General features: G+C 55.6%; 96 protein-coding genes, 2 tRNA genes and 1 riboswitch (2 of these 99 only partly in view). Of the genes, 54 read left to right on the forward strand and 44 right to left on the reverse strand.

The window, feature by feature from the left end; genetic code table 11:
• The 6 genes from DF283_RS05355 to dapB all read left to right on the forward strand — a co-directional run.
• Positions 1-638 carry the final stretch of a UDP-N-acetylmuramoyl-L-alanyl-D-glutamate--2,6-diaminopimelate ligase gene (locus tag DF283_RS05355; RefSeq protein ID WP_303673855.1) on the forward strand. Its footprint begins 895 nt before the window's first position, so only the last 638 of its 1,533 coding nucleotides appear in the window; its start codon lies beyond the left edge, outside the window; its stop codon occupies positions 636-638.
• Positions 639-650: 12 nt separating this feature from the next.
• Positions 651-2,108, forward strand: a complete 1,458-nt coding sequence (murC, locus tag DF283_RS05360; RefSeq protein WP_303673698.1) for a UDP-N-acetylmuramate--L-alanine ligase — start codon at positions 651-653, stop codon at positions 2,106-2,108.
• Positions 2,105-3,028, forward strand: coding sequence for a UDP-N-acetylmuramate dehydrogenase (gene murB, locus DF283_RS05365; RefSeq protein WP_303673699.1), 924 nt, complete (start codon positions 2,105-2,107; stop codon positions 3,026-3,028). Before murC ends, murB begins: the two co-directional genes overlap by 4 nt.
• 43 nt (positions 3,029-3,071) lie before the next feature.
• A complete protein-coding gene (locus tag DF283_RS05370; protein ID WP_303673700.1) occupies positions 3,072-4,028 on the forward strand; it encodes a D-alanine--D-alanine ligase in 957 nt (318 codons plus the stop codon).
• A 16-nt stretch (positions 4,029-4,044) separates the two neighbouring features.
• Positions 4,045-5,340 (forward strand): cell division protein FtsQ/DivIB, encoded by a 1,296-nt coding sequence (locus DF283_RS05375; RefSeq protein WP_303673701.1) that lies wholly within the window; start codon positions 4,045-4,047, stop codon positions 5,338-5,340.
• Positions 5,341-5,453: 113 nt separating this feature from the next.
• Positions 5,454-6,263, forward strand: a complete 810-nt coding sequence (dapB, locus tag DF283_RS05380; protein WP_443082989.1) for a 4-hydroxy-tetrahydrodipicolinate reductase — start codon at positions 5,454-5,456, stop codon at positions 6,261-6,263.
• A gap of 147 nt (positions 6,264-6,410) precedes the next feature.
• Here dapB and sdaAA read toward each other — a convergent pair whose 3' ends face one another.
• Together sdaAA and sdaAB are read right to left on the reverse strand one after the other, a co-directional pair.
• Complete coding sequence (gene sdaAA / locus DF283_RS05385) at positions 6,411-7,301, reverse strand: L-serine ammonia-lyase, iron-sulfur-dependent, subunit alpha (protein WP_303673703.1); 891 nt, start codon at positions 7,299-7,301, stop codon at positions 6,411-6,413.
• 64 nt (positions 7,302-7,365) lie between these two features.
• Positions 7,366-8,043 (reverse strand): L-serine ammonia-lyase, iron-sulfur-dependent subunit beta, encoded by a 678-nt coding sequence (sdaAB, locus tag DF283_RS05390; RefSeq protein ID WP_303673704.1) that lies wholly within the window; start codon positions 8,041-8,043, stop codon positions 7,366-7,368.
• Between the two features lie 553 nt (positions 8,044-8,596).
• Between sdaAB and DF283_RS05395 the strand changes: the two genes are divergently transcribed.
• Together DF283_RS05395 and DF283_RS05400 are read left to right on the forward strand one after the other, a co-directional pair.
• The gene (locus tag DF283_RS05395; protein WP_303673705.1) at positions 8,597-9,079 is read left to right on the forward strand and encodes a hypothetical protein; all 483 of its coding nucleotides are present in this window, start codon (positions 8,597-8,599) and stop codon (positions 9,077-9,079) included.
• Positions 9,055-9,843: a hypothetical protein gene (locus tag DF283_RS05400; protein ID WP_303673706.1), complete on the forward strand. Its 789-nt coding sequence runs from the start codon at positions 9,055-9,057 to the stop codon at positions 9,841-9,843. Before DF283_RS05395 ends, DF283_RS05400 begins: the two co-directional genes overlap by 25 nt.
• A gap of 185 nt (positions 9,844-10,028) precedes the next feature.
• On the opposite strand, the gene DF283_RS05405 is transcribed toward DF283_RS05400, so the two are convergent.
• From DF283_RS05405 to ligA, 4 genes are all read right to left on the reverse strand, one after another.
• The gene (locus tag DF283_RS05405) at positions 10,029-10,574 is read right to left on the reverse strand and encodes an adenine phosphoribosyltransferase (protein ID WP_303673707.1); all 546 of its coding nucleotides are present in this window, start codon (positions 10,572-10,574) and stop codon (positions 10,029-10,031) included.
• A 64-nt stretch (positions 10,575-10,638) separates the two neighbouring features.
• Positions 10,639-13,305, reverse strand: a complete 2,667-nt coding sequence (gene recJ, locus DF283_RS05410; RefSeq protein ID WP_303673708.1) for a single-stranded-DNA-specific exonuclease RecJ — start codon at positions 13,303-13,305, stop codon at positions 10,639-10,641.
• A 220-nt stretch (positions 13,306-13,525) separates the two neighbouring features.
• Positions 13,526-13,906, reverse strand: a complete 381-nt coding sequence (locus tag DF283_RS05415) for a hypothetical protein (protein WP_303673709.1) — start codon at positions 13,904-13,906, stop codon at positions 13,526-13,528.
• A gap of 124 nt (positions 13,907-14,030) precedes the next feature.
• On the reverse strand, positions 14,031-16,121 hold the full coding sequence (ligA, locus tag DF283_RS05420; protein ID WP_303673710.1) for an NAD-dependent DNA ligase LigA: 2,091 nt from the start codon (positions 16,119-16,121) through the stop codon (positions 14,031-14,033).
• Between the two features lie 166 nt (positions 16,122-16,287).
• Between ligA and DF283_RS05425 the strand changes: the two genes are divergently transcribed.
• The 6 genes from DF283_RS05425 to DF283_RS05450 all read left to right on the forward strand — a co-directional run bounded on the left by DF283_RS05425 (position 16,288) and on the right by DF283_RS05450 (position 20,509).
• Positions 16,288-16,378, forward strand: a tRNA-Ser gene (locus tag DF283_RS05425).
• 411 nt (positions 16,379-16,789) lie between these two features.
• On the forward strand, positions 16,790-17,290 hold the full coding sequence (locus DF283_RS05430) for a hypothetical protein (RefSeq protein WP_303673711.1): 501 nt from the start codon (positions 16,790-16,792) through the stop codon (positions 17,288-17,290).
• A gap of 668 nt (positions 17,291-17,958) precedes the next feature.
• The gene (locus DF283_RS05435; protein WP_303673712.1) at positions 17,959-18,327 is read left to right on the forward strand and encodes a hypothetical protein; all 369 of its coding nucleotides are present in this window, start codon (positions 17,959-17,961) and stop codon (positions 18,325-18,327) included.
• Between the two features lie 286 nt (positions 18,328-18,613).
• Complete coding sequence (locus DF283_RS05440) at positions 18,614-19,264, forward strand: hypothetical protein (RefSeq protein WP_303673713.1); 651 nt, start codon at positions 18,614-18,616, stop codon at positions 19,262-19,264.
• Positions 19,265-19,416: 152 nt separating this feature from the next.
• Positions 19,417-19,794, forward strand: coding sequence for a hypothetical protein (locus tag DF283_RS05445; protein WP_303673714.1), 378 nt, complete (start codon positions 19,417-19,419; stop codon positions 19,792-19,794).
• A 139-nt stretch (positions 19,795-19,933) separates the two neighbouring features.
• On the forward strand, positions 19,934-20,509 hold the full coding sequence (locus tag DF283_RS05450; RefSeq protein ID WP_303673715.1) for a type II secretion system protein: 576 nt from the start codon (positions 19,934-19,936) through the stop codon (positions 20,507-20,509).
• A gap of 151 nt (positions 20,510-20,660) precedes the next feature.
• On the opposite strand, the gene DF283_RS05455 is transcribed toward DF283_RS05450, so the two are convergent.
• The gene (locus tag DF283_RS05455; protein ID WP_303673716.1) at positions 20,661-21,179 is read right to left on the reverse strand and encodes a hypothetical protein; all 519 of its coding nucleotides are present in this window, start codon (positions 21,177-21,179) and stop codon (positions 20,661-20,663) included.
• Between the two features lie 362 nt (positions 21,180-21,541).
• Positions 21,542-22,423, reverse strand: a complete 882-nt coding sequence (locus DF283_RS05460; RefSeq protein ID WP_303673717.1) for a transporter substrate-binding domain-containing protein — start codon at positions 22,421-22,423, stop codon at positions 21,542-21,544.
• Between the two features lie 382 nt (positions 22,424-22,805).
• On the opposite strand from DF283_RS05460, the gene DF283_RS05465 reads away from it, so the two are divergent.
• The gene (locus DF283_RS05465) at positions 22,806-23,906 is read left to right on the forward strand and encodes a hypothetical protein (RefSeq protein ID WP_303673718.1); all 1,101 of its coding nucleotides are present in this window, start codon (positions 22,806-22,808) and stop codon (positions 23,904-23,906) included.
• 34 nt (positions 23,907-23,940) lie between these two features.
• On the opposite strand, the gene obgE is transcribed toward DF283_RS05465, so the two are convergent.
• A complete protein-coding gene (obgE, locus tag DF283_RS05470) occupies positions 23,941-25,254 on the reverse strand; it encodes a GTPase ObgE (RefSeq protein ID WP_303673719.1) in 1,314 nt (437 codons plus the stop codon).
• Positions 25,255-25,490: 236 nt separating this feature from the next.
• Between obgE and DF283_RS05475 the strand changes: the two genes are divergently transcribed.
• From DF283_RS05475 to DF283_RS05510, 8 genes are all read left to right on the forward strand, one after another.
• The gene (locus DF283_RS05475; protein WP_303673720.1) at positions 25,491-26,495 is read left to right on the forward strand and encodes a M23 family metallopeptidase; all 1,005 of its coding nucleotides are present in this window, start codon (positions 25,491-25,493) and stop codon (positions 26,493-26,495) included.
• Positions 26,496-26,557: 62 nt separating this feature from the next.
• Positions 26,558-27,391, forward strand: a complete 834-nt coding sequence (locus DF283_RS05480) for an endonuclease III domain-containing protein (RefSeq protein WP_303673721.1) — start codon at positions 26,558-26,560, stop codon at positions 27,389-27,391.
• A gap of 318 nt (positions 27,392-27,709) precedes the next feature.
• On the forward strand, positions 27,710-30,160 hold the full coding sequence (gyrB, locus tag DF283_RS05485; protein ID WP_303673722.1) for a DNA topoisomerase (ATP-hydrolyzing) subunit B: 2,451 nt from the start codon (positions 27,710-27,712) through the stop codon (positions 30,158-30,160).
• A gap of 160 nt (positions 30,161-30,320) precedes the next feature.
• Positions 30,321-31,073: an S-layer homology domain-containing protein gene (locus tag DF283_RS05490; protein WP_303673723.1), complete on the forward strand. Its 753-nt coding sequence runs from the start codon at positions 30,321-30,323 to the stop codon at positions 31,071-31,073.
• A gap of 244 nt (positions 31,074-31,317) precedes the next feature.
• Positions 31,318-32,895: a TolC family protein gene (locus tag DF283_RS05495; RefSeq protein WP_303673724.1), complete on the forward strand. Its 1,578-nt coding sequence runs from the start codon at positions 31,318-31,320 to the stop codon at positions 32,893-32,895.
• A gap of 31 nt (positions 32,896-32,926) precedes the next feature.
• A complete protein-coding gene (locus tag DF283_RS05500) occupies positions 32,927-34,207 on the forward strand; it encodes an efflux RND transporter periplasmic adaptor subunit (RefSeq protein ID WP_303673725.1) in 1,281 nt (426 codons plus the stop codon).
• Positions 34,208-34,209: 2 nt separating this feature from the next.
• Entirely contained in the window at positions 34,210-37,365 is a 3,156-nt protein-coding gene (locus DF283_RS05505; RefSeq protein WP_303673726.1) for an efflux RND transporter permease subunit, read from the forward strand.
• A 136-nt stretch (positions 37,366-37,501) separates the two neighbouring features.
• Positions 37,502-38,212, forward strand: coding sequence for a hypothetical protein (locus DF283_RS05510; RefSeq protein ID WP_303673727.1), 711 nt, complete (start codon positions 37,502-37,504; stop codon positions 38,210-38,212).
• Between the two features lie 122 nt (positions 38,213-38,334).
• Here the strand turns inward: DF283_RS05510 and typA are convergent, their stop codons facing one another.
• The 4 genes from typA to DF283_RS05530 all read right to left on the reverse strand — a co-directional run bounded on the left by typA (position 38,335) and on the right by DF283_RS05530 (position 48,434).
• Positions 38,335-40,185: a translational GTPase TypA gene (gene typA, locus DF283_RS05515; RefSeq protein ID WP_303673728.1), complete on the reverse strand. Its 1,851-nt coding sequence runs from the start codon at positions 40,183-40,185 to the stop codon at positions 38,335-38,337.
• A gap of 153 nt (positions 40,186-40,338) precedes the next feature.
• Positions 40,339-42,288 carry an ABC-F family ATP-binding cassette domain-containing protein gene (locus DF283_RS05520; RefSeq protein WP_303673729.1) on the reverse strand — a complete coding sequence of 650 codons (1,950 nt, stop codon included), beginning with the start codon at positions 42,286-42,288 and terminating at the stop codon, positions 40,339-40,341.
• Between the two features lie 166 nt (positions 42,289-42,454).
• A complete protein-coding gene (locus DF283_RS05525) occupies positions 42,455-43,831 on the reverse strand; it encodes an MFS transporter (RefSeq protein WP_303673730.1) in 1,377 nt (458 codons plus the stop codon).
• 226 nt (positions 43,832-44,057) lie between these two features.
• Positions 44,058-48,434, reverse strand: coding sequence for an alpha-amylase family protein (locus DF283_RS05530; RefSeq protein WP_303673731.1), 4,377 nt, complete (start codon positions 48,432-48,434; stop codon positions 44,058-44,060).
• 475 nt (positions 48,435-48,909) lie between these two features.
• Here DF283_RS05530 and DF283_RS05535 point away from each other — a divergent pair, with 475 nt between their 5' ends.
• From DF283_RS05535 to DF283_RS05545, 3 genes are read left to right on the forward strand one after another with little or no spacing between them, the layout of a single operon-like run.
• Positions 48,910-50,304, forward strand: coding sequence for a hypothetical protein (locus DF283_RS05535; RefSeq protein ID WP_303673732.1), 1,395 nt, complete (start codon positions 48,910-48,912; stop codon positions 50,302-50,304).
• On the forward strand, positions 50,301-52,145 hold the full coding sequence (locus DF283_RS05540) for a hypothetical protein (RefSeq protein WP_303673733.1): 1,845 nt from the start codon (positions 50,301-50,303) through the stop codon (positions 52,143-52,145). Before DF283_RS05535 ends, DF283_RS05540 begins: the two co-directional genes overlap by 4 nt.
• A gap of 2 nt (positions 52,146-52,147) precedes the next feature.
• Positions 52,148-53,833 carry an alpha-amylase family protein gene (locus DF283_RS05545; RefSeq protein ID WP_303673734.1) on the forward strand — a complete coding sequence of 562 codons (1,686 nt, stop codon included), beginning with the start codon at positions 52,148-52,150 and terminating at the stop codon, positions 53,831-53,833.
• A 171-nt stretch (positions 53,834-54,004) separates the two neighbouring features.
• Here the strand turns inward: DF283_RS05545 and DF283_RS05550 are convergent, their stop codons facing one another.
• Both DF283_RS05550 and DF283_RS05555 read right to left on the reverse strand, forming a co-directional pair.
• A complete protein-coding gene (locus DF283_RS05550; protein ID WP_303673735.1) occupies positions 54,005-56,971 on the reverse strand; it encodes a glycosyltransferase in 2,967 nt (988 codons plus the stop codon).
• A 265-nt stretch (positions 56,972-57,236) separates the two neighbouring features.
• A complete protein-coding gene (locus tag DF283_RS05555) occupies positions 57,237-59,222 on the reverse strand; it encodes a tetratricopeptide repeat protein (protein ID WP_303673736.1) in 1,986 nt (661 codons plus the stop codon).
• A 365-nt stretch (positions 59,223-59,587) separates the two neighbouring features.
• Here DF283_RS05555 and DF283_RS05560 point away from each other — a divergent pair, with 365 nt between their 5' ends.
• Complete coding sequence (locus DF283_RS05560; protein ID WP_303673737.1) at positions 59,588-60,262, forward strand: response regulator transcription factor; 675 nt, start codon at positions 59,588-59,590, stop codon at positions 60,260-60,262.
• 369 nt (positions 60,263-60,631) lie between these two features.
• Here DF283_RS05560 and DF283_RS05565 read toward each other — a convergent pair whose 3' ends face one another.
• Complete coding sequence (locus DF283_RS05565; RefSeq protein WP_303673738.1) at positions 60,632-60,910, reverse strand: HU family DNA-binding protein; 279 nt, start codon at positions 60,908-60,910, stop codon at positions 60,632-60,634.
• 981 nt (positions 60,911-61,891) lie between these two features.
• Here DF283_RS05565 and DF283_RS05570 point away from each other — a divergent pair.
• Positions 61,892-62,425, forward strand: coding sequence for a hypothetical protein (locus DF283_RS05570; protein WP_303673739.1), 534 nt, complete (start codon positions 61,892-61,894; stop codon positions 62,423-62,425).
• 55 nt (positions 62,426-62,480) lie between these two features.
• Here DF283_RS05570 and DF283_RS05575 read toward each other — a convergent pair whose 3' ends face one another.
• Both DF283_RS05575 and DF283_RS05580 read right to left on the reverse strand, forming a co-directional pair.
• Positions 62,481-62,738: a hypothetical protein gene (locus DF283_RS05575; protein ID WP_303673740.1), complete on the reverse strand. Its 258-nt coding sequence runs from the start codon at positions 62,736-62,738 to the stop codon at positions 62,481-62,483.
• A gap of 85 nt (positions 62,739-62,823) precedes the next feature.
• Positions 62,824-63,126 carry a hypothetical protein gene (locus tag DF283_RS05580; protein WP_303673741.1) on the reverse strand — a complete coding sequence of 101 codons (303 nt, stop codon included), beginning with the start codon at positions 63,124-63,126 and terminating at the stop codon, positions 62,824-62,826.
• Between DF283_RS05580 and DF283_RS05585 the strand changes: the two genes are divergently transcribed.
• Complete coding sequence (locus DF283_RS05585; RefSeq protein ID WP_303673742.1) at positions 63,125-63,892, forward strand: dienelactone hydrolase family protein; 768 nt, start codon at positions 63,125-63,127, stop codon at positions 63,890-63,892. The genes DF283_RS05580 and DF283_RS05585 overlap by 2 nt on opposite strands.
• A 178-nt stretch (positions 63,893-64,070) precedes the next feature.
• Here the strand turns inward: DF283_RS05585 and DF283_RS05590 are convergent, their stop codons facing one another.
• The 5 genes from DF283_RS05590 to DF283_RS05610 form a co-directional block, all read right to left on the reverse strand.
• Positions 64,071-64,697 (reverse strand): GerMN domain-containing protein, encoded by a 627-nt coding sequence (locus tag DF283_RS05590; protein ID WP_303673743.1) that lies wholly within the window; start codon positions 64,695-64,697, stop codon positions 64,071-64,073.
• A gap of 234 nt (positions 64,698-64,931) precedes the next feature.
• Positions 64,932-65,960, reverse strand: coding sequence for a 2-hydroxyacid dehydrogenase (locus DF283_RS05595; protein ID WP_303673744.1), 1,029 nt, complete (start codon positions 65,958-65,960; stop codon positions 64,932-64,934).
• Positions 65,961-65,993: 33 nt separating this feature from the next.
• Positions 65,994-66,449 carry a universal stress protein gene (locus tag DF283_RS05600; protein ID WP_303673745.1) on the reverse strand — a complete coding sequence of 152 codons (456 nt, stop codon included), beginning with the start codon at positions 66,447-66,449 and terminating at the stop codon, positions 65,994-65,996.
• 37 nt (positions 66,450-66,486) lie between these two features.
• The gene (locus DF283_RS05605) at positions 66,487-66,792 is read right to left on the reverse strand and encodes a hypothetical protein (protein ID WP_303673746.1); all 306 of its coding nucleotides are present in this window, start codon (positions 66,790-66,792) and stop codon (positions 66,487-66,489) included.
• 4 nt (positions 66,793-66,796) lie between these two features.
• A complete protein-coding gene (locus tag DF283_RS05610) occupies positions 66,797-67,258 on the reverse strand; it encodes a hypothetical protein (protein WP_303673747.1) in 462 nt (153 codons plus the stop codon).
• A gap of 375 nt (positions 67,259-67,633) precedes the next feature.
• On the opposite strand from DF283_RS05610, the gene DF283_RS05615 reads away from it, so the two are divergent.
• Genes DF283_RS05615 through DF283_RS05625 form a run of 3 tightly spaced genes read left to right on the forward strand, consistent with a single transcriptional unit; the run spans position 67,634 to position 70,198 of the window.
• Positions 67,634-68,140 carry a CBS domain-containing protein gene (locus tag DF283_RS05615; protein WP_303673748.1) on the forward strand — a complete coding sequence of 169 codons (507 nt, stop codon included), beginning with the start codon at positions 67,634-67,636 and terminating at the stop codon, positions 68,138-68,140.
• Positions 68,137-69,429, forward strand: coding sequence for a PAS domain-containing sensor histidine kinase (locus tag DF283_RS05620; protein WP_303673749.1), 1,293 nt, complete (start codon positions 68,137-68,139; stop codon positions 69,427-69,429). Before DF283_RS05615 ends, DF283_RS05620 begins: the two co-directional genes overlap by 4 nt.
• 49 nt (positions 69,430-69,478) lie before the next feature.
• Positions 69,479-70,198: a response regulator gene (locus tag DF283_RS05625; RefSeq protein ID WP_303673750.1), complete on the forward strand. Its 720-nt coding sequence runs from the start codon at positions 69,479-69,481 to the stop codon at positions 70,196-70,198.
• A 44-nt stretch (positions 70,199-70,242) separates the two neighbouring features.
• Here DF283_RS05625 and DF283_RS05630 read toward each other — a convergent pair whose 3' ends face one another.
• Positions 70,243-71,058, reverse strand: coding sequence for a S1 family peptidase (locus DF283_RS05630; RefSeq protein ID WP_303673751.1), 816 nt, complete (start codon positions 71,056-71,058; stop codon positions 70,243-70,245).
• Between the two features lie 143 nt (positions 71,059-71,201).
• A complete protein-coding gene (locus tag DF283_RS05635) occupies positions 71,202-71,834 on the reverse strand; it encodes a cob(I)yrinic acid a,c-diamide adenosyltransferase (RefSeq protein ID WP_303673752.1) in 633 nt (210 codons plus the stop codon).
• Between the two features lie 125 nt (positions 71,835-71,959).
• Here DF283_RS05635 and DF283_RS05640 point away from each other — a divergent pair, with 125 nt between their 5' ends.
• Positions 71,960-72,139, forward strand: a complete 180-nt coding sequence (locus DF283_RS05640) for a hypothetical protein (protein WP_303673753.1) — start codon at positions 71,960-71,962, stop codon at positions 72,137-72,139.
• A gap of 58 nt (positions 72,140-72,197) precedes the next feature.
• Positions 72,198-73,172, forward strand: a complete 975-nt coding sequence (locus DF283_RS05645; protein ID WP_303673754.1) for a universal stress protein — start codon at positions 72,198-72,200, stop codon at positions 73,170-73,172.
• A 113-nt stretch (positions 73,173-73,285) separates the two neighbouring features.
• Here the strand turns inward: DF283_RS05645 and DF283_RS05650 are convergent, their stop codons facing one another.
• From DF283_RS05650 to DF283_RS05660, 3 genes are all read right to left on the reverse strand, one after another.
• Positions 73,286-73,465: a hypothetical protein gene (locus DF283_RS05650; protein WP_303673755.1), complete on the reverse strand. Its 180-nt coding sequence runs from the start codon at positions 73,463-73,465 to the stop codon at positions 73,286-73,288.
• Between the two features lie 383 nt (positions 73,466-73,848).
• Positions 73,849-75,090, reverse strand: coding sequence for an MFS transporter (locus DF283_RS05655; protein WP_303673756.1), 1,242 nt, complete (start codon positions 75,088-75,090; stop codon positions 73,849-73,851).
• 48 nt (positions 75,091-75,138) lie between these two features.
• Positions 75,139-75,918, reverse strand: coding sequence for a matrixin family metalloprotease (locus tag DF283_RS05660; RefSeq protein WP_303673757.1), 780 nt, complete (start codon positions 75,916-75,918; stop codon positions 75,139-75,141).
• A gap of 216 nt (positions 75,919-76,134) precedes the next feature.
• On the opposite strand from DF283_RS05660, the gene DF283_RS05665 reads away from it, so the two are divergent.
• The 4 genes from DF283_RS05665 to DF283_RS05680 all read left to right on the forward strand — a co-directional run bounded on the left by DF283_RS05665 (position 76,135) and on the right by DF283_RS05680 (position 78,624).
• A complete protein-coding gene (locus DF283_RS05665) occupies positions 76,135-76,587 on the forward strand; it encodes a pyridoxamine 5'-phosphate oxidase family protein (RefSeq protein WP_303673758.1) in 453 nt (150 codons plus the stop codon).
• Between the two features lie 154 nt (positions 76,588-76,741).
• Positions 76,742-77,626, forward strand: a complete 885-nt coding sequence (locus tag DF283_RS05670) for a hemerythrin domain-containing protein (RefSeq protein WP_303673759.1) — start codon at positions 76,742-76,744, stop codon at positions 77,624-77,626.
• An 81-nt stretch (positions 77,627-77,707) separates the two neighbouring features.
• Positions 77,708-78,109: a hypothetical protein gene (locus DF283_RS05675; RefSeq protein WP_303673760.1), complete on the forward strand. Its 402-nt coding sequence runs from the start codon at positions 77,708-77,710 to the stop codon at positions 78,107-78,109.
• 38 nt (positions 78,110-78,147) lie between these two features.
• Positions 78,148-78,624, forward strand: coding sequence for a VOC family protein (locus tag DF283_RS05680; protein WP_303673761.1), 477 nt, complete (start codon positions 78,148-78,150; stop codon positions 78,622-78,624).
• Between the two features lie 40 nt (positions 78,625-78,664).
• Here the strand turns inward: DF283_RS05680 and DF283_RS05685 are convergent, their stop codons facing one another.
• A complete protein-coding gene (locus tag DF283_RS05685) occupies positions 78,665-78,871 on the reverse strand; it encodes a zinc ribbon domain-containing protein (RefSeq protein ID WP_303673762.1) in 207 nt (68 codons plus the stop codon).
• Positions 78,872-79,001: 130 nt separating this feature from the next.
• Complete coding sequence (locus DF283_RS05690; RefSeq protein WP_303673763.1) at positions 79,002-80,861, reverse strand: motility associated factor glycosyltransferase family protein; 1,860 nt, start codon at positions 80,859-80,861, stop codon at positions 79,002-79,004.
• A gap of 431 nt (positions 80,862-81,292) precedes the next feature.
• On the opposite strand from DF283_RS05690, the gene DF283_RS05695 reads away from it, so the two are divergent.
• The 6 genes from DF283_RS05695 (at position 81,293) to moeB (ending at position 87,473) form a co-directional block, all read left to right on the forward strand.
• Entirely contained in the window at positions 81,293-82,120 is an 828-nt protein-coding gene (locus tag DF283_RS05695; RefSeq protein WP_303673764.1) for a DAHP synthetase I family protein, read from the forward strand.
• A complete protein-coding gene (gene aroA / locus DF283_RS05700) occupies positions 82,117-84,027 on the forward strand; it encodes a 3-phosphoshikimate 1-carboxyvinyltransferase (protein ID WP_303673765.1) in 1,911 nt (636 codons plus the stop codon). Before DF283_RS05695 ends, aroA begins: the two co-directional genes overlap by 4 nt.
• Before the next feature lie 12 nt (positions 84,028-84,039).
• Positions 84,040-85,128 carry a chorismate synthase gene (gene aroC / locus DF283_RS05705; protein ID WP_303673766.1) on the forward strand — a complete coding sequence of 363 codons (1,089 nt, stop codon included), beginning with the start codon at positions 84,040-84,042 and terminating at the stop codon, positions 85,126-85,128.
• A gap of 37 nt (positions 85,129-85,165) precedes the next feature.
• On the forward strand, positions 85,166-85,489 hold the full coding sequence (locus DF283_RS05710) for a chorismate mutase (protein WP_303673767.1): 324 nt from the start codon (positions 85,166-85,168) through the stop codon (positions 85,487-85,489).
• 3 nt (positions 85,490-85,492) lie between these two features.
• Positions 85,493-86,161 (forward strand): prephenate dehydratase domain-containing protein, encoded by a 669-nt coding sequence (locus tag DF283_RS05715; RefSeq protein ID WP_303673768.1) that lies wholly within the window; start codon positions 85,493-85,495, stop codon positions 86,159-86,161.
• Positions 86,162-86,333: 172 nt separating this feature from the next.
• Entirely contained in the window at positions 86,334-87,473 is a 1,140-nt protein-coding gene (gene moeB, locus DF283_RS05720; protein WP_303673769.1) for a molybdopterin-synthase adenylyltransferase MoeB, read from the forward strand.
• 18 nt (positions 87,474-87,491) lie between these two features.
• Here the strand turns inward: moeB and DF283_RS05725 are convergent, their stop codons facing one another.
• The 7 genes from DF283_RS05725 to thiC form a co-directional block, all read right to left on the reverse strand.
• A complete protein-coding gene (locus DF283_RS05725; RefSeq protein WP_303673770.1) occupies positions 87,492-87,698 on the reverse strand; it encodes a hypothetical protein in 207 nt (68 codons plus the stop codon).
• A 126-nt stretch (positions 87,699-87,824) separates the two neighbouring features.
• Entirely contained in the window at positions 87,825-89,276 is a 1,452-nt protein-coding gene (locus tag DF283_RS05730; protein WP_303673771.1) for an SNIPE associated domain-containing protein, read from the reverse strand.
• 74 nt (positions 89,277-89,350) lie between these two features.
• A complete protein-coding gene (gene thiD / locus DF283_RS05735; protein WP_303673772.1) occupies positions 89,351-90,925 on the reverse strand; it encodes a bifunctional hydroxymethylpyrimidine kinase/phosphomethylpyrimidine kinase in 1,575 nt (524 codons plus the stop codon).
• Complete coding sequence (locus tag DF283_RS05740; RefSeq protein WP_303673773.1) at positions 90,922-91,749, reverse strand: thiazole synthase; 828 nt, start codon at positions 91,747-91,749, stop codon at positions 90,922-90,924. The genes thiD and DF283_RS05740 overlap by 4 nt, the downstream gene beginning before the upstream one ends.
• A 2-nt stretch (positions 91,750-91,751) precedes the next feature.
• Complete coding sequence (gene thiS, locus DF283_RS05745; protein ID WP_303673774.1) at positions 91,752-91,955, reverse strand: sulfur carrier protein ThiS; 204 nt, start codon at positions 91,953-91,955, stop codon at positions 91,752-91,754.
• A gap of 100 nt (positions 91,956-92,055) precedes the next feature.
• Positions 92,056-93,195, reverse strand: a complete 1,140-nt coding sequence (locus tag DF283_RS05750) for an FAD-dependent oxidoreductase (RefSeq protein ID WP_303673775.1) — start codon at positions 93,193-93,195, stop codon at positions 92,056-92,058.
• A complete protein-coding gene (gene thiC, locus DF283_RS05755; protein ID WP_303673776.1) occupies positions 93,192-95,021 on the reverse strand; it encodes a phosphomethylpyrimidine synthase ThiC in 1,830 nt (609 codons plus the stop codon). The genes DF283_RS05750 and thiC overlap by 4 nt, the downstream gene beginning before the upstream one ends.
• A 189-nt stretch (positions 95,022-95,210) precedes the next feature.
• Positions 95,211-95,324: riboswitch (TPP riboswitch) on the reverse strand.
• A gap of 302 nt (positions 95,325-95,626) precedes the next feature.
• Between thiC and proB the strand changes: the two genes are divergently transcribed.
• Positions 95,627-96,823 carry a glutamate 5-kinase gene (proB, locus tag DF283_RS05760; protein ID WP_303673777.1) on the forward strand — a complete coding sequence of 399 codons (1,197 nt, stop codon included), beginning with the start codon at positions 95,627-95,629 and terminating at the stop codon, positions 96,821-96,823.
• Between the two features lie 12 nt (positions 96,824-96,835).
• On the forward strand, positions 96,836-98,140 hold the full coding sequence (locus tag DF283_RS05765; RefSeq protein WP_303673778.1) for a glutamate-5-semialdehyde dehydrogenase: 1,305 nt from the start codon (positions 96,836-96,838) through the stop codon (positions 98,138-98,140).
• A gap of 105 nt (positions 98,141-98,245) precedes the next feature.
• On the opposite strand, the gene DF283_RS05770 is transcribed toward DF283_RS05765, so the two are convergent.
• The 4 genes from DF283_RS05770 to folE2 all read right to left on the reverse strand — a co-directional run bounded on the left by DF283_RS05770 (position 98,246) and on the right by folE2 (position 101,828).
• Positions 98,246-99,547, reverse strand: a complete 1,302-nt coding sequence (locus DF283_RS05770; protein ID WP_303673779.1) for a GntR family transcriptional regulator — start codon at positions 99,545-99,547, stop codon at positions 98,246-98,248.
• A 513-nt stretch (positions 99,548-100,060) separates the two neighbouring features.
• Positions 100,061-100,489 (reverse strand): 6-pyruvoyl trahydropterin synthase family protein, encoded by a 429-nt coding sequence (locus tag DF283_RS05775; RefSeq protein ID WP_303673780.1) that lies wholly within the window; start codon positions 100,487-100,489, stop codon positions 100,061-100,063.
• Positions 100,486-100,932, reverse strand: a complete 447-nt coding sequence (locus DF283_RS05780; protein WP_303673781.1) for a 6-pyruvoyl trahydropterin synthase family protein — start codon at positions 100,930-100,932, stop codon at positions 100,486-100,488. The genes DF283_RS05775 and DF283_RS05780 overlap by 4 nt, the downstream gene beginning before the upstream one ends.
• A 50-nt stretch (positions 100,933-100,982) precedes the next feature.
• The gene (folE2, locus tag DF283_RS05785; protein ID WP_303673782.1) at positions 100,983-101,828 is read right to left on the reverse strand and encodes a GTP cyclohydrolase FolE2; all 846 of its coding nucleotides are present in this window, start codon (positions 101,826-101,828) and stop codon (positions 100,983-100,985) included.
• Positions 101,829-102,163: 335 nt separating this feature from the next.
• On the opposite strand from folE2, the gene DF283_RS05790 reads away from it, so the two are divergent.
• Together DF283_RS05790 and DF283_RS05795 are read left to right on the forward strand one after the other, a co-directional pair.
• The gene (locus DF283_RS05790) at positions 102,164-102,529 is read left to right on the forward strand and encodes a hypothetical protein (protein ID WP_303673783.1); all 366 of its coding nucleotides are present in this window, start codon (positions 102,164-102,166) and stop codon (positions 102,527-102,529) included.
• 360 nt (positions 102,530-102,889) lie between these two features.
• Positions 102,890-103,741 carry a PHP domain-containing protein gene (locus DF283_RS05795; protein WP_303673784.1) on the forward strand — a complete coding sequence of 284 codons (852 nt, stop codon included), beginning with the start codon at positions 102,890-102,892 and terminating at the stop codon, positions 103,739-103,741.
• A gap of 240 nt (positions 103,742-103,981) precedes the next feature.
• On the opposite strand, the gene DF283_RS05800 is transcribed toward DF283_RS05795, so the two are convergent.
• From DF283_RS05800 to DF283_RS05810, 3 genes are all read right to left on the reverse strand, one after another.
• Positions 103,982-105,853: an ArnT family glycosyltransferase gene (locus tag DF283_RS05800; protein WP_303673785.1), complete on the reverse strand. Its 1,872-nt coding sequence runs from the start codon at positions 105,851-105,853 to the stop codon at positions 103,982-103,984.
• Between the two features lie 88 nt (positions 105,854-105,941).
• A complete protein-coding gene (locus DF283_RS05805) occupies positions 105,942-106,127 on the reverse strand; it encodes a hypothetical protein (RefSeq protein WP_303673786.1) in 186 nt (61 codons plus the stop codon).
• 97 nt (positions 106,128-106,224) lie between these two features.
• A tRNA-Ser gene (locus DF283_RS05810) sits at positions 106,225-106,304 on the reverse strand.
• A 264-nt stretch (positions 106,305-106,568) separates the two neighbouring features.
• Between DF283_RS05810 and DF283_RS05815 the strand changes: the two genes are divergently transcribed.
• The 6 genes from DF283_RS05815 to DF283_RS05840 all read left to right on the forward strand — a co-directional run.
• A complete protein-coding gene (locus DF283_RS05815; protein ID WP_303673787.1) occupies positions 106,569-107,888 on the forward strand; it encodes a nucleotide sugar dehydrogenase in 1,320 nt (439 codons plus the stop codon).
• 290 nt (positions 107,889-108,178) lie between these two features.
• Positions 108,179-109,429, forward strand: coding sequence for a polysaccharide biosynthesis/export family protein (locus DF283_RS05820; protein ID WP_303673788.1), 1,251 nt, complete (start codon positions 108,179-108,181; stop codon positions 109,427-109,429).
• Positions 109,430-109,481: 52 nt separating this feature from the next.
• Complete coding sequence (locus DF283_RS05825; RefSeq protein WP_303673856.1) at positions 109,482-112,439, forward strand: WecB/TagA/CpsF family glycosyltransferase; 2,958 nt, start codon at positions 109,482-109,484, stop codon at positions 112,437-112,439.
• On the forward strand, positions 112,432-113,823 hold the full coding sequence (locus DF283_RS05830; protein ID WP_303673789.1) for an O-antigen ligase family protein: 1,392 nt from the start codon (positions 112,432-112,434) through the stop codon (positions 113,821-113,823). The genes DF283_RS05825 and DF283_RS05830 overlap by 8 nt, the downstream gene beginning before the upstream one ends.
• Positions 113,789-115,096, forward strand: coding sequence for a lipopolysaccharide biosynthesis protein (locus DF283_RS05835; RefSeq protein ID WP_303673790.1), 1,308 nt, complete (start codon positions 113,789-113,791; stop codon positions 115,094-115,096). The genes DF283_RS05830 and DF283_RS05835 overlap by 35 nt, the downstream gene beginning before the upstream one ends.
• Positions 115,097-115,099: 3 nt before the next feature.
• Positions 115,100-115,343, forward strand: partial view of a glycosyltransferase family 4 protein gene (locus DF283_RS05840; RefSeq protein WP_303673791.1) — the 5' end (the start) only. The gene runs 947 nt beyond the window's last position; only the first 244 of its 1,191 coding nucleotides appear in the window; its start codon is at positions 115,100-115,102; its stop codon lies off the right edge, out of view.

Here is a 115,343-nt window from a genome sequence, read left to right on the forward strand (position 1 = left end):
TCACGCCAGCGGGTAAGGCCCAAGTGAAGCTGAAGCTGGGTGGACAGTTCAGCGTGTACAACGCTTTGGCCGCTTTGGCCAGTGGTCTGGCGCTGGGGATTTCGCTGGAAGCCTGCGTGAAATCGCTGGAGCGGGTGCCCGGCATTCGGGGCCGCTTTGAAGTGGTCTCTGAAAAGCCTTATGTCATTGTGGATTACGCCCACACCCCCGATGGTCTGGAGAACGTGCTGAACGCCGCCCGAGTGGTCACGCCCAAGGATGCCCGTCTGATCGCCGTGTTTGGTTGCGGGGGCGATCGGGACGCCACCAAGCGCCCCAAAATGGGGGGCATTGCCGAGCGCTTGGCCGATGTGCTGGTGATTACCTCCGATAACCCCAGAACCGAAGACCCCCAGCAGATTATTACCGATGTCATTTCGGGCATTCAGCGCTTTGATTCCGCCCGCATGATTGTGGACGCCGATCGGCAGGCGGCCATTCATCAGGCCATCGATCTGGCCCAGCCCAACGACATCATCGTGGTGGCGGGCAAAGGCCACGAAGATTACCAGATTCTGGGCGATCGCACCATTCACTTCGATGATCGGGAAGTGGTGCAGGACTACGTGAAGCAAAAACGCGAACTGTCGTCGGTTTAGGGGGTGGCCACTGTGAGTATTGCGACGGACACCCTGAATCAACCGCTGACCCTGGACAAAGCCCGGCCCGTCCACTTTGTGGGCGTGGGTGGCGTGGGTATGAGCGGTCTGGCCAAGGTATTGATTGAGTCCGGCTTTCAGGTGAGCGGGTCGGATGCCGCTGAAAGCGCCTACACCAAAGCCTTGCGGGCCTTGGGCGGAACCATCCACATTGGGCATGCCGCGAATCAGGTGCCCGTACAAGCGCAGTTGGTGGTGTCCTCCTCCATCGATCGCCAGAACCCGGAAATCGCCCTGGCGTTGGAGCATGGGCTGGAAATCCACCATCGTTCAAGCCTGCTGCGAGAAGTGATGCAGGGCGGCCTGCTGGGCCATGAAACCACCATCGGCATTACGGGCACCCACGGAAAAACCACCATCACCGGCATGACCGGGCTGGCCCTCAAGCTGGCCGGACTGGAGCCGACCGTGGTGGTGGGCGGTAAAATGCCCCAGCTGGACACCAACGCCATTCTCAGCCCGGATGGCAAATACGCCGTGGCCGAGCTGGATGAGAGCGACGGCACCATTTTGCAGTATCAGCCCACCTTGTCCGTGGTGGCCAATCTGGAGCTGGATCACGCTGATCACTACACCAACGGGCTGCAAGGCGTACTGGATACCTTTCGCACTTACCTGAACGCCCTGAAACCGGGCAGCAAGGTGTTGTTTAACGTGACCTGCCCCAATACCAAGGCCCTCATGCAGGATTGTCCGGCTAGTGTGGAGCGGATTCTGCTGGCCCCGGGCGATGTGTTTACCGGTCAGGAGACGGAGACTACTTATTGGCTCAAAAACGCCCGTCCCTACGCCAAGGGCTGCTATCAGGCCTACGTGTACCGTAATTCCAAAATGCTGGGTGAGCTGAACATGTCCGTTCCCGGCAAGCACAACCTGTTTAACGGCCTGTGCGCGGTGGCCGTGGGCGATCAGCTGGGGGCGGATTTTGACTCTCTGGCCGAGGCCCTGACCGCCTTCACCGGTATGGGGCGTCGCTTTGAGAAAGTGGGCGAGTGGAATCACGCCCTACTGGTGGACGATTATGCCCATCACCCCAGCGAGGTTCTGGTCACCCTGAAGGCGGCCCGGGAATCCCTGCAAGGCACCAATGGGCGGGTGATTGCCGTGTTTCAGCCGCATCGCTACTCTCGTCTGCAAGCCCTGTGGGATGAGTTTTTAACCTGCTTTGGCGATGCCGATTTGCTCTTTCTGACCGATGTGTACGCCGCGCACGAGCCGGTCATTCCCGGGCTGACCGCTGATGCCTTTGCCCAGAAGGTCAAGCACCCTAAGGCGCAGTATGTGCCGTTGGCTCCTGATTTTGAGCCGGTTCGGGAGGCCCTGAAAGCGGTCATTCAGCCGGGGGACATCGTGCTGTCCATGGGGGCGGGCAATATCACCCAACTGCTGCGGCACTGGATCTCCCCATGAGTACATGTGTTCCCCAAGTGCTAATGGGCGCCCAGTTTACCACCTACCGCATCGGTGGCCCGCTGGATGAAGCCTATCAACCCACCACAGAAGCGGAGCTGGTGGCCATTTTGCGGCAAACTCAGGCCGCTGGAAAGCCCCTGACCATTCTGGGCTGGGGCGGCAACAGCATTATCGCCAGCGCTGGCATTCGGGGGGTGACCATTATCACCCGTAAGCTGGACTGGGTGGAACCCATTACGGACACCCGCATGGCTTTCGGGGCCGGTGTGCATTTGGCCAAGGCCGCCAGTACGGGTCTGAAATATGGTCTGACCGGTGGGGAGTTCATGATCGGCATTCCCGGCACCATTGGCGGGGCGTTGCGGATGAATGCCGGGGCCTTGGGGCAGGAGACTGCCAATCTGGTGCGCAGCGTGAATCTTTACAACCTGGAAACCGCACAGGTGGAAACCTGGCTGCCCGAGCAACTCGGCTTTCAGTACCGCAAAAGCGCCATTGATCCCAAAAAGCACGTGGTGCTGAGCGCGGAGCTGGAATTTCAGCCCGGCAATCCCGCCGAGATCAGCGCCACCATGACCCAAAGCGTGCAGTTCCGTAAAAGCCACCATCCCAAGGAGCCCAACGGGGGCAGCGTGTTCAAGAACCCCTCCAGGGACATGCCCGCCGGGAAACTGATGGAGGAACTGGGGGCCAAGGGGCAGTGGCGGGAAGGCGGCGCTATGGTCAGCCCCTTGCACGGCAATTTCATCGTGAATGTCGACCACGCAACGTCTTTGGATGTGTTGCGGCTTATGCGGCGGATGCAGCAGGCCATTAAAGACCGCTATGGGCTGGATGCGCACCCGGAGAACCTGCTTCTGGGCGATGCCAGCCCCGAAGAGCAGGCCCTGTGGCAGGCCTTGACCGCCGGGCATTAAAACTTAAAATTCGTTTCAATCTTTATCCACAAGGATATTTTCAATGACCAGTACCCAGCAGAATTCGATTTTGAACCATCATACCCGCATCGGGGTGTTGTATGGCGGCCTCTCTTCGGAGCGGGAGGTGTCCCTGCGCTCCGGCAAGAACTGTTACGAGGCCTTGCGGCGATTGGGCTACGAAAACGCCACCCTGATTGATGTGGATCAGCACATTGCCCGCACCTTGGCCGATCAGAAAATTGAGGTGGCTTACATCGCCCTGCACGGCAAGTACGGGGAAGATGGCTGTATTCAGGGTGTGCTGGAGCTGATGGGCATTCCTTATACCGGCTGCCGGGTGGCGGCCAGCGCCCTGACCATGAACAAGGCCCTCACCAAGAGCGTGCTGAAGGATGCCGGGTTGCCGGTCATTGATTCGGTGGTGTTTAAGTCCGCCGCGGTCAACGGCAAGCCCATAGAGATGACCATTCCTTACCCGGTCATGGTGAAGCCCCTGAACGAGGGCTCCAGCATCGGCATGAGCAAGGTGGATGCCCCCGAGGACTTGAAACCGGCCTTGAAAACCGCCTTGAGCTATTGCGACGAGGTGATGGTGGAGCGCTACGTGTACGGAAAATCCATTACCGTGGGGGTGGTGGAAGTGAACGGTCAACCGAAAGTGACCCCCATTCTGGAGCTGCGGCCAACCCAGTCGGAATGGTACGACCTGGAGGCCAAATACACGGAAGGCGGTACCGAGTTTATTCTGCCTGCTGAACTCTCCCCCGCTGTGACCGAGGCCATTCAAGAGGCTACCTTGCGAGCCCATCGGGCCGCTGGCTGCCGGGGCGTCTCCCGCATTGATTTTGTGGTGGCGGATGATAACCGGTTTTATATTCTGGAAATTAACACCATTCCGGGCATGACCGACCTCAGCGATCTGCCCGCCCAGGCCAAGGCCATGGGAATTGATTACGATCAGCTGGTAGAATGTATCCTGAAAACTGCCGTCAGCTAGAAAAGTCCAAGCGCTTATGTCCCCCATTGAACAGCCGGAAGATGCCGCCAACCGCGAGGCCGATCAGCCCGCCAGTTCCATGCGGGATTTGACACGGGCCTTGTCCCGAACTGCCGATGACACGGCGGAGGCGGAGGCCGAACCGCTGGCCAGCGGACAGAGCGTTTTCTCCAGTCGCAGCGGTATTCAGGACCCCCTGGTGAAAACGCCGGTGACGGAAGGGGAGCTTCCGGCGCCGGATGAGGAAGCGGCTTATTGCCCCCTCAGCGAGCGGCCACTCAAGCGGGGTAAGAAAGGCAAGGGCAAGCGCAAGGATAAATCCGCAAAAAATAGCGCGGCCACTCGTCCAGAGCCCCCGGCGGTTAAATCCAGACGGCAGCAGGAACGGGCCCGTCGGCGGCAGGAAAATTATTTGCAAAAGCGGCGCAAGGAGAAAAAGCTCCGGGTTTTTTACGGGCGGATTCGTTCCATTCTCAAGTTGTGTTGCGCGTTTTTATGGGCCTTTTTGTTATGGGAAATGTTTCAAAGCCCCTTGTGGGTGATGAGCGCCCCTCGCTATCAGGTCAGTCATCAGCAACTGTTGCGACCCGCGCAATTGGCCCCGCTGGTGCAGCCCTGGGTGGGCAAGCCCCTGTACGCCATCCACACGGGAAAACTGGCGCAACAGATTGAACAGCGCTTTGCCGTGGTGGAGCGGGCAGAGGTGCGTCGGGTGTTATTCCCGGCCAGCTTGCGTATCCAGATTATTGAGAAGCAACCCTGGGCGGGTCTGTATTTGCCGTCCAGCTACGATAAGGCCCATCCGGCCAAGCCCACTGCCGCTCAACCCGATGCTGACCCTGGAAACGCTTCCTCGGAGAAAATCCGGCGGCGCTGGTGGGAAACACCTTTTGGCATGGCCGCCGAAAACGAGCTGATTGGGCTGTCTGGCTACGCCATTAAGCCCGAGCTGTTTGCCCCGGCAGAGAAAGTGCTGGTGAACCCGCGGGTTACGCTTAAGCCCGCTTACTGGCGGCAATTGCGGGAGGTGGCCTGGCAGGCCCGGCAAATCAAGGGCTTGCATCTGGAGGCCGTGGATATTCGCAACCCGAATCAGGTGATTTTGCGCTATCAGGAAATTCCGGTGATTCTGGGGCTGCTCAACAGCACGGCTTCCCAGCGTTTGGCCCGGCTGATTCCTCTGCTGCCCAAAATCCGGGAGTATCGGGATGTGATTGAATCGGTGGACTTGAAGTGGGAAGAGCAGGTGACTTTCCACAAGCGTCCCAACGCCCGGCTTAAAGAAACCAAAGAGCCTCAGGTGCAGGGCTAGCGGTTAATAGCCTTTCTCGTTCCCGGGGAAACACATTGCGTGTGGGGCGTCTTTCGGTTAAAACCGAGCTATTGTTGTTGATGGACGGGGCAGGTGCCTTTATGGAAGCACAGATGCAAGCAAAGCAGATTCGGGTGGCCGTTTGCGGGGGCAAGGGTAAAATGGGCCGGGAGGTGGTTAAAACCGTGGCCCAGGACGCCGAACTCTCTCTGGCGGGCGTGGTTGACCCCAGCGCTTCCGATGAAACGGTCAAGGCCTACTTCGATATTGACGCTGATCCGGGGATGCTGTTTGATTGCAGCCTGAAGGATATGCTGGCTCGTGAAAAGCCCGATGTGTGCGTGGATTTTACCAATCCGGAGGTGGTGTTCGCCAACACCATGGCCATGATTGAGGCCGGTTGCCGTCCGGTCATCGGCACCACCGGGCTGACCGCCGAGCAACTGAAAACCATTGACGACGCCCTGCGTGCCCAAAATCTGGGGGGGCTGGTGGTGCCCAACTTCGCCATCGGGGCGGTGCTGATGATGAAATTCGCCCAGGAAGCGTCCAAGTACTTTGATCACGCCGAGATCATCGAGCTGCACCACAACAAAAAGGCGGATGCTCCCAGTGGTACGGCTTTAAAAACCGCTGAACTGATGCGGGAAAGTCAGGCCCGCTTTGGGCGCAGCAACGCCCCGGAGACCGAGCTGATTGCCGGGGCCCGGGGGGCTTGTGGCCCTGCGGACATTCACATTCACAGCGTGCGACTGCCCGGTTTCATCGCCCATCAGGAAGTGATTTTGGGCAGTCCCGGCCAGATTTTGACCATTCGGCACGACAGCATGGACCGAAATTGCTTTATGCCCGGCGTGGCTCTGGCCGTCAAGAAAAGCATGACCCTGACCGGTTTGGTCTATGGGTTGGAGCATATTTTGTAACCGGGATATCCACCCCAATGGCTTTTAAAGGCTGCCTGACCGTATAAAGTGAGGGCGTCCGCTGCGCCCGTTGGCCCGGTGCAATCACAGCACGACTGGCCCACCTGCCAGCTCAGGGTCTCCCCGTCCACTCTAAACGTCTGGAGTTTAGGGGGCTTGCTGCTGCCCCTTGAATGTTTCGGTGAAGGCTTTGGCCACTGGGGTTTGGGCCAAGCCGCCCTCGGCGGTTTCCTTCAGGCTGGGGTGCATCAGCTTGCCCACCGCCGCCATGGCTTCCACCACCTGATCCATGGGAATAAAGCTCTTCACCCCGGCCAGAGCCATGGTGGCCGAGGCCGCCGCTTGAACGCCCGACAGGCCGTTGCGCACTACGCAGGGCACTTCCACCAAACCCGCCACCGGGTCGCAGACGAGCCCCATCAGGTTTTGCATGGAGATGGCCGCCGCATGTACCACTTGTTCCGGGGTGCCGCCCATCATTTCCACCAGACCGCCCGCAGCCATGCCGGAGGCCACGCCCACTTCCGCCTGACAACCGGCAGCGGAGCCGGACAGGAACATGCGCCGGGCGGTGATTTCTCCGATGATCCCAGCAGTAATCAGCCCCTTCAGGGTTTGCTGGGGGGGCACGTTTTTATCCTGCTCCACGGCAATCAGGGCGGCGGGCACCGAACCACTGCCCCCTGCGGTGGGACAGGCCACGATACGCTTCATACGGCTGTTTTCTTCCAGCGTGGCCAGCCCAAAGGCGATCATTTTCATTTCAACGGGAGATAAAAAGCATTGCGGCTGGTTCATAAAATCCATGATCCGTCTGGCGTCTCCCCCGGTCAGGCCGCTCATGGACTTTTCGGTGGAATGAATGCCGCTGGTCACGGTGTCCCGCATTTGTTGCAGGATGGCTTCCATACCCGCCAGGATTTCCGCTCGCTGCTTGCCGGAGTAGGCCTCCTCATAGCGCAAGGCCGCTTCAGCCACGCCGCATTGATGCTCCTGACAGTAGGTCAACAGTTCTTGAAACGAATTGAAGTTGGGCATGGGTGGGAATCCTGAACTTTCTATGGAATGGAAACGTGCCAGACAGAGTGGCGCTCTGAAGGGGTCAGGCCGGTAATTGATCGATGCACCGGGCCGTGTGAATGTCGGGGATGCCTTGAATGGCCGCCACGGCTTTGGCAGGCGGCATGGAATCCAGGGTGATGATCATGAACGCCTCCACCCCGCGTTGGTTGCGGTTGCAGGTCAGGGTGGCGATGTTGATTTGCTGTTCCGCCAGAATTTTGGTCACTTGCCAAATCATGCCCGGCTGATCCTTGTAAAAGAGGATGAGAGTGGGCATTTCTCCCCGGATGTTGACGTTGTGGCCGTCGATTTTGGACACGTACACCTTGCCGCCACCGATGGAGTGCCCGACCACCGTAAGCATCTGGCCGTTTTGCAACCGCATGTTGAACACCACGGTGTTGGGAGAATAGTTGTTTGCCCCTAAAAACGGGGTGATGGTGTAGTGAAGGCCCTGGGCTTCAGCCAGCGCGAAGGCGTCCCGGATGCGCTCATCGTTGACCCCGTAGCCCAGAATGCCGGCGATGAGGCCGCGATCCGTGCCGTGGCCCTGATAGGTTTGGGCGAAGGAATTGTAAAGCACAAACTCTACTTCCTGAATGGGTTGATCGGCCACCAGCCTTGCCAGATTGGCCAGCCGAACCGCCCCGGCGGTATGGGAACTGGAGGGGCCCACCATGATCGGGCCGACAATATCGAATAGAGAGCCACCACTCATGCCAAACACGCTTTCATCTTTGTGAAGGATATTTCAATTTTGACACAGAATTTTTGCAAAAAGGCTACTCAATTTTTTGAACGTGTGGTATTAATTATAGAAGTGACTTTTTAGTTTGAATAGTAGATTTTTTCCCCTGGCATCTCAAGTTGTTGAACCATGTTTCAGGGCAAGTCCACGGGTACGGCACAAGTATAATCATCGAAGAGATTCACTGCCGAGCGGCTTCAGGATAGTCATAGCAAAGTTATTTTAGTAGTAGTAGTTGATTCGCTAAACTTCCAATCTTCAGCAAGCGCCGAGTGAGAAAGCCCAGGTAAACCATATAAAAAGTCGTCGTTTTGGAATTTGAATAGAGTTGAAGGGTTATACGAATCCGCCCTGTCACAGCGTTCTTTGGGTATCAATCTGAATCTGGATTCGATTAAGTCAAGCGGATAGAAATTCATTATGTTCACAAACCAATGCTCTAAATGTGGAGAGGTCTTTGAGACCAAGAATCCCAAGCGGGTGATTTGTCCCAACTGCCTGTACCCGGAAGGTGCGGCGCCCGGTGGACGTCCCAGTGGTCCTCCCCAGTACCAGCAGCCACAGCGTCCCTACCAGCCTCAGGGGGGATATGCCCCACAAGGCGGCTACGGGCAACATGGTGGATATAATCCGCAAGGCGGTGGCGGGTATGGTCCGCCGCAAGGAGGAGGCTATCAACAGCGTCCTCAGGGGTACGGCCCGCCGCAGGGTGGGTATCAGCAGCGTCCTCAAGGATACGGCCCGCCGCAAGGGGGCGGATACCAGCAGCGTCCACAGGGCGGCGGTTATGGCCCGCGTCCGGGTGGTCCACGTCCCGGTGGTTTTGGTGGCCCGCGTCCTGGTGGCCCACGCCCCGGTGGTTTTGGCGGTCCACGCCCGGGTGGCCCACGCCCCGGTGGTTTTGGGGGCCCCCGTCCGGGAGGACGTCCCGGTGGTTTCGGTGGCCCGCGTGGTGGACGCCCCGGTGGCCCGCCCAAGAAATTGCTGGTCACCAAAGAGCAGTTGATTGAGATTGAAAAGCTCTACAAGAATTGCTTGCCCCTGCCCAATCCGGATGTCCACGAGGTGATTGGCGAGCAGATTAATCTGGCGCCCAGCAAGGTATTTTTCGGAATTAATCTGGTGCGGGAAAAAATGCGCCTGCCCAAGCTGGAATACCCCAAGCGCAAGCTGGCGGTTACGCCCGAGCAATTAATGGCCATTGAAACCCTCTATGAGCCGTATTTGCCTTTGCCGCCCTTGGGCATTCATAAAATTATTTCCAAGCAGTTGCGCATGGATGAGTGGCGGGTCCACGTGGCCATCGGCCTCATTCGTAAAAACCGCAACTTGACCCGCTGGAACGAAGAACGGGATGATCTCCCGCCGGAGATGAAAGAGGCCCAGCAGCGTTCTCGGGAAGAGCGTGAGAAAGCGGAGCTTGAAAAAGCGGCAGCCAAAGCCCAGGCGGCCAAAGAGGCCGCTGAGCGTAAAGAGGCCAAAGTCTCTGAATCCGCTGAGGAAAGCGCCCCTGCTGAACCTGTTGTGGCGGTAAGCGCTGACGCCCCAGAGGCTGCTGAGGCCGCCGAAGAAGTGGTCGAAGCGGTTGTGGCCACCAAGCCAGCGCCCAAACCTCGGGCTACCCGTACTAAAAAAGCAGCGGTGGCCGAAGTGGTTGAGCTGTCCCCGGCGGACGACGGTGCGGACGCATCCGACGGTGAAACTGAGGAAGCCCCGGCCCCGGTGGCGAAACCCAAAGCGCGGGCCACTCGGGCCGCCAAAGAGAAATAAATTTCTCTGGCTACCATTTTCTCGAAAATACTGATAATCAGGCTGTCCTCTTTAAGTAGGATGGCCTGATTTGTTGTTACGAAGGTCTTTCTCTATACCCTTCTCTGTCTGTGGGTTGGATGCCCATCAAAAAAGCCGCCTCTGGTAATAGAGACGGCCTTAAAGAGAAAATTCCGAGTTTGTGTCTAGAACTGGATCATGGCGTGGGTGTGTACCAGCGTGGGGAGTTGCTCCCGACCGTGCAGGAACTCCAGTTCAATCAGGAATTGAATGCTGACCAGTTCGGCCTTCAGCTTTTCCAGCAATTTGCAGGAAGCGGCAGCGGTACCGCCGGTGGCCAGCAAGTCGTCAATCAAGGCCACCCGAGCGCCCGGCTCCACGGCATCGGCGTGGATTTCAATGGTGTCGGTGCCGTATTCCAGGTCATACTCGTGTTGCTCAACCAGACCCGGCAATTTGCCCTTTTTACGGATGGGAATAAAGCCAGCGCCCAGTTTGTAAGCCAGCGCGGCGCCCAAAATAAAGCCACGGGACTCAATGCCCGCCACGTATTGAATCTTTTTATCTTTCAGCTGGTAGTAGAAATAGTCCACCACCTGATTGAGCAAGACGGGGTCTTTAAGAACCGGGGTAATGTCCTTGAACAAGATGCCGGGCTTGGGGAAGTCGGGAATTTCACGGATCGCCGCCTTGATTTTGTCAACGGCGATATGCTCCTGAGTGGTTGGCATGAGTGCGGGGTTCCTGTCGCTTCTGATTAATGACTGAGAGTTGAAACTTGCGAATTCAGTGTGATTACACTGGGGCTGAGACCTCTGGCTGCGAGCCTGGCTCGTAATTGATCGCGGAGGCCATCAGGGCCGTTGATGAATTTAACACAAAGTCACTCAATATGGATGCGTTCAATGTGGATTTAATGGTGGCAATGGGGGTTTTGAGAACCCAGGCCCGGAATTTGCCGACTTCTTTCAGGGCTTGCTGGAAAACGGCATACTCCAGCCGTCGGGTGATGTCCTCCTGACTGCTGGCGTTTTGGGGGAGGAGCCTCACTTGTAGTTTCTGCAAATTGCCAGTTTCGGCGACACAGCTTTCCAACAGGTTCAGTTTTTCCAGCAGCATCAGACCGTGGGTGACCACCGCTTCGGTGGTGGCCAGCTGAGAAGCGAATGCAGGGACTTCCAGCACCTGGCTTTCCTCGCCCCGACGCAAAATCTGCACAATCAGCTTCAGATAATTCTGCTCGGAGGCAAAAATGGGCACGCTTTGGTATTTTCCGCCCACCAGATGAATGACCTCGGGCCGAACCCGCTTGAGCAGAGCCTGAAAGCTCTCCGCTGAAGGGGGCAAGTCCCACAAAATGAGTTCCTGAGCTGGGGTTAATTGAGTGCGGGTTTTCAGTAGACTTTCATTCAGGAAGGGAATATCCGGCTTTTTACCCTCGTGATAGATCAAAACGCTGCGTTGATCCTGCAAAGGCAGCATCAATTGCCCAATGAACACATCAATGGATTCCCGCCCCCGGTGATCAATCCATTGGGGCCCGCTGGGTTGGCTCTCGGACTCTGCCTGTGAGGGGACGGTTTTAACGATCGTTGTCACTTCGGGCTTGAGGGCTGCCACCTTGGCTGGCTGGACGGCTGTTTGGGCGGGCTCAATTGCCGGAGCGTTTTGGGTTTCGGTACTGAGTCTGGCGGCCTGATCGGTTTTGTAATCTTCAATAATCAACTGGACTTTGGTGGTGCCATTAAAGCTGTTGAGCCCCGGAACCACTACAAAGCTGTAGGGGGCTCGGGCGTCAAAGCGCTCTTTGCGGCCAAAGTTCCAGATGATGGCCTCCAGCGGGGTGTTGGATTCCCCTTTTTGGCCGTTTGGATTGGCCAGCACCAGCTTGATATGCCGTTCGTCCTCGCCCATAAAGCGTTGGGCGGCCACATTCACATTCTCCAGCACGAATTTGGGCGACGGGTTTGCCATGCCAAAGGGGGCCAGCTTGTCGATGAGCGTGAGCAGGTGGGGATTAACCTGGCTCCAGACCAGCTTGGCGTCCACTTCCACTGACGGGCGCATCTGTTCCTCGGTAATTTTGGCTTGGCAGATCTGGTGCAAGTCTCGCTTGAAGGCCTCTAGTCGATCCAGCTTCAGGGCAAAGCCACCCGCTCCCGCGTGGCCGCCAAACCCCAAAAAGTAGCGCTCCAGGGCCAACAGTTCGTCATGCAGGTGAAACCCCGGAATCGAGCGCGCCGAACAGCGCACCTCGGCCTTGCTCTCATCGACCACCATCATGAACACCGGCACATGGTACTTTTCAATCAGCCGGGAAGCCACAATGCCGATGATACCCGGGTTCCAGTCCGGGCTGGCCAGTATGATGGCCCGTTTGTCATCCAGACCGCCGCTTTTTTGCAAATGCGCTTCGGCTTCCAGATAGGTCTGATCGCAGAGATCCCGGCGCTTGCGATTTAAAAACTCCAAGTGGGCGGCAATGACCCGGATGCGCTCCGGGTCTTGCGAGGTAATCAGCTCCACCCCCTGATCGGCCCGTTCCAGCCGGCCTAAGGCATTCAAGCGGGGGCCAATGGTGAAGCCCAGCGTCTCACTGGTAATGGGGGCGTCGGCCTTGGCTCCCGCCTGCTCCAGGATTTCGTTAAAGCCGGGACGCTGTCTGCGGTTCAGAACCTGCAAGCCCCGGTACACCAGCCAGCGGTTTTCATGCACCAGCGGCACCATATCTACCACCGTGCCTACGGCCACAATGTCCAGCAGGCTTTCGGCGGCCCGTTGGGCTTCATCGGCGGGCATGGATTTTTCCAGCAGAATTTCACACAGTTTATAGGCCACCCCGGCGCCGCACAGGTGCCCCATGGGGTGGTTGGCATCCACTTCCGTCAAAAGCCGTTGAGAGTTGATATTGGCCAGCGCCGGGGGCAAATTTTCCGGCAGGGCGTGGTGATCGGTGACGATGGTGTCCACACCCAGCCCGTTGAGCAGGCTGACTTCCGGAAAGTTGGTAATGCCGGTGTCCGTGGTGATGACCAGCTTGAGTTTGCGGGAGCTGGTCAGGCGAACCAGCGCCGCGGTGTTTAAACCGTGTCCTTCTGTGGCCCGATCCGGGATATAAAAGCTGACGTTGGCCTTCAGGTGCTTTTTCAGCGTTTCATACAGTACAGACGTCCCGGTAATGCCGTCCACATCAAAATCCCCGTAAATGAGGATGGGCTCCTGAGCCTCAATAGCCTTGAGGATGCGGTTGACGGCGGGCTCCATATCCGGCAGGGCCCAGCCGCTGGTGGGTTGATAATCTTGCAGGTTTAAAAAGGCCCGAATGTCATCCGGGGTGCGTAAGCCCCGGTTGGCCAGCAATTGGGCAAGAAGGGGTGAGCCTTCCGTAGCGTCCAGAATCTCTTGGGGGAATGGGGTGCCTGATTGGTGGATATGGTCTCGGAACTGCCAGATAGAAGCCAAGTGGAAATCTCCTGTGGGTGAGCGTGATTCAGAATTGCCCTGTTTCTATTGTACGCCCTGCCACTATTTGCGATACGAGTAGCAGCTTAAAAGGCCAATGATCACGGATACAAACCGATACAAACAGTTACAAAAACCGGTTCGTACAATCCAGAAACAGCATACCCGAGGCATCTCTGAGTTGAACACAGGACAATGCTCGGTTTTTCAAACCCAGTCGCTAGTGTTTGGGAGACTTTGGCTCCGGGCTTGATGCCTGAGACTCATCAGCCTGCGTTTCCAGCGGGGCCGCCACGGGAGAATCCAGGGATTTGGCGGTGGCGTCCTTGGCTGATTTGCCAGCTTTGCTGGCGTTGGGTTTCACGAATTCCAGCTGGATTTCCGGCTTGAAGACCATTTTCAGGATGACCAGCACAATCCCCCACAGCAAGAATCCTTGATACAGGTTGATTTCAGGGCCTTTGACCCCTTCAAAAACCAGAGCGTTCCACAGAACCATCATGAAGGAGGCCGGGAGGGCCAGAAATACCAGCACAATGCCCAAAATGGCCAACAAGAACACCAAGACGCTGGAAAGCCCCCGGAAGTGAAATACGTGCATGAATGGTTTCTCCAATTTACCTGCCGGTCACTGTGGTTGGCCAAGAATTGGCATTAACTCTTTTCGGTGCCGGAGGAACGCTTTACGGATGGGGAAAAGGGACGGGTTGGATGAGTCGGACCACTCAGGAAGCGCCTTCTGTGGCGACTGAATCCAGCATGGCCAGTAAGTCTGACTCGCTTATTATTTTAACACCAAGTTGCGCCGCTTTGGCTAGCTTGGAGCCCGCTTCGGTTCCGGCCAGCACGTAGTCGGTTTTCTTGCTGACGGAGCCCGAAATTTTGCCGCCGTGGGCCCGAATCAAATCGCTGGCCTCCTGACGGGACAGCGAGGGCAGGGTGCCAGTCAGCACAAAGGTTTGATCCTGAAAGCGGGTGGAGGTTGCTCCCAATCCTGAATTATTCTGGGTTTCTTGCAGAGAAAAGCCAAAGTCCCGCAGTTGGGTCAGGAGTTGCTGGTTGCCCGCATCGGCGAAAAAGACCACGATGCTTTCCGCCACCTTCTCGCCCACACCCGGGATCTGGGTCAGCGTTTCCAGGGAGGCCTCACTGATAGCGGAAATGCTGCCGAAGGTTTGGGCCAGCAATATGGCGGTTTCCTGTCCCACGTGCCGAATGCCCAGCCCGTTAATGAGGCGGGCCAGCGGTTGCTCTCTGCTTTTTTGGATGGCGCTGTAGGCGTTTTCCGCGGATTTCAGGGCCATGCGCTCCAGGGTTAAAAAGTCATCCACGCTTAATTTATACAAATCCGCCGGGGATTCCACCAGACCACTTTCCACCAGTTGCTCCAGCAGGGCGGGGCCCACGCCGTCTATATCCAGCGCCCCTTTACTGACCCAGTGCTGCAAGCGACGCAAGATTTGAGCCGGGCATCCGCTGGGGTTGTTGCAACGCAGGGCCACTTCCCCGGGGAACGCAACCACGGGGGCCTCACAGACCGGGCAGTTTGTTGGTGACAGAACCGGTTCATGCGCAGAGGCGGGACGCTTTTCCAGCACCACTTCAATTACTTCCGGGATAATTTCAGCGGCCTTTTGTACTTTGACTGTGTCGCCCGGGCGCACGTCCTTTTTGGCCAACTCTTCAAAGTTGTGCAGGGTGGCTCGTTGCACGGTAGAGCCGGAAATCAACACCGGTTCCATAATGGCCACCGGAGTGATCACGCCCGTGCGGCCCACGCTGAACTCAATCTCCAGTACCCGGGTTTCCTGAACCTCGGGCACATACTTGAAGGCCACCGCCCAGCGGGGGCTTTTGGCCGTGTAGCCCAATTCGTCCTGCCAGCGTAGGGTGTTGACCTTGACCACCACCCCATCGGTGGCGAAAGACAGTTCCCGACGGGCCTGATCCCAGTGACGCACAAAGGCCATGATCTCCTGAAGGCCTTGGCAGTGCTGCTTGCCGGGGTTGGTTTTAAACCCCCACCCGCTCAAAGTTTCCAGCATGGCCCAATGGGTTTTGGGCAGCGGCGCTTGGCCTGCTTCTAAAACAGTCGCCCCGTAAAAAAAGGCGTCCAGATTGCGGCTGGCGGTGATGCGAGGGTCCAGTTGCCTTACTGAACCCGCCCCGGCGTTGCGGGGGTTGGCGAATTCCGGCTCGCCCCGCAAATTGCGCTCCTGATTCAGTTGGATGAAGGCCTCCTTGGGCATGAAGACCTCTCCCCGAATCTCTACCCGCTCAGGGACTGTTGAATCTCCGGTGACCGGGATTTTCAGGGGAATGCTCTTGATGGTTTTCAGGTTGCTGGTGATGTTTTCGCCTTCCGTGCCGTTCCCACGGGTGGCTCCCCGCACCAGATGCCCGTTTTCATACAGCAGGGTGACGGCCAGCCCGTCGATTTTCAGCTCCGCCACGTAGTCGATGGCGCTATCCGGCTTGTCCAGTAATTTTTCCACCCGCTTTTCCCAGGCGATCAGATCGGCTTCGGAAAAGACATTATCCAGACTGTACAAGCGCACCGGGTGTTTGACGGTTTCAAAGACCTTCAGGGGGGCATCGCCCACCCGCTGGGTGGGGCTGTCCGGGGTGATTAACGCTGGATTTTGCTGCTCCAGGGCCACCAGCTGATGGTAGAGCCGATCGTAGGTGGCATCGTCAATTTCCGGGCGATCCAGTACGTAGTACAGGTAATTGTGTCGGTTCAGCTGCTGGCGCAGGCTCTCTATCGTTTGTTCGGCGGAAGCCATGGGGGTGGGGGCGTCAAGGTTACTCATCATGAGCGGAGTATAGCGAAAAATCCGCCCATAGAAAACGGGAAGCCTCAATCAGAACTTTCAGAATTTGGGAGTGTACATTTTAAATGCCTTTGGGTATAGTTTCATCCACAGGTTGTGGAAACGTTTTTTTAAACGCTTCCGTCCCTTCCCAGGGAAACCCTCTGTTGGAGCGGTGTCCGAGTGGTTTAAGGTGCAGTCCTGGAAAGACTGTGTTGGTCTAAAGCCAACCGGGAGTTCGAATCTCCCCCGCTCCGCCACTTTTTTTCGTGTTCGTGTATCCTTCCCTTTTTCTGGGTTCATTCTTTTGTCTACCAATTAATGAATTGGTAGACACACCTCGGCAGGTACGCCTACTTTAATATGTAGGCTTAATCTGCAAAAACGGCGCGCACGATGGTTATTGATCGGTAGTTGTCGATCAATGGTTGATGATCAAGAGTCCAGCTTCAAGGCTCGTGCTTCAAGTGGAATCCCCTCTAAAAACGCTGTTTCAAATCCCAGTGTGCAAATCCCGGTCTTCAAGTCCAGTGTCCTGGAAGGTACAGGTTCGAGGGACAGCGCATGGCACCCCATGAAGTCCTTTCCTCTGGCGGCTGATGCGAGAACCGGGCTGGCTGGAACGTCGTCTTTGAATTGGTTTTTCTCTGTTTGTATCAGGAGGTTTGGCAATGATTACTTTGGGTAACGCGCTTCGGTTTGGGGGACATCATAGTCAGGAGACCCTGCGGACCAGTCGATTCTTGTTGGGCTCTCCGGTCGCTTCTATTGGCAGCCCCTTTGGTAGCGATGTGTCCCTGTCCTCCAGACGCAGTGAGTCTCTGGAGCGATCCCCCAGAGGGGAGCGGAAACCGGCTGTCAGGGGCGAATTAACCAAGCTCGCATATCAACAGGCCATTCACAGTACGCAAGCCTACATGGCCCAAACGCTGAAGCTGGTGAACATGATGAACATTGCCGCCATGCAGGGGAAAGAGACCCATCAAAGCCTGCTCACCCGGATTCGCTCTACCGAAATGGACGCTCATGGCGCAGACATGATCCTGAATGACCTGAACCGGACCAGTGAGGCCTTTGACGATTTGCAGCAAGACTTGCAGCGGCTGGTGCAAAGTCACCATCAGCTGGTGAAGACCGTGCGGCAGGACCCTCGCTTTGATCGCAAGGCTTGAGGCGATACAGCCTTGCCCAAGGAGGCTTTACTCCCGGGCTTGAGGCACTTGCGCTTTGCTCTGTTCAGGAGTTTGATGCTCAGGGCCAGTGTATTGGCTGAAGCGTGCAGGTAGGCCTGTGCAAACTTCAAAAAGCGACGGGTGTCTGTAGGAGTGCGAAAACAGTAACCTGAGCCGGAAAGCCAAGCGCGTTTGCGGCAGCAAACACGTGGATGGGGCTCAAGAGCAGCCTTTTTAAAAAGGGAAAAAGACCCAAAGCCAATGGCTTGAGCCTTTTAGGGACAAACGAGGTGGTTTATGTGGATTCTATAGGCAGTATGGCCTTGGTTGCCGCACTGGCTCATCCACTGAACAATGGAGTCAAAGAGGCACAGGCACGGGCTCCTGTAGAAGATGGAGGGTGAAATTCGCCTCAGCGGAACAATGCTTTTTATATTACAGCGCCGGAGGGCCGATCCACGGCCTTTGCAGATCCATTGATGGCAGGACTCTTTTCTGAAAAGTCGAACTGAAAATCAACCATTGGGTCGGGGCGGAATTGATCTGCGGATCAATGCAATCGGGGGCCGCCTTTGTCATACTAGGAGTGTAACGAACAAAGCGATGTGGATGGCACTCCGTTCGACATACCCGGGTTCACGCAAACCACAGGGATAAGCGAGGAAGTTATGGTTGATAGTATTTCAGGGAAATCCAATCCAATTCAGGACAATGGTCTGCTGAACGTTGATCGGCAGCAGTCCGTGGAGAAAACCAACCTGGAGTCGGCTCGGGAGGGACAGTCCGCAGGCCTGGGCAAGCTGCTGGATGAGGCCACCATTTCGGATGAGGCCAGAAAAGCCTATGAAAAGGACAAGGAAGTGATGCGTTTCAGCCGCCTGGCCCAGCGCATTCAGGTTCCCTTTGATGGCGAAAAAGTGGCCCAAATCAAGAATTTGCTGGATAACGGCAGAATTAACGAGTACCTGCGCAATATCAATACGGACGAACTGGCTCAAAGCCTGCTCGATTCCCCGTCCGCCGCTTTTTTGCGCTAGAACTGCGCGATCGGTTTGGGGCCTCTTTCAGGTAAAGGGGTCTCAATATCCAAAAAAACTCCTGTGGATTGCCAATAGGCCTCATCGGCAAAGCCGGTTGGGGCCTTTCCTTTTGGCTTAGTTTCTTGGGTTGGTTTCCCGATGAGCCGGTTGCCTGAAATCAGGGGGCGCCTGCCTGTTTGAAGATCCTCCATTTGATGGAGCCAACTTGCCCTCAAGGTTTTCCCCCTCCTACCGATAACCGGGTTATCTGGTCCCCGATCGGTTGAACGAAGGAGTTTACCTGATGCCAAGTCCGTTGGGTTTTAGACATAAAAGCGCCGCTTTGCTTCTGTTGGCCTGTCTGGTATGGACAGCGGCCCCGGATTTGACCGCCGAAGCCAAAAAGAAGGCTGCCAAGGTAGATCCGGCTGCGCAGGCGGCGGCGGAGGCTGAGGCCAAGGCGAAGGCCGCTGAAGCGGAGCTGCAAAAAGGACTCACCCCGCTGGCCACTGATTTGACCAGGCTGATGATGCGCATTCAGGGGCGGGGGTTGCTGTCTCCTGAGGAGGCGGGCAAGCTGGTGGAAATTAAATACAAATTGCTGGACTTGATGGAGCAGTACCCGCAAAACCCCATGTTGGCCAAGCCCCTGTATCAGGCAGGCACGCTCTTCTCCGAGCGGGAGGCTTATAACGATGCCTTTGAAATGTTTCAATACCTGGCCCAGGGGTACATGAGCAATCCCTACGGGGCCAAGGCCAAAGGACAAATCCAGATGCTGGAGCGCAAGTTCGGGGCCAATTACTTCTCCGTGGAGATGGCTGCCCCGGTGGCCCCGCCTGCGACCGCTGAAACTCCCCCGGGCGCCGTTGCCAGTGGGAGTCCCAAAGCACCGGGTACCCCGGTTACGCCAACCACAACGCCACCCGCAGCGCCCGCTGCCCCTAAGAAATGATGCTTCAACGGAGCTTATGTAAAGGATTGTAACGAAGGGGTCAGTCCGCACTTCAGTTTTTTCCAACCCGACACGATACATTCACAAAACAATAAACTTCCCACGGACAGCACTGATTACCGGAGCCAATTGTCGGAGATCAATCAACCCCAATGACTGTTTTTCATCAGCTTGAATCCCTGCCCATCGCCTACTTGCTGGTGCTTGGCTGGGTGCTGTGCGCCACGGTGACTGGTAAAATCCTGGGGCGCACGCTGCTGGATTCTACCTCAGGCTCTGTGCAACGGTTGTTGTCCCGTGATGTGGGTATTGAGCTTACCGCGGACAGTTTGCCCGTTCACGTGTTTGAGAAGGCCATACTGGACAGTCTGAATGTTCAGATTGTGTTTCATTGTATTGGCGATTTTGCCAGACTGGTGGGGGGATCAACCTTACAGCCGGTCTTGCTGGTCAATCCACGAACGCCTGAACCGTTGTACCCCGAAAGATACTGGAGTGGATGTCCGCCTGATTGCTGTTCCCGGTTCTAGCGAGCCTAGATTGTTTGGTGGATTTTTGGGCTCAATACAGCCCGGGATTTATCCAAACTGGCGCAAGAACGCTAGACTATACAGTAAGTTGGGATTAGGCGTTACATCTTTGACAACATTTTTTGGAGGTATTTGTTTCATGAACCAGTTTAAGCGTCAACAAGGTTTCACTTTGGCGGAACTGTTAATCTCTCTGGCCATTTTGGGGGTTATTGCCACTTTTACCATTCCTAAAATTCTGACCTCTTCGGCCAACGGGCAGAACACGGCCATCGCCAAGGAAGTGGCCTCCATGATTTCAGCGGGTTTTTCCACCTACACGCTGAATAACGGGGTGGCCAACACGGTTGCCCCTGGTGACTTGACTCAATATTTTAACTATGTGTCCACCACCACTTCCGGTACGCCCAGTGCGGCCACCACTGGGCAGGCCTTGCAGACCTGTAGCGCTACCTTGCCCTGCATGCTCCTGCACAACGGGGGGGTACTCCAATGGGATACTGCCCAGACCTTGAACGGAACCACCACCACCCACGCGGTTACCTTCAACCTGGATCCCGACGGGGCCGGTGCCCAGGGACGGATAACCTTCTGGCAGTTCGCCAACGGTCGCTTTACCACCGGTGGTCAACTGGCTGGTATTACGCCACAGTCTTCGGCCATTACCTTAACCACCACCACCACCGACCCCAGCTATCTGGCCAACTGGAACTAGGTTTAAAATACGCCTGAACGGGCTCCCTGTATGACAGGGGCCTGTTTTGGCCTTTGTGGGGTGTCGTGTGTCATTCCGTTTCAGTCATGCGGTGCATTTGTTCGGATTCCGGGAGCGTATCATTGCCTCAGGCATTCCCTCAGGCATTCCCTCAGGCAATGCCTCCGGCCCGAATGCGCTGGACCAGCCCGGGTACGATCTGGCTTTTGAATCGTTGGACAAGGCTGATCTCCTCAGGCGCTAACCCGACTCCCACCGGGAGCGCTTGCAAGGGGAGATGGGAGGAAACGGCCTGAGGGCGGGGTCGGTGGAGGGCTGTTGTCAGGGGTTGCCTGAGGGAAAAGGCGTCCGCCGCCCGATGAAAGGCCTCCAGCGTTTGATCCAGCCGCTGCAGGGTGGTGTGTTGCCCTGTGGTCTGGGCCAGCTTGCGGGCCACCCGGACCGCCAGATTCATGCGGCACCAGTAGGCGATTTCAGGATGGGTCAGGGCGGCTATCATGGCGTGGCGAACATGGTGCCCTCTGGGCAGCGTGGGGCTGTGGCCATGAGGGGCTTGCGCGTATATTTCCCGAAAGATCTGCGCCGCCCCTGGGCCCATCTGCCGCATCCGCTCCAGGAACTGCTGGGCCTGAGTGGGGCTTGCCGGGGTGTTGTGCGGTCGGTGGGACATACAGGCTCCTTTATGGGAAAGGAAGGCGGCACATAGGGAAAGCAGACTGCAAGAAAAGCGGCAGTCAGCCCAAGAGAGACAGGCAGGTCAGGTCATGCCCGCAATTAACTTGAAAGATTGCGTGAAAGCTGATTCGCTGAAAGCGGAGGCCAGCCCCGGCAAGAGATCTCGCGGGCTTGGCTGGATATTCAGATTGTCCTCACTACGTATATGAAAACCGGGTTCTTTTCTGTGTGAAAAGAAGGCGGGGTTGAATCGGATGGGGGGCATTGCCACACGGCTTGCCCAAAAGACATATTATTGATCGAATCTGGATCTATCATAGCAAGGTTGAGAATTATTCTCAAGTGGTTTTTCAAAATCTAGGGCGCTTGTGGGAGGGCGCAGGACTTGAGTGGTTGCGACTCCAGCTTCCAGCGGACTGTCAGGCGCTTCAGGGTGCCGTCAGCCCGCATGGCCTGAAGGGCCTGATTGACGCTTTGTTTCAGGCTGTCGGACTGATGGGGGTGGCCGCTTTTGCGAAAAGCCAGTCCGTAAAGCTCCTGGGACAGGGTTTCCGGTAAGCGCCGAACATCGCATCGCTCTGAGAGCAAGCCATGGAGCAAGGCGTCATCACTGCTCAGGGCCTCTCCCTGTTTGGCGTTAAAGGCGCTCAAGGCCTCGCTAAGGGTGGGGAAGGTTCGGTATCGGGCCTGTGGAAGGCGGGCTCGAATGGTGGCTTCACTGGTGGTGCCTGCCACCAGCAGGATCGTTTTATGGCGCAGATCGCTCAGGTGTTTTGCCGGGCTGGCCTTTGGGACGATCACGATCTGTTGGGCCACAAAGTAGGGCTCACTGAAGTCCATCAGTGTGGCCCGTTCGGGGGTAATACTGAGGGTGGCGGCCACCAGGTCAAGGCTGCCGGTATTCAGGGCCATCAGCCGGGTGGAGGCAAAGACCTGATGGAAACGCACGGCCTCGGCGTTTCCCAGAAGTCGCCGGGTGATTTCTTTCAGCAGGTCAATATCAAAGCCTTGTGGCCTGCCCTCAGCGCTCAGGTAAGCAAAGGGATGGCTGTTGTAGTGGACCCCCGCCCACAGTTGCCCCCTCTGCTGAATTTGGGAGAAGGTGGGGGCGCTTTGGCTGTGGGTGCAGGCCATTAAGGCAAAAAGGCCCACGCAGCCAAGCACAAGGAGTGCCGCCGGCATGGCTGTGCGCAGGACAGTGGCGGCTGCCAGACTGGATGGCCGGTTGTGTTCTCTCATGGTTTTTACCAAAAGCTGTTTCTGCCAAGCGCTGATACGCTGGATCACAAGTATGGGCCTCCGCCTCCTGCCCCGGCTGGCCGGTCAGTCCAGGGGCCGGGTTGATCGTCTCCGCAACCAGCATATCGCACCTGCCCTGATTCTGAACAGCCTTTTGGGTAGACGGTCATTATGATTCCGCTATGATTCCAATCGACAGACTGTCTGGGCTGCCCGCACGTCCGGGGACCTCTTTCGGGTAAATCGAGACGCCTCCGCATAAAGCGGGCTCAACTTTTGAACGGGTTGGCCGATACTGGATCAGTGCGGCCCGCTTCGGGCGGTAACGGATGTCGACGTTTCAATACCTCGTCTCAATGACGAATCTGGAGTTCCTTCGCTTGTGAGTTTTATTGGCCCTAACTTCAGACCACCCGGACAGTCGTCCTATCAGTCCCGGGGCCCCGCCCAGGGGGAGGGACTCCAGTCCACTGGGGGGCCTGCTCATCCGGAGGGCGTCAGTCCGGGGAATTATACCCGGCCCGCAGGGTCGGCTTTGCCTGCCGGAACTTTGCCTTTGGCGGCCCTGATGGCTGGGAATCTGCCCTTGCCTGCCGAGGACTTGGCCCGATTGCTGCGAAATTTGTTTCAGTTGCCCAAGGACATGATTCAGCTGTTGGCCCTGTTGTCGGAGCAGGAACCGGCAGTGGGGCAGGCCTTGCTGGAAGCGCTGGCGCAGGAAGAAGCCAAAGTACCGCTGGAGGCCTTGCAGGATTTTTTGCAAGGGCGGGTGGATACGGCCCAGCAGAAATTACTGAAACTGTTGCAGGGGAATCCCTCGGCCATGGCGGGCTTGGGGGATGTCGGCACGCTGATGCAGGGGCTGGGCGAGCTGGCCGATAAAATCAGGCAGGGGCCGCAAGGGACCCTGGATGCCACGGTCACCCTGTACCTGCCCTTTTACCCATTGCATCCGCCGCAAGCCTTTACCCTGCGCTTTGAAACCCCGGAGGAAGGGGCTGAAGGGCGATCCGAATCGGTTGAGCCCCAACTGGTGGTGTATGTGGAGACCCTGACTCTGGGCGCCTTTCGGGCGGTGATTTTGCCGGACGCCGACAAGCCTGCCGGTCATTGGCAGGCCGTGATGTCGCACGAGGCCGCAGCGGGGCCTTACCTGCAAGCCATTGAAACGGGTCTGCAAGAAGCCGCTTCGGGTTCAATGCCCATTCGTTTGCTGTTCGCCCCCAACGCCAGTGAGCGCAATGCTCAGGGGGGCAAGGGTGACCCGGTGACTACGGAGGCAGCCTCTTCTCAGGGTTCAGTAAATCAGCGTTCGATAAATCAGCCTGCTTCTGATGGGGGAGGGTCCGCTGGCCGACAGTCGGTGGGCTTGCACCCGGCGGGGGGCGTCTCCGTGCTGGCCATTCAGGTGGCCTATCTGCTGATTCGGGTCATTCTGGAGCTGGACAATCGCAATGCCCTGCTGAATGCAGGAAGTGCTTAACCCGGGTTCCGGCGAGGCTTGTAAGAAGTGCCTTTTAATCTTCAAGCGAGAGGGGCAGGGCCATGGCGTCTTCATCATCCGGGTAGTAATCAAATTCCAGTCCGGCCATTTGCACAATGTGCCCCTCTTCGGCGCCTTGGCGGGCCAGTTCCTTGTACACGCCCATGGCCTTGATGATGTTCATGAGGCGCTGGGAGGCTTCCCGGTTTTTCATGTCCGTCACGCTGAACAGACGGTCGATTTTTCCGCTGACCACGTTAAAGACTTTGCCTTTGCGATGAATCTCAAAGTGGCTGTCATCGTTGTCAAAGGCCCGTAAGTCGGCCACCAGAGGAACCACTTCCTCATCCGGCGGCAGTTCTTCCAGCATGCGGAACACGTGGTGCAGCAGCGGATCAATGCCCTGATGGGTGACCGAGGAAATGGCAAAGACCAGTCCCTGGGTTTTCTGGGCCAGTTCCGCCCGGTAATGCTCCAGTACCTCTTCAGGCACGGCGTCTATTTTAGAAAGCACAACCACCTGCGGCTTTTGGGCCAGCCTTTGGCTGTACTTGGCCAGTTCGGTATTGATTAAATCAAAGTTGGGAATAATGGTATCCTCCGGGGCGGACAGATCCACCAGATGCAGCAGCAGGCGGGTGCGCTCCACGTGGCGTAAGAACTCATGCCCCAGGCCAATGCCTTCGCTGGCCCCTTCCACCAAACCGGGAATGTCGGCCACCACAATGCCATCGCCGTTGGGTTTTTTAACCACACCCAGATTGGGCACCAGCGTGGTGAAGGGGTAATCGGCGATTTTGGGTTTGGCGGCGCTGATCACACTGATAAGGGTGGATTTTCCGGCGTTGGGCAGGCCAATAATGCCCACCTGAGCCAAAAGTTTTAACTCCAGTTCCAGATTGCGCTCAATGGCTGGTTCGCCCGGTTCCGAAAACTGGGGGGCCTGACGCTTGGAGGAGGTAAAGCGGGAGTTCCCTCGTCCCCCCCGGCCACCGGCGGCCACCAGTACCCGATCGCCCGGTTCTCGCAGGTCGGCGATGGCGTCGCCGTTGTCGGCGTCTCGAATGATGGTGCCACAGGGCACCCGAATGGTCAGATCTTTGCCGTTTTTGCCGTGCATGTTTTTAATGCCGCCCTTTTCCCCGTCTTCGGCCTTGAAAATGGACATGTATTTAAAGTCCATCAGGGTATTCAGGTCGCTGGTGGCCTCGATAAAGACATCACCGCCCCGACCGCCGTCCCCTCCCGCCGGGCCGCCAAAGGGCACGTATTTTTCCCGTCGCCAGGCCACCATGCCGTTACCGCCGGAGCCGGACATTATGTGAATGGTAGCCTTATCAACAAACATGGGGAAATCCTTATTAAACAGGGGGTGAGGGAGGGAATCGAATGAGGGATGGACACTGGGCAACAGGCCTGAGGGTTGTTTGCCCGTATCGGCCGTGGGCCCTATGGTACTACAAACCGGGGACAGGTTCACGCTTGGCTGGATGGGAGTGGCCTCGTTATAATAAGTAGAAAGGTCTTTCTGGTTTGCGCCAGCCTTGGACCGATGGCCGTATTCAATAGTTGGGAGCGTGTGTTTTGGGCGTAAAACGATATGGTGTGTTGCCGCTGGCTTTAATGGTTTTACTGGCCGGTTCCTGGTTGGCCCAGTCTCAGCCGGTGCCCTTGCCGGGCGCCTCGAATGATGCGGGGGAATGGACTCCGGCTGCCAGCCAGGCGCACCCTTCCGCCAAGCCCTGGGCTACCCATGCCGTGGCCAGCAGCGCCGGGCCCGCCAACGCCGCTCAAGGCCTTCAATTGAAATCGACCAGCACGGTGAAACAGGGGGAAGTGTTGAAAGTGACCCTGCAACACGCCACCGGCATGCAACTGGGCACCAACGATTACGCTTATGCCACGCTGGCCGGACGCAAAGCACGACTGTTCAGCCAGCCCGATGGCCAATTATTGGCCCTGTTGCCGGTTTCCGTGTATGAAAAACCCGGGGTGTACCCGCTTTCCATTTACAATGCCGCCGGGGTACCGGTAAAAACAACGGATATCACCATTCAGGATGGCCGCTATAAAACCCAGAATGTTTCTGTAAGCAAAGGCACCGCTGGACTTCAACCCTTACCCGGTGAGCTGGAAGCCATTCAGGCCCTGAAAGACACCGTCAGTCCGGTGCGTTACTGGGAAGAGCCCTTTGTCAGTCCCACCGTGGATTGCCAGAACTCCCCGTTTGGGGTGAAGCGTTACCACAATGGGGTGTCGACCGGGGATTATCACAAGGGCGTGGACTTGCGTTCTCCCGCGGGGCGACCGATCAAGGCCACCGCCGCTGGCGTGGTGAAAATCGCGACTATGTACCGCTTGCACGGGGGCACCGTGGGGCTGGATCATGGACAAGGCATCGGCTCGGTGTACATTCACATGTCCAGGCTGGCCGTAAAGCCGGGAGAAACGGTCAAAAAAGGCCAGACCATCGGCTATGTGGGCTCTACGGGATTTGCTTCCGGGCCTCACCTGCATTGGGGGCTATACGCCAGCGGCTTGCCGGTCAATCCCAATCAGTGGGTGGCCAACGTGCCCAAGTGTAACTAGGGCTTTGCCAGTGCCTTTGGCATAGAATAGGGGCGTGTTGGTAAGTTCCAGAGGCACCGGTTATGCCCACCCAGTCCAAATCCCCAAAATCGCCCAAGCCCGATTCAAAGTCATCGCTTCAAAAGACCGCTTCCAAAAAATCGGCTAAAGCGCCTGTTGCCAAGGGTTCAGCTCGTGCGGACAAGGCCCCGTCGGCCCCAAAGGCAGTAACGTCCGCATCCGCCTGCCCCATGGACACCCACACCATGTGTCAGGTTTTGGAAACCTTGACCCACACCTATCACTACCATCCCATGGGGGAGTTGACCCAGCATGACCCTTACAAGGTGCTGGTGGCTTGCGTCCTCAGTTTGCGAACCAAGGATGAAGTGACCATGCCCGCCAGCGAACGCCTGTTCGCTCATGCCGATACGCCTGAAACAATGGTGCAACTGCCCGTTTCCCAAATCGCCGAGCTGATTTACCCGGTGGGCTTCTACAAAACCAAGGCCCAGAGTATTCTGGATTTTTCCCAGAAGCTGCTGGACGATTTTGCCGGAGCCACGCCCAAAACCATCGAGGAACTCCTGACCCTGAAAGGGGTGGGGCGAAAAACGGCCAATCTGGTGGTGGGTCTTGGGCACGGGTTGCCCGCCATTTGCGTGGATATCCATGTGCATCGCATCTGCAACCGGCTGGGCTATGTGCAGACGAAAACCCCCGATGAAACGGAAATGGTGCTGCGCCAGATTTTGCCCGGCCCCTACTGGAGCGTGATTAACACCATGATGGTGCTGCACGGTCAGCAAATCTGTCGTCCCATTGGCCCCCATTGTGAGGTTTGCCCGGTGGCCGATTTTTGCTGCAAGGTGGATGTGAAGCCCCGCGCGGGAAAAGCGGTGAAAAAAACCGGTTAAAATCGGCGGCCATTGTGAAACGCCTTGTTACAATTGCGTTTGGCCCACCTTGGGATTGCCGGGTGCCCGTGTTATAATCGTACCTGCCAAAAGGTTGATGGCTTCATAATTGTTCGGTTTGAGTCCGCTTTGACTGGCCATGCCATGATGATGAGTCCGATTTGAGCTTTGTCTTTGGACTTCGTCGTTGAGGCCACCGGTGACCCGCAACTATGAGACCGCGTTTACTCGTCGTTCTTTAGAAGTCAATCCCAATGGTAATCAGCCGTTTTTTGCGACCGGCCACCCTGGTTGCGATAAAATCACAGGATACCGTCCATGATAGAGAGCGTTCCCACTATGACCCAATCCCAGTCTTCTTATGGCGCCGATCAAATCCGAGTACTGGAGGGGCTGGAAGCGGTTCGGTTGCGGCCCGGTATGTACATTGGCTCTACCAGCCAGCGGGGCCTGCATCACCTGGTTTACGAAATCGTGGATAACTCCGTGGATGAGGCCTTGGCCGGGTATTGCACTGAAATCCAGATCACGGTGAACGAAGATGACAGCGTGACCGTGCAGGACAATGGCCGGGGCATTCCGGTTTCCGTCAAGGCCGATAGCGGCAAGTCCGCTTTGGAGATTGTGCATACCGTCCTGCACGCCGGGGGCAAGTTCGGGGATGGTGGTTATAAGGTTTCCGGGGGCTTGCACGGCGTGGGCGCCTCTGTGGTAAACGCCCTCAGCGAAAAAATGGTGGTGGAAGTCTACCGGGAAGGGGCCACCTGGAAGCAATCCTACGTGCGGGGCGTTCCCCAGCACGATGTGGAAAAGGTGGGCGAGGCCCATATCACCGGCACCCGCACCAGCTTTTGGCCGGACGCCGATATTTTTGAGACCACCGTTATTGATTGTGACGTGATTTCCACCCGCTTGCGGGAAATGGCCTTTTTGAACAAGGGCCTGAAGCTGGTTTTCACCGATAAAAAGAGTGACAAGACCGAGGTTTACCATTACGAGGGCGGGATTGGCAGCTACGTCTCCTACCTGAACGAAAACAAAACAGTGATTTTTGACCCGCCCTTTTACGTGGAAGACACCCGGGACGGGGTGCAGGTGGAAGTGGCCATTCAGTACACCGATTCTTACTCGGAGACGGTGCTGAGTTTTGCCAACAACATCAACACCCACCACGGCGGCACCCACCTGACCGGTTTCCGCAACGCCCTGACCCGCATTGTGAACGAATACGGGCGTAAAAATAACGTCATTAAAGACAATGAAGCCAACCTGAGCGGTGATGACATTCGGGAAGGTCTGAGCGCCATTGTCAGCGTGAAGGTGCCCAATCCCGAGTTTGAGGGCCAGACCAAGGAAAAGCTGGGCAACAGTGAAGTACAGGGTATTGTACAAAACGTCATGAGTGACAAATTGGCAGATTGGCTGGAGCTGAATCCCAAGCACGCCAAGCTGATTGTCTCCAAGGCGGTGTTGGCCTTACAGGCCCGTGAAGCCGCCCGGAAGGCCCGTGAATTGACCCGCCGCAAGACCGTCCTGGAAAGCAGTACTTTGCCCGGCAAGCTGGCCGATTGCTCCAACCGGGAGCCGGAGCGTTGCGAAATCTATATTGTAGAGGGGGATTCCGCCGGGGGTAGCGCCAAGCAGGGCCGAAACCGGATGTTCCAGGCCATTTTGCCCCTGCGAGGCAAGATCCTGAACGTGGAGCGGGCCCGTCTGGATAAAATCTACAACAACACCGAGATTCAAAGTCTGATTCAGGCGCTGGGCATCAGTATTTCCCGGACGGAAGAAGAGTTTGACATGGAGCGCCTGCGCTACCACAAAATCATCATCATGACCGACGCCGACGTGGACGGGGCGCACATTCGCACCCTGTTGCTCACCTTCTTCTTCCGTTACGCCCGCCCCCTGGTGGAGAACGGTTTTGTCTATATCGCCCAACCGCCATTGTACAAGGTCAGCATTGGACGGGAAGAGCGCTATCTGTACAACGATCGGGAACTGGACCGCATGATGACCGATCGGGGTGTGGCTGGTCTGGAGCTGTTTGATAAGGATCGCAAGGTTTCCGTCAAGGAAGACAGCCTGAAGGCCATGTTGTCCGATATCAACAAGTACCTGTCGGCCCGGAATTACCCGCTGTTCAGGTATCTGCCCAACGAGTTGCTGTTCTGGCTGCTGGAGAACAAGATTGAATCGTCTGAATTGGCCAGCGAAGAGTCTGCCAACGGACTTTTGGGCAAGATGAAGGCCCAGTTCCCCAAATACACCTTCAGCGTGGAGTCTCACCCGGAAACGGATCGGTACGTGTTGCTGATTGATGATCCGGAGAAAGTGACCAGCGCCTCCGATGCCGATTCCTTTGTGCGTATTTCCGTGGAGTCTCTGGATTGTCTGGAGTTTGAGCGTCTGCGGGAACTGCGGCCCAAGGTGGAACCTTTCCTGCCTACCGAACAACGCCCATTGTTGCTGGTGATCGCTGGTAAAGAGGAACGGGAAATTCAGGCTGTGGAAGACCTCAAGTTCTTTGTGGAAGAGCGTGGCAAGAAGGGCACCCAGTTGCAGCGCTTCAAAGGCTTGGGTGAAATGATGCCCCAGCAGCTGTGGGACACCACCATGAACCCGGAAACCCGCACCTTGCTCAAAGTAGAGATTGATGAAGCGGCCACCGCCGACAAGATGTTTGACATCCTGATGGGCGAGCGGGTAGAACCCCGTCGTAACTTCATCGAGACCAACGCTTCCACGGTTAAAAACCTGGACGTGTAGGGCTACCCTCAATTAAGTTGTGGAAAGCGCTGTCCTGTTCTGGATGGCGCTTTTCTCCTGTTGAGCGGAGTTGACTTTGTGATAGGATGATGCGCATTAGGGTTGAGTTGCGTTTTTCGGTTCCAAAGTCGGAAAAATTCAAACTGGAGAGATATTAGAGATGAAATCCCTGCAAGTTCCGGGCAAGCGTTGGTTAAGTATGGGTGTATTATCCCTGATGGCCTGGATGGCAGTGATGGGCTTGCTGGCGCTGGCTCAGGAGCCTCCCGCTGTGCCGCAATCCACTCCTGATGAAACGCAGGCCATTGAAAACGCCCAGACCTTGCGGGATCAGCGCGTGCCAAAAGCCCGGGTCAGTCGCGAAAAAGCCATTGAAATGGTGCAAGCCGCCGGGTGGATGCAGGCCGACGCCAAGGGGAATTTTCAGTCTCAACGCTCCCTCTCTCGGGCGGAATTGGCCACGGTGCTGACCAAGGCGTTTCAGTTGGACTCCCGGAAAAGTGGGGTGGAAGAGGTGGAGAGCCTGAAGGACGTGCCGGCCAACCACTGGGCGGCCCCCAGTATTGAAACCGTGATGCGTCTGGGTATTATGAAGGGCTACCGCCCCGGCTATTTTTATCCCAACCAGCACATTAACCGGGCCGAGGCTCTGTCTATCATGGCGCAGGCTTATGGGGTTCAGCAGTACGACGATGAGACCCTCGACACCATTCTTGCCCCTTATTCCGACGCCGGTCAGATTCCGGGCTGGGCCAGAAAGGCATTGGTCACGGCCCTGAAAAGCGGTTTTATTGATGTGGATGACAGCGGTTCACTCAATCCCTTGAAACCCATGACCCGTGGGGATATGGCCTATGCGCTGGGCCAGTATCTGAAGCGTCTGGAAGAATCGACCCGCCCGAACCTCAATTAGCGTTACCGCAATTCAGGTTCTATTTGCCAAATACGCCATAGTCTAGGACAATGGGCTCAGGATAGCTGATCACTGATTTTGTCTAAAAGCTTTATCGTTGGAACGTTTGATGCCGATACTTGTCCTCTCACTTCGCCTTTTTTGTCTGGTTGCGCTGGCTGGATTTCTCTCGAACGCAGCCGGAAGTTTTGCGGCAAGCCCTGAGACTACTGCTCCTGAGGGGCTTGCTCAGGAGGCGCCTTCCTTGCCGACCTCGCAAATGGGGCCAGTCTCGCAAAGGGGGCCGGTTCAGCAAGCGGCCCCGGCTCAATCTGTGTACCCGCCACAAAAGCCAAACGTCGCCACCCCCGCCAATAAGAACGCCCCAGAGGAGCGGGCCGCGGATCGTAATTTGCCCGACGCCTCCCCGCCTCCCGCACAGGACATTCAGGCGCTGGAGCAGCAGCCCATTCATTTGTTTGATGAGCAAAAGCTGGAAGAAGGCCGTTCCCTGCTGAACAAGGTTCTGACGGCATCCGTGGTCAAGGTGCAGGAATATCCGGTGGATTTGCCCACGGTGTTAAAACTGGTGGAAAAGCAAAACCTGTTCTTGCAGGATTCGACCATTAACGCCAAAGTGGAAAACAACCGCTTTTTCCGCTCCGTTTCTGACTTATTGCCGGATGTGACCGGGACGTATAACCAGTCTCGCTTTCAAGGGGCCATTCAGATTTTTGGTAGCCAGACCTTGCAGGTCTTTCAAACCCGGCTTGTACCGCAGGCCACGGCCAGCTGGGTGATTAACCCCGGCGGACGGGACGTGTTTACCGCTCTGGCCTTCAAGCAACGGGCCCGTGAGGCCAAATACTTGCTGAACCAGACCTTGCAGGAGCAGTTGACCCAGGCCACCATCGAGTATTATGAGTTGATTGCCGCCGGAGTCAATGTGGCCAACGTGCGGGCCAACATTCAGGAAGTGCAGAGTCAGGTGGCCCTGAACGCCGCTCGTTTGAAAGCGGGCGTGGGCACCAAGCTGGATTTGGAACGGGCCCGCTCCCAGTTGATTGAGCGGGAGCAGGAGTTGATTACCGCTGAGAACACCTTGGCCAAGGCCCAGCAGAATTTGCTGAGCCGACTGAATCTGGACCCGGATGTGGCCTTGCTGCCCCCTCAGGTGAGAGCGGAAGCCCGCATTTTGATTCCCTTGAACGTGGATACCCAGCAGCTGGTTGATCGGGCCATGGAGAAAAACCCTACCCTGAAGGCGATTCAGCAAGAAATTCGGGCGCTGGGGTATGAAGGAAAAGCGGTGCTGGCCGATGCCATTCCCACCGTCACGCTGCAGGCTTATATCAACGGGACTGGCCCGGAAATCGATAAGCTGGGGCTGGGTCGTTTTGGCGGATTCGCGGTGCAGTCCACCCTGTTTAACGGGTTGGGCACTACGCTTCCGCTGGATTACCGCACACGCCGGTTGCTGGTAGCCCAGCAAAAAGTGCGCCTGAAGGAGCAGGAACGGCTCATCCAGACGGATGTGATCAATGCGTTTCTGGACAGCCGGGCGGGCGCCAAGTCCATTTTTACGGCTCAGGAGTTGCTGGGCGTGGCAGAGGAGGCCTACCGCCTTTCTTTTGGGCGCTACAAGGCCGGTTTGGGTATTAACGTGGATGTTTTAAACGCGCAAACGGCTCTGGCCCTGGCCCGGGTGCGGGTGGTACGCGCCATTTTTGATTTCAATGAAGCCCAAGTGCGCCTGCTAAAGGCCGTTGGCGAAGTTACCTCCTCCCACATCCTGAACGGAATGAAAGCAGATGCATTTACACAAAAGACTAAATCCCCTTAAAGACGTCCGATACTCTCTGGTTGCTGTTGGTTTGGTATTGTCTGTTTCTCTGGCCGGTTGCGCCGGTGGAGGGGGTGGCTGGGAAATGCCTCCGCCGGTGGTAGAAACCACTCGCGCGGCACAACAACCCTGGACGATTAATTATGCGGCCACCGGCACTCTGCAGGCCAACAACCGCATTGATCTGAATACGGAAACACCAGCAGTGGTCAGCCATATTCTGGTGAAAGAGGGTGACGTGGTCCGGTTGGGGCAGGTGTTAATGCGTTTTAAGGCGGACAAGCAGCTGGCTCAGGTGCAGCAGGCCGCCGCTGGTATCGCTGTCTCTCAGGGCAACGTGGAGCAGCAACAGGCCGGTATCAGCCAGTTTCAGGCGCTGGCCGAAAGCACCCGGGTTAAGTGGCAATTGAGCAAATCCGAATTGGCTCGCTATGAGCAGTTGTATCAGGATGACTTTGTTTCCCAGCTGGAGCTGGATCAGAAGCGTACCGCCTTTCAATCAGCCGCTTCCGATTATCAGGCCGCTTTGCAGCAATTGAACGCGGCCAGGGCACAGGCCGCCCAGGCGGCTTCGTCGCTGGCTCAATCCCGGTCGAGTTACCGGTATAATATGGCTTTGGCGGGTGAAACCGTTATACGGGCCCCTTTTTCAGGGGTTGTTGGCACCAGATACGTTGATTTGGGTGATTATGTGGCCCCCACCGAGAAGCTAATGACGCTGGTGGACAATTCCGCCTTTCGTATTTCCTTCACCGTGCCGGAACGCTATCTGAGTCAACTCAAGCTGGGATTGCCGGTTTCCGTCAAATTTGAGGGGCTGGGTGGCAAGACCGTGGCGGGTCAGGTCAACTTTGTGGACCCGGTGATCGACGCGAATGCCCATACGGTCAAGGTGAAGGCCATGTTGCCCTCCGCTCCGGGGCTGACGGACGGCCTACTGGGTGATGTCTCACTGGCTTTGGGGGTGATTCCCGATGCGGTGGTCATTCCGGAAGAGGCCATCGTGCCCCAAGGGGAAAAGACCTTTGTTTATGTGGTCAGACACGAGGTTTATCAGCCGCGCACCGAGGCAGGTAAGGATAAGGCGCCTGCCAAGGCCGAAGAAAAATCCGCCAAACCATCGGGTCCGGTTGATGTGGCCCATTTGCAGGAAGTGTCCGTCGGTTACCGGGAAGCAGGCAAGGTACAAGTGGTCAGCGGGCTGCGTCCCGGCGATCGGGTGATTGTCAGCGGCCTGCAAAAGGTCAGCGACAACCTGCCGGTGAATCCTGATCCCGCTCCTCCCGGTGCCACCGGTACGAAAGGGAACTAGCCATGTGGATTTCCAATATTTCCATCCGGCGTCCGGTACTGGCCACCGTGGTTTCCGTCTTGATGATTCTCTTCGGGCTGGTCAGCCTGTCCTTTCTCTCCGTGCGGGAGTATCCGGACATCGATCCGCCCATTATCTCCGTGGCCACGGTCTACCCGGGGGCCAGCGCCGAGATTATGGAAAGCACCATCACCGAACGTCTGGAAGACGAGCTGATCGGTATTGAGGGCATTCGTAGCCTGAACTCGGTCAGTCGAGAAGGCATTAGCAATATCATTGTGGAGTTTGAGCTTGATCGGGACGTCAACGTGGCCGCTCAGGACGTGCGGGATCGGGTGTCCCGGGCCCGGGGACAGTTGCCCGATGATATCGAGGAGCCCATTATCTCCAAGCAGGACACCGACGCCAGCGCCATTATGTGGTTCAGTTTGTACGGTAAAAATTATTCTCCGCTTCAGATTACCGATTACGCCGATCGCTTTATCACCGACCAGTTGCAGACGGTGGACGGGGTGGGTTCGGTTATTATCGGCGGAGAGCGGGAGTACGCCATGCGCCTGTGGCTGGACCCCCATAAAATGTCCGCCCGGCAGGTTTCGGCGCTGGATGTGGAGAAAGCGCTGCGGGCCGATAATGTGGATATTCCCTCAGGGCGGATTGAAAGCACCAATCGGGAGTTTACCGTGCGCACCCAGGGCGAGCTGAAGACCCCGGATCAGTTTAACCGCCTGATTATCAAGCGGGTGAACGGCTTGCCGGTGTATCTCTCCGACATTGGGCATGCCGCCATCGGGGCCAAGGATGAACGCTCTCTGGTGCGTTTTAACGGGCAACCGGCAGTAGGTTTGGGGATTGTCAAGCAGTCCAAGGCCAACACCCTGGATGTGGCCCGCTCGGTCAAGGCCAAGGTGCAGGAAATCCGCAAGACCCTGCCGCCCGGCTTGAGCATGGAAACGGCTTTTGATAGCTCTATTTTCATTCAGCGCTCCATTGATGAAGTGGTGGAATCCCTGTTTGTGGCCTTTGGGCTGGTGGTTCTGGTCATCTTTTTCTTTTTGCGGAACCTCAAGGCCACCTTCATTCCCTCCATTTCCATTCCCATTTCACTGGTGGCCACTTTCACCATCATGTACTTTCTGGGGTACACCATCAACACCATCACCCTGCTGGGGCTGACGCTGACCATCGGTCTGGTGGTTGATGACACCATCGTGGTTCTGGAGAACATCTACCGACGCATTGAGGATGGCGAAAAGCCCATGGAGGCTGCGATCAAGGGCACCGAGGAAATCGGTTTCGCCATTATCGCCACCACGGCGGTTTTGGTCGCTGTGTTCCTGCCCATTATCTTTTTGGGTGGGGTGCTGGGCCGTATCTTGAAAGAGTTCGCTGTGGTTGTGGCGGGTTCGGTTATGATTTCGGGCTTTGTGTCCCTGTCGTTGACCCCCATGTTGTGCGCCCGTATGTTGAAAGCGGACCACACCCAGGGCAAGCGCGGCTGGAATCCCATTGAAGGGGTTCTGGATGTTTTCTACGCCTTTGTGGAAGGCTGCGCCAACCTGTTTGAACGCACCCTCCGCATGGTCATGGATTGGAAGTGGCTGGTGTTTGCCGCGGTGACGATTCTCGTGGTGGTGTGTGGTGCGCTGTACAACCTGATACCCCGTGAGTTCCTGCCCACTGAGGATCGGGGCTCCATCCTGACCTTTGTCAGCTCCCCGGAAGGGTCTACCCTGGATTACACGGACAAGGCCGTGCGCAAGGCGGAGCGGGTCTACATGAAGACCCCCGGGGTGGAAAATCTATTCTCCGTGATTGCCTTGTCCGCCACGGGGCCCGGGCAGGTCAACAGCGGCATTATGTTCGTGGATCTGCAATCCCAGGAGGAACGCAAGCTGAAGCAGGATACCATTGTGAATATGGTCATGCCCCAGCTGTTGAGCATCCCGGAGGCTTTTGTATTCCCCATTAGCCCCCCCTCCAGCCCGGTGCAGTCTTTTGGTAAGCCCATCGAAATGGCCGTGCAAACCAATGGCGACATTAAGGAGCTGGACGGTGTCATTAACAAGATTATCGGACGTTTGGCCAAGGAAGTGCCTTTTATGGTCAACGTGGATTCCGACCTGAAGCTGAACAAGCCCCAGCTGGAAGTGGGCATCAACCGGGAGAAGGCTTCGCTGCTGGGTGTTTCCGTAAGGGATACCGCCCGTACCATGCAGATTATGCTGGGCGGTCTGGATTTATCGACTTTTCAGTACAACGGCAAGCGCTACGATGTAATGGTACAGGCCCTGCCGGAACTGCGGGCCACCCCGGATCAGCTGGCCAATATTTACGTCGCGGGTCGGGATGGCATGCTGGTGCCCTTATCCAATGTGCTGGAGTACGCCGAGGCCGTAGCTCCCAAGGAGTTGAACCACTACAACCGGATGCGGGCCGCTACCATCAGCGCCTCCCTCATTCCCATACCCGGTGTCAGTCTGGGTGGGGAGCTGGAGAAGCTGCGGCGTATCACGCAAGAGGAAATCACCCCCGGGATGCGGATTGCCTGGAAAGGGGAGGCCAAGGAGTTTTTCGACGCCAACTCGGCCACCTTCTTTGCCTTTGGCCTGGCGGTGCTGGTGGTGTTCCTGGTGCTGGCCGCCCAGTTTGAAAGTTTCAGCGATCCCTTGATCGTTATGCTGACGGTGCCATTGGCCGTGGCGGGGGCGGTACTGACCCTGTTTGTGTTGTCTTACGGGCCTATGCTGCTGAAAACCCTCCCCATGTTTGCCGATTGGGTGCCGGTCAAGTACAACCTCAACGTTTACAGCCAGATTGGTCTGGTCTTGCTGGTGGGCCTGGTCACTAAGAATGGCATTTTGATTGTGGAATTCGCCAACCAGATTCGGGAGCGGGAGCCGCAAAAATCCCCTCGGGAAGCGGTCATTGAAGCGTCTCGCATTCGCTTCCGGCCCATCGTCATGACCTCGGTGGCCACTATTTTTGGGGCCATTCCCATTGCCGTCGGTCTGGGCGCTGGTGTGGACGGGCGGAAGCCCTTGGGGGCCGTCATTGTGGGCGGTATGCTGCTTGCCACCTTCCTGACCCTGTATGTGGTCCCGCTGATGTACGACTTGGTGAAGACCCGTCAACTGAGCAAAGCGGTCAGTCGCTAAGAGTCATACGAAAGCCATGGTTTGATTGCTGTGCCGGGCTCCTTTGAAATTCTATTTTGTAATTTCAGTATTATTGCATTATGCTCATTGCCGGAATACACAAACTCTGGAATATGATCTGAAGGAATAATCGCGCATGAAGCATTCAATCGTGGGATGGGGGCGGCAGACTGTGGCCCTGCTAGTCTTGGGGGGAACACTGGGAGTGGTGGCCGGTGCGGGCTGGGCTGGGGCGGAACCGCTGCAGGATGAAACGACTCAGGAAGTGGCCCTGAGCCCGGATGAGCGCATGGTGGCCCATCACGAGGGGTCCAGCGCCGGGGTCGGTCAATTGCTGCACAACGATGAAGACCCGGATGCGGAAGTGACCGACAGCCTGTGGGGCAACCTGCTGTTGTCCATGGCCTACCGCCGGGACGCTGAGTTAAAGCACCTGGTGAAAAAAATGGGTGTGTCCAACAACCTGTTTCTAGCCAGTATTGCTGGGGTTAGCGGGCTGGGGTTGGCCCAAAGTGTCACGGGTTTGGCAACCTTGTACCGGGCAGAAGGTGGCTCTCATGACGAGCATGGCGGCAGCGGGCACCGTGAGAGCAAAGGCGCCTCCATCATGGGCGTGGTGGGCAGTGGGGTGACTTTGCTGAGCATTGGTACCCACGTTTATCTGGAACATCGCTACAAAAAGCAGATTAAAGCTCGTCAGCAGATCATCAACCATCAGGTGCTGCACGTATTGGAGGACCTGGAATCCGGGGTGAATACCGAACTGGTGCAGCCTCAGTTGGTGTCTCTGGTGGGAGGGCGGGCCACGGGCGAGTTTTTGCAACTGTGGCGTGCCGCCCATCCCTAGGTAATAGTGGCATATACAGCTTGGCTAACTAAAATCTTTGGTGAGGGGTGGCCTCACCCAATGTTTTAAACCCCGCTCTCGGTCTGAAAGCGGGGTTTTAGTCTTGAATCGGTTTTTGGGAATTATGTGGAGCGCTTGAAGTCTAGATTTTCCTTGCGCAAGCGGATGTTCTGCGGGGTCACTTCCATCAGCTCATCGTTTTCGATGTAATCCAGACCAAACTCCAACGTGACTTCCACCGGCGTTTGCAGGACTTCCAGCACATCGGCCCCGGCGGAGCGCATGTTGGTCAGCTTCTTGGTGCGGCACACGTTTAGCACCAGATCCTGCGGGCGGTTGTTTTCGCCAACGATCATACCCTTGTACACGGTTTGGCGGGGTTTGACGAAGAACACACCCCGATCTTCCACGCCTTTCAGAGCGTAAGCCGTGGTTTCACCGGGTTCGCTGGCTACCAGTACACCGTTGCGGGTGCTGCCGATTTCTCCCACCCAGGGGCGGAACTCGCTGAAGGCGTGCGTCATCATGCCTTGGCCCTTGGTCATGCGGATGAACTCGCTGCGGAAACCCAGCAAGCCACGAGAGGGGATTTTGAATTCCACCACCGTACGGCCACCGGAGTTTTCCATGTGGCGCAATTCGCCTTTGCGCTGGCAGAGTTTCTCGATACAGCTGCCGGTCATTTCATCGGGCACATCAAAGATCAGATCTTCAAACGGCTCTTGCAGTTGGCCGTCAATGGTCTTGGTCAGAACTTCCGGCTTGGAGACCTGAAACTCATAGCCTTCCCGGCGCATGGTCTCAATCAGGATACTCAGGTGCAATTCGCCCCGGCCACTGACCACAAAGCTATCCGTAGTCGAGCCCTCTTCCACCCGCAGGCTGATATTGCTTTTCACTTCTTTCCACAGGCGGTCTTTCAACTGGCGAGAGGTGACAAACTTGCCTTCCCGTCCGGCCAGCGGGCTGTTATTCACCGCGAAGGTCATCTTCAGGGTCGGTTCTTCAATGCTGATCAGCGGCAAGGCTTCCGGGTTGCCGGGATCGGTCAAGGTTTCCCCGATTTGCACTTCCGGGATGCCGGCTACGGCTACGATATCCCCGGCTTCGGCCTGATCAATCTCGATGCGCTTGAGTCCCTGGAAGCCAAACAGCTTGGAAACCCGGTGCTGGGTCAGTTTGCCGTCCCGCTGGAACAGGCTGACGGTTTGCCCGGTTTTGATTAAACCCCGTTTGATACGGCCAATGACGATACGGCCGAGATAATCGTTGTAATCCAGCGTGGAGACCTGCAATTGCAGGCTAGCGTCCTTGTCGCCGGGGGGAGACTGGATGCGGTGGATGATGGTTTCCATCAGGGGCTTCAGGTCGTGTTTACCCGCTTCCAGCGGTTCTTCCATGGTCAGGGCGGAGGTGCCAGCCAGACCGCTGGCGTAGACTACCGGGAAATCCAGCTGATGCTCATCGGCGCCCAGCTCAATAAACAGATCCACCACTTTATCAATGGCCCGATCCGGGTCGGAAGCGGCCCGATCCACCTTGTTGATGACCAATACGATGGTCAAGCCCAGTTCCAGAGCCTTGCGCAGTACAAAGCGGGTCTGGGGCATGGGGCCTTCCACGGCGTCCACAATCAGCAGGGCTCCGTCCACCATGGTCAAAACCCGCTCCACTTCCCCGGAAAAGTCGGCGTGACCGGGGGTGTCCAGAATGTTGACCTTGTAATCGCCGTAAGGAATGGCCGTGTTTTTGGCCAGAATAGTGATGCCCCGCTCTTTCTCCAGATCGTGGCTGTCCATGGCCCGTTCTGCCATATGTTCGTTGTCCCGTAAAATGCCGCTTTGACGGATCATGCTGTCCACCAGCGTGGTTTTTCCGTGGTCAACGTGGGCGATGATGGCGATATTCCGGATGCGATCGTTTAAAATCTGGGCTGTGGTGTCGGTTTCAGAAGTGGCGATTTCAGATGTCATAGTGGTCCTGTGTCGGTGACAATGGGGGTGGGGATGTGTGCGGAAACCCGCTGGTGCTTACCGGTTGACTTTTACTTAAAAGCTGCTTTTTTGTAACGTCTCATTTTGACCCGACCCGGTTTGGCTGTCAATTCTCGGTCTCAAAGGTAACCTCTACGGGGAGGGGTGGGCTAACAGGGCGGCGGTGAGTGTTTCCCACTCGGCGTTTGCGGCTTCCAGCGTTGTCTTTTGGCTTTCCAGTGATTCACTGAGGGCTTGCAACTTCTGAAAATCCTGCTGGATGGCCGGATCAGACAATTGCGCCTCCAGTTCGGCAATGGATGCTTCCAGACGCAGAATGTCCTTTTCTTGCCGGGTCAGCTTTTTTTCGATTTCCTTGCGGGCTTGCAGGGGGCTGAGCTGGCTGCCCTTGCTGGCGGGGTTGGGGTCCATGGCCACCGAGGTGACCTTTTTAGAGTCCCGGGCGGCTTTGCTGGCAGCGGCCTCCAGCGTTTTGGCCCGTAGCTCGTCCCGCTTGAATAGATAGTAGTCGTAATCGCCCGCGTACTGGATGAGATGGCCCTCATAAATCTCCCAGATGTGGGTGGCCAGCTCCTGAATGAAAAACCGATCGTGGGAGATGCACAGGATGGTGCCTTCAAACTCTTTAAAGGCTTCCGCCAGCACTTCCTTGGCCGGGATGTCCATGTGGTTGGTCGGTTCATCCAGCAACAGGGTGTTGGGGCCGGTCAACATCAACTTGGCGATGGCCAGCTTGCTTTTTTCGCCCCCGCTCAGCACTTCCACCGGCTTGAACACCTCATCTCCGCTGAACAGAAAGCGGGCCAGCAGGCTGCGCACTTCGGTGTGGGTCATTAGGGGGGCCGTTTCGTGCAGGGTGTCGAAGGGGGATTTCTTGGCGTCCAGGGTTTCCAGCTGGTTTTGGGAGAAGTAGCCCAGCTTGACGTTATACCCCTTCTCGATGGTGCCGGTGGTGGGCTCTTCCAGTCCTAATAACAGCCGGAACAGGGTTGTCTTGCCGCAGCCGTTTTCCCCCAGGAGGAAAATACGCTGGTTGCGCTCAATATCGCCTTCCAGTCCTTTGAACAAATGTTTATTTTCAAACGATTTTTTGAGATCGCGCAGGCTGATCACTTCCCGGCCACTGGCTTGCGGCGGTGGGAATTTAACGCTCATGCGGCTTTGATCCGTCTGGATGGTCTCCACCCGCTCCAGTTTGGCCAGTTGACGCTCCCGGCTTTTGGCCTGAGTGCTGCGGTTAGCGCTGGCCTTGAAGCGTTCCACAAAGGCGGTTTGCTTGGCGATTTCTTTTTGCTGGCGATCGTAGGCGGATTGGGTGCGCTCGATCAGATCGGCCTTTTGGCGCTGGAAATCGCTGTAGTTACCCGTCCATACGGTAACCCCGCCCAGCTCCACTTCGGCAATCTCGGTGCAGACTTCATTCAGGAACCGACGATCGTGGGAGACCAGCACAATACCGCCCGGATAGCCTTTCAGGAACTGCTCCAGCCACTCGCAGGACTCCAGATCCAGGTGGTTGGTGGGCTCGTCCAGCAGTAAAATATCGGCCCCTTCCAGCAGGACCTTGGCCAGGTTGATGCGCATGCGCCAGCCGCCGCTGAAGTCATCAGTTTTGCGCTCATAATCATTCTGACTGAAGCCCAACTCTTGCAGTAAGCGGCCAATACGGCTGTCCAGCGTGTCTAAATCGTATCGGTTCACTTGCTCCTGCACGTCGCACAGGCGGGTGATGGCCTCGGTCTGCTCATCGCCGGATAAATGCTCCAGACTCTTCAGAATGCGGGCTTCTTCCGCGCGCAAGGTGTCCACTATGGCGTACACTTGTCTCATTTCCTCATACAAGGTCAGGCCGGGGGTCAGTTGTGGCTCCTGGGAGAGGTAGTTGACGTGGCAACCGTAGCCATGGCTCACGTTGCCGCCATCCGGCTGGTAGATGCCCATCATGAGCTTGAGCAGCGTGGATTTTCCGCAGCCGTTTCGCCCGACCAGCCCCAGTCGGCTATCGGGCCGCACTTGCAGGGTGATATTCTCAAACAGGGGTTCTCCGGCGAAGGTTTTGGTGACGCCTGACAGTTGTAGCATGGGGCTGGGTTTACTCAGGTTATGGGGACGAGAGGTTTATTATAGAGGGACTTATTATAAATATAAAACAGCACAGAGCGGAAGCCTGCCTTTTTTCTGGCCGGGAATTTACAGAAAATGGCTGGACGTGTTGCACGGTAGAGGTTGCCAAGCGGTTTGTGAGGCGCTAGCTGCCCAGCAAGGCATCCTCAGGGTGGGGATGAGGCTCCACTACCGCCAGGCTCTTGCGCTCCTTGACCGTTTGCAGCATCAGGGTGGCCGCAATCATGGCCATGCCGCCAATAATCAGGGCCACGGCCACGTTGTCGTTGAAGTAATCGTGAACGACTTTGCCCACCAGTAGATTACTGACCACACCGGGCGCGGCGATAAAGATGTTGAAGGTGCCCATCATGACGCCTTCCTTGCCCTTGGGCAGGTGATCCGACAACAGGGCGAAGGGGATGGACAGGGTGGTGGCCCAGCCGATGCCGATCAGGCCCATGGCGATCATGATTTGCAGGGGGGAGTGAATGAACCACATGGACAGAAAACTGCCGGCCATGCAAAGCAGACCCAGCGAGTGAACCGCTTTCTTGGAGCTGAGCCCGCACAGTTTGCCAATGAACATGGAGAATACGAAGCAGACCCCATTCAGGATGGCGTAGCCGATTTGCACCAGTTGCACGCCTTCGGCGTAGCGGGCGCTTTGGGGATCGGTGGCCCCGAAGATATGATGGGGGACATAGACGGAGAAGAAGGTAAACAGGCACATCAGGCCAAACCAGGTCATGCTGTGAGCCAGACAGAGCTTCAACCCCTCCTTGGGCATGCTGGCGATGGACTTGAGGGTACCCACCAGAAAATTATCCTGCGGCTCGGAACTGGCTTCCGGGGAGCTGTACTGGATGCCCACCGGCGGTTGCTCCGGGGTGGTCAGGCTGGTCCACAGCATGGCCAGCAACATGGCCCCGGCTCCCAGATAAAACAGGCCGTGCAGGCTGGGGAATTGGGCGGCAATGACGAAGGCGGCCACTGAGCCCAGGCCGATGGTAAAGCTCATCATGGAATAGGCGGTGGCCTGCTGGCTGGGATGCACCACGTCCGGCACTAGCGAGCGGTAAGGCCCCTGGGTGATGTTGATGCTGGCGTCCAGTACCCACAGCAACACGGCGGCCATCCACAGGGCGGACACGTTGGGCATCAGCACCAGAGAGATAACTGTGAGAATGGCACCCAGCAACAGAAAGGGACGACGGCGGCCCATGGGCAGGCCGCAGCGATCGCTCAGGGCGCCTACAATGGGTTGTACCAACACGCCGGTCACCGGCCCCGCGCAATTAATCAGGCCCAGCATTTGGGGATCCGAACCCAGACGCTCCAGCAAGGGGCCCATTTGTCCGTTCTGGATGGCCCAGGCGAATTGTATCCCCAGAAAGCCCACGCTGATATTGAGTAACTGCCAGAAATTTTTCTGCTTCCAGGCATCGGGGTCGATGGGTGGCTTGATGCCTGTAACGCTGCGTTTTTCCTGGGCGGGGGGAGTTAGAATTCCTGGCGGCATAAAAACGATAATTCCTTCACGGCAGGTGCCATGTCTTAATGAAAACGGAAGCGAACGAGATGTGTGTCCATTTGCGCTATTAATGTAAACCCCTAACGGACGCCTTCTATTGTCCTACACCGGCGCTGAATTGACCAGCGACCCGAAACCACCTAGCCGAAATAAAACAAAATGAGGGCATTGAAGGGGAAAATACAGCTTTATATTTCTTCACCAAAGCCAATATTTAAGCGGACGTTCCGGGCGTGTCACGTTTCAAAATGCGCTTCAAAATGCGGTTGGCCTTGATGTCAAATTTGGTGGCCTCAGTCACGCCATCGTCAGCCAGTTTCACCAACTCACCGCTTTCCTTCAGCTTGAAGCGTTCTTTGGTTTCGATATCCACGTAAACTGTGCCCGCTTTCAAGTGGTCGGACTTCAGCGGTAAGGCATTGAGGGTGCGTCCTGGTTCGCTCCACTGACCCTGGACGTTGCTGTAGCGATCGGGGCTGGTTTTGTCGTTGGTGTCCAGCGCCGGGATTTGCTTGCCGTTGGCGGTGTTGGGTTTGCCGGTATCCACCAGCACAATGACCTGATCCGCCCCGTTGTCCCGAATAATGGGCAAAATGCCGTGTGCATCGTTGGTTTCCACCGGCAGAACAATCCCGTCTGTCAGCACGGATAACTGCTTGCGGCTGTTGAAAATTTGTCCCACCCGCTGCCAGTATTTGCCAAATTCACTGTCTTGGCCTTCTTGCAGGCGATCGGTACGGATGATGCCCCGGTTTTGGCTGTAAATATTTTTGGTAAATTCACTGCCACCCTGGCCGAACAAATCCGGCAGGTATACGGAGGGGTTGCCGGGTAAGGCGTTCTGAATGGCGAAAATACGTTCCTGCTTGGCCAGCACGGGAGACATGGCCGTGTTGTACAGGTTGAGTTTCAGCGTTTCAATCTGAGGTTGAGTGAGGTTCGTTTCTCTGAGTCCTTTATGGGCGTAATGAAACACCTGATTCAAAGCGGCATCCAGTGGCATGTAGCCAAAGTGGGCGCCCCATTGTTGAATGGCCTGATCCAGACCCTTCCAAATGGCTTCCTGTTGCGGGGTGGTGAGGGCGCTCGGATTGTTTTTCAGCACGTCTGCCATGGCGTTGTTGATGATCCCCCGCATGGCTTTGGCCTCACCGGGTTCGGCCATGCGATTCTTGAGGATGTCCTCAAGTTTGTCCAGTGCTTGCTTCTGTTGCGCTGCGTTTGTGCCCTTCAATACCGGGCTGAGTTCCGTCAGTTCCCGTAACACGGAGCGGTCGTTGCTGCCCACACCTTTCTCTGGATCCAGGCGATTTTCGATTAATCCACGCAGCTGTTTGGGGAATTGGGTACGTAAATCCATAGGAAGGGCGCCCCGCAAGTAGTGTTTCTCGCGCTCTGTTTTTTCATCCCATAAAGCGGCTTTGGCTTTTTCCGTGTAAATTTCAGCAGGCCAGGTAGGCTTCTCCTTGGACAGGGTGCCGGGGATATCGGCGTTGCTGGCCGGTTGTAGCCATTTTCGGAAGGTGGTCAGCCACTGGTCTAAAGTGTTGTCATCGGGCAGCCCCAATGCCTGTTTCAACTCGTCTCGTCGATGGGCGAAGCTGGGCATATATTGCACTTCGTGCAGGCCCTGATCCATAAACTCCAGCAGGCCGGGCTTTTGACTGCGATCCTGATTGAACAGTTCCGGGTTGATCAACAGGGCGTGGCTGGTGGTGCTGAAGTCGTGGCTGCCGGTCAGGTTCTGGAAATTGCGCTGGGCGAACAGGGGCACTTCCTGCGTCATTTTTTCCACATGGTTTTTCAGGAAATGGTTGGGCGTCATCTGGGAAGCCCCGAATTCATCGGGTCGCTGGGCGTAGTTGACCAGTTGCAGCAGCGGGCTGTAGGTATGCTCCATGTTGGGGGCGCTGGTAAAGGTGTTGCTCTCAAACAGGCTTTTTTTCAGGGCCTGCCCTTCCTGACTGTGATCATCGTCTCGGGCCAGCAAGCCAAAATCGGTCAATTCGGCGATGACCGAAGCCTTGGGGAACACGCCCCGCATGGCGTCGCCCAGCTTTTGTCCCCAGAATTCGTTGAGGTACTTCACCTGCTCCCGGAAGGCCTCACGGGCTTTTTCCGTGTTGGGGGCCTGACGCACTTGATCCAAATCGGCCACGTCTTTAGCGGCGTCAATCCGCCAGTTCAGTCCAAACTCCCGTTCCTTCAGCACGTTAGCGGCCAGATTGACCAGCGAGGGCTCCAGATCCTGCACGATTTTTTCAACTTCTTCCCGAATTTGCACTTGCAGTGACGGCTCGTTCTTGGGGCCAGGGTAGTTCAGCTCCCGCAGGCGCTGGCGAATTAAAATGGGCAAGCGGCGGGCCGCCTCCCGAGGAGGGGCCTCAATCAGGCTGGGTGGCAGGCTCTCGTAAAAGGCCGTTTCCAGCGCTTCGGGGTTGAGGGCCAGTTCTTCAGCCTCTTTCAGGCTTTTTCCGGTAATCAGGCTAATGTATAACTTTTCTCCCAACTGATCGGCCACAATGTCCTGAATGGCCTCATGGCGCAGTTTGTATCCGGCTGAATTCTCTTTGTTTAAGTCCAGCTCGTTGAAAATCTGCTGCATTTTGCGGCCCACCGCTTTTTCAATGCGTGGGGAAAACACAAACTGGCTGAGGTATTCAAAGGGCTTGCCCACATACGGAATGTCAATCAGGGTGAGGAAGCGATCCTCCAAAGCGTTCATCAGCTTGCCCTGCCGCAGGGGCAGCGATTTTAAAAACTGGTCTTCATTCAGGTTGGCCTTGAACAGGATGGGAAAAGGCACCGTGTTCAAGGGCACATTTTGCAGCAGGGTATGGGCAAAGGCCTGACCGGTTTGGACCCCCTCGAAGGTGGGCTCGCTGTTGGCAAATTCCTTGAGCGTGTCCTCTTTGAAATGGTCGACTGGCAGCGCGGTTTTGGGCGGTAAAATACCGTAGGTTGGCTGAATATCCGGGGGACCGTCCCTCAGCGTTACACTTTCTAAAATCTCGGCGGCTGTCGGTTCTTTTGTCTTGTCCTGAGAGGCCGCTTTGAGTGCCTGTTTGGCTTTGGCCATGTTCACCGCCACCTGATGGGTGTAGTGGTTCATTACCATGCGGCTCCAGTAATTGACAGCGCCTTTCAGGTAATTCACTACCTCGGGACTTTGGGTGTTCATCAGGGCCACATCCAGTTGCCCGTCCCATTTTTTGGAGGAATGATCGTTATCTGGCGTGGTCAGGCTCAGGTTTTTCCAGTCCAGAAATTTGGCCTTGGGATTCAGCCCCTCGCTGCTGGCTTCCAGCTTGGCTTTCACTTCTTTTGGATCCACCGGGAAGCGATACTTTTGCACGGAGTTTTTACTGCTTTTCAACTCGGCGGCCAGCTCCGGGCTGACCCGTTTGGGCTGGCCCTGTTCATCTTCCAGTCGGGGATCATACAGTTCGATAAACGTGGGTTTGACTGCCTGATAATCGTCCTGCACCGGGTTGTTGAGGATGCGGATGGCAAAGGCGTCAAAGTCAACCTCGCTGCGTCCGGCAATGGTTTTGGTGGGTAAAACGCCAAACTTGTAGGGTTCCTGGGCCAGACTGGGCAGCTTGCTGCGATCGCTGGTCTCGTTTTCCCCGAAGTGGAACCAGGTGCCCCAGTAGGGGGAGTTGGCCCGATGGCGCAGGTTGGAGAGAACCTGTATCCCGTTCATACCCTGGTTGACGAAGGCGCCGTCGGCAATCACCTTCATGCCGTTTTTCAGCATTTCATCCAATGAATTGCGGAAGGTTTGCTTGTTGCGGAAGGTGTCGTTCAGGATGTAGGGATCGGTGGTCCAGTAGCGATGAGAGGACAGGTTATCCCCGCCGATGAACGGTTTGAACAGTACCGCGGAAAATCCCTGATCCTTGATCTTGGGAATCAGCTCCCTGAAACCATCTTCGTGGCCTTGCCCGGCCGCCTTGGCGAATGCCAGAGTGTCGGCCGTGTCGAGCTTATCGGTTGGCGGCTGTTGCCCCAGAGTGATTTGGTTGAACTTGTTGAAGTGGTTGCGCACGGGCAAGACGGGCAGGCGTTTTTGGGAGGCCTGAATGTTCCAGTTCCGCGCTTGCCGCTCCTGCACGTCCAGCGCTTGAATCTGATCCTGGGTCAGGATGCTGTCGGCGTAAATATCAGCGATGACCGAGCTTTTCTGTGGGGTTTGCAAATCGTGCAGGGCAATGCGGTTGAAGGTATCGGCCTGCTTGGTTTTGCTGTTCTGCACCTGTACCGTTTCCAGATAATCCAGAGGCACGGTCACTGGTTTTTCATCTTCGTCCAGGGCTTCAAAGCGATAAACGGCTCCCGCTTTCAGGCCTTTGTGATTTTGTAAGCGCCAGTACCCGCTTTGGGCGTCTTTGGTTAAGGCCACGGTTTCCGCGTTGGCGGCGTCGGCATTGGGAGAACTCAAAATTTTGGCGTGGACTCTGGCGATTTTAGGGTCCTGAAACCCGGGCAAAAACAGCTCGATTTTGTCTGTTTTGCCATCGGTTTTAGCCTCAGATCTATCATAGCGATATCCAGAAAAGCGAACGGTGGGTGGCTTGATACTGGTCACGGCTGAAAGTTTCCTTTTAAAGCAATCGTCAAAATCGACCTTGAAAAATTGAACCCGTTTGCAATGGATGGCTTGCCTGCGATTCAGTGTATCGATGCGAGACAACCAGAAGCAACCATGTGAAACGCATGATGCGGCAAGGTTTGCAGACCCCTGAAAGTTTTACCTGCATCAGTCATACTATAAAAGTTCTGGCATGCCAAAAGTTGCGAATCAATTTCAGTATGGGTTGCCTGTGAGTGTATCTGGTTAAAGATAATAAAAGCAATTTAGTTAACAATCATGAAACCAGTTGGCTTTCCCGTGTGTTTCATGACAATTATTAGCATTGAGGGCTGTTATATGAGTAGCTCCAAAGACAGGGGTCTTGGTTCACCGTACAATCACAGCCCTACACATTTCAAACACGGTCAACACAATCTGCCGGAAACCGGCAAGTATTCGAAAGTCTAGGGGTCTCTTTCGGTTTTTTTGCATGGGTATCACACCAACCATTACATCCTATCCCAACCCGGCAGGAGCCAGTCTCCGTCCCCCTTTCACGCCTTGGGGGCAGCTTGTTGCGCCCCTTGCCAGTCAGGCACTTACCAGCCAGGTAACCAATGGCGTGAATCCGGCCCTGTTGTACCGTCAGGATACCCGCCCGGCACCGGTCACCGAGTTACTGGCTGACCCCATCACCCGTAAAAAATACGGCCTGAGTACCCCCTTCGACGACACTTTGCTGCGCTTGTCCCCCTGGGGTAAATTGAAACTGTCGGCAAATGAAACTTTGGTGAAATTGCCCAAAACGCTCTATCACGGGTTGCGGGGCGATCAAAAATTCACCTTTTCCAATTTCCTGAACGTGACCAGCATTCCCTACTATCTGGGTGGCGCTGTTTTGGCCCTCAGTTTCCGGGCCGGACGGGCCCATCTGGATTTTTCCCGCCAGGCGGTAGGGGTTTTGCTTTACTATCTGGGCACCCGGGCCGCCAATACGTGTATCGACAACTTCTACAAGGCTAAAACCGGGGTGGATTTAAACCTGCGTTTCCGTAAAGCCAATGGCGATGTGGAGCGGGTGTTCGCCAGTACGGACTTCCCCCGTTTTGATCTGCTGGAGAGCAAGGACTATCGCCGCATGATGACCCGTTTGGGGGTGCCGGACGATGTGTCTGATCCCAAGCGAGAGGTGCAGGATCGGGTGCGCACCATCATCAGCGCCGCTCGGGCGGACAAGCTGATTTTAGGAAACATTCTGGCTGCCGTGGGGGCCGGTTACATTGCCCGCAGCGATGCCTGGGCCAATGTGATGCAGGGCGGTCCCGGTGGTTGGGGCAACCTGAAAAATATCTGGAATTTGTCAAACAAGCTGGAAGGCGGGCCGTTCGATCGTCTGGCGAACACGGGTAGCCATGTGGCTTCCAAAGTCGCCGAACCTTTCAAGGAAGCCTTTTTCGGGAAGGCCAACACGGCCGGTATGAGCGCTTTGGACATTCGTCACGCCAACCTGAAACGCTACGGGGTATGGGGCACCGTGGGGACGCTGGGGGCCATGATTCTGGCTCACAGCTGGATTGCCAGCCGTCCCAGCCGCAAAGCCTTTGAGTCGCCATTTATTACCAATCTCTCACCGGCCCTGGCACCGGAGCAATCCGCCGTTACGGCCGCCATTCAGCAGCAGCTACCGGGTGGCTCGGTGGATAAACTGCCCCGTAAAGGGGTGTTTGAGGTGGCACAGCGGCTGGAGTCCGGTCAGTCCTCTCCCGCTCAGCAGGTTTTGCTCACTCAGAACGCGCCTGCCTTTACGGGCGTGACCCCGGGGCTTGGCAACGGTTTTCTCCCTTGGCCTGCTCTGGCCCAGTTCCCTGAAGGGAGGGTTCAATGATTGGAAGCGGCTTGCCGCCAGTCTATGGGGCTGGCTGGTCGACAGGCTATCAGACCAAGTCCTTCAGCCCGCCGGTCTCTCCCAATGGCTGGGTCCGCCAGCACTGGCGTCCTGTACTGAACCCCATGATGGGCCCCAGCACCCTGCTGCCGCCAGTCAAAGTGGCCAATACCCCGCCGGTGAACTTGCCGGTGCAGGCACCGCCTTCCAACGATGACTTACAGCAAAAGTATCCCGGGCTGTATGCCCGCCTGGCCAAAAACCAACTGGTGGAAGACCTGAAGCCGGATCTGGTAGGGGTGGCCAAAACACTGGGGCAGGTCAGCCGTCAGCAGCCGGTCAAAGATTCCAGCATGGCTGATCTGGATGACAATATGAAGCGCTTTGGCAGTTTGGCCATTGCCTCGCTGGCCACTTTGGGGCTGAAGCAAAAGATTCTGGGTGTGGGAGAGTACGTTGGCTTTTTAAGCTGGTTTGCGGCCATGGCGGCCACGCCCACGGTCATTAACAATATGGTTCGCCTGAAGACCGGTGTTAATTTGGGGCAGAAGTACGACAGCACCTACGGTGAGCGGCTCAACATCTTTAAAGATCCCAACTACCTGCCGTTGCACATTTTACCGCCGGATGAGATGGCCAAGGTGGCCAAGCGGCTGAACGTTCCGCCGGGGCCCAACCAGCGCCTGGAAACCGAAGAAAAAATGCGTCAGATTTCCGTGCAAACCCACACCTGGTGGATGCTGATGGCGGGCCCGGCGACCCCGGTGATTTCCGGTCTGGTGGCGGATAATCTGCAACAGCCGGTCATCCGGGGCTACAACTGGCTGGGAAGTCACTTTGCCAGTTGGCGGGCCAAGCAGTCCTTGTCCAAAGCCAGCGACGCCGTGTTTGAAAGTCGCCTGAAAGGGGCTGTGGATCGCCTGACGGGTGGCCTGCCAGAGTCCGAGTTGACCAGCTGGTGGAAAGATTTTGGGGAGGCCATCACCAAGGAAACTGGCTTGCGCAACGCCCTGACTCGCAAGGAGGTCATGGACGAGGGTGAGTATCTGCTGAGTGATAAAATTACCCGCTATTTCACCAACGAGGCCAGGGACAAGCAGCGTCCAGTGGCCGGTTTCACCAAGGAAAAAGCGGATCGTACCCTGGCCTATCTGGCCCGCCAGTATGAGGTGATTGAGAAATTTGATGAGAACGGCAAGCCGATTCGTGAATATGGCGGCAAGCTGGGCGCGCTGAGAGAAAAAGCGCTGGGACTGCTGCAAGGGTTTGAGGAGCAACTGGAGGCCGAGCGGAAGGCCACTCAGGACGCCGAAAAACTGACCAAACTGCAAAAGCGGATTGATCGGGTTCGCTGGTATGCCGCCGAGGTGGACAAGAATATTGTGAATGCCGGATCGACCGTGCAGCATTACCAGGCCACCATGAAAAAGGCCCTGAAAACCTTTGAGGCGGATTTGGCCAAGGACAAGCTGGATAAGGCGGTTCATAAAATTCGTTTAAACCTGGATAACAGCAATGTGACCCATTTGCTGGATCAGAAGCTGCAAGGGCAGTCTCAGGTGGCCCGTCAATTAGGACGCTCGGCTTTTGCGGAGCTGGAAAACGCCATGGCGGGCGGTCAGACCCACACGGTGTCCAAGCTGATGGGCGCGAATCCCAAGACCCACCTCATGCGGGTGCTTCGGGATGTGAAGGCCCATAGCATGTGGCGGAATCGCATGGTTTATGGTCTGGGTGGGGCGCTGTTCGCTGCCTCTGCCCTGTACACCACGGTGATGGTAGGCCGCAACTTTAAGCCTGCCGCCCCTCCGCCGCCCAACCCACAGGGAGGGCAAGGATGACCATGCAGCTACCCCCGATTCAAATGTTTCGCTATGGACAGCCGGTGTCTCCGTGGTCAGGTCGTCCTGAGCTGTCCCTGAGGAGTCAGGCACAGGGGGCCAACCTGCCGAGCCTTCCGGCCCTGTCCCCGCTGCCTGCCCCAGATGTGTTTGTGCGTCGGGCAGCCATGGGGCCCACGGCTGCTGGCCCAAGTTATCCCGCCAATGGCCTGTTTACCATGGGAGCCATTCCTCCAAGCATTGCCCCGCAGCCCGTTTGGCAGAATCGTCTCAAGCGCATGTTTCATAACAATCAGGCTTCCATCTACGCCCTGAACATTCGCACCTTTGGGGCCAAGGATAAAAATCTTGATGGCCGAATTTCTCCCATTTCCGGCGAGAATGGCACTTTTTTGTCGGCGGTGCAGAATCTGGACCAACTGGTGGCCTTGGGCGTCAACACCATTCACCTGCTGCCCATTAACCCCATTGGGCAGGCCCGCCGCTTTGGGGCCGCTGGCAGCTTGTACGCCCCCTCCGATTATCATTCCGTCAACCCCGAGTTTGACACCCCCGGTAACAGCACCACGGCTTTGGAAGAGGCCCGTCAGTTCGTAGAGGAGTGTCACAAGCGCAATATTCACGTGATGGTGGATGTGCCCAGTTGCGCTTCGGAGGACTTGGCCCAGTCCCGACCGGATCTGATTCTGAAGGATCGCCACGGTAACAAGCTGACCCCTACCAATTGGGTGGATATCGTCATGTTCAAGAACGACGATGCCCTGCGTCAGTATTACGAAGGCTTTTTTGATTTGATGGCCAACCAACTGGGCGTGGATGGCTTCCGGGTAGACGTGGCCCGTGCCCGCACGCCTGATTTTTGGCGTTACTTTACCGGTAAATACGCCGATAAGGCTTGGCTGGCTGAAAGTTACTGCGAAGAGGATCAGTCGCCTTTAAAAAACCTGCCCCGGGATATTCCCGAAACCCTGCTGAAATCCGGTTTTGATTCCATTTACGGACAGTTCCATATTTTCCACGCCATGCCCAACGCCAAGGAGTATATGGATTACTTGCTGTCCAACCGGGCCATGTTCCAGCGGGCCAGCCAGCAAGGCGGCAACGATAAATCGTTCATCGGCTCGTTTTTGACCCACGATGACCCCAGCCTGATGGAACACGGCGGCGCCCCCATGTGTCTGCTGGCCTCCGGCTTGATGACCACCCAGCCGTGGACCAATCCCTATATTCTGGACGGCTTTACCACGGGCTACACCGGGGAGTTCGATATTTTTAACTTTGTACCCCAGCACAAGGGAACCCACCCGGAAATCGGACTGTTTTTAAAGCACATGCTGACCCTGCGCAACAGCCCGCAATACGGTCCCGTGTTGACCCAGGGGGCTTTTATTCCCATTCCGGTCAACAGTGAGAATCCCAACAATCAGGTCATTTCCTTTGCCCGTCAGGCCAACGGAAAAACCTTGCTGGTGGTGGCCAACAAGGATGTCAACGCCCGCTCTCGGGCCACTCTGTCCATCCCGGGGATGAATTCCTTCCAGCCGTTGAACAACCTGGCTCCCAGCTACGGGCGTCCCAGTCAGTTTTATCCCGGCGTCAATCAGCTGGAAGTGGACTTGGGGCCGGGTCGCTTCCATATTTTTGAAATCAACACACCGTTTCTGTCCCGCTCATTGCCCACCTATTAATTGAAGGTGAGGGCAGACTCACCTGATTTAATCTTTCCGGAAGCATCTCAAGACATGGTGCGGCCTGTCATTCCCACCTGCGTTGGAATGACAAATACCTCTATAGGGAAGCATCTCGTAGCACGACAGGGCAGCATTCCGAATCTTTCCGGGAGATCGTGCTTTTTAGGGTTAATCTTTTCGCAGTGAGAACAGTCGGCCCACGGCGGCCCAGAATTGCTCGTTGCGCTGCCACAGCCAGGTCCAGTAGCGTTTGATATTGGCCACAACACCGGCGTTGTTCTCCACGGGCCCTGGGCTTGGACGGGTCTGCACGTACTGGGGCTCAGCCGGTGTCGGTGGGTTTAAGGCCGCCCGGAAGGCGTTGAGTTCATTCGTGTGTTGTTCGCGGATTTTGGCGTCCACACGGTTGGATTCCAGGGCGGGCAGGTAGTAATTCTGGATAATTTTTTCCCAGCTATGCTCGGTGTCCACATACTTGATGGCATTAATGCGGGTTTCTGTATCTTTCCCGCTCTTCAGCAACTCAAATCCGCGATAGAAAGCGTCGGTCAGCTTGTCGGCGGCTTTCTGATTGATTTCATCATTTGGCTGAATGATCGTAAGAACTTTGTTGTACTGGGTTTCCAGATCCTGAGGGTTTTCTTTCAGCAGGCGGTGGGCGTCCCGGATTTCCTGGGCATGCTCGGAAAATTTGCCGTTCTTAATTTTATTGCTTAACTGATCTCGTTTCTCTTCCATGGCCTTTTTGCGCTGGGGAGAAGCGGTGGGATCTGCCTCCAGCCGAGCCAGGGCGTCCTGGAAATCTTTTCGTTGAATCTCAAAACTTTTCAGTTTGTAATCCAGGGTGTTGGCCAGCCCTTCCATTTTGCCCAGCAGGGCCACAAATGCCTTTTGCTCCGCCGCCTTCAGCTTGGCTTCTTCTTTGGCGTCGGGCTTGCTTTTCAAGGCTTCCAGCGCCGACCGGTTTGTGACCAACGCTGCCTTCAACCGCTCCAGATGCTCATAATCCTGCCGATCATCGATGTACTCCTTGTACTGATCGATGTCTAACGGATCCATCAAAAAACCGTTTTGGGGCTTATCCCAGACCGGTTCCCATTCTTCTCCGGCGGCGCGGGCTTTCTCTTTCAGTTTGGCGTTCATGTCCGGTTCGCTAACCGTGGTGCGCAAGCCATCCACCCCATGCACCACCGGCAGGGAACCCATTTTCATGGCCTCCAGCTGGGTCAGGCCGTAGGGTTCGTATAAGCTGGGCAGGGCTGTGAAATCGGCCCCGGCGTTGATCTGCTTGACCTCATCCTGGGTGGCGAACACGTTGGGGATGTACACCCGATTCTCACCAGAATTGGTGTTGTATTTTTTGTTAACGCCCTCGATCCACTTAATGATTTCTGGATCCGTGGTATCCCCCACCATGACCACCTGAACATCGGGGTTATTGGCCAGCAGGGTGTCCACGCTTTTCATGAATACGTACACGTTCTTCTGGCGAGGATCCAGCCGGGCGGCCCAGGCAATAATAGGGGCATTGGTATCCTGCTTGAGGCCCAGCTTTTTTTGCAGGGCCATTTTATTGGCCCTTTTAAACGCCTGCATTTGTTCGGCCGTGGGTAGTGTTTCGCCCGGATGGACTTCCAGCTTCTGGAATTTATACGGCTGATTGTCCTTGGCGGTGCGCCCCGCTTCCGCTGCCGTGATTTGGGTGGTGATTTTTTTCAGATTCTTTTCAGCGTTATTCCAGGCTTCTTTGGCCAGTTCGGTTTGGGCCGGGTCATTTTGCTGCTGGATGGTTTCGAATTTCTCTTTCAGCGTTTCGACTTCTGTTTCCAGTTTGGCCTTTTTAGCCACCGCGTTTTGGTGCCACTCGTCATACCCTTCTTCCAGGCACCTGGGGGCTTGCGGGCCAGAGGCGGTGTAATCCGAGCTGAGGCCGTGGTGCAGGTTGTAAGTGCGCTGGTCCTCGCTTTTTTGGCGCAAGGTACTGATAAAAGGCGCGCCGTTGGGCAGGGTGCTTTCCAGCATGGTGCGCTTGAAGTTGTTGTTCACCCAAATGGAATCGGCGGGTTCAATGCCCGCGTTCAGGGCGGAAAAAGTGCGTTCCTGATCAAACAGGCGGTTCGGGGTGAGCAGACCCGCCCGGTGGGCCACGTGAGGGGCCTGTTCCTTATCGAACATGTTATGCACCACAAAGTGCTTGCGGGTATAGGGATCGTCCGCCAATTCGTTGTTGACCGGGCCGGTCAGCCAGTCGTGGGCGATCACAAAGTCAATGCTCTTGCGGAAGTCTTTGCCCTTGGGCACTTCCACGCCCTCCAGGACCGGGAACTCCGCCGGTTTATGAAGGTTGTTGAAGCGCTTCAATCGGGCGGCCCGAGGGTCGGGGTTGTTGCCATCCAGCAGGGGCACCAATTCGCTGGCCGCCCGGTTGAACAGCATAACCTTGTCAAATTCGCCCGCTTCCGGGGTGTAGGTGTAATCGGACAATCCTTTTTCCGTCTCAAGGCCGTATTTGTTTTTCCCGATGAAGTAGTTGTCGTTGCGCAGGGCGTACACCCAGTTGCCTACTCGCTTTTCTTCCGGCTGGGTGTGGTTGAATTCCTCAAAGCCGGTGGCGCTCTCAAATTTTTGCAGCACTTCCAGCTTGATGGTGCGGTGATCGTCTGTCTTGTAGGACAAAAAAGTGCCGGTGGGTTGAAATAAATCCGCCTCGGAAACGGTCTTGTCGCCTTTGGCAATTTTGTCCCGGATTTCCTGATCGACCTTGCGGTGCGCTTTCATGTAGGGGACGATAATGCGCAAGTCCTTTTTGTGGGTGAATTGGGCAAAGGCCTCCGGGATGGTTTTGGACACTTCGCCCAGCCCGCCCACCTTGGCCGGAATACGTTCGGTGGTGATCCACACCCCGTTTTGGGGCTGATGATCAATGTTGCCCCGGGAAGGAATGCTGGCGGAGCCGAAGCGGATTTTCAGGCGATCCGACGGGCCTTGCAGGCCGGGAGTCAAGGTACCCATTCCGATACCGGTATTTGCAGGGTGGGCCGTTTGGGTTGAAGGGGCTACACTGGCCGCTCCGAAACGAACCTGCCGCCGTGGGTCAGGATACAACTGGGGACGGTTTTGTATGGTGTAGGACATTGGATAAAATACCCCTGTGCCTTTCTTCCTGTGGATGAGATTGAAAAGCTAAGAATGAAAAGAACGCTGAAGCGTTGAAATTGCTTATTGGCAATTAAAAAATCAGACCCATCAATTGCAGATTATTAACGCACAAAGGCGGCTCTGTGCCAAGCGGCTCTGACGCATGACAGGCATGGGTTTTAACGTTTTGGTGACTGTACAAAAAGAACAGCCCCGAACGACGAATTTCGGGGCTGTAAGGGTTGGCGTGCAAAGTCTGGCTTTAGTATTGCGCCGTTTTGGCCGGGGTGTTCAGTTGCAAGGGCGCGGCCTGAGTGTTGGTGGCCGGTGCGCTGTAAGGCATGCTGGCCCCGCCTTGCGGCTGCGGAGAACCGCTTTGCTTCAGGGCCATTTCCTGAGCCTTTTCTTGCAGTTTGGCGATTTTTTTCAGGTACCCTTCGCGCTCTTTCACCGGCAAGTCCGGGGATAAGCCCAGATAGAACTGGTAAGAGCGGGCGGCCAGATTGTATTCCTTGGTTTTTTCATACAACTTGGCCAGCTCCAGACGGGCTTCCGGCTGACGGGGGTTTTGGGACAAGGTGTCCTCGTAAAAATCGATGGAGCTTTCCTTGCCGGTGCGCCGCCAGGTGTTGAGGGCTTTGGCTGTACGCAGGGCTTTCTGGGACTCCGCCTCGGCTTTCTCAATCCGATCGATACCCCGCTGGGCTTTCAGGTTACCCGGTTCGGCAGCCAGGGCGGCCCGGTAGGCGTCCTTGGCCCGGGGCAGATCCCCGTTCACCTTCAGGGTGTCGCCGATGATCAGCAATTGGTCTGAATTGCCCGACGCCCGCTGCATCAGCCCGTTAAAGACCTGATCGGCTTCCTGATAACGTCCCAGCGACAGGTAGGCTTCTCCCTGGGCCATGGCTTCCGCGTCGTTTCGGGGGGACCGGCTGACCAGCGTGTTCAGCTCGGCTTCGGTCATGGCCGGTTTGCCAGCCAGTTGACTAATGCGCAGGTTGGCCAGGTGCAGGCGCAGGTCGCCCGGATTCATGCGCAGGGCTTCCTGAATGGACTGCTCGGCGTTCAGCAAATCGCTGTCGGCGCCCATGGTCTGGCTCCAGTTGGCCTGTTTTTGGGCAATGACCGTCAGGGCTTGGGAAATGCCGTTAATGGCATCGGCGTCCTGCGGGTTCTGCTTCAGGGATTCCTTGTAGTATTGCAGGGCCTGATCCGGCTTGTCCACAGTCAGGGCCAGGCGCCCCAGCCGGTTGCGACCTGCCGAGAAGTTGGGATTGACGTTGATGGCGCTGCGCAACTCGGACATGGCCAATTCGCCATCGCCCCGGCTGTCAAAAATATCGGAAATGGCCACATACGCTGGCATAAAGGCGGGGTTGGCCTGAATGGCCTTGCGGTAGTTGGCAATGGCCGCCGAGGTATTGCCCTGGGCCTGATAGGCGTCGGCCATTTTGGACATGACTGAGGCGTTGCCCTGATTCAGGGACAGGGCCGTGTTCAGGGATTTTAAGGCTTGGTGCGTGTCTCCGCTTTGCAAATAGGCTTCACCCAGCCGGTAGTGGGCCATGTAGTTTTTACTGTTTAGTTTAATGGCCCGTTGGAACTGTTGTTTGGCCCCGTTCACATCGCCGGAACTCAGGCGCATGATGCCTTCGTTCAGGATGGCTTCCGCAAAGCGGGGGTCCAGTTCCAGTGCTTTCTGAAACTCGCTTTGGGCCTCGGCGTTGCGTCCCATAAAGCGATAGGTTACCCCCAGCTGGTTGTGTGCTTCCGGGGAGCGGGGATTGGCTGCCACGGCCTTTTGCAATTCACTGGCGGATTTGGCCAGTAGCTCATCCCGTTGACCCCGGTAGGTCATATCCAGCGAAGCGGTCTGGTTGCGGTACACAATCCCCAATGCGGTGCGGGCGGTGGCGTTATTGGGCGATTTGGCCAGCACCATGTTGGCGTTTTTCTCGGCGGCACCCAGTTTGAAGAGTTCCGCCTGGGCATTGGACAAGGCCGCCCGGGCGGCGATGTTTTTAGGGTTGGCCTGTAACAGTTTGGTGTAACGGGCCTCCGCAGCCTGGTAGGCTCCGGTTTGCAGGTAGGCATCCGCATTTTGCGGATTATTGTAGGAATAGGAGGTTCCTGCCTTGTAAACCCGAGAGGCTGCTTCTGCCCCCAGGTTCGGGGTGACCAAGGCGGTCAGGGTTAACAGACTTACGCCACAGGCTATTGCCCACGCTCGGCTTGATTGAATCCTCATAAAATCAGGGCTCTCCACTCAACAATGTATTTTCATTGGCATCATAGCGAAATAGCAGTCCTGAATACATCCCTCTACAGTGTAATTGTCCGGCTTTTGGCATGCGGGTACCCTTCCGGAGCCTTTTTGGCATGGGATAGGGATGAGACTGATTACCCACGCGTTACCCATCCATAGATGAGCCGATTAACTGTTTGGGTTACCCAGGGCTACACAAGGATAAGAAAGTCCTCTGCCTAACTAGCTACTTAGCAATCCATCAGGCTTTCCCTATAATTCGGCCATCGTCTCGGATTGACGTTTGTGAAGGGTTATTCAACCAAACAGGTTAGCGTTGAAAAGATAATATCGAGGTTAGACCGATAATGATTGACAATTTAAAGCGGGAAAGCGAAGGAAAACATCGATTGGTAATAGTGGAAGATTATAAACTGGTTCGCATTGGTCTGAGGATGGTGTTGAATGCCGATCCGGACTTGCAGGTGGTTGGGGAAGGCGACAGCGGGGAGCAGGCTTTGGCCTTGCTGAAAACCATGACGCCCGACCTGATTTTACTGGATTTGGGCTTGCCCGATATGGACGGTTTTCAGCTGATTCAGGAAATCCGGCGGTTTAACCGGACTTCCAAAATCCTGATACTCAGTTCCCAAGAGGCGGAAGAGCCGGTCTTGAAGGCTTTGGCCATCGGGGTGAACGCCTATTGCCTGAAAGACATTCTTTCCCAGCGGCTGGTGGAAGTGGTGAAAATGGTCTGCGGCGGGGCCATCTGGCTAGACCCCCGGGTAGCCTCCAGAGCGTTGCAGCGCTTTTCTCAGGAGGCCAACCAGCATGCCCTGGGTTCCGCGGCCACCCTCAGCGAACCGGAACGGGAAATCCTGCGCCTGATCGTGGAAGGGGTCAGTCATGTGCATATCGCCCAGGCGCTGGATTTAAACCCTTCAAACCTGAAGCGTTATTTGGGTAGTATTTTACAAAAGTTATCCGCCTTTGAGGGCATACACGCCACCCCGTGCGCCCGCAATTACGCCACCCTGTGCTAATTAATCGAAGGGGGGATAAGGCTTCGCTATGGCAGAGGCTCCGTTCATCGCCGGATGAAGGGAGCTTTTGTCTTTTGGTAACCCTGTCGTTCAAGGTCGGCGTGGAACCGGATAACCGGTGTAAGACTCGATAAGATAAAAAGAGATAAAAGACTGCATATCAATGGCTGGGTATAACGATGGGAAGAACGCCTTTTTGCCGTTTAATTGCGCCCTGAGTGAATTGAGCCTGATGAATGAGGCCACTCACAATCTTGCCAAATGCCATAAGAACCCCATTCCAAAAGAAGCCTATTCAAAAAGTTCGTACAATTCAAAAAGCCTGCCCTCAACAGAAGGCAGGCTTTAAGACTTTAGCAGAAACCGTGCTTATTTCTTGGCAACGAGTTCTTTGAACTTTTTACCAGCAGAGAAAGCGGGAACGGTTTTCGCCGGGATTTTCAGCTCTTTGCCGGTTTGAGGGTTACGGCCGGTACGAGCAGCGCGCTTGCGGGGCTCGAAGGTGCCGAAGCCAATCAGGGTTACTTTTTTGCCTTTGGCAACGGTTTTGACAATGGTTTCTACGATGGAAGCCAAGGTCTCATCCACTTGCTTCTGAGACACTTTGGTCTTTTTTGCGACTTCTTGTACTAATTCTTCTTTATTCATGGGAAACACAACTCCTCAGATTTAATTACACCCTTATTATAGGGGTTGTTTAACCAAAGGCAAGTAGATCTTTTGCGACTTCATGCGTGTTCTACGGATGTAGAATACTTGGATGGCAAGCCTACCCCTTACCTTGGGGACTTGAAAGCGTGATAGGCAAAGGCCACTTTTCAAAGCCTGTCTGTGTTTTGGCGTATCCCTCTTCTGGCTGTAGCTTCACAGGATGAGCTTGGTGTGAGGCCCACACCATTCAGGTTTTTGCTAAGTTTAGAATGCAAATTCCAGTTTTGATTCCTGCCCGCTCTGTAGATGTGGGGCGTTTCTCAGGTGGGGAGAGGCTGGCTGCTCTCCACCCGGTTTTTGCTTTGGGGCCTTTTAAACGACAAAAACACCAGAGTGGTTCTGGTGTTTTTGTGGCGCTGCTTTGGTGGGGCGCTCGATTCAGCGCCGCCATTGCCCTGACGGAGCATTTACAGACCGGGGTAAGCCCTTGTCTGCCAATGTCCGTCGCTGGAGAAGCTACAAAAAGGGTGATGGCGATTTCGTGATCAGTCTTCAACCGCCTTAACCAGTTCTTATTATGCGACTGGGGGTGCAATGAAATAACTGCCTGTAAGAATAAAAAAACATATATAAGGTGGCTAATCGAAATCATGCCGAAGTAGACAGTGGGCGGATGGCTGTTTTTGTGACAGTGGACATCAAGCCTGTCTTTGCCGGGCGTTCTGTTTGCTGCCCTGGCGCTGGCGTGGATACTGGGCCAGTCCTGCCCGGTGGTGAACCTGAGATGATCACCGATTGGGGGGGGGCTTCTCACGCGTGTGATGATCTCTTGTCTGGGGTCGGGGTATGATGTGGGGTATGATAAGGTACAGGTGCAGCTTCGTCGCGTGGAATTGACGCACAGAATCGTTGCACGGTTCCCGTCCTGATTTCCATTCCGTATTGAGCGTATCAGGCAACTGCGAGAGGTATCCCCTTATGAATATTCCGGCGTATTACCGCGCTTTTTATCGTCTTTACCTGCGTTTTTCCATCGTTATGATGATTGCGGCCCTGTTGATGGGGATTTTGTTTCAGGAGTCCTCCAAAAAGGCCCCCATCTCTGAAATGCTGCCAGCCGGGGCGCACCTGGAATCTGTGTTTGGCCTGTCTTTGGTGCATGGACACACCTTTCTGATTGGGGCGCTGATCCCCCTGGCCGTGACCTGGATGTTGTTTCTGGGCTTGCAGATGGGCTTTGCGCCACTCTCGGAAAAAACCTTGCGCTGGACCAGTCGGCTTTACTTGCCCAGTTCCGTGGTAGCGGTCTTGTTAATGCTGTACAAAGGCTACCACTTCCTGCTGGGGGTCCGTAGCGGAATTCTGGATTTGGCCGCCCTGAACACCTCCCTGTTTTTGGGTAGCCATGCCCTGAGGGCCTCGGTTTACGGCTTAACCCACACCGCCATGGCGGTGGGCTTGTCAATTGTGCTGATTGCCTTTTGGAAAAGCATGAACAAGTCCCAGGCATAAGTCTCAGAAATCAGCCCCGAAGCAATTAGCCTCAGGCAGGCGTCCATCCGGTTGTCTAGCTGGGGGCGGATGGGCTGGTAGCGGTCTGGTTCTCATCGGCACTGAGCGTTTTGATGGCGTTATTGATCAATGCCTCCGCTTCCGCCTGTCTGGAGGTTTTGCTTTCCAGTCGGCTCAGTTGCAGGCTGGCGGTTTGCAATGCCTGCAAAGCGGCCAGGCGATGCGATTTCTGGGATTGTCCGGCGAAACTGGCCCCAATGCTGATGATTAGCAGTAAAGCGGTCAGTAACAGGTATACCCGTTTAGAAATCATGGTCTTGTTCACTCCCCTTTGTGTCGTGATCTCTTGCACAGGATGGACTTTATTTTCCGGTGTAGAGACTTTGGATGTGTTTTCCTCAACAGTCGTCAGGCACCAGAACCGGATACGCTCCGGGTATCTTGGGCAGGCGCTTCCTGTCAAGGCCCTCTTGCATTGGACAAAATAATATTGGACGAACTATCAGTTTACGATCTGGAAATTGTTCAGTTTGAATACCATCATTATGCCTTAAATCGGGCTTGGCGAATAGCCCCAACCGGTTAGGTTCCGGCATTGCTTTTGGTGCATAATAGGCTTCTATAGCAACCAAAGCAGACATCAAAACAAACACCACAGTAAACACTAAAGTAAACAAGTCCAGGGAGGCACTTGCGACCATGACTCAACCTGTATCCAGCCAGCAACAGGTAGTGCGCACGGAATGGGTCACCATCCCGGTGGAAGGGCAGGGCATGCAGGCCTATTTGGCCCGCCCTCAGGGAGAAGGCCCCTGGCCCGCCGTAGTGGTGTTGATGGAGATTTTTGGCATCAACAGTCACATCCGGCAAGTGACTGAGCGCATTGCCGCTGAGGGCTATGTGGCTCTGGCCATTAATTACTATCATCGCACCACCGAGAATTTTGAGCTGGAATATACCGAAGCGGGCATGACCGTGGGCCGCCAGCACAAGGATCAAACCACCCGGCAAGGCATTCTGGAAGATCTGCGAGCCAGTGCGGCTTATCTGGGCCAGCAGCCTTTTGTGCGAAATCCGGAGCGGATGGCCAGCATCGGGTTTTGCTATGGGGGACACGTGGCTTGTATTGCCGCCACCCTGCCCCCGTTTGTCGCCAGTATTGCTTTTTACCCGGGTGGGGTCGCGTATAGCGCCCCCGGGGGTGGAAAACCCACCATTGAATACGCCCCGGACATGCACGGCCAGATTCTGTGCCTGTTTGGCAAAGAGGATCCCCTGATTCCGGTGGCCGAGACGCACCGGGTGGAAGCAGTTCTGCAACAGGCCCAGTGCCACTATGAAGTGATTCGTTACGATGAGGCCGGTCACGGGTTCTTCTGCGATCAGCGGGCTGATTACCGCCCAGAAATTGCCGAGGATGCCTGGCGTCGGGTCAAGGCCTTGTTATCTCAGACCCTGAAGCACTAGCGTTATTATTGAATGGCGGGTATCCCTTTACCCTATTTTTCTAACTGTTTGAGTACAGCGAGTTAAAAAAACGTGGGCTTGGCAGCTTTGCCAAAAGAAATTCCACCGACTTGTCTGAGCGGCACGCAGTTTTAGAAACATGGGGTGAAGGGATACCCGCCTAATTGTATGAGAGCGGCTATTCCAGCTCCAGGCCCTCGCCACCCACATAGGGGACGGGTTTGCCCTCAATGGCGATTTTCAGCCGATAACCGGGGTTGACGCTTTGCACGACCTTCTGGAGTTCCGTCACCCGGCCAATCATGCTGGTGGCTCCGCCGCCGGTGTTAAAGGTTTTCGATAAATTGACGGTCACCGTGTTCCCTTGCGTCCACAGGCCCAGCAAGCGGGTGCCCTTGGGAATCTCGCTTCCGGCTGTGGTTTTAAGGCCCTGTCCCAATTGACCTTGCAGCAAGTGGGTAATGGCCGCCTCCAATGAGCTGGTGGTGGCGGTGGCCGTCAGTCGGGGGGCCTGTACCGGAGTGGTCAGGGCCAGCTGAACCCGTAACGCGGGGCGAGCGGCTACCCCCAGATCATCGGGCGGATCTTTGATGATAGGTTCTGCCATGACCGGCTCTGCTTTGACCGTTTCCGCTTTGGCCACGGCCCAATCCTGAAGGATCAATGGCCGATGATGAGGGGCGAACTGCTGGACCATCCAGGTGGTGGCCAGCAGAACCAGCAAGCCCAGTAGCAAAATCAGCCACTCTGGTCGCAGGGGGAGGTACTGCTGATTTTTAATGGGGGGAAGGTAAAAGAGAGGCATGGCGAATCTCCTTTCGGACGGTCTGGTGTCTCACGATGTCCTCAGTTTAATTCTTCTCGCCGGTCAAATCATGAGCCATTCAGCGAAGAAGGATCTGGGCCATTTGGCTATCAGCCATAGCGTTCAACCGGCAAACCCAACGAATAAGCTGAAAGTTTAAATGCCCGGACAGGCAGGGAAAGTCCGGGCATTTGCGCTTTTTGGAGGCGTTTTTCAGGTGTCTCTGGCCAGTCTTTAGGAACGGGCCGCAGGCACCTTCAGTTCCCCGGGTACGGGTAGCACCTGATTGGGGCAGGCCTCTCCCCGTTCCACCTGGCTGATGTTGCTGAGGGTGGTCTGGGCGATGTTGGCCATGGCCTCCTGGGTGAAAAAGGCCTGATGCCCGGTAATCAGCACGTTGGGGAAGGTCATCAGCCGGGCGAACACATCGTCTTCCATGCACTTGTCCGAAAGATCCTCGAAGAAGATATCGGCCTCTTCCTCGTACACATCCAGCCCCAGGTAGCCCACCTTACCGGCTTTCAATCCCCGGATGATGGCCTGGGTATCGATGATGCCGCCCCGACTGGTGTTGATGATCATGACCCCGTCTTTCATCTGGGACAAGGTTTCATCGTTGATCAGGTGATAGGTCTCTGGCGTGAGGGGGCAGTGCAGGCTGATGATATCGGATTGCCGGAACACTTCTGGCAGGCTGACACACTGAATACCGTGTTCTTCAAACAGGATGTTGGGGGCCGGATCGTAGGCCAGCACCCGGCAGCCGAAGCCTTTCAGGATGTTGGCGGCCACCGTACCGATTTTTCCGGTGCCCACAATGCCCACAGTCTTGCCGTGCAGATCAAAGCCCAGCAGGCAATCCAGCTTGAAGTTGCCTTCCCGCACCCGGTTGTAGGCTTTGTGGAATTTACGGTTCAGGGTCAGGATCATGCCCACGGCGTGTTCGGCCACGGCATAGGGAGAGTAGGCCGGAACCCGCACCACGGTCAGTCCCAACTCCTGGGCCGCTTCCAGATCGACGTTGTTATACCCGGCGCAGCGCAGGGCCACCACTCGCACGCCATGCCCGGCCAGGGCCTGCAGCACCTCACGGTTCAGGGTGTCATTGGTGAACACGCACACGGCCTCATAGCCTGCGGCCAGTTGCTCGGTGGCACTGTCCAGATGCGGCTCGAAAAAAGTCAGCGCATGGCCTGCGGACTGGTTGGCCTCGGTTAAAAATTCCCGATCGTAAACCTTGGCGCTGAAAACGGCCATTTTCATGGGGATAGCTCCTTGTAGACGGTTAAACTGCGTTTATAGAATGGTACCCGATTTCAGCATTTGTGGCAGCTTGGCGGGTACGGGCTCAAAATTGCGATGGATGGTCACCGGGCGCTGGCATTTTTCCATCACCGCAATGCTGACGCTGCCCAGCAGTAACTTGGTAAAGCCCGTGCGTCCGTGTGAGCCCAGCAACACCTGATCAGCCTCGATGTCCTCGGCGTAGTCGCAAATCAGGCTGATGGGATCGCCTTCCAGAAAAATGGCCTTTTCCACCTGGCAACCCAGAGACGTTAATAGCTCCCGGGCGGTCTTCAGGGCTTCCTGCACCCCGGGGATTTCATACTCCACCAGACTCACTTCGTTGTAGTTGACCGGTACCACGTACAGCAGGTAATACTGCGTATTGGTTTTGCTGAAGGTTTGGGCGGCCCAATACAGGGTGCGGGTGGAACAGTCGGAACCATCGATGGGTAACAAAATTTTCATGGTGGGGATCTCCTTCTCACTCAGGGGTTACTTTAACTTATGAATGCTCGTTGCGCCATACCTCCAGCGGGGTATCCAGACCGGTCAACCTGTAATCCAGCCCCTGATTGCGTAAAAAGCGAAGGGCGTCATGCATTTCCATATGAGAGCATTTGAAAAAGCCAGCCCACTGGCTGAGGGAGGGCAGCAGGCAGGACGTCTCTTTTTCAGACAGGCGTTGGGCAATGAGTTTGTATAAAAACCGGGCCCGGTGGTTATTGCGGTTGGTGTGCGTGGTCGGTGCCAGGTACGGGGGGAATTGCTCCAGCGGGAGCGCTTTTACAGGTTGACTGGTTGATTCCACGGCGCTAACCCTCCACAATCAGGAGTTTGGGCTGGCGTTCTCCCGGGGCGTCCGCCACCACGTTTCCTGGAAGCGCTGCCTGTGGCCGCCCGGTCAGGGCCGGGGCGGGTCGGGGTGTTTTTGTTTTGGTCGGTTGATTTTGAGTGTGTTTCTCGGTTTCAGGGGTTGGGGTGAGCCACAGCTGGATGTCGCCATCCAGCCCGTACACCCGGTACTGACAACCTTGCTTCTTGAGTTCAAACAGGGCGTCCAGCACATCCAGCACCCCACGGTCATAAACGGCGGCCAGGGTCAGGGCGCAAGGTAGCACCAGCGTCCGCGGGGTGCCGGTTCCCTCGGCCAGTAACTGCTGCTTCAGGTGCGCGGTGATTTGTGGGGCGCTGTCGATCCGGTCATCCAGCAGCACGGGTTGCCAGTTTTCTGTGGGGGCTTGGGGGGTGAGCTTTGTTTTGCGAACGACGGTCATAGTGCGCCTCCTTGATTATCCTTGTGGATTACGCTTGTGCTTTCAGTGTAGCGATTTTCGGCGGGGTCCGAATTGCCCGTTCTGCGAAGGCTGGAATCAGCCGTTTTACCGATAGCCGAATGCCTGATTTTAGCCCCATGACAATATGAGATTTTTAGAATGTGTTAACCCCAAAGGATGCCAACACAACAAACCCGCTTGGGGGTTCAGCATTTATCTTTCAACGGATTTCAAACTCACCCCGATCTTTCAAACACGGAATTCTCTTTGGCCGGTGTTCGGGCTAACTCCTTGGACGCTGGCCATTTTTATCGCTTTCGGTTGGGGAAGCCGGTTCACTTCCAGGTTTCAAAAAAAGATGAAGGAGAGAACACCATGACGCCCAGCGCCAAATCCATCATGAACTCGCAGGTTATCACCGCCCGTCCGGATATGACGTGTGATGAGGTGCAGCAGTTGCTGACCATCAATAAAATCAGCGGGGCCCCGGTGGTGGATCGGGAAGGTCGGCTGGTTGGGGTGATTAGCGTCAGTGATATTCTGGCCAGCGGTTTGAATATGGGCGTGTCCACTTCCGTGGAACAGGCCTTGCTGGATCGCCTGTTGGCGGAGGAGGGCTTTCATCTGGAAGGCATTGCCGAAGGCTTTGTCTCTGACTTCATGACCCGGGATGTGGTGCGGGCCTTCCCGGACACCAGCGCGCATCGTCTGGCGGAGTTAATGCTGCATCATCGGGTGCATCGGGTTATCATTGTGGAAGCGCATACCAATCAGGTCAAAGGCATTGTGACCTCTTTCGACTTGCTCAAAGTGCTGAAAGAAGCGCCCAGATCCTGTGGCGGTCATGCGCCCAATCAGTGTAAAAGCCTGGTATCCGCATGAAGCAACCCCGGTCCTCTTCCAGACAATCTTCACCGGTTCCCGCCGCTGCCGCCGATCGGTCGGAGGGGGCTGGACTGGTTGAGCCCTTGCCGGATTCTCCCTTGCCGGACTCTCCCCAGTCCCTGCTCAAGCAGTTGGGTGATTTCAAATTCGCGCTGGATGAGGCGGCCATTGTGGCCATTACCGATGCCCAGGGGCGTATTACTTACGTCAACGACACCTTTTGCAAAATTTCCCGGTACCCACGGGAGCAATTGCTGGGTCAGACCCATCGCATCATCAATTCGGGGTACCATCCCCGCTCGTTTTTTCGGGAGATGTGGCAGACCATCAGCAAGGGGAACGTGTGGAAGGGAGAGGTCAAGAACCGGGCCCAGGATGGCACGTATTACTGGGTGGATACCACCATTGTGCCGTTCATGGATGAGGCCAACGGCAAGCCGGTTCAGTTCATTGCCATCCGCAAGGACATTACTTACCTCAAGCGCATTGAAGGCGAATTGCGCCTGTTGAACGAGGAACTGGAAAAACGGGTAGCCCTGCGCACCGGGGAGCTGGAAGCGACCATTGCCCAGCTTCAGGAAAGTGAGCGGTTGCGGGAAACCTTTGTGTCCGCCCTGACCCATGACCTGCGGACGCCCTTGGTGGCCGAGCGCCGGGCCCTGGAACTGATGGACGCCCAACGGGACAAATTGCCGGAGAAGCTGGCCCCCCTCACCCAGCACCTGATCCGCAACAACGAGGATTTGCTGGCCCTGGTCAACAAGTTGCTGGAAACCTATCAGTACGAATCCGGGCGAGTGCGCTTGCTGCTGGAGTCGATTGCGCTGGCCGAACTGGTTCAGGGCAGTGTGGACAAGCTCCAGCCGCTGGCTCACAGCAAGGGCATTACGCTCTCGGTTGATATCCCCCCGATGCTTCCGTCCGTGCCGGGCGATCCGCATCAGTTGCAACGGGTGTTGGTGAACTTAATTGGCAACGCCCTGGAAAACGTGCAGGCTGGCGGCTGGGTTCGGGTTGCCGCCGCTTTGGATGACGAGACGGCCCTGCGGCTGGATGTGGTCGACAATGGCCCGGGTATTCCGCCGGAGGTCTTGCCGCATTTGTTTGACCGGTATTTTCTGGTGCAGCAGACCCGAAAAAAAATTGGTTCCGGTTTGGGGCTGTCTATCTGTAAAATGATTGTGGAACTGCATGGGGGCCGCATTACTGTTGACAGCACGGTGGGTGAAGGCTCTCGATTTTGTATCGTCTTGCCCCTGAAACCCATACCCATCCCTAATTCTTAATACCCAATGCCCCCACCTTCCTCCCCTTGAATGACTTTGCGGAGACCCTATGAATCCCCCATCCCTGACCCGCCCTGCCCAGGTTTTAATTGTGGAAGATCACGAGCTGGCCCGCTTTGGCCTGAGCATGGCTCTGGCTGAAAAAGAGGGGCTGGAAATTGTGGGCGAAGCGGAAAACGGACAACAGGGCGTGGATCTGGCTTTGGATAAAAAGCCCGATTTAATTTTGATGGACATTGGCATGCCGGTAATGGACGGCATTACGGCCACCCTCAAAATCAAGGAAGCCTTGCCGGAAATTAAAGTGCTGATGCTGACCTCCATTCAGAATCACGAGGAAGTGCTGGCCTCCATGGCCGCCGGGGCCGATGCCTACTGCATGAAAGACATCAAGATGGATCGGCTGTATCAGGTCATTCAAATGGTGCTGGATGGCGCTATCTGGCTGGACCCGGCCATTGCCCGCATGGTCATGCAAACCCTGCCGGTGGGCATGGCCGTGGCGATGGAGCCGTCAGCCGAAGCCGGTCTGGAGGCGGGGGATGGTAAGAAGGCTCAGGGGCGGGTGCGTTACAACGCGGAACTGACCGAGCGGGAGCTGGAAGTGCTGAAGTGTATTGTGGACGGCAAAAGCAACAAGGAAATCGCCCTGAGTTTGCAGGTGTCCGCCCATACGGCCAAGGCCCACGTGGCCAGCATTATTCAAAAATTATCGGTGGATGATCGCACTCAGGTGGCGGTCAAAGCCCTGCGGGAAGGGCTGGTTTAACCGCCGGAACGCGCTGGCACTCTGAGTCTGATTCGGGGAGCTGTTCAGTGCTTCCCGCTGCCAGTTGGTTGCAGGAACAGCAGGCTGCTGCCCAACGTGGAAAAACGATCCCCGGGGGTGGCCCGTGTGGCTTGTTTCAGGCGAGCGCTGACAATCCCAATCACTTCCCCCCGGACGTTGAGGATGGGCCCGCCACTGTGCCCCGCTGGCAAGTTCAGGGACAAGCGCAGCAGCACCCACTGGTTGGGCTGCCATAGTACCTCCTCAATGCGATTTTCATAAATCAGGCCCTGAATGGCCGGATGCGCGTGCAGGCCCAGCACCCACACGGATTCGTGTCGGTTTGGCAAACTGGAGGCCAGAGGCAGGCAGGGGTAATCTCCCTTGGGCAATTGCAGGACAGCCACATCGGCTTGCGGATACAGCATCAGCAAGCGGGCCGGTAAGGCTTCTCGACCGGAGAGGTAGATGGTGACAGGGCCATTGGCTTCGACAATATGGGCGGCGGTGATCAGGGTTCCGGTGTGGCTGATGAGGACGCCGCTGCCCACTGCTGTTCCGCTCTGAACCAGGGCCACGGGTTCGCTCAGGGCGGCCAGACTGGTGATATCTTTTGAGGCGGGATTGGCGCAGTTCATATTGACCATCGGGGGGCCTGCCTTGTGTGGAAGATGATGCGGGCGGGCCACCGACCGGCTGCCGGATGCGTCCAGCAGACACAGGGTTAAGGCTACCGAAAGCAGGCTATTGCCCAAGTAGGGATGCTGTCTGACCCACCCGGTGAACTCCGCTTTGGGCCTGACCGGGCACGCCATATTGCTTCGATGGTAATGACGCTGGTTGAGAAACCACAATGTCATGGTAATGCTCCAGGGCCCTGTAAGAGGTAGCATACGCCTTTTCCGGCGACTTCGCATTGGACGGGTGGTGAGTCGAATTCAGCATTAATAACATTGAATCAAATCGAAGGCAGCCTGACCTGTATTTTTGTTTTCGCCCGGATTTAATACTCAATGCCCTTGCGGGCCTTTACCCCAATGTCCCAGTAGTGTTTGATGGGGCGGATTTCTGAAACCAGATGGGCCAGTTCGATAATATCCGGGTGGGCCCGCCGACCGGTCAGAACCAGCTCCAGTTCCGGCGGTTTATTGCGCAGCAGGTCTTTCATTTCCTCCAGCGGAATCAAGCCTAAATCAATGGCGATGTTGGCCTCATCCATCACAATCATCTGATACTTGCCGGAGAAAGCGGCCCGTTTGACGATTTCCCAGCCGTTGGAGACTTCGACGGCGTCTTCCGGTTTCATGTTGTGGGTAAAAACAATGCGATCCAGCCCGGCCTGCACAATGGTCAGCTGCTTGGAAATTTGCGGGCTGAGCTGACGAGCGGCGTACAGTTCGCCGTAGTCATCGCCTCCTTTGGTGAACAACACCAGCAGCACATGCCAGCCCCGGCCCAATGCCCGAAATGTTAACCCCAGACTGGCCGTGGTTTTCCCCTTGCCATCCCCGGTGTAGACCTGAATGTACCCCCGTTGGGCAAAGGTGGGGTTCACCAAATCCTCAACAGCCGAAAGATTGCCCGGGGGAGGCGGTTTGGGTGGCTCAGAAGCCGATGCTTGCTCATCTGCGCTCATGCTTCTATTCAAACAGATTATCGTAAAAATGGGTAGGTCTGATTGTCGGGGAAAACTGCCCAAGCGGCTGATTTAATCCGCATAAAACATTGTAAAGTAGCATATTAGCAATAGGAATGATGGTTATGGACGAAGAATTCAGCATTTGCCCCCTTTGCCAACAAAAAGCGGTTAAGGTCAAAACAGTTTTCTTTCGTGAGTTAAAAAATGGCTTGCCGTCCAACACCGAGACGGAAACGGTGATTGAGCAGGAGTGCGTGGCCTGTGGCTGGATCGCCTCCAGTCCGGTCCCTGCGGTCTCCTGATTGACGGAAGCCATTTGCATCTATTTCTGGATAGTGACGGGAACGGGGGAGGTTTTTTGTGAGTCAGATTCAACCCAATCGCGCGCAAACCGAGGAGCGGCACACAGAAAGCGCCTCCTCAACGGCGCGCATTACACGTGTGACCCTGGTTATTGAGTACGGGGACGATCCCGACGCTGTGCTGCCCCTTATCCAGAGTCTGGCTTGCCTGCTCGGTCCCCAGTCCGTGGTTTTGACGCTGGTTCATGCCGAGTACGACTGGGTCAGCGTGCATTCCGATTTTGCCGATGAGGCTCAGGAAATGGGCGCTCGGCTGGCCCAGCGGGAAATCGCCCTGAAAGCGGCCAATCAGGCCGTTCGGAGTGAATTGTGCAAGCAGGGTTTTACCCTGAGTGATGAATGGGAAATGACCACTGCCGGAGAAGGTTCTAAAACTTTGCTGGCCCAGTTGAAAGAAACCGGGCAGGATCTCCTGATTCTGGTACAGCCCCCATCCGGGGGAGCGGCAGGCAAGGCCAGCCACTTTGGCCTGACCATGGCCATCCACACAGAGGTCTCTGTGCTGGTTTTGCGTAAAGTCATCACGGCCAAACCGGCTCAGCTTAAAATATGGCTGGGCGTGGATGCCTCGGACGCTTCCCTGAATCTGGCCCGCAAGTTGGGTCAGTACCTTGGTGTGGTTGATGAAGTGCCAGTGTCTCTGATCACTGTTCAAACGCCGGTCTATCAGGAAAACGCGCTGCTGGCACCGTTTGTTAACCAGTCGGTGCTGGATGACGCCTTGCTGAGCAATGCCAATCTGGTTTTTGAAATGTGTCAGGATATTCTGGAAACCCAGGGCGTTGCCGTGGCCGATTGTCGACGTTTGCTGGGCTCGCCCGCCTCCGAGTTGGGGGCGGTGGCCGAGGCGGAAGATCCCGATGTGATTGCGGTGGGGTCCCATAACCGCAAGGGGGTGTTGGCCTGGTTGCTGGGCAGTGTCAGTTCCCAGTTATTGCATTGGGATACCCACAATTTGCTGATCGTGCGTTAATTCGCAGGCGTGGCAGATTGGGTTATTCGATTTTGATAATCGTCTTGATGATCGGCCGGATTTTGAGGATGGCCGGGTCTTAATCAAGCTCGCTTCTTAATCAGGATTTGCTTTTAATCGTCCGGGGTCTGGGACAGCTTTTGCAGTTTGCGCAAGCGGCTTTTTTCCCGCAATTGCTGGGTGGATAAGGACTCCAGTTCCGGCAATGTTTTTTGCAGATTCTTTTGTTGATGGTGGTAATCGTTTTGCCGAAACAGGTCTTCGGTCACGTCCTTGCAGTGCTTATCGCTCATTGTGATTGTCCTCGGATGGTGCATGCGAATACTCACCATAGCAACTCTTTTTTGGGCGCGCCATTGGACAATAGAGGAATGACAGAGGGCTGGGGAGGTCAATCTATTGAGACCAGATATGTTTATTTTGTTTTGTTTTGTTTTTCACGTTGCGGCCTGTCATTCCCGCGAAGGCGGGAATCCAGTTATAAAGATTAAATCAACCATAAAAAAATGCAATCCGGACAATTTTTTCCTGGATTCCCGCCTTCGCGGGAATGACAAATAGAACGACAGGGGAGCATTTCGTTCATTGTTATTTCAACTCGCCGCACTCAAATAGTTGCAAACGGGTTGTGAAGGCAGCCTTACGTTCTCACTTTTTTCCGGCTCACTTTTCTGGTTTAAGTTTCTGTGGGTGGCGGATCGTGGAGTTTGTCCAGCTTGCGGAGTTCCGGCCAGCAGAGGGCGGTGCCCACTACGGTGACAATGGTGGCGATGCCGCCAAACACCACCGAGGCTACCGGGCCGAAGTAATGGGCCACGGTGCCCGATTCAAAACCGCCCAGTTCGTTGGAAGTGCCAATAAATACGTAGTTAATGGCCGAAACCCGACCCCGCATTTCATCCGGCGTGCGCAACAGGACCAGTCCCTGCCGGATGACCACGCTGACGTTGTCGCAGGCCCCGGACAACACCAGCATGGCAAAGGACAACCAGAAGTTTGTGGACAGGCCAAAGACAATGGTGGCCACCCCAAATCCGGCCACCGACCACAGCAGCCAGCGTCCGGCCTGCCGAAACTGGCTGTTTTTGGCCAGAACAAACCCGGTGGCCAATGCCCCCAGCGAGGGCGCCATCTGCAGCAGGCCCAGCCCATCCGGGCCCACCCGTAAAATATCCTTGGCGTAAATGGGGAGCAGGGCCACAGCGCCTCCAAACAGCACCGCGAACAGGTCCAGGGTAATGGCCGCCAGAATCAGGCGGGTTCTGGCCACAAATGCCAGACCGGACACCATGGACTTCAGGCTGAGGGCCTCCCTGGCCCGGGCCACCGGACGCACGGATATGATGGTGAGAACGGCCCAGAACAAGAGGCTGGATAGGCAGTCGACCGTATAAACCAATGTAGCGCTGTGTTGCCAGCCCAGCATCAAACCGCTGAGGGCTGGCCCCAGGATGGCCGAGCCCTGAAAGAAAATGCTGTTCCAGCTGATGGCGTTGGTCAGGTTTTGGGTGCTGACCACTTGTGGCAACAAGGCGGCGTTGGCTGGACTGTGAAAGGCTCGCCCCACCCCGGCCAGAAACAGGCAAGCGTAAATGCCCTGTACTGGGCCGTGCAGAATGGACAGGGCCACCAGCCCGGCTGTGGCCAGGGCGTTTAAAATTTGGGCCCCTATCAGCACGTTGCGCCGATCGTGATTGTCCACCCAGTGGCCCACCGGCAGGGTCAGCAGCACAACGGGTATCAGTTGCACCAGTCCAATCAGGCCCAGGGCAAAGGCGGAGTGGGTACGTTCGTAAACCTCCCAGCCCACGGCCACGGTCAACATCTGTCGGCCCAACATGGAAATGAAGGAACCGATGGAAAACAGCAGAAAGTTTTTTTCGTGCAGGGCGTTTTCAGGGTGAGGGTTGGAGGTCATGGGTGGGGCCTGTGTGGGAAGGGCTCGAGTAGCCCGTTTTGTGGCGGGCTAGAGGGGAATCGGAATAATGATTGGAATGCGGAAACCGCTTTTTTGCCGGGTTTTCTGAAAGTCACTGAAGCGGGACAGGTGGAAGCCGGGTGGGTTGCTGAAATCCGGCTTGGCCGCGTAAATTTTGAGCAGGGTGTTGACGTCCCGCTGGCTCAGGCGGGAGCCTTCGTTGACCGAGAAGTACATGATATCGGCAGGCTGATCGCTGTGACCCTGAATGCCCAGCGAGTGCCCGATTTCATGCAGGGCGGTGGCGTACAGCAAGCCCGGGCTGTGCGGCTGCCCGGTCTGATCGTTCAGAGAGATAAACAAATCGTTTTTGGCGATGTACTTGCCCCAGGTGGACATCATGTTGAGGCCCGCCGCTCCCCGTTCAATGGTGGGCGTGGACAGGGGCCACCAGTTCACCACCATATCGGTCTGAGTGGTGTCGGGCATAAAGACAAACATGATGCGGTTTTGCAGGGCCCGCTGCCATTCGGCAAAGGCGTCCTTGATGAGTTGGGGGTGCCAGGGCTGCCAACCCGCCAGATGGGCGGGGGTGCTGATGTGAACCAGCACCAGTCGGGTTTGATCATTCCAGCGATAGATTTTTTTCTGCAAATGAAAATAATCGGTGGGGGCGCTTTGGGGGGAGGCGACAGACACGGAGGCCGGAAAAGCGGGAGGCAGGCTGCCGCTTTGGGCCGAACCGGGTTGCCAAAAGAAACTCAGGCCCAGCAGTCCAGTGAGTAGCAGCAGGGCAGGCATTGACCGTTTGAGACGTGGTTTTGGCAAGGGTTCATTCCACCGGGTTCAGTTCATTCGACCGGGATTTAAGCAATGCTCATGATATCGCACCCTGTCCGGTCATATCCAGTCCGGCTCACCAATACGTGCGCGGCTGACCTCCAGATGGCTTTTGTGGATTGCCCGGTGTAGCCATTGTCAAGGGCTCGGAGGCTCAGTATGCTGCTACCGGGTAGATCTTTCACCGAGAGAAGGAGCAGCACCATGGCCTACGCAGAGTATCAGGCACAGGCAGCCCGGCAGTTTGTGGAGCGTCTGCGCCAGTTTGAAACGGGCATGCTCATCACCCACGGCTCCAATGGGCACCTGCACGGGCGACCCATGGCAGTGGCCGAGATAGAGCCTGTGGAAAGCGAACGTTTCAGTTGCTACCTGTGGTTTTTAACGGGCCTGGAAACGTCCAAGGCCGATGAAATTCGACAGAATCAACAGGTGCTGGTGACTTTTCAGGATCGGCAGAAGCCCTTTTTAACCCTGAGTGGCCGGGCCCACATTGTTCAGGACGCCGAGCGCGTGGATGCGTTTTGGCGTGAGAACTATCGCCGTTGGCTACCCCAGGGCAAGGGAGATCCCAATCTGGCCCTGATTCGGGTTCGTCTGGACGATGGGCAGGTCTGGGAACAGAGCGGGGCGCTGCCTGAGTCGGTCAGTTTTTAGGGGGAGGGCCTCTCCTTTCTTTTCCTTTGCTTTCTTATCCTCTCCTCTTTTTTTTCTCCCTCATTCTTCCGGGGGCGCTGAAGACTTTTCGGCGCCGGGCTTGGGCCATCGGCTCTGTCTTGCCAGTGGGCCCTGAAGGCAGTATGATGCGGCCATGGCAAACTGTTGTGACCTGTTAATCGCCGAACACCGCCAGACGGAAAGCGGGTTGCGCTGGCTTCAGGAACGCCTGGCTATCCTGAGCGGTGCTTCCCATGCCGCTGCCCCTGAGTCGGCCGATTGGTCGTCCGTGGCCGGGTTTTATGCGGACTGGGCTGCGGATTTGTACCAGCATTTCGTGCTGGAAGAAGAGGCGCTGTTCAGTCTGGTGAGTCAGTACCGTACCATGATGCTGATGACCGTGGAGCATGACGATTTGTGGGTCTTGCAGACCGACTTTGAAGGGGCCTTGACCCGCAGCGTGTCCGCCGGGAGCGCTGACCCTGAGTTGATGCGTCATTTTCAGGCGTTTCAAACCCGTTTGCAAGCGCATATTATCGAGGAGGAGCGGGGCATTTTTCCTCTGGCCCAATCTTGCCTGTTGCCGGAGGAGCAGGCGTTGGCCCTGCGGCGCTATCGGGAAATTCTGTCTGAGGCGGAACAGGGCGCTGCGCTGGGGCTATCCCGACCCACGCCTGACTTTCGGATCATTGAGACAGACCTGTCTGGGGCCGTTGACAAACCACTGAGCTATGAGACCTTGTACGAACGGGAACACGCCAGTGTGCAGCATATTCGCCTGCAGGCGGGCATGAAACAGGCCTTGCACTGGGTGGGGCCCCATCAGTGCCTGTTCCTGCTGTCCGGCTCGGTTACCCTGGAAACCCGGCAGGCACAGATTCCATTGTCTCCCGGGCAATGCGTAACGCTGGATTCGCAGCTCTATTTTGCTTTGCAGGCCCACAAGGACGCTCATCTGCTGAATTTCAGGGTCTGGCCGCATCCGCATTACATTAAGGCCAACAGCCTGAGTCAGGCTTCTACTGCCCGAAACGCATGATATTTTGAAGCGCCTGTAGAAAAAGGGATGCCCGATTGGGGGACTTGGGCTATGATCGATCCAGTCAATGGGAATTCTGGAATGGATAGTGTAGTTGATCTGGCCAAGTCACGACAGGCCCGAAACGAAAAAAACGAACACGTGCGTGAGGCCTCTCAGGATTTGCTGGCCCTCCTGGATCATCACCGGCGGCACCTGCCGGAGGAGTTTATGGCCTTTTTGCTGGCCATGGCCATTTCGGATCAGGCCATTCAACTGAGCGAGGCCCAAGGCGATCGGCAGACCGGGCAGGATTTTCTGGAAGAGGTGTTTTCCACGGCCCGCCAGTTATTTGAGGGGTATTACCCTACGCAGACCCGGCCCATACCGGCGCGCCTTCAGCATCCCCCCCGCACGGACAAGGCGGCCTCCCGCGTGGTTGCCTTCCTGCCGGAACACCCGGAATCCCCGCTTGAACCCAGTCGGACTTTATCAGACGATTAAACAGTTCATTCAAAACGTTTAGGAGAGGGGAACCGTTTATGACCGCCACAGCGCCCATTCCTTCCGGGTTTCACAGTGTTACGCCGCATCTGGTGGTGTATGACGCGGTGGCCGCCCTGGACTTTTATGAGCGGGCCTTTGGGGCGACCGTCACCCATCGGCTGACTGGCCCCGATGGCAGAATTATTTACGCGGCCTTCAATATTGGCGATTCCGTGATTATGCTGGGGGAGGAGTGCCGGGACTATGGGGTTTTCTCCCCCACCGCGCTGGGCAATTCGCCTGTACTCATCCATTTGTATGTGCCCAACGCCGATGAGGCTTTTGAAAAAGCCGTTTTGGCCGGGGCTACGATTGAAATGCCCGTTCAGGAGATGTTTTGGGGCGACCGTTACGGCAAGGTGACTGATCCTTTCGGGCATCGCTGGGCCATTGCCTCTGTGGTGCGTTCACTCAGTCCTTCCGAAATGCAGGCCGCTGCCGATGCGGCCATGGCTTGTGAGGTCAAGGCTTAAACGTTGGCGGGCGTTTCAGAGAGAGCGACTGATCCTGATTTCAGGTTCGGCTTTGTAGCAGTTCTTCCTGGGGCAGGACGGGCGGATTTTCCACCAGAATGGTCCAGCCACACTGCTGGCAATGGTATTCCACCACCGGGATCTCCGCTTCCAGCAGCACTCGGGTGGTGGCCGGGTCGTAGGTTCGCTTCTCCAGCACCTTGAACTTGAGTTTGTCGTTGCTGCAATCGGGGCAAATTTTGAACATCGGGCTACCCTCAGGTTGGTTGAGTAAGCCAGATTCTATTATCCGCCCTCTTTTCCAAGGTTACTATGCACCGATCTGGCTAAAACAGGGGGTCGCTTTTGGGAATTGGCTGGGCCAGGCCGGAATGGGGTCAGGACAGGACGGATTCCGGCTGAGCGGCTTTTTGCCCATCGCTTTGTAGCAGCGCCAGCACTCGGGTTTCCGACTGGATGACCCAGGGGAGGATATCATCGTGCAGCAATTTCCGGTTTTGCTTGTAGCCTTCCCGCATGCCATCCCGGTTTTTCTGGATTTCTTCGGGCGTTTCCGCCGCCGGGTTGTAGCGCTGGCGGGTATCGATCATGTCCAGCACCAGAAAGTGGCTAATCAGGTAGTGGTTGGCGATAAAGCGGTTCAGTTGCGGGTTGTTGGGAGTGTCCACGCCTTCCACTATCAATTGATCCAGCAGGGCCACGCACTCGTACAATTCGGATTTCAGCTTGCGCAGCTTGGTTTGTAGTTTCTCCAGCGTTTTCTTGCGGTACCCCTCGGGGAAGGTGAGCTGTTTGCTCAGCCAGTCCGGGGTGCGGAAGTCTTGCCACTCCCCTACAAAGGTCTCCATGGCCCGCAGTTCGTAGCCGTTGATTTTGGCCCCCCCCAGCGAAGCGTTGTACAGCGTTTGGGGCCGGGCTTTCTGCTGGTTGGCGGTGGCCGTTTTCTCAAAAAAGCGGATGAAGCCCTTGAAGGAGGCCAGCGTTTGCAGGGTTTCTCCGTTTTGTCCTTCCACGGTGGCCATTTGGGAGGGGCCGGTAAACAGGTTTTCCCGTTTTTTCAGGGTCATTACCCCTTTGCCGTTGGTCTCCAGCTTTTCCCCCCCGGCGTACACCTGATCGTTGGGGAAGGCCAAATCCTGCCCGATGAGGACCACCGGGTCGCAGTCCATGAGCATGGCCGTTTGCAGGGCGATGTGAGAGACGGTACCGCAGCCATCCAGCAAGCGATAGTTCTGAATGCGGGGCTCCTGTTTGGAGAGCCAGTCGGCAAAGGGCCGATCGCTGAGCAGGGTGTAGCGCACCTTGGCTGCAACGTCTTGCTCGTAACAAACGGGCTGGGTAAAGTTGCTCAGCAAAAAGGTGATGTTTTTCAGGTAGCTTTCTGGCAGCCCGTGCAACTGCTCTTTCATGCCCCGGGAATCCAGAAAGGTGGCGAAATCCGGGGTAATACCGTACTTGTACAGGTGATGCAGGGCGCCTCCCACGGCCACCAGCACCGCTTGATTTTCCAGCTGCTTGATGGCGGGCAGAGCGGCATCCAGCGAGGGGCCCCGGCTGATGACCAGAGCCGGTTTGCCTTTGCCCTTGCCCTGCAAGTGGGTCATATCAAAGCAATCGGCCACATGGGGCAGGTTTTCAAAAAACTGTTTAATCCACTGGTTGTGGAAGTAGCGGGCCGTGCGGTAGTCCCGCTTGCGATCGTCGATCAGGTTGGCCAGCTTGCCCATGAGTTCGCCCATTTGACCCTGCAGAAGCAGGGCGTAGGCCCCGCTGGAGAGAAAGTCGATGGGTTCAAAGCACACCAGCAGGGGGGTGATGATATCCATCAGGGTGGGAAGATCGCACACCAGACGCACCCGGCGCTGACCGAAGTAATCGGAGAGATCCACGTTTTCCAGCACAAACTTGAGCAGGGGCAGGTGTGGCTCATAGACCACAATGGGCCCGGGGGAACGCTTGCAGGTCTCTTCCAGCAAATAGCCCAATCCCAACCCCAGAATAAGATGGGTGCGATCCAGGGCCGGGCGGCAGTTGGTTTTGACCTCTTGCTGGGCTTCCAGCTTGGCCCCTTTGGGAGAATGCAAGGGCAGGCCATTGAACACAACCCCGATATCCCCTTCCGTGGTTTCGTAGGGGGCCAGATCGTCCGGGGCGGTGACGTTCTTCAGCTTCTTGAGCAGGGCTTCGTGGTGGGGGTGATGCTTGAGGAGGGCCTGGGTGTTTTTCTTCCAGAACATGCGAGAACGTCCTTTCCCTGATTGCCTGAGGCTTTGCCTTTATTGTGGTCGATCGGGGCGGGAATCTCCTCCTGTGGGTGGAGGAGTTGTGGGACGGCAGCTTTTGGGGAGGAGGGGAGGGGCGGTGATTTTCTGGAGGCGTGTGGGTTTTTGGGCTGGTTTTTTTAATGTAACAAAATAATGGGTGAGGATATCAAAAGCCTTGACAAACTGACCCCATATTAAGCTAAACTGTACTCACTATGAAAAACACACGTTGGCAAAATAGCTTTTATTTCTTTTATTTTTACGGCTTCCCCGTGGGAGTCGTTTGTTGACGTGTAACCGCAAAAGCAAGTTTACCGATTGACAAACAGCTCCCGAACTTTCGGGGGCTGTTTTTGTTTACAGGCATCACCAGGCAATTATCAGTTAAAGGAGCAATCATCACCATGAGTCTGACTCACCATCACCAACCGGCCCGTAATATTCTGGTTGCTGGCCCCTGCGCCGCCGAAACCCGGGAGCAAATCATGTTCTCTCTGGAGCGGGCCCAGCAGCACGGTGTGAATTACGTTCGGGTGAGCCTGTGGAAGCCCCGCACCAAGCCCGGCTTCGATGGCCTGAAGGAAGAAGGTATTGAATTACTGGCCGAAGCCGCCCAAATGGGCTTGAATCCCGGCACAGAAATTCTGGTGCCCTCCCAGGCCCAGGCGGTCATGGACGGGGTGTTGCCTTCTCTGAAGGACAATGGGGAACTGCTACTGTGGATTGGGGCCCGCAACCAGAACCACTACGTGCAACAGGAAATCGCCCGGGTGGCCGCTCAGGATAGCCGGGTCAAGCTGATGCTGAAGAACCAGCCCTGGCACTCGGAATCTCACTGGGAAGGCATCGTGGATCATGCCCTGGAAGGCGGCATGAAGCTGGAAAACCTCATTCTGTGTCACCGTGGCTTCACCCCGGACGTGCATCATCCCAACCCCAGTGGCCTGCGCAACGTGGCCGATTCTGAAATGGCCATGCGCATTCGGGAAAAAACCGGGCTACCTATGTTGCTGGATATCTCTCACGTGGCGGGCGCTGTGGACAAGCTGGAAGAAGTGGCCATGGACACCGTGGAATACGACTACGACGGGATGGTCATTGAAGTGCATCCCACCCCCCGCTTTGCCTGGACGGATGCCAGCCAGCAAATCACCTGGGAAGAGTTAACCGCCCTGATGGGCAAGCTGGATGCCGCCCGTGCCGCCTTGCGGAAGGAAGCCCTGCCCGCATGACTGCCTCAGCCACCCATCGAGCCCTGCGATTGAGCCCCTTGCCCCTGCCGGTTCAAACGTCGGTGACTGTGCCGGGCTCCAAGAGCTACACCATTCGGGCCCTCATTCTGGCTGCCTTGGTGGATCGGCCCGAGGGTCAGCCGGTGCGGGTGTGGAATGTCCTGCGCAGCGATGACGGGCAGGCCATTCTGGATTGCCTGAACACGCTGGGCATTCGCACTGAGTGGGGGGCGCAGGACGGACAGTCGTATGTGGATGTGTTTGGGCAGGTTCGGCACATCGCCGATGCCGATTACACCCTGCATGCCAATTTATCGGCGGCCACCCTGCGCTTTTTGCTGGCTGTATCGGCGGTCATCCCCGGACGGCAAACCTTGTTGGGGCACGAGGGCCTGAATCGTCGCCCGGTTCGGGATTTGGTGGATGCCTTGCGGGCCTTGGGGGTGTCCATCGACTATCTGGATCAGGAAGGCTATCCGCCGGTGCGGGTCAATTCCAGCCGACTGCAAGCCAGTGAGTTGACGGTCTCTGGCAGTACCAGCAGTCAATATATTTCAGCCCTGCTGATGATTGCCCCCTTTATTGAGCCTGCGTTGGAAGCCAGTGGCCGGTCGGTGGTCATTCGCTTGCCGGAAGCCCCGGTGTCCAAGCCTTATCTGGATATGACCCTGGCTATCATGCGGGCCTTTGGGGTCGAGGCCACCCATGCCGCGGACTATCAAATGTTTACGGTACCCGCCGGGCAAGCCTACACCGCTTTGTCTTACGCGGTGGAGCCCGATGCTTCCAGTGCCGCTTACTTTGCGGCCATTGCCACCCTGACCGGGTCAACCATCACCCTGAACAACCTGCCCATGACTTCGGTACAGGCCGATATGCGCTTTCTCCAGATTCTGGAGCGTATGGGCACAGGCATTCAGGCGGTAGATGGGGATTTGGTTATTGAAGGCCACGGGGTGAAGCCCTTGTCCTTGGTAAATATGTGCGATTGCCCCGATCAGGCCCAGGCGCTGGCGGTACTGGTCGCTTTCGCCGAGGGCGTCACCCGCATTGAAGGGCTGCAATCCCTGCGGGTGAAGGAAACCGACCGCATTGCCGCCGTGGAAACGGAATTGAAAAAAATGGGCATTCGGGTGGAAGCTGAGGCCGACGCCCTGGTCATTCACGGGGGGCAACCGCAGGCCGCTCGCATCGCCACGTATGGGGATCATCGTATGGGTATGGCCTTTGCCGTGGCCGGGGCCGTGCTGGCGGGTCTGGAGATTGAAGACCCTGCGGTGGTTAATAAAACCTACCCCGGCTTTTGGCAGGATTTAAGCGCCTTGGGTCTGGGCGTCTCCGAATCAGTGTTACCCGGTTGCTCGGAAACGTTGGATGATGCGGTTAGTCCCCAAAAGATCGTGCTGATTGGCTTTATGGGCGCTGGTAAAAGTTCGGTGGCCCGCAGTTTAGCCCAGCGTTGTAAGCGCCAAGCGGTGGATATGGATGCCTTGATTGTGCGGCAGTCCGGTCGGCAAAGTGTCACCGAAATTTTTGATACGGACGGGGAAGCGCATTTTCGGGCCTTGGAAGCGCAAGTGGCTCAGGGCTTGGCCTCGACGCCTGAGCTGATTATAGCCACTGGCGGCGGCGTGCCTGCCAATCGGGAGGCCATGTCCACACTGACCGCTGAGGCTGTGGTGGTTTGGTTGCGGGTTTCGTGGGACACTGTGTGGGCCCGCCTGCAACATGATGCGGATCGTCCCCTGTTGCGGAATTTGGAGCAGGCTCGGGCTTTGTTTCATCAACGCCAGTCGGTGTACCAGCAAACCGCTCATCTTCAGGTGGATACGGACGGCAAAACCCCGTCAGCGGTGGCCGATGAAATCGCCTGTCGCCTCAATCTCCGTCAATACAGTCCGGTGTAGAAAGTTCAAGTTATGACCGCAGGAAGTTCTTTGGGCCAGTTGTTTCGTATTAGCACCTTCGGGGAGTCCCACGGGGGCGGGGTCGGTGTGGTCATTGACGGCTGCCCGCCCGGTTTACCCATCACCCTGGAGGAAATCCAGAAAGAGCTGGATCGCCGTCGGCCGGGGCAAAGCAGCATTACCACTCCCCGCAACGAGCAGGATCAGATTCACCTGTTCTCAGGCATTCTGGACGGAGTGACCACCGGCACGCCCATCATGCTGATGGCTTTCAATAAAGATCAGAAGTCCGATGACTATAACAACCTGAAAGCAGTGTTCCGGCCCGGTCATGCCGATTATACCTTTCAACAAAAATACGGCACCCGGGACTGGCGTGGTGGAGGGCGTTCCTCGGCTCGGGAGACCATTGGTCGGGTGGCCGCCGGGGCCATTGCCAAGAAATTCCTGAAGCAAACCCTGGGGCTGGAATGCCTGTGCTACGTGGAACAAGTCGGCCCCATCCGCACGGAGATGGACCCTGAGGCGGTGACGGCGGAGCTGGTGGACTCCACCATCGTGCGCTGCCCGGATGCGGACAAAGCGAAGGAGATGATTGCTCTGATTGAATCCGTGCGGGATGAGGGTGACTCCGTGGGAGGCATTCTCAAAGGGCTGATTCGCCATGTGCCGGTGGGCCTGGGCGAGCCGGTTTTTGATAAATTACACGCCGATTTGGGTAAGGCCATGCTCAGCATTAACGCGGTGAAAGGCTTTGAAATCGGCTCCGGCTTTGCCGGGGTGACCCTGCGAGGCAGTCAGCACAACGATGAATTTTACACCGATGACAGCGGCCGGGTGCGCACTCGCACCAATCGGGCCGGTGGGGTGTTGGGTGGTCTTTCCAACGGGGAAACCATTCACTTTCGGGTGGCGGTCAAGCCCACTTCCACCATTCGCAAGGCCCAACGCACTGTGGATCAGGCCCATCAGGAAATCACCCTGGAGGCCACCGGACGGCACGATCCTTGTGTGCTACCCCGGGCGGTGCCCATTGTGGAATCCATGGCCGCCTTGGTCATGATGGATCACTATCTGCGGCACAAGGCCCAGAACGGTTAAGGCCCCCTGCAAGCTTTGGAGGAATCAATCAAAGATAATGATGACCATGACAGACGAGCAAAACACCGAAACCCAAAATACGGAAGCCCACTGTTCTGAGCTGCAAGCCTTGCGGGATCAAATCGATCGGCTGGATGAGCAGCTCTTGCAAGCCCTGGCTCAGCGGGCCCAGCTGGTGGATGAAGTGGGCCGCTACAAAAAGGCCCGAGGGCTGGAGCCGTTGGATATGAAGCGCTGGCAACAGGTGCTGCAAGCCAAGAAAGCCCGAGCCCAGCAGTTGGGGCTTTGCCCGGAATTTGTGGACGCCCTGTACCATTTGATTCATGATTACAGTCTGCATTTAGAAAGCAAAAGCGAATAGGCGATGATGGACCTGCAAAATTCTACGCAAGATTCACAGCAAGATACGAATCACACCCCGCGCTCTGATATCTTGGCCGCTTTGGCCCAAAAGCCGGTCATTTTCGGCATTCAGGGCGGAGAGGGCAGCTTTAACGAGGAGGCCATTCAGGCCTATCTCAGTCACCAGTTTACCCCCACCGAGGCCATTGAATACCTCTTTACTTCCGATCGGGTCATGGAAGCGGTGGTCAGCGGGAAAATCGATCGGGGGCAGTGCGCCATCTACAATTCCGTGGGGGGCTATGTGGAAGAGACCACCGAGGCCCTGGAAAAATATCCGGTGGAGATTATTCAGGAATTTGAAATTAAAATTGCCCATGCCCTTATGATTCGACCGGATCAGGATTTTGCCAAAATCGACACGGTGATGTGCCATCCGCAGGTTTTGGCCCAGTGTCAGGGCAATTTGCAAAAAAAGTACCCACACCTCAAGCAAACTTCCGGCGAGGGAGAATGGGTGGATAACGCCAAAACCGCCGAAGCGCTGGCCACCCGTCGCTTGCCGGACAACACCGCTGTCATGGGTAGCAAAGTGTTGGCCAAAATTTACGGCCTGAAAGTGATTGAAGACAACTTGCAGGATGCCGAAGAGAACTACACCCGCTTTATTCACGTGGTGGCCAGGGCTTAGTAGGCGCAAGTTTATCCCTCTCCCGGTGAAGTGGTGTTGGCGAAAGCCCTCTATGAAATTTGTCCTACTTCTTCGGCTGGGCTTGGGCTACGCTGACTACAAACGCCACGCTCGTGGAAAATTTCTGTGGTGTTAAAATCTCTGTGGTGTTGAAGTGGCAGGAGGGATCGGCATGACGTTTGAGAGAGCATCGCTCACCCCGGAAGAGCAGGCGCACTACAGTCGACACCTGAAGCTGAAGGGCTTTGGTCTGGAAAAGCAACTGCGCCTGAAAAAGGCCAAAGTCTTGCTGGTGGGCGCCGGTGGATTGGGTTGTCCGGCGGGCCTGTATCTGGCCGCGGCTGGGGTGGGAACCCTTGGGGTGGTCGATTTTGACCGGGTGGAGCGTAGTAATTTACAGCGTCAAATTGCCCACCGGGTGGAGAATATTGGTCAGTCCAAGGTGGAAAGTTTGATCGCCGCCATGCGGGCTATCAACCCGAATGTGACTTATCAGCCGCATGCGGTGGCCGTGGATGAGACCAATGTGATGGCCTTGATTGCGGGTTACGATCTGGTGCTGGATGGATCGGACAATTTTGCTACCCGCTTTTTAGTGGCCGATGCTTGCTATCTGGCCAGAATTCCCCTGCTGCAAGGGGCGGTTTTTGAGTATGGAGCCCAGTTGGCCCTGTTTGATTCAGGGCAGACCGCCTGTTATCGCTGCGTGTTTGAGGAGCCACCCCAATCAAACGTCTTGGCCCCCTGCGCGGAAGTGGGCGTGCTGGGCGTGGTGCCGGGCACGGTGGGGGTGATGATGGCCACGGAAGCCATTAAGTATTTAACCGGGCTGGGGGATTCTATTCAAGGGAAATTACTGATTTACAAAGCCCTGAGCCAAAGCCTGAAAACGCTCCAGTTGGTCAAAAACCCGGAATGCCCTCTGTGCGGAGAGCATCCCAGTATTTGGGCGCCCCAAGCGATGGCGGTAACTTGTGCGGCGTCGGAGGAATTGATGGCAGAGGACTTAAAAGCCTTTGAGCTATCGCCCGAAGCGTTTCAATCCAGGCTGGCCCAAGGCTGGCCGCTGGTGGACGTGCGTGAGGCGGAGGAGTTTGCCGCCGGGCATTTGCCGCAGGCGGAGAATATGCCCTTGTCAGGATGGGATGACCAGATCTGGCAGGCCCGGTTTGAACTGGATGAGCCTGTCTTGCTGTACTGCCAAAAAGGGGTGCGCAGTTTAAAAGCCCTGCAACAACTCCGATCGCTGGGGTATCAGCAGGTTTACAGTCTGACCGGTGGGCTTTCCGGGTGGAACGGCCCGCTGGTTTGACCCGCCTGACAACGGGTTTTAAAATTGCCCGAAAGATTTGAGATCCAGCACGGTGCGTTCCCGCTGGGGCTTGCTTTGGCAGATAAAGGTGTCCATGATGGGCTGTTGCAAAGCATTCCGGGCCCGCTTTAGCTCGGCTTCAATCAGTTGCCAACTGTCGTTTTGGACAGCCTCGGCTTCTCCCTCGGTGTTTGGTGCGTAAAGATCAGGTGGCGACATGCTCATGGGCCAGTGGGTCCAAATCAATGACAATCAATCCAAAATTGAATCAGGTGTTATCAAAACACAAAATTCAATCAACGAAAATATATTTGCGACATTAAAATATAAAGTTGTTACTGCGTAATATGTTTAAGCTGGAACTTCTTCCAATGACCTGATTTTTGCGAGGCTCTTTCTATATTCAGCCGCTTCCGCTAATAAGGTGAACTGAATTTGGGCAGGGTTGACCGTGGGAGATGATGCTCCCATTTCTTCAACGGCTTTTGCAATCGACTCAATTGAGACTCTAAAGAATTCTTTTCTTCCGTTCACCTGATTGACACGATGAAAATTAAACCGTTTGTGCAGTTGATTTTCCAGTTCCGGGGCATTTTCACAATAAATCATTGCATGTATGTCGAAGGGAAATGGGACTGAGGCATCCCCGAGTTCATTAACCCTATCTTTCGGCTCAAGACGACGCGTCATGCCTATTTTATAGACATCTTCACCAAATGAGCCAACGTTAGAAATAATGTATACGTGACCGGATTTTGTGATTTGCGCTCGTGAAAGCGCTCTTTCTTTACGCAGTTCTGCCTCTGTCAAAGCATTTTCTAGTTGCTGAATTTTCGCTTCAAGCTTAGCTTTCTGGTTATCACTTGCTTCGGCCATTTCCTGACGAGCTATAGTTAAGGCCCGGTTGTATTTTGCCTCCTCGTCCTCTGTTTTTTTGAGTTCCGCTTCAATTTCTTTTCGAGTCCGCTCTTCTTCTCGCATTTGCTCTTTAATTAATCGTTGTTCTTCTCTTTCAGCCTGTTTCTTTTCCTGGTATTCAAAAATCAGTAATAGCTCTTGGACTTTCAAATCAAGATATTGCTCATCAATGGAACAAGAAACGGCTTGCCCTAGTTTATTAATTTTTTTGAAAGAAGCTTTGACTCTGTTTTCCATGGTAGTGACGTTGTTATATTTGACTTTTGAGGTAGCAGCATCACACTCGCCGTTGAACGCTCTTAACATGAGTTGCAGTTTCTCAGTTTCCATCTTTTTTCCAGCGGCTCTGCTTCCTTTAACAGTCCATTCTTGACTACAAGTTGCAGCTGTATTGCTTAGAATCAATTTCTTTTGCTTTTCTCTGATTGTTGCCAGTGCGGATTCGTATTGGCTGAGTTCTTCAAAGTTATATTTTGTCTCGTAAAAGCCAAAATCTTCCAAGTAGGATTTTTCTTCAAGCAAACGAACTTGTTTGTTCAGTTCTGCTTTGAGCCATTCAAGCTCTTGAATTTCTTTCTCAATTCGACTTTTTTCAGCCTGTGCTTGTAATTTTTTATCTTCAATTTCAGTATTTAAAGTGGTTATTTGTTGTTGTGTTTGAGTCACGTCATTTTTTAGATCGTTAAGATAAGTTTCTGTAGAGGTGAGTTTTTCGTACTTTTGTAAATTTTGATTCGCTGACTCAAAAGCGTTTTGGGTATCAATGTGTTGCTTTTCAAGATCTTGAAGTTTATTGAGGAGAACTTTTTTCTGCTTGTTCAAGGCAAAAACAATAATAATCAGCAAAAAAGCGACTAAAATTAGGGTGATATATATTGTATTCATTGGGACCTCGGCAATTTTAAAAGCTATATTATGTTGAGTCTGTTAATTTTGCTATTATTTTGCCGAAGTTGAGTTTAATAGTTACAAACTGTTTTCTTTTTCTGCTCGAACAAGGCCAGCCACTGGCCTACCCGCTGAGGGAGATCCTCGGCTTGGGTAACATCCCGCACCACGGCGATGCTGTCCACACCCGTGGCCAAAACCTCCGGGGCGTTGTCCAGAAAAATCCCGGCGATGGCCACCAGCGGATAATTCGGCAGGCTGCGTCGCCACCGGGCCAAGGCTTCCAGACCTTGGGGCTGAAAGTACATGGTTTTGGTGGTGGTGTTGAAAATGGGGCCCACGGCCATATAAGAGGGTCGAACGGCCAGCGCGCGGGCCACTTCCCGGTAGCAGTGGGTACTGACCCCCAAGCGCAAATCGGCAGTCTGAATGGCTGCCAAATCGGCGGTGGCCAAGTCCTCCTGCCCCAAATGCACCCCGTAGGCGTTGTGCTTGAGGGCCAGTTGCCAGTAATCGTTGATGAACAGGCGGCAATTCATCTGGCGGGCATAAGCGCTGGCCTGGGCGATTTCCCGCTCCAGCGCCTCTCCTTGCAGATCCTTGATACGCAACTGCACCGTGGAAACCCCTAGGGGCAGCAATTTTTCCAGCCACTCCGCCCGGTTGACGATGGGATAAAATCCCAATGGCTGTTCGCCACAATCGCGAAACTGAGGGCGATGCTGCCCGGCTTCGGCGCTGTCGGTGATCCAGGGCAGATCGTCCTGCGTTTCCGGCCATCCCAAATGCGCCAAGGGGCCTTGCCCGTGACCGACCTTGGGGGCCAGTCGTAAGCCCTGATTGACGTAGGCCTTGGCGATGACAATGGCGTCCAGTTCCTGATACCCCAACCCTAAGCAGGCGGTAATGGCCGCGGACAAGGTGCAGCCGGTGCCGTGGGTTTGCTCGGTCTCTATGCGGCTAGAGGTCAGCCAGGCGTGCTGAGTGCCATTGGTCCAATAATCCTGGGCGAAATCGCCGTCGAAGTGCCCGCCCTTGATCAGTACGGATCGTACCCCCAATTGCAGGATTTTTCGGGCGGCGCTTTCCATAGCCTCGGTGCTGGTGATGGTTTGCTCGGCCAGAATTTCCGCCTCCGGCAGGTTGGGCGTCAGCAGATGCACCCAGGGCAGTAACTGGCTTTTCAGAGCCTGTAAAGCATCGGCTTGCCGGAGGTCGTGCCCACTGGTGGAGACCATGACCGGATCGCAGACGATCAGGGTGTTTAACGCTTTCAGGGTATTGGCAATGATGCCAATGCCTTGGGCGTCGCCCAACATACCCAGTTTCAGGGCCACCGGCGGTAGATCGATACGTAAGGCCTCCAGTTGCCCTTGCAGCATGCTGGGGGTGGGCAACTCAATGGCGTTAACCGCTTGGGTGTTTTGTGCGGTCAGGGCGGTGATCACGGAACAGCCATGGGTGCCCAGGGCGTTCATGGTCTTGAGATCGGCTTGTATGCCTGCCCCGCCACCGGAATCGGAACCGGCAATGGTCCACACGATGGGTTTGGCGGCCGTTGAGGCACTGGCGGAACCAGAAGAGGAGGTGGATGAATATGAAGATGAAGCGGGGGAAGGAGAGAAAGAAGATGCGGGTTGGTTCATACGGATTGTCCTGCTTTCTGAGAAGTTTGATGCCAAAAGGGGGTACCTAAAACCGGGGTGCTGGGCTGGGCCATGTCTCGCTGGGGCATGGGGCCTGCCAGATAGGCCAAACGACCGGCCTCCACCGCTTGGGCGAAGGCCTGGGCCATTTGGGGCGGATGTTCGGCCAGGGCGATGGCTGAATTGAGCAAAACCCCGTCAAAGCCGATTTCCATGACCTGAGAGGCATGGGAGGGCAGCCCAATGCCAGCGTCGGCGATGAGTTGCACCTGCGGCAGGCGGGCTCTCAGGAGTTTGAGCGCATAGAGATTCATGGGGCCCTTACCCGTGCCGATGGGGGCGGCCCAGGGCATCAGGATGCGGCAACCGGCGTCCACCAGTTTTTGGGCCACCATAAAGTCTTCCGTCATGTAGGGAAAGACCTCAAAGCCCTCTTTAATCAGCGCTTTGGCCGCCTCCACCAGCCCAAAGGGATCGGGTTGCAGGGTAAAGTCATCGCCAATCACTTCCAGTTTGATCCAGGGGGTGTTGAAAATTTCCCGGGCCATGTGGGCGGTGGTAATGGCTTCCTTGGCGTTGCGGCATCCGGCGGTGTTGGGCAAAACTTTCAGGTGTTTGTCTTTCAGCAGCTCCCAAAAGGATTCCCCTCCCTTGCTTCCGGGGGATTGTCGGCGCAGGGACACGGTGACCACCTCGGTGCCAGAAGCGTCGATGGACTCCAGCATAATGGCGGGTGACGGATACAGGGCGGTCCCCACCAGCAGGCGGCTATTGACTGTTTCCCCGCCCAGGTGCCAGGCTGTGCTTTCCGATAATTGACTCATGTTTAACCGCCCTGCATGGGGGACAGCACTTCCACGGATTGGGCGGGCCGCAGGGCGAGCGTTGCGTACTGGTGCTTGGGCACGAAGTCGCCATCCACGGCCACGGCGATGGCTTTGGGCTCGTAGCCCAGTTGGTTCAGCAGATCTTGAACGCTGGTGGCTTCCGGCACTTGGTGGGGTTCACCATTTACAAGTAGTTGCATCATTGGGATCGTACCTTTTCCTCGAATGCTATGGGGTTTTGAAGGTTATTGGGGTATTGAACGCTATGGTGTGTGGTTTCAGAATCTCATCCGCCCAATGGCTTCATGGGCAAACGGGCATCGCTTGACCTGATGCCGTGCTGGCTTGAATGATCGCTTGGTAATGCTCGGGGATGGGCTGCCCGCTGAGCAGCTCACAAGCCAGTTGCACCACCTGCGGGGCAATGAGAAAGCCATGCCGGTACAGGCCGTTGATCCGCAGCAAGCCCGGGCGGAGCTGGAGTTGGGGCAGGTGATCGGGCAAAGCCGGTCGGCAGTTGGCCAGGCTGTCCAGAATGGACGCTTCAGCAAAGCCCTCATGCACGGCAAAGGCGGCGGACAACAGCTCCATGGCCGATTGCACGGTCATGGGTTTGCTGTCCTCGCTCTCGATGGAGGTGGCCCCGATGACGTAGTGGTGGTTCTCCCGAGGGGCGATATAGAGCGGGTAGCGGGGGTGCATCAGCCGCACCGGGCGACGCAAATTCACTTCCGGGGCGTACACCCGCACGATTTCCCCCCGCACACCGCGCACGTTTTTCCAGTCTGGTTTGGCCCCCAGCCCTCGGCAATCGATGACCCAATCAAAGCGCCAATGCCCGCTTGGTGTTTCAAGCTGTCCCCCTTGAAGCGCTTGCACCGGGGTGTACCAGTGGCACTGGATTTCGGCCTGATTCAATGCGTTCTCCAGGGCGATCAGCAATTGGCGATTGTCCAGCTGCCCTTCTTCCGGGATGAAAATACCGCTGTGAAAGCGCCCGCTCAGCTCCGGCTCCAGTTGGGCCAATGGGCCGGAAGAGAGCTGCCAGTCAATGGCGCTGGCCACGGTCGCCGGAACTTCCCCGTTCTGGCATTGCCGGAGTTTCCCTTGCAGCATGTGCCGAAAGTGATGAAGGTCGGCACTATCCAGATGGTGGGCCACAATCAGGGTGCCCTCGGTCTGGAAATAGACCGACAAGTTCAGGCTATCAATCAGCTGCCGCCACAGTGGCAGAGAGTCAAAGCCCAGCCGGGCGATCAGGGGCTCCGCCGACTCCAGCTCTGAAATGGGGGACAGCATGCCTGCCCCCGCATAGCCACAACTGTGGGGCACCGTGGGGCCGTCTTTATCAAACAGAGAGACTTGCCAACCCCGCTGGCGAAGAGTAAGGGCCAGCAATCTGCCCAATAAGCCGGTGCCCACGATACCAACAGTCTGACTCATGCTTTGAGATCACCTGTTTTTTCGGCCAGTTCCCGAACGTCCTGAGTAATGCTCATGGAGCAGAACTTGGGGCCGCACATAGAACAAAACTGAGCCTCTTTGGCCCCATCAGCGGGTAGGGTCTCATCGTGGAAGGCCCGGGCTGTTTCCGGGTCCAGCGAGAGGTTAAATTGATCTTCCCACCGGAATTCAAAGCGGGCCTTGGACAGGGCATCATCCCGGTAACGGGCTGCCGGGTGTCCTTTGGCCAAGTCGGCGGCGTGGGCGGCAATTTTATAGGTGATCACGCCCGTTTTGACGTCCTCCCGGTTGGGTAGGCCCAAATGCTCCTTGGGGGTCACGTAGCACAACATGGCCGTGCCAAACCAACCGATCATGGCCGCCCCAATGCCGCTAGTAATGTGATCGTAACCGGGCGCCACATCCGTGGTCAGTGGCCCCAATGTATAGAAGGGCGCTTCATCACAGTGCTTCAGTTGCTTTTCCATATTCTCCTGAATCATGTGCATGGGCACGTGTCCGGGGCCTTCAATCATGGTCTGCACATCGTGCTTCCAGGCCAGTTGAGTCAGTTCGCCCAAGGTTTCCAGCTCCCCGAATTGGGCGGCGTCGTTGGCATCGGCAATCGATCCCGGACGTAAGCCATCCCCCAGCGAGAAGCTGACATCGTAGGCTTTCATAATCTCGCAAATGTCTTCAAAGTGGGTGTAGAGGAAATTCTCTTGGTGATGGGCCAGACACCATTTTGCCATAATGGAGCCGCCTCGGGAGACGATTCCGGTCATGCGGTTGGCCGTCAGTGGCACGTACTTCAGCAGCACGCCTGCGTGAATGGTGAAGTAATCCACCCCTTGCTCGGCCTGCTCAATCAGGGTATCCCGGAAGATGTCCCAGGTCAGCTCCTCGGCCTTGCCCTCCACTTTTTCCAGGGCCTGATAAATGGGCACTGTGCCGATGGGCACCGGGGCGTTGCGCAAAATATAATCGCGGGTGGCGTGGATGTTGGTTCCGGTGGACAGATCCATGACCGTGTCCGCCCCCCACCGGATGGACCACACCAGCTTTTCCACCTCTTCCTCAATGGAGGAGGACACCGCCGAGTTGCCGATATTGGCGTTGATCTTCACCAGAAAATTGCGACCAATAATGGTGGGTTCCAACTCCGGGTGATTGATGTTGGCCGGAATGATGGCCCGTCCTCGGGCGATTTCCTGCCGTACGAATTCCGGGGTAATCTCCTCGGGAATTTGGGCCCCCAGCGGATTCCCTTTCAGGCGGCTTTTGCGCTCCAGCTCGATGAGTCCTTCTTTTGGGAGGCCTTCTTTAAGGGCCTGATTCCGCAAGTTTTCTCGCAAGGCCACAAATTCCATTTCCGGGGTAATAATCCCTTGGCGGGCATAGTGCATCTGGCTGACGTTGTGGCCGCTTTTGGCCCGACGCGGTTGTCGTTGCAAGCTGGGTACGCTCAGCAGGCTTTTACCCCCGTAATTTAGAATTTGGCGTTCGGTCAGTTCCGTATCGTTACGTTTTTCAATCCAGTGGGTGCGAATGGGAGCCAGCCCCCGGCTGACGTCAATGGCCACATCCGGGTCAGTGTATGGGCCGGAGGTATCGTACAGGGCCACCGGCGGATTTTCACTCAGCTGATCGCTATTGAACACCTTGGAAGGGGACAGGCTCACTTCCCGGTAAGGCACCCGAATGTCCGGGTGAATTTGTCCTGCCAGATATTTCTTTTGGGAGTTGGGGAAGGGGGCGGTGGTGACGCCCGCTTGGCTGCCCGTGGGCAAGGGATTTGGATGGGTGACGGGTGTGGTTAAACTCATGATGTTTCTCTCTCTTTCCTGTTTGAACGGTTAATAACCCCTTGAATAGAACTTGAATAAAATGGAAGGCACGCAAACAGATCCGGCCAGTGGACGCTGATAAACAGCAGCGGGCATATGCCAAAAGATGCTACTCACCACTATGTCGTTACTCACTTTAAGCGTGGATGGCTTTGGCTGCCAGCTATAAAGATGAAACATTCTACTTCCCTCCGCTGGCATTACCCAGATCAGGTTAAGCGGGTTTCATCGAATTAGCGATGATCTCAGTCGGCCCGAAAGCCAACACCCCGATAGATGATATGAATTGTCGGTTCGCAAATTTAACTTGCGATTAAGGTCATCATACGAGAACTTGCATGACTTGGCAAATGGTATCCTGCGATTGAGCTGCTGGCCTGCCGTTCCCTAACGGTCGGTAAGCCTGGTAGCCGTTTTGAGAAAATTTTACAGGCGACTGTAGGTGATTGCTTCATAGCGGCATCGGTTGCTGATTCGACGATGGCCGCTTGCTTTACTCCGCTTTACCCGAGGGCCGGGGCTGGCATACAATGAGAGTCAGCTTAATGCACATTATCAACCGAATTTGATTGGATTTCCTCCACATGTCTGCTACTCCCTATCAACAATTGCGTCAGGCCAAACGCGTGGTCATTAAGCTGGGCACGCAGGTGGTCATTGAGCTGGGAGCGGATCAACAGGGCCGCTTTGCCGCCCAGCGTCTGGCTGGGTTGACTGCACAGTGTGCCCAGCTGCTTGCCGAGGGCAAGGAGGTCATTCTGGTTTCCTCCGGGGCGGTGGGCCTGGGGCGGATGGTCTTAAAGCTCTCTGGCAGCCTGACCCTGAACGAAAAGCAAGCCTGTGCCGCCGTGGGGCAAAGCCTGCTGATGGACGCCTATCGGGCCTTATTCGCTGAATCCGGCTTAACCCCGGCGCAAGTGCTGCTAACCGCCATGGATTTCGCCGATCGCAAGCATTATCTTAATTTGCAGCAAACGCTGGAAACCCTGCTCAAGCTGAAGGCCATTCCCATCATCAATGAGAACGACACCACCTCCACCATGGAGTTACAGGAAGAGAGCTATACCAAGGGCTTTGGGGATAATGATATGCTGTCGGCGCTGGTGGCCAGTAAGCTGGACGCCGATTTGCTGGTGATTCTGACCAACGTGGACGGCATTTACACGGACAATCCGCTGACCAACCCCAAGGCCCAGCGCATTGCCCTGATTGAAAATTTTCAGGACGATATGCAGCGCATTGACGCTTCCGGGCAGTCCCTGCTGGGGCGGGGGGGCATGTCCTCCAAGCTGGAAGCAGCCCGTATGGCCTCCCTCAGTGGGGTGCATACCTTCATTACCTCAGGCCTGCAAGCCGGGCCGCTCAGTCCTTTGCTGGATTCGCAAGCGCCGGAGAATGGCACGCTGGTGTTACCGCAGGCCAATCTCAGTGGCAAAAAGCGCTGGATTGGGATGGCTTCTGGTTATCACGGGGCCATTGTGGTCAATGCGGGAGCCCGTAAGGCTTTGGTTGAAAAGCAGGCCAGCCTGTTGCCGGTGGGCATTGTGGCTGTGGCAGGGGATTTCCTGGCCCAGCAGGTGGTGCGCATTCAGGATGAGGCCGGGGCAGAGCTGGGCCGAGGGCTCACGCATTTTTCCTCCGATGAGATTGAGCGCATTAAGGGCTTGCCCAGTGATCAAATTGCCATACGGCTTGGGTTTGATGCCATGGGAAAGGCCTGTGAGCACGAAGAAGTGATTCACCGGGACAATCTGGTTATTTTTGAAGAATATGGCGTTTAAGGAGCGACTGGCATGGTCACCCAATCGATGAACCCCCTGGAAGAGTCTCTGAAGCAGAGCAAGGATGCTTTTCTGGCCATGTCCACCCTGCCCACGGCCCAAAAAAATGAGGCCTTGGCCCAGTTTGCGGCCATTATTGAAGCCAACGTCGATTTTTTGCTGACGGAAAACCGCAAAGATATCGGCCAAGCCGAGCAGGACGGCCTGACCCCCAGCCTGTACCAGCGTCTGAAGCTGGATGCCGGGAAAATCAAGCAGTTGGCCCAAGGACTTCGGGATTTGATCCAGTTGCCCGATCCGGCGGGACAGGTCTTAAGTCAGACTGTGCTGGATGAGGGCTTGGTGCTGGAGAAGCTGACCGTCCCTTTGGGGGTGATCGGCATTATTTTTGAGTCTCGCCCGGACGTCATCCCCCAGATTTTGTCCCTGATATTAAAAAGCGGGAACGCCGTGGTGTTGAAAGGCGGGCGGGAAGCCAGCCGCTCCAACGCCGCTTTTATGCAACTGGTGGATCAGTTGAACGCCCGCTGTCCCTTTTTGCCCGCCCACTGGGCCACCCTGCTGGATAGCCGGGAAGCCGTGCAGGAAATGCTGAATTATCCGCAGTACGTGGATTTGGTCATTCCCCGGGGTTCCAATCAGTTGGTGCAATCCATTATGGCCGCCACCAAAATTCCGGTGCTGGGCCACGCCGATGGGGTTTGTCATTTGTATGTACATGCCAGCGCCAATATCGAGCAGGCTGTCGCTTTGGCCATTGATGCCAAAACCCAGTACCCGGCGGCCTGTAACGCTCTGGAGACCTTGCTGGTGGATGCGGCCATTGCCCAGCAATTCCTGCCGCAATTTGCCCAAGCAGCCAAACAGGCGGGCATTGCTTTGAAGGGCTGTTCTGCCACACAGGCCATTTTGCCTAAGATTGAGCCTGCCACCGAGGCCGACTGGCGGGCTGAGTACGGGGATTTAACCCTGGCCGTTAAAGTGGTGCCTACTCTGGAAGCGGCCATGGCCCATATCAACCAGTACGGCTCGCACCATACGGATGCCATCGTGGCTCAAGATAGTGATGTGTTGGAGCGCTTTTTGAACGGCATCGACTCCGCCTGTGTGTTTGCCAATGCCTCCACCCGCTTTGCCGATGGTTTTCGCTTTGGCTTGGGGGCCGAAATTGGCATTAGCACGGCCAAAACCCATGCCCGTGGCCCGGTGGGTCTGGAAGGGCTGGTGATTTATAAGTACAAACTGCGCGGCCAAGGACAGATTGTGGCCGATTATGTAGGCGAAGCGGCCAAACCCTTCCTGCATCGCCCGTTGTAAAATGCCCGCTGTTAGAAATAAAGAATGATTTTGAGAACAAGCGAAATCAAAAAAGGGCTCCGTCCAACGACAGAGCCCTTTTAGAATTTTGAGTGGAGAGTTTCTCTAGTTGTGCGTCACCGGGGCTTTTCCGGCCCGGTAGGTTTTCACCGTATCCGGGTTGATGGAGACCCAGGTGAAGGCTTTGCCCGGTTCCTCTTCCCGGATTTCGGGAATGCGGGTCACATAAGTGCCGCCGTAGCGTCCCCGAGAGAAGCTGACCATTTTTTCCTTGGCCAGATTTTGCAGGGCCTTGCGAATGGTGTTGCTGCTGACGTCCAGATCCTTGGACAAAACGCCCATGGCCGGGAGCTTGTCGCCCACTTTGTAGGTGGTGCGGATGAGCGTTTTGAGGTGCTGTTCCACTTTTTCGTAGTTGTAGAAGCTGACCTCTTCCGCAGGGACGAAAATGCTGGTATCGATGGGGGCCAGCTTGGCGGCGTCCGGCTTACGTACCACGTAGGTGCCGTAGCGTCCCCGTTTGGAACGTAGAATGCCTTGCTCGGCCAGGCGACGCATGGCGTCGTGCACGGTTTTGATGCTAACCTTGAAGAGATCCGACAACTCCAGGTGAGAGGGCAGTTTGTCGTTGACTTCAAATTTATCGGCAATCAGCGTTTTCAAGTCCCGTTCCAGTTGATCGATGAGGGTTTCGGATTCGATGGCGCAGCGATTTTCGGCTTCAATTTCCGGAATAACCCGCAGGGCCCAGTTGGCTTTATTGCCTCGGTTGCCCAGACTTTTCAGGGTGCCAATGCCGGAGAGGAATTCCAGGGCCAGCCGGGTGGTGTTGGGGGCTGACTGGATGGTTTTGGCGATTTCCCGGGCGGACGGCAGGGTTTGCCCAGGCTGGTAGCCGTTTTCCACGATGAAATGCTTGATGGCCACCACGGCCTGATCGCGCTTGGAGGTTTGCTTGCGCATGCGCTGGCCGGATTTATCGGCATTGCGCACCAAAGTGCCAATGCGTTGCTTGGATTCCACGTGCCCTTCGTCTTCTATGTAGCGAATGGCGTTTTGCACTGTGCCCACGCTGACGCCGAGGTAATTGGCGATTTCCGCCTTTTTGGGCAACAGGTGATTTTCGGTAATGGTGTTGGCCTGCAAAGAGGAGACGATCCAGTTTTTCAACCAGTCGGCGATCAAGGTGTCCTTGGTGGCGCCGGGGGCCTGAAAATCAGGAATCTCGCGGGGAAGCTGGCTGACTTCGATACGCACCAGGGTAGCCTTGCTGACGTTTTCCAGCTCGGTGTAGCTCATGGCTTCATCCAGTCCCATGCCCAGTGCGTTTTCCGGCGATTCCGGGTTGACGTCTACAGCCCCGGGGTGATTGGTGACAGGGTGAATGCTGGTGTTAGATACGACCATAAGTATCTGTGTCCTCCCCTAATGGTGTCAAAACTTTTAATTGATGAAGCCAAAATTGTCCCTGTGAAAGTGTCCACTATGTCCCAAGTTCAATTCTTTTTTATATTAAAACAGCGAGATTTGGTTTGTTGCTAGAGAATATGGTTTCTCTTGCGAAGCGGGTTGTAGCAGTGACTTTGATTCGTGAACCCAGAATCAGATCCGTATGTAAACCCAATGGTCAAAACCATCCTTAGTGTCTTCAAACCGTATAGAAAGAGATGAATTGAGCCGTCGAAGGTGGAACTCTTAAACAATTAAACAGAACGTTAGTGTAATTAAAACCATTTCGGCTTGCAAGCACTTTATGCTAAAAAAACAAAGTCTGCCCAAAAACGGTGTGGCGAAACTATTTTTAACCATAAAAGCATCAAAAAAACATCAGACCACAGAGTGTTTTTTCAGGGACAAGATGCACCCTTCTGCCGGACACAAAACGTGCTGGCAGAGCCTTGCCTGATGGCTGGGGAATGGTTACTCGCCTCGGTACTCCGCAAAGTTATTGCGGGTTTCCACCACCCGAAGCCGAGCCAGTGCCGCCGGGGCCGGGATGTGCGGGGCCAGCTCCTGCCAGAAAGCCCACACGATGTTTTCCGCGGTGGGGATGAGGCCCTGCATGAAGTCCACATCCAGATTCAGGTTTTTATGATCCACCCGATCCAGAATGACCCGTTTCACAATCTGATCCAGTTCATAAATATCCACCACCATGCCCAGTCGAGGATCGGGTTGGCCCTTGACGGTCACTTCCAGCTCGTAGTTGTGCCCATGCCCGTTGGGGTTGTTGCACTGACGGAAAAAACGGGCGTTGTCCTCATCGCTCCAGGTGGGGTTATAAAGCCGGTGGCTTGCCGGGAACTCGTACTTGCGGGTTAAAAACATCCAGTTGGGTTTTGAACTCATGGCAATTGGTCCGTTCCGCCGTAATACTCAACGAATAAGTCATCGCTTTCCAGCACCTTCAGGCCGGTCAGGGTAAAGCCCAGGGCGCTGATCCTGGGAGACAGGCGACTCCAGAGCAGCTGGGACATATTTTCCAGTGTGGTCAGTCGGTTCTGGAAAAAGTCCACCTGCAGATTCAGGTTTTTAAAGTCCAGAGGCTCTACCACTTCTTCCTGCAGGATGATTTTCAGGTCTTTCAGGTTCATGACCATGCCCGTTTCCGCCTGAACCGGCCCCTGCACGCTGACTTCAATCTCGTAGTTGTGCCCGTGGCCCAGCGGGTTGCTGCTGGGGCCAAAGCGTTGCAGATTTTCGGCATCCGACAACTCCGGCAGCCTTAAAAAATGGGCCGCCGAGAATTTGGCCTTGCGGATGACAGTGACGGTGTTGGGTGTGGCGTTCATGACAGGATTATACCCTTTACCGGGCACGATACGGAGTTTTGGAGGGGCTGTTAGTAGCTTTCCTGAAAGAAGTTTTCGGCATGGGTGGCCCAGGCGTTGTGGGCATGAATGCTTTCCAGGGCTTCCACGGACAGGTTAAAGCCGTTCACCCCTTTGTAATCCCGCAGGAACAGGGTGCATTCCCGAATGACGTCTTCCACGAACTTGGGGTTGTCGTAGGCTTTTTCGGTGATGAACTTCTCATCCACCCGCTTGATCAGCGGATATACCGGGCAAGAGGAGGCCGCTTCAAAACCGGCCACCACATCTTCGATCCAGACGACCCGATGCTCGGTGGTGGTATCGATGATGATATCGGCCCGGATTTCAGCCCGCTGGTTGTGGGCGCCGTAATCGGAAATGGCTTTGCTGCAAGGGCACAGGGTGGCGCAGGGCACCATCACCGAGAGAATCAGGCGGTATTGATCCTGCTCGTCCAGACTGCCCTTCAGGATGCACTCGTAAGCCATGGGGGCGCTCATGGCGCTGACCGGGGCCGGTTTATCAATAAAGTAGCGGAATTTCAGCTCAATAAAGGCGGAAGGGGCTTCCAGCCGTTGCTTGGCCTCCACCAGAAACTCTTTCAAGTCCAGGCTAAAGGTGCGATTCTGGCTCCACTCGTTCAGCTGAATAACAAAGCGGGACATGTGGGTCCCCTTGAATTCCGCTGGCAGGCCTACGCTCATGGTGGCCACGGTTTGCACGTGCTGGGTCTGGCCGTTTTTTTGCAGTACCTGCATGGGGATTTCAACGTTTTTAACGCCGACCTGGTTCAGGGTCACCCCACGCTGATCGGCGAGTCCTTGCACGTCCAGCAATGTGGTGCTTTTCGGGTCACTGGTGTTGGATTGGCTCATTGTGGTGGTTTCCATCGCTTGCAGGGTAAGGGCAATATTGGGGAGGTCACTGAGTGGCGGTTTCTAAAATTCATACGCTTATAAGGCAAATAAGGAATATCCGGGTGCGCCTTGGTGAGATTATTGCCTGAGTTGGAATTTAAATGAAGAGTTTGAATTTTAACACGATTGGTAAGCATCTGCTGTTATTTTTTCAGGGGTTTTTTAAGCATTCTACCGATCGGTATATTTATAATACCTTACTTTTCAAGGATTTAAAACCATGGTCCTCTCAGCGGGCCAACCTGCCCGGATTTGGCTGATCTGTGGGGCGCTTTTGGGGCATAATGATCACCATGAACGCTGAGAGACACCCTGAACCCACAACCGCCTATCAGGCCATGGTAGCCTGTCTTGCCAGTTCTCCCGATGTTTATGTGCAGCTGAATGCCCTGCGGGATTGGGTAAACGCGCATTATCCAGACTTTGAGCTTTATCTGGAAGATGTCTGGAACGAGCGAACTGACGGGGAGACCCACTTTGAGTACATTTTGCGTTCCCGCCACACCTTCAACGAAACCGAACTGCTGGGGTACGACATTTATAAAAACCACCGGGACGCCAAAGGGGTGTGGCATCTGGATGAGTACGTGTCCAGCGTGCGACTGATTCAGGACCCGCAAGGTTTATTGGACTTTATTGCGGCCAACAGGCGCACTTAACAGGAAAGTGGACAGATTGAGAGTGCTGTGGTGGGTAAGGTGCAGCCGTCTGTCTGGCCCGGGCCTTTTGTAAAGTCACTAAACTCATTTGGGTCGGTCATTGCAGGATTGACCTCTGGAAACCGCTTCAGGAATGCGCTATGCTATCCATAAGGAAGTAACAGAGCCATTTTGCCATGACTGCTTTAAAAGCCATCAATCTCCGTTCCTGACAAGCGTTAGACGCGGGCGCAGTGGATAACCCGTATCAGGGCTTGTTTTTTAACACTGCTGCTATGCCATCTCGCCAAGAGTGCTTCTGACGTTGGCCTTGCTTCCCTAGCCACAGACTTTTTTAGCAATGAACAAGGACGACTTGTCATGATTGATCTGCATATGCATACCATTTTTTCGGATGGTTCGGTGCGCCCGGAGGATCTGGTGCAATTGGCCGTGGACAACCAATTGGAGGCCATCGCTATTACCGATCACGATACCACCGAGTCCCTGACCCATGCCCAAAAGGCCGCCGAGGGCCTGCCGCTGGAAATTATTCCCGGCATTGAGGTGAATACGGTGTGGAAAGAGAAAGAAGTCCACATCCTGGGTTACTACATCGATCCCGAGGACAACGCGCTGCAAGCGGTCATTGAGAATCACCGTAATTCCCGGGTAGTGCAGATTCAGGAGATGGCCCACCGACTCAAGGCCAAGGCCCGCCTGAACATCTCCTACGAGGATATCGTGAAGGAAGCCAGTGACATTGGCACCATTGGGCGTCCGCATGTGGCCAAGGCCATCATCGCCAAGGGCGGCGCCGCCAATATCTCTCAGGCTTTTAACAAGTTCCTGAACCCCCGTTGTGAGACATACGTGCGTCGGCAAACCGTTTCGCCGCACGAGGCGGTGGAAGCCATCCATGAAAGCGGGGGGATCGCGGTGGTGGCTCATCCCGGGGACATGGAAATGATTGAAACGCTGGCCGAAGACCTGATGAATTACGGTCTGCGGGGCCTGGAGGCCTATCACCGTAGTCACTCTCCCGCCCTGATTGAGTTTCACTGCTCCCTGGCTGAAAAGCTGGGTCTGATTGTGACCGGCGGTACTGATTTTCACGGCACCGTGGATCTCTACAAAAAATCGCTGGAGCGCTTGCACATGCCCCCGGCCGTTTACCGGGAACTGCACGCCGAGCGGAAACGCCGCCAGCTCTCAGCCTTCAAAGCCTCCTAAAACCCTGCGTCAGGCCTTGTGTTGGGCTGCTTCTTATGCTGCCTTCTTTTGCGATTTCTTCTGGAAGGGGCTTTCATTGAGGCCCGCTGCTGAGAGCAGAGCGTTTGAGTCTCCTTTCCGAAATCCTCGCTTGGCTCTGAAATCATCACCTGACGTGCTATTTGTCATTCCCGCGAAGGCGGGAATCCAGTGATAATGCTTGAAGCAGCCGAAAAAAACGCCTTCCTGGCAATCCTGTATTTACTGGCCCTGCGGGGTACCGGGTAGTTGCCTGGGCGTCTCTGGCGGCAGGATTTTGAACACATGGATGGACCCTTTGGGGGTCTGGTACAGGTGGACAAAGCGCCTGGGGTACTGGGTCATCAACTGTTGGGCCACCCAGTTCACCGGGGCCAGCAAGGTGCGGAACTGCATGTGGGGCTCCGCCACCAGGTAATTGACCTTGTAGTGATCCAGGCTTTTCATCAGCAAGGGAATGGAATCGTCGGTAAACTTGCCGTTTTTCCGTCGCATACTGGCATAAAAGGTGTAAAACGTGGGCCGTTCGGTATTCAGGTAAAACACCACGTCAGACGCCACCGACAAACGGGCATCCCGGGGCAGGTTCTCCCGAATCCATTTGAAGGACGCCTTATACTCATCCCATAGCCAGCGGTATTTCCCGGATTCCACCCAGTGCTGGGATCGGGAGGTGACGATGGTTCGGTACGATCCCCCCACATTCCACAGGGCGACAGTACACGCCAGCAGGGTAAAGGCGGTGGCCAGCACCACTTTCCTCCGGGGCGTGGCCAGGGGACGACCCAGTTCTGGCAAAACAGCCATGAAGGGCTTGAAAAAGTACAACCAGATGATGGGCAAAACCGGCGACAGGAAGCGGGCCATCTGATCGTCATAATTCCAGAAGGTAATGATTAAAATGTAGAAAAACAGGTACAGGCCGGGCAGGGTGAAGGGTTTGGCGCTGAATTTTCCATTGGCCCAGCTTTTCCTGAGGGTGCTGATGCCTTGCAGCAGGAAATAGCCAAAAACCACATAGGCCATGAGCATGGCCATCAGGCTGAACCACTCCACCAGATCCTGATTGGCTTTTAGCTTGGGGTAGATCTTGAAAAAGTTGGGTATCAGGGGGAACATGACTTCCTGGAGTTTCAGGATCAAGGTCAGCAAGGAAACACCCAGTCCGTTGAGGTAGTTGGCGGTGGTCAGGTTGTGGAAAAACTCAAGGCCATAGTTGCTGTAAGCGTTGATCAGCGGATAGTTCAGATCGTTGACCGGCGGGGTGTTGAACTTGACCCACAGCACCCAGGGCAAAACACCGGTTAACAGACAGCCCAGACCATAAATCAGGGCGTTTCGCCATTGCCGGTTCAGCACCAGCCACACCCCGATGCCCGCTATCATGGCCAGACCCAGCACCCGGGTTAAAAAACACAGGGAGGAGAGGGTCACCAGCAAGAAAAGGTCTTTCTTCTGGAGGGTTTGAGCGCTTTGGGTAATGCGGTGGAAGTACCACAGAATGAGCAGGGTGAAGAACAGGTAGGGGGCTTCCGACATGACCATGCTGAAAAAGTAGATAAAGTAGAAGTTGGTGGGGATGATGACGGCTAGCGTCAGTACCAGCCACCCCGGCATTTTCTGGCAGTCTTTCAGCCAGATAAACATCAGCCAGCAGGCGGCGATGGCGAAGGCAATGGTTATGTAAAGCAGGGCTGGCAGGTTCTCCGGGTAGTGGGGGTTGAAAAGCCACACCACCGAGAGAATGATCGGGTAAATGAAGGGGTATTTGATTTGCCCCGGCTCCCCGATGACGTGCAACAGTTTGAATCCCTTGCCCAGGGCCAGGGATTTGCCCACGGTGGCGTACACGCCATCATCGTGGGTAAAGCCCATGTTTTCAGTATCAATACACTGGATATACAGGTAGGTGATCAGTGCCAGCACCAGGACGCCCAGCGCCGTGTACAGGGGATTCACGTTCTTCCAGGTGGAAAAGGCCTTGCACAGCCGAGACCCTATTGACCCCGGCGGCTGAGTGGACAACGCTGCCACAGCGTGTGAGGGGGTTAGGGGCTCTGATTCTGGAGAAGAAGGAAGGGGCGGCTGAGACATGCAAACAACACCTGTGGGGTTATACGCAAAAACACCGGAGAAGTCCCGGCGTTTTTGCAAATCGTGACTGGAGCGGTGATAGAGCCTTTTAGCCCAGACCCACCCGGCGTTTTTCCGGATCGGGAATGGTTTGATCAATGGCGTTGAACACCTGTGAAAAAACATGGCCAATCTGCTCCGGGGAAACGTGTTTTCCGCCTTCTCCCTTTAAATAGCTGGCCACAATGTCTTTGGCGGCAAATAGTTTCTGCTCTTTGCTCACACGATCTTCCATAGTTTCTCGCTCTCTTCTCTCTCTCAATGACCTTGAGTATGACGACTCCGGAATGCCAACCACAAGGGGCACTTGGGTGTGACTGGATCGCTGGAAACGGAAGGGACAGGATTCGAACCTGCAACCCTTGCGGGCAACCGCTTTCAAGGCGGCGTCCTCACCACCCGGACCCCTTCCATCATCCAGCGTCCGAGCTTTTATTGTCATACAGTTTTGGCAGGCGGTCAATTGCAGATCTGTGACCGCCGCCTGCTGGGGACAGGCCGGTGTGCTGTTCGCTACCGGGCGACTGCATGGCGGGCTAGTTCATTCGGCAATATGCCATTAGTAAGCTGGTTAGTTTACATCTGTTCCGGAAAAGTCACATAATGCCCGCAGGCTCAGCGGTTATTGGGACAGTCCGGATGGGCCTGATTCGCATTCAAGTGAAAGGGGTGTATTGTGAAACAGATTTCAGTCTTGGGACTTGGGTATATCGGCTTGCCTACGGCCAGTATTTTGGCGGCCAACGGGTTTCAGGTTCACGGCATTGATCCGGTGCAGCGGGTGGTGGACATCGTTAACCAGGGTGGCGTTCACATTGAGGAACCCGGCTTGAAAACGTTGGTGCAGGCGGCGGTCCGTTCTGGAAATCTCAAGGCTTACACCCAGTCACAAGTGGCGGATGTTTATATTTTGGCCGTACCCACCCCCATTACGGAGGACAAACAGGCCGATCTGGCCTACGTGGGGTCGGCGGCCCGTTCCATTGTGCCCCTGCTCAAACGCGGGGATCTGGTCATTCTGGAGTCCACCTCTCCGCCCGGCACCACCCGGGATTTTCTGTGCGCCATTCTGGCCGAGTCCGGGCTGGCGCTGGGCACCGAGCTGTTTGTGGCCCACTGCCCGGAGCGTGTCCTTCCCGGCAAGATTATCAAGGAACTGATCCAGAACACCCGCATTATTGGCGGAATTAACACCCAGTCCGCGGAGTTGGCCCGGCAGATTTACGCCAGCTTTGTGGAAGGGGACATTCACCTGACCGATGCCACCACGGCGGAGATGGTGAAGATTATGGAAAACACCTTCCGGGATGTGAATATTGCCCTGGCCAACGAGTTGGCGGCCATGGCCCCCAGTCTCAACATCAACGCCTGGGAGGTCATTCGTTTTGCTAACCTGCACCCTCGGGTGAATTTACACACCCCGGGGCCGGGGGTGGGCGGACATTGTATTTCGGTCGATCCCTGGTTTTTGGTGGAGAAATTTCCGCAGGCTGCCCGCATCATTCATCAGGCCCGCATCATCAATGACGGTATGCCCGAATATACCTACCAGCTGTTGCTGGATACCATTCAGCACATTCCCAATCCCAAGGTGACTTTGTTGGGGTTGACCTATAAGGCGGATGTGGATGATGTGCGGGAGGCTCCTTCATTAAAGATTGCGGAGATGATCCGGAAAAATCCGCAGATTGAACTGACCATTTATGATCCGCATGTGAAACAAGCCGATTATGAACTGTGCGGTTTGGAGAGTGCCTTTAAACAGTCTGACTGTATTTTGCTGGCCGTGGATCATGCCGAGTTCCGCTATATTAATCCTCGGCAGGTGGGCACGCTGGTTCGTCATCATAATATTATTGATACCCGGAATGCCTTGAATCAAAAAGACTGGGAAGAGGCCGGGTTTCAGTATCGCTTGCTGGGCAGGGATGGGGCGGCATTGACGCTCAGAGATCCCTTGGCCAGTCTGGAGGCCCGGTTTTTGGCTGTGCATTAGGACAGGCATTTTTCAATCGAATCAAGCGTATTTCATAGGCTGATCCTCAGGCGTCATCTTGGTGGGTGGCGCCTGATGGGTGTTGTGGGGAAACACGTCTATGCGGGAACGGCTCAGGTGGATAATTGATTTAAATTGTTAATTAAACAGTCGGCTAGAGATTTTGCCTGTGTGGGGGGCGTTGAAAGCCTGAATCACTAGTAGTGTGTGTAATTGAGTTGAGCTTCATTTAAACGGTTAATGTTGGGGTTCTCACAACACAACAGACAGGATGAGGGGTGGGCTTACCAATGTTGAAAGATTGTTTGAAAAATAGTTTGGATCGCTCCAGAACGTATCGGCAAATGAGCGCCGCGGCGCTGGCAACGTTATTGGCCTTTTCCTATACAGCCTACTGTCAGGAGAGCCAGCTACCCGGGTCAACGGCATCCTCGACGGGGGCCGCCACGGAGCGGAAACTCATTTCCATCGGGGAGCCCTCTTTTCAACAGGTCTCCAATACCCAGATCAACGCCAAAATCGTGGCCAACTTTACCGGACGTAAATATCGTCTGGGGCCCAACGATGTCCTGACCGTGGCCGTGTATGACGCGCCGGAGTTTTCTCAGGAGAATTTGCTGGTGCAGCCGGATGGCAATATTACCATTGCCCCCTTTGGGGCCATGGATGTGGCGGGCCTGACCATAGACGAGTTGCAGCATGAAATTTCCGATCGCTTGAAGTACTACCTGAACCAGCCCAAGGTCACGGTCAAGCTGGAGCGCACCAAGCCCTTTCAGGTGTATGTCACCGGCGGGGTCTTGCGGCCGGGGGCCTACGAAATGGTGACCGATGTTTCCCGCATTCAGATGGTCAACAATCTGGGCTTTCCCGGGGTGTTGATGGAGCGCAAATTGCCGCTGCTTTCCAATGTGCTGGTGGCCGCTGGCGGCTTGCGGTACGACGCTGACTTTGAACATGTCAAGGTGCGAAACCGTTTTGACGGCTCCTCCTTTGAAATTAACCTGCTGGATCTGATTCAGAATGGCAACACCGAGCAGGATCTGTTTCTGGTGGCCGGGGACTCGGTGGAAGTACCCGCATTGCCCACTCCCTACGCGGTGAATGACAAGCACTATCAATCCATGCTGGGGGCTTCCTTTTTCCAGAAAGACATTCCGGTGAAAGTGGTGGGTTATGTCAACAAGCCGGGTGTTTACCTGCTGGATGGGGCCCAGTCCGCCAACTTGAATTCGGCCATTGGGCAGGCGGGTGGCTACCTGGCCACGGAGGCTTCCTACGCTCCGACCAAGGTCTACGTCAGTCGGATGGATAAAAATGGGCATCTGACCACCACTACCGTGGATCCCCGGCACGAGGACATGAGCCTGCGACCCAATGATGTGGTGTATGTGCCCAACAAAATTACCCCTCGGGTGGGCAAGGCCTTCGATTATGTCGCCCGTATCGTGATGCCCATCGCCTCGATGGCCGCTGGGGCCAATAACTGGGCGCTGTTGTTTGATCCGCGGCGCTTCAATGTGAATGTAAATACCCGTTAATTCAGGGTGAATCACCAAGTTTGTAGGGATGAGACAGAGGGACGTGAAACGCATGAAAATCGAGGAATTTCAGCAGAGCCGGTTTACCCGGAACCTGATTCGGGATCGTTGGCTGATTGGGGTATCGGTCGGGGTCATGACCATCTTTTCAGGGCTGTATGTGCTGACCATTTACAAACCGGCGTACGAATCGGAAGCCAAGGTGTGGATTAAAGATACCTCCACCCGCAGTTACCTTTCGGAGTCCGGAAATCAGCCCGGTTACCTGAGTCCGCTGACCCAGGCGGGCAATCCGTTGATGACTCAGGCCGAGATTTTAAAATCCAGGGAAATGGCCGCTTACCTCTCCGAGTTCGTGGCCCGTTATCAATCCCGTTCACAGTGGGCCAAGACCCTGAATGGACAACCCAATACCTGGGAATTGATTGAGGTGAAGACCGAACCCAATACCGATGTGTTGCAGGTGGCTCTGAAGTGGAATAACCCGCAGCTGGCCAGTGATATGTTGCGGGCGGTTCTGAGAAAACTGGATGAGACCAATCTGGTTATCAACCGCCAGATTTATACCCATAAACGACAGTATGTGGATCAGCAGCTCAAGGGCATCGAGAAAAATCTGCTGGCTGTGCGAGAGCGCATCAAACAGTTTCAGGCTGGTAACATGGCCGTGGATATTGACGCCCAGACGCAGGAACTGGTTCGCCTGAAGTCCCAGTTGACCGCGCAGTTGGCTTCGGTTCAGGCGGCTCGACGGAACAGCATGGGTAACGCTTCCGCCCTTCAGCGCCATTTGGCCATGAATCCCGGTCAGGCCTTGCGGGCTGTGGCTCTGGGTTCCGGGAATGAAAATCTGGTAAAAATGCGAACCGATCTGGCCCTGTTGAAGCAGCAGTACGCCAGGGACGGCGTCAAGCTGGCGCCGACCAACCCTGGCATGCAGGCGGTTCGTGCCCAAATTCAGGCGCTGGAATCCCAGGTGCGCCGTGAGATTCAGCAGACCACCGGGAGAACGTCGGTGAGTGGCCCTCTGATTTTTGACTCGGTACGTAGCCAGTTGGTGCAGGATTTGGCCGCTTCCAGCGCCCGTTCGGTGGGGTTGAATTCTGAGGCGGCCAGCCTGGCCTCGGCCATTCAGCAGGTGGATGCCGCCCTTCGGGAAGTGCCCCGGAATCGCTACGTGTTGTCCGGGCTGAAAGAAGAAGAGAAAGCCCTGGCTTTGGCCTACGATGAGCTGCGTAAAATGCAGATTGAAACCCGGATCAAAGAGGCGGAAACTCCCAGTAACGTTTTCGTGGTGGATGCCCCCAGTGTCCCCTTGAAGCAGTCATTCCCCACGGGCGCCCATCTGGTGGTGCTGTCCATGCTGATGGGATTGGGCGTAGGCATGGGATTGTCCGTACTTAAAACCAGAGTGGCGGATCGGTGCGAGGGGGCGGAGGCGGTAGCCGCAGTGACTCAGGGCAAAATACTCGGGGTCGTTCCCTGGCTGGAAGATCCGCCGGAACAGCGCACCGCCCTGGAGCCGTCCATGTTTAGCCTGAATGATATGGCCTGCAAACATATTATCGGTAACTTGCGGATTCAGGCGACGGAGCGGAGAGCCAACGTCATCCTGTTCACCTCTTCGGCGCTTGAGAAGCCTCTGGTTGGTGGGGCTTATCACCTGGCTCAGTGCATGAGCCGCCTGGGGCAAAAAGTTGCTTTCATTGATGCTGATTGTCGTCCTTCGGGTCTTTCCGGATTTTTGGAAAATACTGCCGAACTTCAGGATCTCAGCGACTTGATTCTGGCGGCGGACTTGAAGTTGCGCAGCGATCAGGCTGTTTCCCCGGATGAAATCCTGCGGAGTCTGCGGCAGGATGTCAATGGAATCTACCTGGCCCTGACGCGTCGTCCGATGCAGAACCCCTACGATTATTTCGCCAGTCGGGGGTTTGGTCATGTTCTGCAGGTGTTGAAACGGGAATTTGACTGGGTCTTTGTGGATACGCCCGCAGGCGCTATTAACCCCGAGTTTATGGCCATTGCCCATATCTCGGATGGGGTGGTGCTGTTCGTGGATCGACAGGCGACCTTCAAGGGCCTTCAGTCCATTCGCGACAAGATCCGCGCTGCCGGTGTGCCCCTGTTGGGCTCTATTGTCCGTGAGGAGAACCGTCAACTGGAGTTTCAGCAATCGGTCTACGAGGACTGGCAGAATCCCAAAGGGGGCGGTGGCCTGACCGTTCCCCTGGGCGGATCTCCCCGTACCAATCCCCGCCGTGTTGAAGTGATGGGAGCCTACGTGGATGCCTTGACCATGTCTGAAACTGTGGAGCGCATTGCGGAAAGCATTGATCAGGGGCAGTCCATACAGCATGTGGTGGTGAATGTGGCTAAACTGGTGGCCATGCGTCACGACAAAAAATTGCGGGAAATGGTCAACGGCTGTGACTTGATTAATGCCGACGGGGCCGGTGTGGTTCTGGGCGCCAGACTGCTGGGCATCAATATCCCCGAGCGGGTGACCGGAATTGATTTGATGGAAAACCTGATGGCAGTGGCCAGCCAGAAGCGCTATCGCGTTTATTTCCTGGGGGCCGCCCAGCCGGTGGTGGAGGATGTGGTGGCTCATTACCAGCAGCAATATCCGGACCTGGAGATTTGCGGCTATGGCAATGGGTACTTCAGCAAAGAGGAAGAGGCTCAGGTGGCTCGTAGAATTCGTCAGGCAAAGCCCGATATTCTGCTGGTGGCCATGAGTACTCCCAAAAAGGAAGCCTTCATTACTGAGTACAAAAAGGACATGAACGTGCCCTTTATCATGGGGGTGGGCGGCAGTTTCGACGTGGTTGCGGGCAAAGTGAAACGTGCCCCAGACTGGATGCAGCAGTATGGCCTGGAATGGTTCTACCGGTTGATTCAGGAGCCACGCCGCATGTGGAAACGCTATTTGTTCACCAACGCGGAGTTTGGGTTGATGTTGGCAGGCAAGGCCGTTTCCCGGCAGTGGGCAGTGGTTCATGAGTAGTCGCTTGCTGACCATGACAGATTCCCTGCAGGCCCGGAGATGGGTATGGCTTTTCGTACTCGTCTCCGCCCTGATCGGGGCCTTGAGTCTGATCGTCCCCGTGTACTGGATTGCTCTGGCCTTTCTGGCTCTGGGGGGCTTGATTTATCTACTCCTCAATCCCGAAAAGACATTTTTTCTAGCCATTTTTACCATTCCTTTCACGGAGCGGATTCGGGTTTTACCCATCAGCTTCTCAATCAACGAGGTGATCATTCTTTTTGCGGTGGGTAGTTGTCTGTTAAACGCCTTACTCACCGTCCCCAGGGTATCCCTGCGCACGTCACTGGATGGATGGATTCTGGTGCTGACCCTCCTGTTTTTTGGATGCGGATTTTTCTCCATGAGTCATACCGGCATGCTGGGCTTCTTTAAAATTGTGGAAGCCTTTGCCATGTTTTATATCGGCATTTACCTTTTGCGCACCCGGCAGATTACCCGAGCGGACGTGCTTAGGGTCATTCTGGCGACCGCCCTGTTTCAGGCGGCCATCGGGATGTTTCAGTCAGTGACCGGTATCGGCTCCGACTTTCGATCCGCTCGTGGGTATCTGGGATATTTGGGTTTGGGCTCCAACATGGTGTGGCATGGCAAGGGCACCACTTGGCACTTTAACACGCTGGGCAATTTTCTGGTGGTCAGTCTGCTGGCTTTTGTGCCTGTGTTCTTTCGGCATATTAAACGCAAGAAACGCGCCATCCTTTGGGCGGCTATTATTTTGTTGGGCATTATTACCACTTACTCCAGAGGGACTCTGCTGGGGCTGATTGCCGGGTTGATTTTTTATCTGGCCGTCAGTCAGCCAAACTGGAAGCGTTCACTGTTGATGGTTGGCGCTTTCCTGTTGCTGGTTATCTTTCCGCTGGTTTCCTCCTTGTCCAACTCTGCTTACATGGAAACCGTCAGTTACAGCGAACGTTTGACAATTTGGCAAGTGCCCTGGGCGGCCATCACCGCCAGTAGTAAAGCCTTTTGGTTTGGCTCGGGGCTGAATTCCTACTCTCTGGCAGCCTGGCCTTATATTCCGGCCTTTGTGCCTCTGTCACAGTATCACAACTGGTTTGCCCATAATTTTTATCTTTTAACGGTCATGGAATCTGGATTCATTGGGGCGGCCATTCTGTTCAGTTTTTTGTTGTTTCTCTGGCTGAACGCCTGGGCTCAGTATCGGGCTTCCAATGGAGGGCACAAGACTTACGCCATTTTGATCAGTTCGGCAATGGTGGGTGTGTTTTTTGTCAGTATTTTTGACCATACCTTTGCCTCACCCCATTACAAAGTATTCGTTTTTGTTTTGCTGAGTTTGTTATATGTCAAAGATGTTCCAGTCAGGCACCGTGTCTGATTCAGCACCCTTGTCCGGTCGTTTGATCCGCAACCTGGGGCTCACCTTCTTTGAGGCCGTGATCACCCGGGGGCTGAATTTTTTTCTGATTCTGCTGCTGACACGCACTTTAGGGCCTTCCGATTACGGGAAATACGCGTTTATTTTTGTGGCGGTCTCCGTGTTGAGCGCCCTGTTCGATTTTGGAATGGAGAATACGGCGGTTCGTTTTTCGGCTCGGGATAAGACGCGGATGGACTCTGTGTTTGGGCTCTATCTCACGCTGAAATTGGGGATTTTGTGTGTGGTTATTGTAACCCTGATACTGGCTCAGCAGTGCCTGTTTTTCGCATTGAACAAATCGGAGTTGATGGTGTACCTGCCATTCCTGATTGTGGGTTTGGTGGGTGAGTCGCTGTTTTTTATAAACGATACTTACTGTCAGGCCAATCAATGGTTTCAGCTGCGGGCGACTTTAAATATCATTCGTTTCTCGGTTTCCTGCTTCTTCATCGGAATGCTCTTCTTTTATAATGCGCTGTCTCTACAGTGGGTACTTTATGTTTACTGCATTCCCTTTTTGTTTTCATTGCTGTTTTTAGGGCAGTACATAAAATTTATCAGTGCCTTTTGGAAAAGTGATTTACCCAAGGGCTTAATCACCGAGATGGCCGGCTACCAGAAATGGATGCTGGTCTATTCGGTGGCCAATAATCTGTTGAGTCGTCTTGATTTTGTGATGCTGGGTCTATGGGTGAGTTACGCGCAGTTGGGAATTTATAACGCCGCGGTTCAGCTTTGTACCATTATCGCCTTTTTACCGCTGGTGCTGGGGAAAGTGCTGTTACCCACCCTGTCTGATCTGGATGAGGGTCAGGTATTCCATATCTCTGAAAAAATTATTCCCTGCACACTCATTCTGGTTTTTGCCGCCCTGATGCTTATTCCCGTCAGCCCAATTGCTATCCCATTTTTGTTTGGCAAGCAGTACCAGTTATCTGTGGGTATTTTTCAGATTTTGGTACTGGCCTACGCGGCCAGTTTAATGAGTATGCCCTTTGAGCAGGCCTTGTATTCTTTGGGAAAGCCTGATGTTTTGTGTAGGTCTCGCTATTGGCAATTGGCGGTTATTGTTTTGTTTAACATCGCCTTGATTCCTTTTTGGGGTGTTTATGGCGCGGCGGTCAGCAATCTGATCGGTCGTCTGCTTTATCTTTTACAGACTCGCCTGCATTACTTGCGGCAGCAGGCCGCCTGTGACAAAACAGAGCCGCAATGGGTCGTGGGGTCTTAGTGTATGGCAAAACAGGCGATTCGGGTCATGCAGTTGATTTCCTCTCTGGAACTGGGAGGCGCTGAAAAATTGTTGTTGGACCTACTGGATGAAAAATCCGGGAATTTGCCCGTGGCATTTACGGTCGTGGTGATGAATCAGGCGGTGAATCCTGAACTGAAAGCACGATTGATGCGACTGAACTGTGAGGTTTATTTTCTGGATCGCCCTGAAGGGCATCTGCACTGGAAGTACCTTCAGGCCTTGC

This window comes from Vampirovibrio chlorellavorus (assembly GCF_003149375.1).
In the GTDB taxonomy this organism is placed as follows: domain Bacteria; phylum Cyanobacteriota; class Vampirovibrionia; order Vampirovibrionales; family Vampirovibrionaceae; genus Vampirovibrio; species Vampirovibrio chlorellavorus_B.

Bases quoted from the DNA above. Each gene is read 5' to 3' on its own strand.
- DF283_RS05540 (WP_303673733.1), top strand. From the start codon at position 50,301: ATGATTGGAAGCGGCTTGCCGCCAGTCTATGGGGCTGGCTGGTCGACA.
- proB (WP_303673777.1), top strand. From the start codon at position 95,627: ATGTCTGCTACTCCCTATCAACAATTGCGTCAGGCCAAACGCGTGGTC.
- folE2 (WP_303673782.1), bottom strand. From the start codon at position 101,828: ATGAGCCAATCCAACACCAGTGACCCGAAAAGCACCACATTGCTGGAC.
- DF283_RS05790 (WP_303673783.1), top strand. From the start codon at position 102,164: ATGAACGCTGAGAGACACCCTGAACCCACAACCGCCTATCAGGCCATG.
- DF283_RS05805 (WP_303673786.1), bottom strand. From the start codon at position 106,127: ATGGAAGATCGTGTGAGCAAAGAGCAGAAACTATTTGCCGCCAAAGAC.
- DF283_RS05490 (WP_303673723.1), top strand. From the start codon at position 30,321: ATGAAATCCCTGCAAGTTCCGGGCAAGCGTTGGTTAAGTATGGGTGTA.
- DF283_RS05545 (WP_303673734.1), top strand. From the start codon at position 52,148: ATGCAGCTACCCCCGATTCAAATGTTTCGCTATGGACAGCCGGTGTCT.
- DF283_RS05765 (WP_303673778.1), top strand. From the start codon at position 96,836: ATGGTCACCCAATCGATGAACCCCCTGGAAGAGTCTCTGAAGCAGAGC.
- DF283_RS05570 (WP_303673739.1), top strand. From the start codon at position 61,892: ATGAATATTCCGGCGTATTACCGCGCTTTTTATCGTCTTTACCTGCGT.
- DF283_RS05640 (WP_303673753.1), top strand. From the start codon at position 71,960: ATGGACGAAGAATTCAGCATTTGCCCCCTTTGCCAACAAAAAGCGGTT.
- obgE (WP_303673719.1), bottom strand. From the start codon at position 25,254: ATGTTTGTTGATAAGGCTACCATTCACATAATGTCCGGCTCCGGCGGT.
- thiC (WP_303673776.1), bottom strand. From the start codon at position 95,021: ATGAGTTTAACCACACCCGTCACCCATCCAAATCCCTTGCCCACGGGC.
- DF283_RS05555 (WP_303673736.1), bottom strand. From the start codon at position 59,222: ATGAGGATTCAATCAAGCCGAGCGTGGGCAATAGCCTGTGGCGTAAGT.
- DF283_RS05525 (WP_303673730.1), bottom strand. From the start codon at position 43,831: ATGCCGCCAGGAATTCTAACTCCCCCCGCCCAGGAAAAACGCAGCGTT.
- DF283_RS05635 (WP_303673752.1), bottom strand. From the start codon at position 71,834: ATGAGCGCAGATGAGCAAGCATCGGCTTCTGAGCCACCCAAACCGCCT.
- DF283_RS05670 (WP_303673759.1), top strand. From the start codon at position 76,742: ATGGCAAACTGTTGTGACCTGTTAATCGCCGAACACCGCCAGACGGAA.
- DF283_RS05620 (WP_303673749.1), top strand. From the start codon at position 68,137: ATGAAGCAACCCCGGTCCTCTTCCAGACAATCTTCACCGGTTCCCGCC.
- DF283_RS05830 (WP_303673789.1), top strand. From the start codon at position 112,432: ATGAGTAGTCGCTTGCTGACCATGACAGATTCCCTGCAGGCCCGGAGA.
- DF283_RS05800 (WP_303673785.1), bottom strand. From the start codon at position 105,853: ATGTCTCAGCCGCCCCTTCCTTCTTCTCCAGAATCAGAGCCCCTAACC.
- aroC (WP_303673766.1), top strand. From the start codon at position 84,040: ATGACCGCAGGAAGTTCTTTGGGCCAGTTGTTTCGTATTAGCACCTTC.
- DF283_RS05675 (WP_303673760.1), top strand. From the start codon at position 77,708: ATGGATAGTGTAGTTGATCTGGCCAAGTCACGACAGGCCCGAAACGAA.
- ligA (WP_303673710.1), bottom strand. From the start codon at position 16,121: ATGATGAGTAACCTTGACGCCCCCACCCCCATGGCTTCCGCCGAACAA.
- DF283_RS05615 (WP_303673748.1), top strand. From the start codon at position 67,634: ATGACGCCCAGCGCCAAATCCATCATGAACTCGCAGGTTATCACCGCC.
- DF283_RS05575 (WP_303673740.1), bottom strand. From the start codon at position 62,738: ATGATTTCTAAACGGGTATACCTGTTACTGACCGCTTTACTGCTAATC.
- sdaAB (WP_303673704.1), bottom strand. From the start codon at position 8,043: ATGAGTGGTGGCTCTCTATTCGATATTGTCGGCCCGATCATGGTGGGC.
- DF283_RS05560 (WP_303673737.1), top strand. From the start codon at position 59,588: ATGATTGACAATTTAAAGCGGGAAAGCGAAGGAAAACATCGATTGGTA.
- gyrB (WP_303673722.1), top strand. From the start codon at position 27,710: ATGATAGAGAGCGTTCCCACTATGACCCAATCCCAGTCTTCTTATGGC.
- typA (WP_303673728.1), bottom strand. From the start codon at position 40,185: ATGACATCTGAAATCGCCACTTCTGAAACCGACACCACAGCCCAGATT.
- DF283_RS05835 (WP_303673790.1), top strand. From the start codon at position 113,789: ATGTCAAAGATGTTCCAGTCAGGCACCGTGTCTGATTCAGCACCCTTG.
- DF283_RS05775 (WP_303673780.1), bottom strand. From the start codon at position 100,489: ATGAGTTCAAAACCCAACTGGATGTTTTTAACCCGCAAGTACGAGTTC.
- DF283_RS05445 (WP_303673714.1), top strand. From the start codon at position 19,417: ATGACTGTTTTTCATCAGCTTGAATCCCTGCCCATCGCCTACTTGCTG.
- DF283_RS05585 (WP_303673742.1), top strand. From the start codon at position 63,125: ATGACTCAACCTGTATCCAGCCAGCAACAGGTAGTGCGCACGGAATGG.
- DF283_RS05630 (WP_303673751.1), bottom strand. From the start codon at position 71,058: ATGACATTGTGGTTTCTCAACCAGCGTCATTACCATCGAAGCAATATG.
- DF283_RS05715 (WP_303673768.1), top strand. From the start codon at position 85,493: ATGATGGACCTGCAAAATTCTACGCAAGATTCACAGCAAGATACGAAT.
- DF283_RS05685 (WP_303673762.1), bottom strand. From the start codon at position 78,871: ATGTTCAAAATTTGCCCCGATTGCAGCAACGACAAACTCAAGTTCAAG.
- DF283_RS05510 (WP_303673727.1), top strand. From the start codon at position 37,502: ATGAAGCATTCAATCGTGGGATGGGGGCGGCAGACTGTGGCCCTGCTA.
- DF283_RS05655 (WP_303673756.1), bottom strand. From the start codon at position 75,090: ATGACCTCCAACCCTCACCCTGAAAACGCCCTGCACGAAAAAAACTTT.
- DF283_RS05550 (WP_303673735.1), bottom strand. From the start codon at position 56,971: ATGTCCTACACCATACAAAACCGTCCCCAGTTGTATCCTGACCCACGG.
- DF283_RS05680 (WP_303673761.1), top strand. From the start codon at position 78,148: ATGACCGCCACAGCGCCCATTCCTTCCGGGTTTCACAGTGTTACGCCG.
- DF283_RS05580 (WP_303673741.1), bottom strand. From the start codon at position 63,126: ATGGTCGCAAGTGCCTCCCTGGACTTGTTTACTTTAGTGTTTACTGTG.
- DF283_RS05455 (WP_303673716.1), bottom strand. From the start codon at position 21,179: ATGTCCCACCGACCGCACAACACCCCGGCAAGCCCCACTCAGGCCCAG.
- DF283_RS05780 (WP_303673781.1), bottom strand. From the start codon at position 100,932: ATGAACGCCACACCCAACACCGTCACTGTCATCCGCAAGGCCAAATTC.
- DF283_RS05730 (WP_303673771.1), bottom strand. From the start codon at position 89,276: ATGAATACAATATATATCACCCTAATTTTAGTCGCTTTTTTGCTGATT.
- DF283_RS05820 (WP_303673788.1), top strand. From the start codon at position 108,179: ATGTTGAAAGATTGTTTGAAAAATAGTTTGGATCGCTCCAGAACGTAT.
- DF283_RS05375 (WP_303673701.1), top strand. From the start codon at position 4,045: ATGTCCCCCATTGAACAGCCGGAAGATGCCGCCAACCGCGAGGCCGAT.
- DF283_RS05600 (WP_303673745.1), bottom strand. From the start codon at position 66,449: ATGAAAATTTTGTTACCCATCGATGGTTCCGACTGTTCCACCCGCACC.
- DF283_RS05460 (WP_303673717.1), bottom strand. From the start codon at position 22,423: ATGAGAGAACACAACCGGCCATCCAGTCTGGCAGCCGCCACTGTCCTG.
- moeB (WP_303673769.1), top strand. From the start codon at position 86,334: ATGACGTTTGAGAGAGCATCGCTCACCCCGGAAGAGCAGGCGCACTAC.
- dapB (WP_443082989.1), top strand. From the start codon at position 5,454: ATGCAAGCAAAGCAGATTCGGGTGGCCGTTTGCGGGGGCAAGGGTAAA.
- DF283_RS05625 (WP_303673750.1), top strand. From the start codon at position 69,479: ATGAATCCCCCATCCCTGACCCGCCCTGCCCAGGTTTTAATTGTGGAA.
- DF283_RS05725 (WP_303673770.1), bottom strand. From the start codon at position 87,698: ATGAGCATGTCGCCACCTGATCTTTACGCACCAAACACCGAGGGAGAA.
- thiS (WP_303673774.1), bottom strand. From the start codon at position 91,955: ATGATGCAACTACTTGTAAATGGTGAACCCCACCAAGTGCCGGAAGCC.
- DF283_RS05370 (WP_303673700.1), top strand. From the start codon at position 3,072: ATGACCAGTACCCAGCAGAATTCGATTTTGAACCATCATACCCGCATC.
- DF283_RS05480 (WP_303673721.1), top strand. From the start codon at position 26,558: ATGCCCACCCAGTCCAAATCCCCAAAATCGCCCAAGCCCGATTCAAAG.
- DF283_RS05450 (WP_303673715.1), top strand. From the start codon at position 19,934: ATGAACCAGTTTAAGCGTCAACAAGGTTTCACTTTGGCGGAACTGTTA.
- DF283_RS05415 (WP_303673709.1), bottom strand. From the start codon at position 13,906: ATGCACGTATTTCACTTCCGGGGGCTTTCCAGCGTCTTGGTGTTCTTG.
- DF283_RS05595 (WP_303673744.1), bottom strand. From the start codon at position 65,960: ATGAAAATGGCCGTTTTCAGCGCCAAGGTTTACGATCGGGAATTTTTA.
- DF283_RS05770 (WP_303673779.1), bottom strand. From the start codon at position 99,547: ATGGTCGTATCTAACACCAGCATTCACCCTGTCACCAATCACCCCGGG.
- DF283_RS05825 (WP_303673856.1), top strand. From the start codon at position 109,482: ATGAAAATCGAGGAATTTCAGCAGAGCCGGTTTACCCGGAACCTGATT.
- DF283_RS05795 (WP_303673784.1), top strand. From the start codon at position 102,890: ATGATTGATCTGCATATGCATACCATTTTTTCGGATGGTTCGGTGCGC.
- DF283_RS05435 (WP_303673712.1), top strand. From the start codon at position 17,959: ATGGTTGATAGTATTTCAGGGAAATCCAATCCAATTCAGGACAATGGT.
- murB (WP_303673699.1), top strand. From the start codon at position 2,105: ATGAGTACATGTGTTCCCCAAGTGCTAATGGGCGCCCAGTTTACCACC.
- DF283_RS05535 (WP_303673732.1), top strand. From the start codon at position 48,910: ATGGGTATCACACCAACCATTACATCCTATCCCAACCCGGCAGGAGCC.
- DF283_RS05430 (WP_303673711.1), top strand. From the start codon at position 16,790: ATGATTACTTTGGGTAACGCGCTTCGGTTTGGGGGACATCATAGTCAG.
- thiD (WP_303673772.1), bottom strand. From the start codon at position 90,925: ATGAACCAACCCGCATCTTCTTTCTCTCCTTCCCCCGCTTCATCTTCA.
- DF283_RS05750 (WP_303673775.1), bottom strand. From the start codon at position 93,195: ATGAGTCAGACTGTTGGTATCGTGGGCACCGGCTTATTGGGCAGATTG.
- DF283_RS05610 (WP_303673747.1), bottom strand. From the start codon at position 67,258: ATGACCGTCGTTCGCAAAACAAAGCTCACCCCCCAAGCCCCCACAGAA.
- DF283_RS05690 (WP_303673763.1), bottom strand. From the start codon at position 80,861: ATGTTCTGGAAGAAAAACACCCAGGCCCTCCTCAAGCATCACCCCCAC.
- DF283_RS05590 (WP_303673743.1), bottom strand. From the start codon at position 64,697: ATGCCTCTCTTTTACCTTCCCCCCATTAAAAATCAGCAGTACCTCCCC.
- aroA (WP_303673765.1), top strand. From the start codon at position 82,117: ATGACTGCCTCAGCCACCCATCGAGCCCTGCGATTGAGCCCCTTGCCC.
- DF283_RS05650 (WP_303673755.1), bottom strand. From the start codon at position 73,465: ATGAGCGATAAGCACTGCAAGGACGTGACCGAAGACCTGTTTCGGCAA.
- DF283_RS05565 (WP_303673738.1), bottom strand. From the start codon at position 60,910: ATGAATAAAGAAGAATTAGTACAAGAAGTCGCAAAAAAGACCAAAGTG.
- DF283_RS05520 (WP_303673729.1), bottom strand. From the start codon at position 42,288: ATGCTACAACTGTCAGGCGTCACCAAAACCTTCGCCGGAGAACCCCTG.
- DF283_RS05695 (WP_303673764.1), top strand. From the start codon at position 81,293: ATGAGTCTGACTCACCATCACCAACCGGCCCGTAATATTCTGGTTGCT.
- DF283_RS05505 (WP_303673726.1), top strand. From the start codon at position 34,210: ATGTGGATTTCCAATATTTCCATCCGGCGTCCGGTACTGGCCACCGTG.
- DF283_RS05405 (WP_303673707.1), bottom strand. From the start codon at position 10,574: ATGCCAACCACTCAGGAGCATATCGCCGTTGACAAAATCAAGGCGGCG.
- DF283_RS05740 (WP_303673773.1), bottom strand. From the start codon at position 91,749: ATGAGTCAATTATCGGAAAGCACAGCCTGGCACCTGGGCGGGGAAACA.
- DF283_RS05440 (WP_303673713.1), top strand. From the start codon at position 18,614: ATGCCAAGTCCGTTGGGTTTTAGACATAAAAGCGCCGCTTTGCTTCTG.
- DF283_RS05710 (WP_303673767.1), top strand. From the start codon at position 85,166: ATGATGACCATGACAGACGAGCAAAACACCGAAACCCAAAATACGGAA.
- sdaAA (WP_303673703.1), bottom strand. From the start codon at position 7,301: ATGCCCAACTTCAATTCGTTTCAAGAACTGTTGACCTACTGTCAGGAG.
- DF283_RS05665 (WP_303673758.1), top strand. From the start codon at position 76,135: ATGGCCTACGCAGAGTATCAGGCACAGGCAGCCCGGCAGTTTGTGGAG.